This is a genomic window from Marinobacter guineae (assembly GCF_002744735.1).
GTDB lineage: Bacteria > Pseudomonadota > Gammaproteobacteria > Pseudomonadales > Oleiphilaceae > Marinobacter > Marinobacter guineae.
On sequence record NZ_KZ319341.1, the window covers coordinates 461372 to 576714 of the forward strand.

The following is a 115343-nucleotide window of genomic DNA, read 5'->3' on the forward strand; positions in this document are numbered from 1 at the left end:
CCTGTCCCCCAGTGGACTTCGGGCAATGGCAATGGTTTGGTGCCAGTCGGGGGGCATTACAAAAGAAGCAGAAGAATCAGGCATCAGACCAGAATATCAATTCCGGCCAGGCTGCCGCCGTTACTGGCTTCCTGACCGGCGGCCGCAACGGAAGCAAATGTCGACAGGGCCCGGGCGGCGGGCAAGGAGACTTCATCAGCCCGGAAACGTTCGAGACGGGCATCTTCGGAAGCACGCCTGGCTTCGACTCTGCGCTCGATACTTTCGGTGGGGTTTCGCTCACTGGTCAAACCCTGGCGGCCATCGGCAAGATCACGACGAGCTGATTCGCCCGTTTTCTCAGGCGATGAAGCGGGAGCGCGTGCGACATCACTGCGCTCGCGGACCTGGCTGTTATTGCCGGTCTGCGAAGCGAAATTGTTGCCCGGATTGATACCGCCAATCATGTTCAGGTACCGATGGCTGGATGACAGGAAAACTTTAGATGGAAGTATGGAAGATTATTGCCCGGAAGAAAAGACAGCTGTTCAGTCTTCACTCAGGCCTGGGTGATCGAACAGGCTACCGACCGGGCAACTTTTTCCAGGCCACTTCGTCGCGGATATACACCGGTTGGGCCTGCTCCGCCGGAACCGCCTTACCCTGCCGGAACGCGATAGCGGCCAACCGGGCAACCCAGGAGGCGCGAAGCACCAAAGCCTCGTCGACTGTTTCTACCTGCCCGGTTATTGCGGAGGGCATTCCGGAGCGATACTGCCAGCCCTGCCCAACGCCATACCAGTAATCGGGCCCCGACGGGAGAGTAACGTTTGCAGGAGGACACACATGCTCTTCACCCAGCAAAACCGGAAGACCGGCACGACACTCGAAACAGCCCCAGTAGACCTCCCCCATGCGGGCATCAAAGGCCACGGCGATACCGCTGTTCTCGGGAACAGCCAGGGTTTCGATCGCGCCAAGAGCAACCGCTTCAAGAGAAGAAACCGGTACCACCGGAATATCCAGCCCCCAGGCTAGCCCCTGTACCACCCCGGTTGCGATACGCAGGCCGGTAAAGGAACCTGGGCCACAGGCAAACGCCAGGGCATCCAGATCGGCAGGCACAAGGTCCTGCGCCAGGAGCAGCTCCCGTACCATCGGCATCAGCAGCCGGGTGTGGCCTCGCGGGGCAAGCTCAAAACGTTCAGAGATCTCGCCATCAACAAGAAGGGCTGCGGAGCAGCCCTCTGATGACGTATCCAGTGCCAGCAGTTTCACGCGTGTGAAAACCTCAGGTCAGGATGCCGTGGATTTACTTGAGTTCGGACAGAATCTGGTCGCGAATGCTGTCCAGGCTGCCAACACCTTCAACGCGCACGTACCTGGGCGCCGCGGCCGGATCTTTTGATGCCCAGTCCTGGTAGTAACCGATCAGCGGTGCAGTCTGGTCGTGGTAGATTTTCAGACGCTTGCGCACCGTTTCTTCCTTGTCATCTTCACGCTGAACCAGTGGCTCACCGGTTTCGTTGTCCTTGCCTTCCACCTTGGGCGGATCATATTTTACATGGTAAATCCGGCCACTACCTTCGTGAACCCGGCGGCCGGACAGGCGGCTGACGATCTCTTCGTCGTCGACAGCAATCTCGACAACATAATCAATGGCAATCCCCTGATCTTTCAAGGCCTCAGCCTGGGGAATGGTGCGGGGGAAACCGTCCAGCAGGAAGCCGTTCTTGCAATCCGGCTGCTGGATACGCTCTTCAATCAGAGCAATGATGATATCGTCGGACACCAGGCCGCCGGTCGCCATGACTTCCTTCACCTGCTTACCCAGCTCGGACTCTGCTTTGACCGCCGCCCGCAGCATGTCACCGGTGGAGATCTGGGGAATATCAAACCGTTCGGTTATGAACTGGGCCTGAGTCCCCTTACCTGCGCCCGGCGCGCCTAACATGATGATTCGCATAACGCTGTGCTCCCGTTTTAGTCATTATCGTTTGAAAAGCTGTGGCAAAAACCCCCGCCTTTGCGACAGCCTCTCCTATCCGGAACAGGTGTTAGCCGGAATCAGCGAGGGCGCATTATACGAAGTCAGCCACCTCAGAGAAAGTCGACCTCCGTATCATGCACCGGAAGTGCGCATTTCCCCCGCAAACAACGCCAGGATGTCAGGATGACAGGGAGCTGGCCAAGGCGTCCAGATCCGGAGCCACCCGGTCAATTTCTGCTTTGAGTTCATCCAGCATATTTGGCTGCAGGCCCAGTCCTTCCACCAGCGCTGGCACATCGTCGGGATTGAACTCATCACCGATGCCGCGTTCTTTGAGCAAGGCATTCGACAGCTGCACCATCAACACATAATTTTCATGCTCACCATGATAGCCGGGCTGCTGATGAACGCCGGCTGCCTTGACCACTGGATCAGGCAACTGCCACAGGCGATGGAGGATTCCGCCAATGGCACCATGGCCCACAGCAAGAATTTCCTGCCCATCCCCCTGGCCGAATACCTGCTGCTCAAGGGAATGCATGCTGGCTTCAGGGTTGGCTTCACGGAGCTGATTAAGCTCATCAAATTCGGAGGGGAACAGGTGCCCCACCAGCAACAGGCCAAAGTTATGTAGCAGCCCGCACAGATAACCAAGGCCTTTCTCGGCACCGCATTTTGGTGCAATGGTCTGGCACAGAAACGCACAATACAGCGAGTGGCACCAGAAATTATCCATACCCAGCATCCCCTGGCGGGGCACCTCAAATGCCCTGACAGACGCGATACCGAGGGCAATATGGGCGACGCGATCAAAGCCGAGCACTCGGGTTACCGCTTCCTGCACCGAATTGATCTGGCCGGGATAATTGAACAGGGCAGATCGGGCATAACGCATGATCTGGGCCGTCAGACTCGGGTCAAACTCAATGAGCTCGGCCAGCTCGCGGGCGGTGGCATCGGTATTTGCGGTCAGCCGGAGAATGCGCAGGGCAAGGGCTGGCATTGGTGGCAGGCGGTAGAGTTTCTGGAGTTTGTCGGCCACTTCCTCCAGGGTCAGCGCCTCACGGTTGCCATTTCCCGGCCCACGGATGACCAGATGCCCTTCCCTGGCACCCTCCAGCGCCAACCTGAGGGACCGGCCATCCATTTCTACCAGAGAGTGATCGGTACCGCTGGAGAAAAGCACCCTCTCCGCCTTGAGGACATCTTCATCCACCACCACCGGAAGCTCATAAGCCTGGCCTACAGGTGGAGTAAATCCCGGATCACAATCCGCGAAAAGGCGCATGGTCTGACGAGCGGTCAGAGGTTGCAACCGGCGACTGGTCAATTGATGAACCGCATCCAGGTCCAGAGAGCTATCGAACTTGTGGACGGCCATCATCACTCCGTTGATATCAATCAACAATGTTCCCCGGATAAAATCCGCCTGGGGCAACCCTGAGGCGATTACCGCTGAATCCAGGCTGGTAACCTGATCAATCGGCAACTCCTGAAAACCAATGCCCTTGCGGGCCAGAAAACGCTCCAATCGTGCAGCCAGTGCCACAGCTTACTCCTGTTATCCAACGTCAGCGGTCGGGCTACCCGACCTCCATCCAGCACTATTAGCCGGTGTTGCGCATGCCCGCAGAGATACCCGCCATGGTCACTTTCAGGGCCCGCTCTACCAGCTCAGGCACTTCGCCTTTGCCCTCACTTTCCCGATCACGTCTGAGCAACTCGGCCTGCAAATAATGCAGCGGATCCGTGTAGGGATTACGCACCCGCATGGAGTGGGCGAACACCGGTTCGTCCTCCAGCAAGTCGTTCTGCTCCTTGAGCTCAAGAAGCCGCTGAATGCAACCCATAAGTCGCGCTCTCAAGCTTTCGCCGAGAGCTTTGAGTTTCTCGTCATCCAGCAAGGTCTGCTCATAATAGCTGGCAATGCGCAAATCTGCTTTTGCCAGCACCATTTCCAGCATATCCACATAGGTGCGGAAGAACGGCCAGCCCTGCATCATCTCTCTGAGGACGGGGAGCCGATTATCCCGAGCTGCCTCTTCCAGAGCCACATCACTGCCAAGCCAGCTGGGCAACATCAGCCGCATCTGGGTCCAGGCGAAAATCCAGGGAATAGCCCGGAGACTCTCCACGCCACCGGTCGCTTTTCTGCGTGCCGGCCGGCTGCCAAGCGCCAGTTTACCCAGGGCCTGCTCCGGCGTGACCTGGCGAAAATAGGGTACAAAATCCGGATTCTCCCGGACCACGTCCCGGTATGCCTTTAGGGAGCGCTCAGTGAGCCAGTCCATGGTTTCACGCCAACTGTCCTCCGGCTTCGGTGGCGGGGCCAGGGTCGCCTCGATAACCGCTGTGGTGTAAAGGGTCAGGCTCTGCACCGCCAGCCTGGGCAAACCGAACTTGAAGCGGATCATTTCACCCTGCTCGGTAATCCGGAAACTGCCGTTTACCGAGCCCGGCGGCTGGGACAAAATCGCCCGATTGGCCGGACCACCGCCACGACCGACGGTGCCGCCACGACCATGGAACAGAGTCAGGTGCACACCGTACTGGTTCGCAACGTGGGTGAGCTTCTCCTGGGCCTGATACTGCGCCCAGGCGGCCATGAGCTGGCCGGCATCCTTGGAGGAATCGGAGTAACCAATCATGACTTCCTGGCGACCCTGGCAATATTCCCGGTACCACTCCACCTCATACAGAGCAGCCATACTTTCCGGCGCGCCACGCAGGTCGTCCAGGGTTTCAAACAGGGGCACCACCCGCATCGGGTATTTCATTCCGGATTCCCGCAGTAGCAGAATCACGCTCAGTACGTCGGATGGCTTGCTGGCCATGGAGATTACGTAGGAACCCAAAGCCTGGGGGGTCTGCTGAGCCACGACCTCACAGGTAGCAAGCACCTCCGCAACCGACTCCGAGAGTTCCCAGTTCCGGGGCACCATTGGCCGGCGGCCCTGAAGCTCTTGCACCAGAAATGCCTGACGCTCCTGCTCGGACCAGGACAGGTAATCCCCCAAACCAAGATAATCCACCATCTCGGCCACCGCTTCGGCATGACGACTAGCCTCCTGGCGAATATCCAGCCGGATCAGAGGAAGGCCGAAGGTGTGGGCCCGGCGAATTGTGTCGAGCAGCGGGCCATTGGCAATTGTTTCCAGGCCGCAATCAACCAGAGACCGGTAACAGAGCTCCAGAGGCCCGGTAAAGCCCTCGTTTTCGAATAAAATTCCGGTGTTATCCGCCGGTTCGCCGTTAATGCTCGCTTCGGCCCACTCTCGAGTTTTAATCAGCCGGTCACGGAGTTCGGCGAGGACATGCCGATAGGGTTCCCGGGAACCACCAGCAACTGCCATCAGCTCATCGCTTGCCTGCCACATGGACAGCTCGGCTCTCAATGCCTGAATATCCCTCAGGTATAGATCCGCAGCCATCCAGCGCCCCAGCAGGAAAACCTTGCGGGTAACTTTATGGGTCACGTTCGGATTACCGTCGCGGTCGCCCCCCATCCAGGACGCAATCCGGATTGGAGACGCCTGCAAGGGCAGCCCATTACCAGTAGCCCCCTCCAAGGAGGTGTCGAGGCTTCTCAGAAACTGCGGTAACGCCTGCCAGAGGCTGTTTTCAATCACCGCAAATCCCCATTTGGCTTCATCCACTGCTGTTGGCCGCTCATGGCGAATCTCGTCGGTATGCCAGGCTTCTGTAACCAGCTGGGACAGGCGGTTCGCAATTTCCTCGCTCTCCGCGGGCATCAGGTCGTCATGGTCCAGCCTGGCCAGGCAATCCGACATTTCATCGTATTTCATGATCAGTGTGCGGCGGGCCACTTCGGTGGGATGAGCGGTCAGAACAAATTCGATCCGCAGATCGGCAACCCGCTTGTGGAGCTCCTCCGGACTGATGCCCCCGGTTTTCAGGCGATCAAAAACCTCACTCAGAGATTCAACCATGAGATCAGACTGATGGCCTCGTTTACGCCGTATGCCATGGTATTGCTCAGCCAGGTTGGCGAGGTTCAGAAACTGGTTGAAAGCCCGGGTAACCGGCAGGAGCTCGTCATCGCGCAGCTTGCCCAGCAAGCTCACCAGCCTCTGGCCCGAGCCACTTTCGTGAAGGCGGTCCGCCTTTGCCGCGGCCCGGATTTCCTCGATCAACTCATAACAATCCTGCCCGGGGTATCGTCGTATGCTCTGGCCCAGCAGCTCGCCCAACATTCGCACGTTTTCTCGGAGATCGGGGTGTAACTCAGTCACATTGACGTCCTTTTGAATTGACGGAGGCAAAGTAAACTTACGATACTAAGGAACAGTCGAGAAAGTCTATTGGCGATTCAAGCCTCTAGCTATAAGGAGTCATCATGAAGGTTACTGACCTGCCCAAACACTGGGAAAAGCAAAAGGAGCCCGTGGAACGCACGCACGATTACAATTTGCGCCTTCCATTGGAGGATGCTGCACGGGTGGCTGCACTGGCCGAGCTATACCCGGACCGCAGTGAGAGCGATATCCTGAACGATATGATTGGTGCGGCTCTGGACGATCTGGTTCGCCAGAGTCCGCTGAAGGACAGACTGGAAGGAAAGGACAAGACAGGCAAATAGGCAACGACGGGCAATTAACTGCCCGTCAGGCTACTGATTCCAGCTGGCGAGCCTTGAGACGCTGAATGTGCTTCTGGCTCAGACTGACAAACCTCGGAGTCAGGCCCTGATCCTCGTAGATCTCAAAACCATCCTCGTCATAAGCCACCACTTTGGTGCCCTGAACATAAGGGAAGCTGGTTTCCATCTCATCCAGTGCTGCGGAAATCAGATCCCGCATCAGATCCTGGGATGACTTCATTGGATAGAGCGCTGCGAGCTTTTCGAGGCGCTTGTGATGCTGGTCAGACAACGCTGTGAAATAAGCGTCTCGGGTAAGCCGACCACGAGCATGCTTGTCCCAGTAGTTGACCAGATCTTTGATTTTCATGGTGCCTTCACTCCTGCATCTTATTGATACCGCACGGCGCACGAAAACTGTGCGTCCGTTTCCGGAAGTGTAGACGAAGCCATCGCTCCGGGGGCCAGAAAATTGGTAACGGATTGTACCTACCGGCAGGCTTTGTCAGTCAGCCATTTCCGCCCCGCTCCACGCCTTTGACCGCCTGCCAGACGGCATCCAGCGCCTCCAGCGATTCTTCGTCCATGTTGCGTCCCTCACGCTCAAGCACCCGTTCAATCGCCCGGAAGCGGGCATCAAATTTGTGGTTGGTTCGTTTGAGGGCCTGCTCAGGATTGACTTTCATGAACCGTGCCAGGTTTACACAGACAAACAGGAGATCGCCCAGCTCATCTTCCACGGCATCGGGATCTCCCTTACCTGATTGCGCCGCTCCCCAGGCTTCCTTGAGCTCGTCGATCTCTTCATGGAGCTTGTCGAACACGGGGCCGATATCCGGCCAGTCAAAGCCGTGGCGGGCGGCACGTTTCTGGAGCTTTTCAGCCCGGGCCATAGCCGGCAGGGTTCGGGCAATGCCATCAAGCCGACTGGATGGCTCATTGGTCTCCGGTGCGGGTGCCAGTGCCCTCTCTTCCGCCTTGATGCGCTCCCAGCTTTCCTTGATCCAGCCTTCATCCGGCCGGTTATCCGGGTCGATACAGCTTTCCAGTGTCCCCTCGGGAAAGACGTGTGGGTGCCGACGTACCAGTTTCCGGACCAGATGATCGACCACACCGTCAAAATCAAAATGCCCGTCTTCCCGTCCGATCTGGGCGTAGAAGATCACCTGGAACAGAAGGTCGCCCAATTCATCCTTCAAATGCGGGTAATCCTCGCGTTCGATGGCATCGGCGACTTCGTAGGCCTCTTCAAGGGTGTGGGGCACAATGGTCTTGTAGGTCTGTCGGGTGTCCCACGGGCAGCCGGTCTCCGGATCCCGGAGCCGGGCCATCAGGGTTTTCAGGTCGTCCATGGTGTAGCTCATCCGCGCTTACGCCTTACATCAATGATATTGGGCAGGTTACGGATCTGCGCCAGCAAACGGGCCAACTGCTCCAGACTGGAAATTTCCACAGTCAATAACATAGTGGCCGTGTTTTCATCCTTGTTACTCAGGGTATTCAGTGCCAGAACATCACTCTTGGACGAGGACAGAACCTGGGTAATGTCCCTCAGTAATCCGGACCGGTCGTAGGCTTCAATCTCGACGTCCACCGGGTAGACAGCCGCCGGCCGCCCACCCCAGCTCACCTCGATTATCCGGTTCGGTTCAAACTCCCGCAGATTCAGGAACGTCAGGCAATCCTGACGGTGCACCGTCACCCCGCGCCCTACCGTGATATAGCCACCGATGGCATCTCCGGGCAAGGGCTTGCAGCATTTCGCTACCTGGGTTTTTAGCTTGCCTACGCCAACAATCTGGATATCGGATTCGGTGTCGTAAGGCTTGCGCCGCTGGGAGCTGAGCTTGAGGTCCAGTTGCTCGGATTTCGGCTCCAGCATCTGCTGGGCAACGTTGGCGACATGGGTCGGGCGCAGATCGCCGGCACCAACGGCGGCAAACATGTCCTCGGCGCTGTGGTAATTCACCTTCGCTGCCAACTCGCCCAGATCCACGTCGTAAAGCGACAGGCGTCTGAATTCGTCTTCAAGGATAGCCCGGCCGTCAATGATATTGCGGCCGCGATCCTGTTGCTTGAACCAGTGCGTCACCTTGGCCCGGGCCCGGGAGGTCTGGATGTAGCCGAGGCTCGGGTTCAGCCAGTCCCGGCTGGGGGACGGATTGTTGGAGGTCAGGACAAACACCTGGTCCCCGGTTCTCAGTGGATAGGTCAGCGGCACGATACGGCTGTTCACCCGCGCTCCGCGGCAGGCATGGCCGATCTCGGTATGGACCCGATAGGCGAAATCCACCGGGGTCGCACCCTGGGGCAGATCCACCACATGGCCCTCGGGCGTGAATACGTATACCCGGTCCGATGTCACATCGGATTTCAGATGGTCCGCCAGCCCGGACAGGTCGCCAAGCTCTTCCTGCCACTCAAGAACCTGGCGCAGCCAGTTAATCTTGGCATCGTACCCAGTGGACTTGTTGCCTTTGTCCGTGCCCTTGTACAGCCAGTGGGCACACACGCCCAGCTCCGCTTCCTCGTGCATCTTGTGAGTACGGATCTGGACTTCCATGACCTTGCCTTCCGGCCCGATCACCGCCGTATGCAGCGACTGGTACCCGTTTTCCTTGGGGTTGGCAATATAGTCGTCGAACTCGTTCGGGATATGGCGCCACAGGGTATGGACGATCCCGAGTGCGGCATAGCAGTCCCGAACTTCCGGCACCAGAATTCGAACCGCACGGACGTCATACACCTGGGAAAAGTCGATACCCTTGCGCCGCATCTTCCGCCAGATGCTGTAGATGTGCTTGGCCCGGCCGGAGAGCTCGCCCTCGATGCCGAATGCTTTCAGCTCTGTCTGCAGGGTCTCAAGCACCCGCTTGATGTAGCCTTCCCGGTCCAGGCGCTTTTCATCAAGCAGCTTGGCAATCTTTTTGTAGGCAGACCCGTGCAGGTAGCGGAAGGACAGATCCTCCAGCTCCCATTTGATGTGGCCTATGCCAAGGCGATGGGCAAGCGGGGCATAAATATCGAACACTTCCCGGGCGACACGCATGCGCTTCTCTTCGGTGCCATTCTTGACGGCCCGGATGGCACAGGTTCGCTCTGCGAGCTTGATCAGGGCAACACGCACGTCGTCAATCATGGTAACGAGCATCTTGCGAACGTTGTCCAGCTGGCCTTCACTCTGCCCCAGCACATTGCCCTTAAGCGGGTGATGAATGGAGGAAATCGCCGCCATTTGCTGAACGCCGTTGATCAGGCCTGCGACCTCATCGCCAAATTCCTTGCGGATATCTTCAAGAGGAACCCGTTCCTCACGAACTGCCCGATACAGAATCGCGGCCACGAGGCTGGCCTGGTCCAGATGCAGCTCCGCCAGCACCTGGGCCATTTCGATACCAATACGAAAACTGCTGGAACCGGGCGCCCACAGGCGGTCTTCCCGGAACGCCTGCAGATCAATTTCAGCCGCCTTTTCGCAGGCTCGCCGGAACTGGTCAACGTTTTCCAGATGTGTTTGCGAGGCAATCTGGTGTACCCAGCCCTCAATATCCACCTGGCCGTCGCCAGTCATTGCGTAGTCTTCGCGAACTTTTACCATATCAGTCTTGTTGTTCCTGATGGTTTACACAGCCATCCCTGACTGCCCACGACATCTTCAGCCGGAATCCCGCTCGAAAAGCGCGATGGATTCCACATGGGTGGTGTGGGGAAACATGTCCATCACACCCGCGCGTACCAAGCGATAGCCGTTACGCACCATAACGCCGGCGTCCCGCGCCAGCGTCGCCGGATTGCAGGACACATAAACAATTTTCCTGGCGCCGAACGCCGTGAGGTACTTGCAGATTTCCTCAGCGCCCGAGCGGGGCGGATCGATGAGGATCTTGTCAAAACCTTCCTTTGCCCAGCCCTGGCCGGTAAAGTCCCCGTGCAGGTCGGTACCGTGAAAAGCGACATTGTCCAGACCATTAAGTTCCGCGTTTTCCTGGCCGCGAACCACCATGGCCTCATCCCCTTCCACGCCTACAACCTGCGCGCCCTTCCTGGCCAGTGGCAGGGTAAAATTGCCAAGGCCGCAAAACAGGTCCAGTACCCGCTCCTCTGGCTCAACATCCAGCCACTCGACCGCCCTGTGTACCATCGCCCGGTTAATGCCTGCATTGACCTGGGTAAAATCCATGGGATGAAACCGCATGGTCAGGTCGAATTCTTCCAGCCGGTAACTCAGGCGCTCGTCATCCCGGCCAGCGGATTCTGGCCAGATCCGGTGCACGGTATCCGGCCCCTTGGGCTGCAGGTAAATATGCAAATCGTGGGCCTGACCAAAGGCAATGAGCTTCTCCCGGTCACCCGCCGATAGCTCATCCATGTTCCGGAACACCATCACCGCCACATCATCACCACAAGCCACTTCCACCTGGGCAATCCGGCTGTATGCCTCCAGATCATGAAGCATGTTGCGCAGGGGCAGCACCCGCTCCCCGATGCGCGGATCCAGCACAACGCAACGATCTATGTCGGTCAGGAAGCTGTTGCGCTTCTCCCGGAAACCCACCAGAACGGACTCCCGGGCCTTCACGTAACGGACCCCAAGGCGCGCCTTGCGGCGATAGCCCAGGCTGCTTTCCGAGCGCAGGGGTTCGACCCATTCTTCAGGCTCAATGCCCCCAAAGTGAGCAAAATGCTCACGCAGGGTGTTTTCCTTGAACTGTATCTGGGCGTCACCACTCATGTGCTGAAGGCTGCAGCCCCCGCACAGGTCGGCGAACTCGCACGGCGGTGTCTGCCGGTCCGGCGCAGCTTCCAGCACCTGCTCGGTTCGTAACTCATCGAATTTGCTACGACTGGATACTACTTTGGCCATGACCGTTTCCCCGGGCAGGGCGCCATCCACAAACTGGGTCTTGCCGTCCTGACGGGCGATTCCCCGGCCATCGTGGCTCAGGGTTTCAATTTCACAGCGCACAGGCTCTTTGGGAAGAACCTTCCTGCGTCGTCTGCTCATACTCAAGTCTCTTGGTGAAAACGGATTCAGGCGCCGGGAAACACACCGGTGGACAAATAGCGGTCGCCGCGGTCACAGATAATGGCCACGATGATGGCATTTTCAACCTGCTGCGACAGTTTCAGAGCGGCGGCAATGGAACCGCCCGAGGATACCCCACAAAAGATACCTTCTTCTGAGGCAAGGGCCCTCATGGTGGTCTCGGCCTCTTCCTGCCCGATATCCAGTACCTGGTCCACTCGGGCAGCATCGTAGATTTTCGGCAGGTAGGCCTCCGGCCAGCGCCGGATTCCGGGGATGGATGCGCCCTCTTTCGGCTGCAGACCAATAATGCGAATATCCGGGTTACGTTCCTTGAGGTACCGGGAAACGCCCATGATGGTGCCAGTGGTACCCATGGAACTGACAAAGTGGGTGACACGCCCCTCAGTTTGCTCCCAGATTTCCGGGCCTGTCGTCCGGTAGTGCGCCAGCGGGTTATCCTGGTTGCTGAACTGGTCCAGTACCTTGCCCTTGCCTTCTGCTTCCATCTTCAGGGCCAGGTCGCGTGCGGTTTCCATGCCCTCTTCTTTAGAGACCGTGACGATCTCCGCACCGTAGGCGCGCATGGAGGCCCGTCGCTCTTCACTCATATTGGCAGGCATGATCAGCACCATGCGGTAGCCCTTTATTGCTGCAGCCATGGCGAGTGCTATACCGGTATTGCCACTGGTTGCCTCGATCAGGGTATCCCCGGGTTTGATTTCACCGCGGCGTTCCGCCTCCTGGATCATACTGATGGCCGGGCGATCCTTCACCGAGCCGGCAGGATTGTTGCCTTCCAGTTTGGCCAGGATAATGTTGCTGGTCTCACCGGGGAGACGCTGGAGGCGAACCAGAGGGGTGTGCCCGACATAATCTGCAATGGTGGAAAAGTTCATATGATAACCCTATGGTACACTTTTGGTTTCGCATGATACGCGTTATCGGCCCGGTCTCCCAATACAGCTTCTCGCTATATCCATGACCGGTGGCTATATCCCCCAGGGGAATTTCCGGTGCTGCCGGGACTGATACCTCAGTTATCCACTTCCAGATCATCTATGCTTAACAGGGAAGTTTTCCGTACCTGAGTACGGACAAAAGCAATAATTCAGGAACATGGTATGCGACGTTGGGGCATTCGCAAGAAAGTTTTGGTGGTAACCCTGGTTCCCACGCTTCTGACTACCTTGATGCTGGGGCTCTTTTTCACCTACAGCTGGGTCACCAATATTGAAAGCCTGCTCAGGGACCGTGGCGAATCACTGTCACGCCAGTTGGCGGCGGGTTCGGAATACGGTCTGTTCACCGCCAACCGGAGCCTTCTCAGCAGCCTCTCCAATGCCCTTCTTGAAGAGCAGGACGTTCGCTCAATCACCTTTTTTAGCAGCGACGGCTCACGCCTGCTGCACACCGGGCCGGGCAGTTCTGACACCGTGAAAACCGACGAGCTGACAGCGGAGCGAGCGACACGAATCTTCCGGGAGGACAGCACCCGTTTCATTACCCCGGTTTTCCTTCAGGACCTGATGATTGAGAGCATGATGGACCCGGATGCCCGCCAGTCCATGTCCGGCCTGCGGGAACCGCTTGGCTGGGTTGTTGTGGAGATGTCCCACATCCGAACCGAGAAGGAGACCTACAAGGCGCTGCTGATTTCCCTGCTGCTGGTACTCGGTGGCGTTATCCTCAGTATGGCCATTGCCCTGAGGCTTAGCCGCGCATTCACCAACCCGGTATTCGAACTGAATGCAGCCGTTGCCAAGCTCAAGGAAGGAAAGCTGGATACCCGTGTTTACACCGGGGCAGGCCCTGAATTCGAGCAGCTTGAATCGGGGCTCAATGCCATGGCTGAGGAACTGAGCAAGGCCCAGGCCGAGATGCAGCAGAACATTGACCAGGCCACCGAAGACCTGCGGGAAACCCTGGAAACCATCGAAATCCAGAACATTGAGCTCGACTTTGCCCGGAAAGAGGCTCTGGAGGCGAGCCGGATCAAATCGGAATTCCTGGCCAATATGTCCCACGAAATCCGCACGCCGCTCAATGGAATTATCGGTTTCACCGAACTGCTGCTGAAAAGCCCGCTGCCGAGGCAGCAGAGGGACCACCTGAGCACGATCCGGAAGTCCTCGGAAATCCTGCTGACGATCATCAACGATATACTGGACTTCTCCAAGATCGAGGCCGGAAAACTCATTCTCGACCGGGTACCGTTCCAGTTACGGGATATCGTCGAGGAGGTCATGGTGATGCTGGCACCGGCCGCCCATGCTAAAAACCTGGATCTGGTACCCCTTGTCTATACCGATGTACCGGACAACATCATGGGCGACCCGTTGCGGGTCAAACAGGTCATCACCAACCTGGTCAATAACGCCATCAAGTTTACCCAGACGGGTGAAGTGGTTCTCCGAGCAAGCCTGGAAGAAGAAGAGAAAGACACCAATCGGGTCACCCTCCGCCTGAGCATTTCCGATTCCGGCGTGGGCCTTTCCCGGGCCCAGCAGCAATCCCTGTTCAATGCCTTCAGTCAGGCGGACGCATCCACTGCCCGCCAATATGGCGGTACCGGCCTCGGCCTGGCCATATCCAAGCGGCTGGTCGAGGAAATGGGCGGCAAGATCGGGCTCGATAGTGAGCTGGGCAAGGGCTCGACCTTCTGGTTTACCCTGACATCGGAGCTGGCAACCAGCGGTGAAGCCATCGCACCGAGGGATGCGCTGCGTGGTGAGCGGGTTATCTACCTTGAGCAACAAAAAACCACGGGCCTGGCGGTAGAACACCTGCTGCGCGACTGGGGCATGGTGGTTGACCGGGTGACGTCACCCGGAGCCCTGCAGGAGCAGATCGAGGAAGCCCAGAAAAGCCAGTCGGGGTATGCCGTGGCCATTGTTGGCATTACCCGCCACCTGCTCAATTCCAGCCAGTACTGCGGGCTGGTGCGCACCCTGGAAATCGAACGGGATTGCCGGACACTGCTGTTGACTCCAACGCTTGAAACCCACGAAACCCCACTCTCGGCTCTGGCCAGCGGTCACCTGACCAAACCGGTGTGCCGCGACGCCCTTTACGACGAGCTCTTGCTTCTGGTGCATGGCATCGACTCCGCGGGACGCACCACTGTGGAATATGAAACTGCCGGACATCTGCTGTCCACTGGCGACGTGCCCAGAGTTCTCGCCGTGGATGACAACGACGCCAACCTGAAACTGGTCCTTACCCTGCTCGAAGACTGCCAACTGGAAGCCGAAGGGGCATCCAGTGGATTTGAAGCCCTCAGCAAGGCCAGGCAGAAACCCTTCGACCTGATATTCATGGACCTTCAGATGCCGGGCATGGATGGCGTTGAAACGGCTGCCCGGTTAAGGGAGATGGATACCGGCGATCACCGGACTACGATCATTGCTCTTACCGCACATGCATTGGCCGAGGAGCAGGAGAGGCTGACCAGGCAGGGATTCGACGGCTACATGCCGAAACCCATCAGCAGCAGCCAACTCACCGAAATCATTCACGAGTACACCGGCTATGTCTGCCCGAGTATGGCCGGCACCGGGCGAACCCGGATACCGGAAGTCCGGGACACCCGCCGCGCCCTGCGTCCGTCAACACGCCAGATGCAACAGGACTGCATGAGTGTTGATGAGAGCATTCAGTTGGCGGCCGGCAAAGCGGACCTGGCCGAGGAACTGTTCAGCATGCTGCTGGAGCAGGTCCACGTCGATCTGGAACGGGTATCAGAATTCTGGGTAAACCAGTGCATGGATGAGCTGCTGGAGTGCGTTCACAAACTCCATGGTGCTACCCGCTACTGCGGTGTTCCGGAACTTCGAACCGCGGCCAACCGGCTGGAAACAGCCATCAAGTGCTCCGCACCGGATATGGAACAACAGAAAGACCAGCTCCTTTCCGCCATGGAGCGCCTGCAGATCTGGAGCGAACAGACCGACTGGCAGCAGCTGTTTCGCGAACGGCACCAGGCCGCCGAAACCTCCTGAGCCTGCCTGATCAGGCCCGGGGCCGAGCCTGATCAAGAATGGCTTTCATATCTCGGACTGCCTCCTTCAAGCCGGTGAAGACGGCGCGGGCAATAATGGCATGGCCAATATTCAGTTCGTTGATGCCCTGAATCGCGGCCACTCGTTCGGTGTTATGATAGTGCAGGCCATGGCCGGCGTTCACAATCAGCCCCCTCTTGCGCGCATAGGCGACAGCATCGGCAATAGTCTTGAAAGCCACCTCCTCCGCCTCGCCAGTGCCGGATTCTGCATATTCGCCGGTATGCAGCTCCACCACCGGGGCACCGCAGCGAACCGCAGCATCAATTTGCACCGGGTCCGGATCAATAAACAGTGACACCTCGGCGCCGATCCGGGCGAGGCGTTCACAGGCCTTTGCCACCCTGGATTCCTGGCCATCGACATCCAGACCACCTTCGGTGGTCAGCTCTTCCCGTTTTTCCGGCACCAGACAAACACACTCCGGCCGCACCTGCTCTGCAAACGCCAGCATGGCATCGGTAACGGCCATTTCGAGGTTCATCTTGGTTTGCAGTACTTCTTTCAGGAGCAGCACGTCCCGGTCCTGGATATGACGCCGATCTTCCCTCGGATGGATGGTGATGCCATCTGCACCCGCTTCCTCTGCCATCAGCGCCGCCTGTACCGGGTCCGGATACCGGGTTCCCCGCGCCTGCCGGAGGGTGGCAACGTGATCAATATTGACGCCAAGCAGAACTCTAGGATTCATGTGATTCTCCCCGAAGGTGAGTGAAAAGGCTGCGACTGTTCAGGGGCCGCCCCTGCAGAAGGTAATCGGTGAGCACCCGCATAACCCGCTTGGACACCCTGCGACAGGTATCCGATTGAAAATCCTCCCGGGCCAGGGCTAACAACACCTCCCCCGGTAGACTTTGCAGGCGTACTCCGGGCGAGACCCCGGACACAATGCCCTGCTCCGGATCATAACAATACTGCTGGCTGGCCTCGACGGGTTGCCGCGTGTCAGTGGTGACATCCCAGGCAAAGCCGTAGCCCAGGGCATATGCGAACGCCAGTTCGAAGTGCCGGAGCACCGGCTCGACATCTGTTGTGCCTGACAGCTGGCCGATGGCATCGATGTAGGCCGCAAACAGAGTCGGGTGTGGATCAGAAGCCGGAAGAACCCGCTGCAGCAGTTCATTGAGGTAAAGACCACTGTACAGGGAGATAGTCCGGGTCAACGCCGGGCCACTGCGCACATCCACCTGGGTAAGTGTTTTCAGGTCACCCCGACCCACCCAGTCCATAACCAACGGCTGGAAAGGCTGAAGTTGGGCTTTCAGGGGACTCTTGGCGCTATTGGCGCCCTTGGCGATCACGGTCATGCGGCCGTGATTCAGGGTGAACACATCAACCATGAGGCTGGTTTCCCGCCATGGGCGGCGGTGAAGGACATAGGCGGGCTCTTGCAACTCAGGCCCTCTCATACCCGCCTCAGAGGTCGTTCATGCCCAGGCTTTTGAGTGCCCGGTCGCTGTCGGCCCAGCCACGCTTTACCTTCACCCAGAGCCGCAGCATGATTTTGCTATCGAACATACGCTCCATATCTGCACGCGCCTCCTGTCCGATACGGCGCATCCGTTCGCCCTTGTCCCCGATCATGATCTTTTTCTGACCTTCTCGTTCTACCAGGATGAGCGCAGAAATGTGCAGGGTCTTGCCCTCGCGCTTAAACTCTTCGATTTCAACCGCTACCGAGTACGGCAGCTCTGCACCCAATTGCCGGGTGATTTTTTCCCGGACAATTTCGGAGGCAAGAAAGCGTTCGCTGCGATCGGTGATCTGGTCATCCGGGTAGAAATGGATACTCTCCGGCAGGAAACGGCCCACCGCCTCTTCAAGAGGCTTCAGGTTGGTTTCCTTGAGGGCTGAAAGCGGAATAATCTCTGCGAACTCACGCTTTTTCGAGACCATATCCAGGTGTGGCAGCAGGCTTTCCCGCTTCTCGATCTTGTCGACCTTATTGACCGCCAGGATAACCGGGCATTTCAGCTTGCTGAGTTTCTCCAGTACCATTTCATCGGCAGTGGTCCAGGCCAGCTGATCCACTACAAAAACCACGACATCCACGTCAATCAATGCCGACGTGGCCGCCTTGTTCATATAGCGGTTCAGGGCCCGGGGTTCTTCTTCGTGCATGCCTGGCGTATCTACATAAATCGCCTGGACTGGGCCGACGGTCTTGATCCCAAGCACCTGATGCCGGGTCGTCTGGGGCTTGCGGGAGGTAATACTCAGCTTCTGCCCGAGAATATGATTCAGCAAGGTGGATTTACCCACATTCGGGCGACCGACGATGGCCACAAAACCGCAGCGACTGTCCGGATTCTCCGGACGGGTGATATCGTTCATTACTGGTTCTCCACGCCCAGTTCTTTCAGGGCGTTACGGGCTGCCTGCTGCTCGGCCACGCGGCGGCTGCTGCCGGTCCCGGTGGTTTTTCGATCCAGCGAAGGCAGCGCACAGGATACGTGGAAGGTCTGGTTGTGAGCTTCACCGTCCACGGTAATCACATCGTACCTCGGCAGCGGAAACTGCCGGGACTGAAGGTACTCCTGAAGACGGGTTTTCGGGTCTTTCTGGGTGTCCTGAAGGTCCAGTTTCTCCAGACGGTGTTCGAACCAGCGCAATACCTGCTCACGGCAGGTGTGAAAGTCGCTGTCCAGATAAATGGCACCGATGATGGATTCCACCGCATCGGCCAGAATCGACTCCCGACGGAACCCGCCGCTTTTCAGCTCACCAGACCCCAGGCGCAGGTAATTGCCAAGCTGGAACTCCCGGCCAATTTCCGCCAGCGTGACACCCTTGACCATGCGAGCACGAAGCCGGCTTAGCTGCCCTTCCCGGGCTTTTTCAAAATGGAGGTACAGGTATTCTGCAATGACCATGTTCACAATGGAATCACCAAGGAACTCAAGGCGCTCGTTATTCTGGTTCCCGTAACTCCGGTGGGTAAGCGCCAGCAAAAGCCGCTCCGGCGATTGGAACTGATAGCCTATGCGGCGCTGTAACTGATCCAGATCCGGTTGTGAACTCACTTGCCCTTCATCTCATATTCATGCTTGAAGTGAACGACCGTATCCACGTTACTGAACAGGTTATTACGCACTTCGTAATCAACGTTTATAACGACAAATTCGCCGTCTTTCTCAACGGAAATGTTTTTGGCATCAAAGCCCCGGACATTGTTTACACTGAGGCGCTTGTTAATCAGCGTGCGCACCTGCGCCGGCCCCATCTGCGAGAGACCCTCGGTGCCATCAAGGCTTTCCAGCGCCTCCTGGATGGTAACGTCATCCAGGTAAGCGGGACCGAGCTTGATCACCAGAGTCAGCAAGCCACCAAAAAACAGCACCATAACCATCATCGTCAGTGCCGAGGCACCCCTTTGACGGCTCATGCCGGAAAGTTTGTTTTTCTTCATTATGCCTGCACTCCAGATAGTCCGAGTTACTCGATTCCGCCGACACGATCAAAGGATGGCAGACTGGTCAGGGATTTCCAGTGCATCCAGATTGCAAAGGCCTTGCCGACTACCAGCTCGTCAGGGACCATGCCCCAGTAGCGGCTGTCGTTGCTGTTATCGCGATTATCGCCCATGACAAAATAGTGGCCCTCGGGCACCTGCCATTCGCCTTCACCACTTCCACCGGGGCGGCCCAGAGTCAGGTAGATGTCGTGTTCAACCTGGCCAAGATCTTCCCGGCGCAACTCCATGGGCGGCAGCCTCGCGATAAATCGGGTCTCCACAAGCTCGCCGTTGATGAATAGCTGCTTGTCCTGATACCGGATGCGGTCGCCTGGCTCGCCAATGACCCGCTTGATGTAGTTGGTCTCGCCATCTTTCGGGTACTTGAACACCATCACATCGCCCCGCTGAGGATCATCAACAGTCAGGACCTTGGTGCCCGCGACGGGCAACCGAAGCCCGTAAGCGTACTTGTTGACCAGAATAAAATCCCCGACCTCAAGCGTTGGCAACATGGAGCCGGACGGAATCTGGAACGGCTCCACCAGAAAGGATCGCAGTACCAGCACAATCGCCAGCACCGGGAAAAAAGAACGGCTGAGATCAACGAGGTATGGCTCTTTGGGTTCGTCTTCTTCACCGGCTGAGCCACCTGCAGCGTTGTCACCGGCACGGGAACCAGCGAGGCGACGCTCTCGAAGAAACAGCTTGTCAGCCAGCCAGATCAGACCCGTTGCAAAGGTCAGTACCACCAGAACCAGGGGAAAATCGATATCCATCCAGGGGGCCTTTTAGTTATCCACTTTCAGTACGGCAAGAAACGCTTCCTGAGGCACCTCGACATTACCCAGTTGCTTCATACGCTTTTTACCTTCTTTCTGCTTCTGCAGCAGTTTCTTCTTCCGGCTGACGTCGCCACCATAACACTTGGCGGTTACATTCTTGCGCAGCGCCTTCACAGTAACCCGCGATACCACCTGGTTTCCGATGGCGGCCTGAATGGCAATATCAAACATCTGCCGCGGAATCAGTTCCTTCATCTTCTCGATCAGCTGACGCCCCTTGCGATGCGCCTGTTCCTTATGGACGATCAGCGCCAGCGCATCCACCCGCTCACCATTGATCAGCACATCCAGCCGTACCAGGTTGGCGGTCTGGAAACGGGTGAAATGGTAATCCAGCGAGGCAAAGCCACGGCTGGCGGACTTGATGCGGTCGAAGAAATCCATCACCACTTCCGCCATGGGCAGCTCATAGGTAACCTGAACCTGGGTCGACATGAAATGCATGTTCTTCTGAACGCCCCGCTTCTCCTCACACAGGGCAATCACGTTACCGAGATGCTCCTGGGGCACCAGAATGTTCGCTTCCACCATCGGCTCTCGCATTTCCTCAATAGAGCCAATATCCGGAAGGCTTGACGGGTTGTCCACCGACAAGGTCTCACCTTGCTTGGTAACCACCTCATAGATCACCGTAGGCGCGGTGGTAATCAGGTCGATGTCGTATTCCCGCTCCAGCCGCTCCTGGATGATTTCCATGTGCAACATACCGAGAAAACCGCAACGGAAACCAAAACCAAGGGCGTCCGAGCTTTCGGGCTCGAAGAACAGGGAGGCATCGTTCAGGGTCAGTTTTTCCAGCGCATCCCGAAAATCGTTGTAATCGTCAGCACTCACCGGAAACAGACCAGCGTATACCTGCGGTTTGACCTTCTTGAAGCCAGGCAGCATGGGTGTTTCAGCAGCAAACTTCTGGTGCACGATGGTATCGCCGACCGGCGCACCATGAATATCCTTGATACCGGCCACGACAAAGCCGACGTCGCCGGCTTCCAGCACGTCCGTATCGGTTGGCTTGGGATTGAAAATCCCGACCTTGTCCGCGTTCCAGGCTTTGCCGGTGGACTTGATGACGATCCTGTCGCCCTTTTTCAGGGTGCCTTCGGTCACTCTGACAAGGGATACGACGCCCAGGTAATTATCGAACCAAGAATCAATGATCAGCGCTTGCAGAGGCGCGCTGCGATCGCCTTTGGGTGGTGGAATCTTTTTGATCAGGTCTTCCAGCACATCTTCCACGCCCATGCCGCTTTTGGCGCTGCAGCGCACGGCATCAGACGCCTCGATACCAATGATGTCCTCAATTTCCGCCGCCACCCGCTCCGGCTCGGCCTGGGGCAGGTCCATCTTGTTCAGGACTGGCACCACTTCCAGCCCCTGCTCAATGGCGGTATAGCAGTTGGCCACTGACTGCGCTTCCACACCCTGCCCGGCGTCCACCACCAGCAACGCCCCTTCGCAGGCGTAAAGCGAACGCGACACTTCGTAGGAGAAATCCACATGGCCCGGTGTATCGATAAAGTTCAGCTTGTATATCTGGCCATCCCGGGCTTTGTAATTGAGCGTGACACTCTGGGCCTTGATGGTAATCCCTCGCTCACGCTCAAGATCCATGGAGTCCAGGACCTGTTCTGCCATTTCACGATTGGTCAGGCCACCACAGAGCTGGATGAAACGGTCTGCAAGTGTGGATTTACCATGGTCGATGTGGGCGATAATGGAAAAGTTACGGATTCGGCTCAGTTCAGTCACAGACAATAAATACTCAGTTAAGACGAAGGTTTGAGCCCGGAGAGGCCACGACCCGGACCCGGGAACGGCGTGATTTTACCGGTTACCGGCCGCCATTGCCATGATCAGGAAATCAGCGGCCTTTCGTACTGCCGGATCAGGAAGCCAATCAAGGCATCCTCGTCCAGCGGGTAACTGAACAGGTTGCCCTGACACTGGGCACAACCGTGGGATTTCAGGAAGCTCAGTTGCTGCGGCGTTTCCACGCCCTCGGCCACCACCGTGAGGTGGAGCTTGCGAGCCAGGGCAATAACAGCCGAGGCAACATCGGTGGCGCTTACGTTGTAGGGTATGTCGCGAATAAATCGGTGGTCGATCTTGATGACATCCAGCGGCAGTTGTTGCAACGCGACCAGCGAACAGGAGCCGGTGCCGAAATCATCGAGAATCAGGCACACGCCCAGATCGTGGAGCGAAACCAGCAACTCGCGCAGCATTCTCGGGTCTTCGTTGAGCAGCTCGGCTGGCATTTCCAGCTCCAGGCGCTCAGGCGACACGCCTGTCTCGGTAATTACCTGCCGGATCATGTCCAGGAAGCCGGAGTCCGTCAACTGGCGCACCGACAGGTTTACCGCCATCTTCAAGGATTCGAAACCGGCCCGCTCAAGGGCCTGAACCTGGATACAGGCCTGGCGAAGCGCAATCTCGCCGAGGCGCACGATGAGACCGGTCTCTTCCGCCAGCCCGATAAACTGCTGGGCCGATACCAGCCCTTTCTCGGGATGGTGCCAGCGCAGGAATGCCTCCACGCCGATCACCCGCTCGCTGGCCAGATCAATCTTGGGCTGGTAATGCAGAACAAAGCGGTCGCCATCCAGAGCCGTTGCCAACTCCTCCTGCTGCAACAGCCTGCGGGCCGCCTTGATATTCATGGCGGGAGTGAAGAACTGGAAGGTATTCCGGCCCAGCTCCTTGGCCCGGTACATGGCCAGGTCCGCATACTTCATCAGGGTTCCGGCGTCTTCGCTGTCGTGAGGGATCATGGTAATGCCGATACTGACGGTGATGCCGACCTCATGATCGTTAAGGCGCATGCGCTGGCACAGTCTGCGCAGAATGGTCTCTGCCACCTTGCCGGCGGCGTCCGGACCGCTGATCCGGGACAGCAGGACAACAAATTCGTCGCCTCCAAGCCGGGCAACCGAATCCTCTTCGCGAACGCAGCCCACCAGCCACTGCGCCACCTGGCACAGTAGCTCATCGCCGGAATCATGCCCGAGGGTATCGTTGATGCGCTTGAATCCGTCCAGATCCAGGAACATCAGGGCGGCCGGCTCCCCGCTGCGACGACTGCGGCTCACCACATGATTGAGACGATCCCGGAACAGCTGCCGATTTGCCAGTCCGGTCAGGGGGTCGTAGAAGGCCAGGCGGTGCAGCTCGGACTGGGCAGCTTTCAGCTGGGTCAGATCCCGGAGACTGAGGACAACGCCGTTAACGCCTGGCACCGACAGCATCGCCGTAAAAGTGCCTTCCATATCCCGCCAGCGGCCCTCGGCATCACGAATCCGGACCCGGATAACAGGCATTTGTTTACCCGGCGCGGTCACAGAGTCATCAAAGCCCTTTTTTAACTGGGGCCAGTCATCTCCATGAACCAGCTCTTCAAAGCTCAGGGCCTGCACCTGGTCCGGTTCAAAACCCAGAATGTCCAGGCTCGACGGACTGGCATAGAGAGCCTGCCCTGCGCGGTCCATCACCAACGTGACGTTGGCAGCCCCTTCGGTAATGGCCCGGTAGCGTCCAGCACTTATCTGGGCCATCAGTCGTGAGCGGATAAGAGCCAGTACAAACAGGAACAAGAGCACGCTGATAACCAGGCCCGAACCAAGCACGATGGGCGGTCGGGGATCCGATGCCAGAAAGTCGAACGCCGGTGTGGAACGGGTCTGAAGTAACCAGTCACGCCCGCCATGGCTGATCGTCTGGCTCATTTCGAAACTGAACTCGTTATCAAGCGATCCCAGGTTCGAGCCATACATCAGATTCTGGCGCTCGGCGACGCCGGCATCATAGATCCGGACGTCGAGAAAGGGCGATATCAGGCCAACGATCCCGTCAATCAGGTTGTTCATGCGGAACGCACTGAACACGTAACCCGCCAGCATCATGCGGCGCTCGGCCCGGATCTCGGGAACCTCGCCGCCCTGAAACACGGGGTAATACATCAGAAAGCTTGCCTGGTCCTCTCCGAGTTCTTCCTGAACCAGCACGACTTTGGCGGTTACGGTGGGAATGGCATCATCACGGGCCCGCTCCATGGCCCGGCGATGGACCGGGTCACTAAAAGCATCGTAGCCCAAGGCGCGACGATTACGCTCGGTTCCCGGTTCCAGGTAGACCATGGGGTAATAATAGGGACCGGTTCCGAGCGGCTTTACCAGGTAATTGGGAACACCGTTGGCCCGAACCGATGATATGTGCTCGGCCATCTGCCGCACGCCAATTCGACGGACATAGCCAATTCCCTGTATACCCGGGTAATAACGGTTGATATCAACCTTGTCGACGTATTCTCGCCACTGGTCCCGGGACACATCGCCAGCCACGGCGAAAAGCCCGGCGCTTCCGGCCAGTACCTGCTCATAATTCAGGAGGCGTTCTTCGATGGCCGATTTCAACTGCAGCGACTGGGTACGGAATCTGGCTTCGGTGCGGTCTTCAACAAGCCTGATCGAGACCTGCCAAAGCAGAATAGTAACAGCAACCGCCACCGCAAAAATCAGCCACCCTACCCAGGCATTGCGAAACTCAAGCAGTTTGCGGAGGGGGAGTTCCTGTCTGTTCATCATGGGTCCTGGTCCGTTCCATGGCCACTCGTTTTTATTTATGACGGCGAGTATAACAAAAGCCCCCGGGCATGTCGTTTCCAACACACCCGGAGGCTTTGAGGGCCTGATTGGTGTTCAGGGACTCAGGGTCAGGGCTTCATCACCAGGTACAGAGCCCGCCCCTGCCGCACCACTCTCACCGACACCGCCTTGTCGTCGGGCAGCGCCCGGACCACCTCACGAAAATCTTCAACGGATGCAACCTTCTTGCGGTTGATTTCCGTGATCACGTCTCTCGGTCGGATGCCAGCTTCATAGGCTGGGCCACGGGCAACGTCTGCTACAACGACCCCGCGATCGACACCGAGGGAATCGGCCATATCCGCGGGCAGAGGCTCCACCATCATACCCAGAGGCGCAGAGGTAGGACCGCCACTTTCACCCGAAGGAACTGCTGCCTGCTGGCTTCCTTCCTCGGGCAGCCGGCCAATTTCGACGCCCATTTCAATGACTTCTCCACCACGGAGCACCCTGAGACCGGCCGTTTCCCCGACTGGGGTGCGACCCACCATGGGCGGCAGGTCCGACGAAAGCTCAACAGGTTCACCGTCGTAACTGAGCACGATGTCACCCGCCTGGAGGCCTGCCTGTTGGGCTGGAGAATCTGCCATGACTTCGGCAATCAATGCGCCTCGAGGACGTTCAAGGCCGAAGGACTCCGCCAGATCACGATTCACTTCCTGGATCAATACACCCAGCCAGCCACGGGAAACGACGCCCTTGTCGCGCAACTGACGGAAAACGTTCATGGCATCATCAATGGGGATGGCAAAAGAGACGCCCATAAAGCCGCCGGAGCGAGTGTAGATCTGGGAATTGATACCGACCACTTCACCGTCCAGGTTGAACAGGGGGCCACCGGAATTACCCGGATTAATGGCAACGTCGGTCTGAATGAAGGGAACATAATTTTCAGACGGCAGAGAACGGCCCAGGGCACTCACGATTCCGGCGGTAACGGTGTAATCGAAACCAAACGGGGAACCGATTGCAAACACCCATTCACCGACTTTCAACTCGCTTGAGCGGCCAACTTTCACCACGGGCAAATCTTCGCCATTCTCAAGTTTCAGGACCGCCATATCAGACCTTGGATCCGTTCCCACCAAGGTTGCTGGCAGTTCCCTACGGTCATTCAGGCGAACAATGATTTCATCGGCACCTTCAACCACATGGTTGTTGGTGAGTACGTAGCCATCCTCAGACACAATAAAACCGGAGCCCATGGACCGGCGAGGCTGGGAATTCCCCGGGGAGCCACCAAAAGGAGACTGGGGGCCGCGGAAAAAATCCTGGAAAAATTCGGGCATTTGTTCGAGCTGGCGCTCGTCAAACGGCATACCACGCGTGTTTCCTGCCTTGGGCGCACTTGTGGTGCTTATGTTGACCACAGCACCTGCGTTATCTTCAACGAGTTCAGTAAAGTCGGGCAACCCCTGGGCTAACCCGGCCTGACTCCAGCCCGTCAGCACCATGACGGACAGCACCATTAGCAGAATGGCCAGGGCGCCACCGGACTGAATATTCCGGGACTGCTGGGCAACTTCTGTTGTTCTCGACATGATGTACCCCTTGTATTGCAAAGACCTTGCGGTAGTTTTGGGATCAGGAAACCGATTTTCAACTTAAAAAACGGTAGGGTTCATAGACAGTTTCCGGATGAAATCCGGTTAACCCGGACCAATCGGGGCTCGTAATCCGTTATGCCCGGACGCTGCAGTTTACGGACAACCAGAAAGCCCAGGGCCAGGCCACCCGCAGCGGAGAACATGGCAGCAATATCCTGCCCGCCCGATAAATGATGGCCAAGAATACTCGCCACCACCATCAGAATCAGCGGGATCGCATAAACTACCAGCGAGGCGCCAAGCAGCGCCTGTTCATCAATTCCGATGGTGACCTCATCCCCGACCCGGGCGTTGATTGTGTTCGTCACCAGAATCTGGTTCGCCCGCCCACCAGTTGCGGCTGCCAGCACCTTCTGCCCGCACCCATTGCGGGCAGCACAGCTCTGACACGCACTGGCGCGGATGGTCTGCACCCAAACCCGTTCGCCTTTCAGCGCAACAACTTTGCCCGTTTCCGTGATCACAGTTCACCTGCACTGAGCGCCAACGCATTCTCGACCCGGACTGATTCAGCAACCTGGCGAGCAGCTTGTGGCGGTAATTCACCAACAACAGTGACCAGAAATGCGTTGCCGTCATAACTGACCTTGTGCATATAGACTGTCGTGGCACCGATTCGGGAGGCGCCTGTGGGCATGTTTATCGCGCCAGCGGGCTCGACAAAGACCGAAAACGCCGCCAGGCCGTCAGAGAAAGCAACCGCCTGTCCCTTGCCGGAACGAGGAGCTGCAGCCGGCACGAAACCCTCCGGCCTCCAGCCAAGCTGCCAACCATCCATGCGCTGAACCGCCGATGCCTGGGGCGTCGAGTCCTCAAGCGTCCTCGACATTTCCCGGCCCCGGGTGCGAATTTCAAACTCACTGTCGGGGATGTTTTCGCCGATTTGCAAACTGGTGAACTGGAAATGCTCCAGAACCTCGCCCTCGGCGTTGCGCACATGACTCTTGACCAGAAGCCCCGTGGACTTTTCGAGCCACAACCGGTGACTGTAGCGGTAGGGATCCCTGGCACTAAGGGCCACGGTCACCACATCGTAACCCGCGACTCGATCCTCACCCTTCATTTCTGCACGATACCAGCGACTCACTGGTACCAGCTGGCTGGTAAACGCCTCTGCGAAAGGACCGGATGGAATGACCTGATTGAGTTTGATGCGGCCCCTTTCAGGAAGCACGCAGACCACGTTCATTCCCTTGCGGACGATTTCGCCGCTGCCGCCGTCCTGCAGAACCAACCGCTCCTCGACAACACCATCATGGTAACGGTGCGCAATCTGCATTGAATGCACGCTGTCACCCCGGGCGTACACGAAAACGCCGCGATAGGAGGTCATGTTCAGAGCCGGGCCGAGGCGTTTGAGCCAGGCCGCTGCCTCCTCTTCATCGGCGGCCACCGGCATTGGGACGGCAAGCACGAACACCAGAACCATCAACAATGACAGTGAAAGATTCCGGGAAACAGCATTCAGGGCTTTGGGTATGATCACACTCACTCCAGGGGTCAGTAACCGCTGCCATTAGCGCTGACCAGGCGGGCATAGCCAACGGCTCCCCGACCGGCGCCGACACTGTTGTGCTGCGCATGCTCCAGCAAATAACGACTCATATACTCCCACTGCTCGTCATCCAGACCCTGCAGTGCAATCTCCCTGACCGGCTGATCCTGTGTCGACACATCTGTCGCAGCCGCCGTCGCAGGCTGAACAGGTCCAGGGCCGACATCCGAAGAATCCCAACCTGCGCCAGCGCCGAACCCAACGAGCAGCGCCATGGCAACCATGGCTGCGGCAGGCCAGTGCCAGCGGCGAACATTCGTGTTCGATCCCAGGACCTGAGACCGCGCCAAAGCGGACGTTCGGCCATCGAGCAATTCACGCACAGCAACACTCACATCCACTCCATGGGCCGGTGAGTGGCCGTCATGCAGAAGATCCCGCACGTCTTGCCATCGCTGCCACTGGGCCCGAACCTCATCCTGGCTATCGTGCGACAACAGGCGACGCACCGACAGTTCGTCAGCTTCGTCGTCCATCATGGCGGACAGTGTTTCTCTGAGACGATCATCCATGGGATGCAACCTCAATTACGTAACCGAGTGGTTGAGCAGAGGTCCGAGATGACGATCAACCGCATCCCGGGCCCTGAAAATTCGTGAACGGACGGTACCGATGGGGCACTCCAGAATGCCGGCAATATCTTCATAGCTGAGACCATCGTATTCCCGTAACAAAAATGCCGAACGCAGTTCTTCCGGCAGCTGGGCAATAGCCTTGGTCAACTCCTTCTGGAGCTGCTCCCTCTGCAGGAGCCGCTCAGGTGAAGCGTTATCCCGGAGCCTGGAGCCTTCATCAAAATTCTCCGCCTCGGCGGAATCGGCACTGCCCTGGGGACGCCGCCCCCGGGATTCCAGATAGTTCTTGGCGGTATTCACGGCAATCCGGTAAAGCCAGGTATAAAAGGCACTGTCACCCCGGAAGCGTTCGATCGCCCGGAATGCCTTGACGAAGGTCTCCTGGGTCAGATCCATGACTTCCTGACTATCGTAAACGTAACGGCTGATGATAGACGCGACTCTGGACTGATACTTGACGACCAGCAGGTCGAACGCGGCACGATCGCCGTTCTTGACCTTGCGCACCAACTGCAGGTCCGTCTGGCTGTCGGAATGCTCACCCTGTTGTTTGTCTGTATCAGGAGTCATGGACTGTTTGCCGGGGTTCCCTGATTTGACGGCCAGCTGTCCGGCCTGTACCAAGTTTCGTTGCGTCATTGATGCTATCCGGCGTCCGTTCATGAAACGGGCTGCGCCACCTGCCAGGCAGCTCACCCTGTCAGGCCAAATAGACAGCAAGCGTAAAGTTTAGTTCAATACACGTCCACATTATGGCCTGCGATAACGACCCGATGCCACAGTCCTACGAATACGATGTTCTCATTATCGGCAGCGGTGCTGCCGGTCTGACCGTTGCCCTCAATCTGCCAGAGCATCTGAAAGTGTGCGTGGTCAGCAAGGCCGAGATCAGCAGCGGCGCCACACTCTGGGCCCAGGGAGGTATTGCTGCGGTACTGGATGATCAGGATTCAACCGAAAACCACATCACCGACACTCTGAACGCCGGGGCCGGTCTGTGCCATGAGGACGCTGTCCGTTTCACCGTGGAGCACGCCAAAGAAAGCATCGACTGGCTGATTGATTCCGGAGTGGATTTTACCCGGGACCAGGATGCCCACTATCACCTGACCCGGGAAGGCGGTCACAGCCATCGGCGCATCATCCACGCTGCCGATGCCACCGGTCATGCCGTCTCTACAACCCTCACATCCCAGGCCCAGGCCAGGCCCAACATCGAACTCTTGTCTGGCCGGGTGGCGGTGGACCTGATAACCAACCGGAAGCTGTCCCTGCCAGGGAACCGCTGTGTCGGCGCTTATATCCTGAACCTTGAGGACAGCCATGTGGAGTTGTTCCGGGCCCGGTTCACCGTTATTGCCACCGGGGGCGCTTCCAAGGCCTACCGCTACACCACCAATCCGGACGGGGCATCCGGTGATGGTATCGCCATGGCCTGGCGGGCCGGCTGCCGGGTAGCGAACATGGAATTCAACCAGTTCCACCCGACCTGCCTGTATCATCCCCATGCAAAGTCCTTCCTGATTACCGAAGCAGTACGGGGTGAAGGTGGCTTGCTGAAACTGCCCGATGGCACCCGGTTCATGGACCGCTTCGATGAGCGCGGAGAACTGGCGCCCCGGGACATCGTTGCCCGGGCCATTGACCATGAGATGAAACGCCTGGGTGCCGATCACCTGTACCTGGATATCAGCCACAAACCCGAAGACTTTATAAAGCACCACTTCCCGACCATTTACGAGAAGTGCCTGGGATTTGGCATTGATATCACCAAAGAACCCATTCCCGTGGTTCCGGCCGCCCATTACACCTGCGGCGGCATTGTCAGCGACGAACGCGCCAGAACGGATATCAACCAACTTTATGTAGTGGGCGAAGCCGCTTTCACGGGGCTCCACGGCGCCAACCGTATGGCCAGCAACTCCCTGCTGGAATGTCTGGTCTATGGCCGGGCCGCGGCGGCAGACATTACTCGACGTGAAGCCGACATCCCGCCCCCCCCGGAAGCCCCGGACTGGGATGAAAGCCAGGTGCGTGACTCCGATGAAGACGTTGTTATTTCCCACAACTGGGACGAACTGCGCCACTTCATGTGGGACTATGTCGGCATTGTGCGCACCACCAAGCGGCTACAGCGGGCAAAACACCGTGTCGACTTGCTGTCAGCGGAGATTGGCGAGTTCTACAGCAACTACCGGGTATCCAATGACCTGCTTGAGTTGCGAAACCTGGTGACCGTATCTGATCTGATCATCTGTTCGGCACTCCAGCGCCGGGAAAGCCGGGGGCTGCACTACACACTGGATTATCCGGGACTGCTCCATGAGGTCCGTGATACCGTACTGGTCCCGACGACTTACCGTACCCTTTCGCCGTAAACCAAAGCAGACTTTTGCAACCTATTCGATGGTAAAGACTATGTCAGAGACTCCTGCATCTTCCGCAAAAACAGAATACAACCGCCTTTGGTGGCACAGTCGTCGAGGCATGCTGGAATTGGACAACCTCCTGATTCCTTTCGTAGAGCAGGCGTATCGCGACCTTGGCGCCGATGACCAGGCCCGATATAAAAAACTGCTCAGCTGCGAAGATAACGACATGTTCGAATGGTTCATGCAGCGCAGCCGTCCGCAAGACCCGGACCTGCAACGGATGGTCGACCTGATCCTCAATCGTGTCCAGCCGGATTGAGCTGACGCTCTCACCGTCCCGGCTGGTCGGGGTGATGGCAATTGGACCCTGGCTGGCACTGCTGGCCTTTCTGATTGTTGCGGCTCTGGCTGGCAAAGCCTGGTTGCTGGCCACCATTCCGGTCGTTTTGACGGGTGCGCTGTTGCAATACCGGTGCAATGGCCTCCTCAAAGGCCGTCGTTCCGTCAAAGCACTGTTCGTAGAGCAAGACCAGCTATACGCGAGAACCGGAGACAATCGGCAGATCCCGGTAGTCCCGTCGGCGGCCAGCCGGATCTGGTCCGGGCTGGGGCTCTTGAAACTTCGCCCTGCTGACACCAGATACTGGTCATACACGACTATCGTTCTGACACCGTCATCGGGCCGGCCCGGCAACGTTGCGGAAGAGGAATTCCGTCGCCTGAGAATTTGGCTCAGACTGGGCCGCTCCAGGCCACCATCCACATGATGTACCGATCTGGAGCACTCCATGAATGACCCAGACACACCTTTACCAGCGGTTGCAGACTTCCCTTTGCCAGGTGATGGCTGGACGGTCCTGAGCGACCGGATTATCGTGCGGATCAGCGGCCCGGGAACCGACAAGTTTCTCCAGGGCCAGTTCAGTCAGAACCTCAATGAAGTGACCGCCGGGCACTCTCCCCGGGCTGCCGCCTCAACACCGAAAGGCCGCGCTTACTGTCTGACCCGCATGGTCAGGGACGGAGAAGATATCCTGATGGACTTTTCCTCCGATCTGGCTGACGACACCCTCACTCACCTGCGCAAGTACCTGATGCTGTTCCGGGGCACTTCCATGGACGTGATTCCGGCAGCCAGCCTTGTCGGCATTCTCGGAAACCGGGTGGCCGAGACAGTGGCGGGAAATGCCATGAACAATCTGAAGGAACCCGGGGACTCTGCCGAGCTGAATACCGGTTTTCTGGTGAGAACAGAGCCGACCGCCGAGGGCACAGCCCGTTTTGAATTCTGGCAAACCACGGGGAATGAGATCGGCCTCGACACCACTGGCCAGCTGCCCCAGGCAGACTGGTACGCCTCAGAGATCACTGCCGGCGTCGCATCCCTCACTGCCACCACACGGGAGTCCTTCGTACCCCAGATGCTGAACTGGCAACATCTGGGCGGGGTTCACTTCAAGAAGGGCTGTTACACGGGTCAGGAGGTTATTGCCCGGATGCACTTCCTCGGCCAACTGAAAAAGAGCCTGTTCCGGTTCCGGATTAAACAGGCTGGGGAGCTCCCGGTTCCTGGCAGCGCATTGGTTGCAGGCGAACGTTCGGTGGGTGAAGTGGTCAACGCCGTAAAATACCAGGACGGCAGCGGTGAGTTGCTGGCCGTAGTTCGCCATGATGCGGCCGAAAAAAACCTTCATCCGGAGGGGCAGCCCAACGCCGCCCTTGTTCCGATGCCCCTACCCTACGCCGTACCCGAGAGGGAAAAAAGCGCACAATCAGATACATAAGTTGACAGGCAAATCCCTCAGAATTTGCTATTTTGCTATGCAGTAGCTCACATATCTGATTTTCAAGGGTAACGGCCAGCATCAGTGGTCGGTATCCGGAACCTACACGCGGACCGTAACTGACCATGTCGAATATTGTCGAAACCATTAAAGCCGACCTTAATGCCGCCATCGAAAATGACAAGCTTGTGCTGCCGACCCTTCCGGAAGTGGCCCTGCAGGTACGGGACATTGCTCAATCCGAAGATTCGGCAATCGCTGACCTGGTGAAGGTGATCAGCAATGATACCGCCCTTTCCGCACGCATTATCCGGGTGTGCAACAGCCCGCTGTTCCGTGGCAGCCGGGCCATTGAGAACCTGAATATGGCGGTGAGCCGCCTCGGCATGGCCTACACCAGTAATCTGGCGATGGGCCTGGCCATGGAGCAGATGTTCCAGGCTACCTCTGACATGATCGACAAGCGGATGCGCGCCACCTGGCAGACCAGCACCGAAGTTGCCGGTGTCTGTCACGTACTGGCTCAGCACTACACCAAGCTCAAGCCGGACCAGGCAACTCTTGCGGGCCTGGTTCATCTGATCGGGGTGCTGCCGATCCTTCGGTACGTGGAAGATCAGGACATCCAGATCAGCAGCATCATGCTGGACAACGTAATTGAAGAGCTGCATCCGAAAATCGGGGCGACGATTCTCAAGAAGTGGGACTTCCCGAAGGATCTTCAGAATGTTCCACTGGAATACGCCAGCTTCAATCGTGAGGTTCCGACAGCGGACTATGCGGACCTGGTAATGGTTGCCAATCTGCAGCTGGTTGCGGGCTCCGAGCACCCCTGGACGGAGATGGACTGGACGAAGATTTCTGCCTTTGATCGTCTCGGGTTGGATCCGAATATCGACATGAGCGAGGAAGAGGATCTGAATGCGCAGATGGAAGCTGCCATGGCGTTGCTTCAGTAAGTCCCAACCTTGGGGGCGGCTCCATTGAGTGTGCCGCCCTCCCAAAAACCGCTGTAAATACGTCCCTGTACGCTTGGCTCCGCCATCCATGGCTCCGCACATTTTTGGGAGGGCGGCACACTCAATGGAGCTCAGGCTTTCCGGTAGCGCTCCAACAGATCCACTTTCAAAGGCAATTCCCAGTTGATCGCAGGCTTCCCCTGTTGCTGTAGCCAGTCATTTGCCTTTGAGAAGTGCTTGCAGCCAAAGAACCCCCGGTAGGCACTTAAGGGTGACGGGTGGGGGCCTTCGAGTACCAGGTGCCGGCTGCGGTCGATGTGCCGGCCTTTCTTTTTGGCGTAACTTCCCCATAGCAGGAACACCACCCCTTCCCGTTCACGATTGATCGTTTCGATGACCCTGTCGGTAAAGGTTTCCCAGCCTTTGCCCTGATGGGCACCGGCCTGGCCCTGAACGACAGTCAGGACGCTGTTGAGCAGCAGCACGCCCTGCTCTGCCCAGGGCTGCAGGCAGCCATGGTCTGGCGGGGCGATGCCCAGATCGTCCTGGATTTCCTTGAAGATATTGACCAGTGACGGCGGGGTTGCCACGTTGGGGCGCACGGAGAAACACAAGCCGTGGGCCTGGCCGGGGCCGTGGTAGGGGTCTTGCCCCAGAATCACCACCCGCACCTGTTCCAGCGGTGTGCTGTTCAGGGCATTGAAGCAGTGGTGACTGGCCGGGAACAGGACTTTTCCGGCCTGCTCCTCGGCTGCCAGAAGTTCCGCCAGGTTCTGCATGTAGGGCTGGCGAAACTCTTCCGAGAGGTGTTCTTGCCAACCCCGGTCGGGCCTGAGCTGGCTGGCCAGTTCCTCAACCGGGGTCATGGATTACGCCTCGTCCTTCCGGTAATCTGCCTTGTTCTCCGGGCGCATGGCCGGGAACAGGATGACGTCGCGGATGGAGGCGGAATTGGTCAGCAGCATGGCCAGGCGGTCGATGCCGATGCCCTCACCGGCGGTGGGCGGCAGGCCGTACTCCAGTGCCATGATGTAATCTTCATCGTAGAACATGGCCTCGTCGTCGCCGGCGTCCTTTTCGGCCACCTGGTCCTGGAAGCGTTCAGCCTGGTCTTCCGCATCGTTAAGCTCGGAGAAGCCGTTGGCAATCTCCCGGCCGCCCACGAAGAATTCGAAACGCTCGGTGACGAACGGGTCGTTGTCCTTGCAGCGGGCCAGTGGGGACACTTCTTTCGGGTAATCGGTAATAAACGTCGGCTGCATCAGGCGGTGTTCGGCGGTCGCTTCGAAAATTTCGATCTGGACCTTGCCAAGCCCCCAACCATTTTTGATGTAAATGCCGAGATCTTTTGCCACCTGGCGGGCACCAGACTCATTCGACAACTGTTCAGCTTTGATGTCGGGATTGTGGCGCAGGATGGCATCCACCACGGTCAGGCGCTCGAACGTCTTGCCAAAGTCGTATTCGATGGTTTCTTCTTCACCGTCCGCCAGGATGCGGGTATTCACCACGGTGGTGGTCCCCAGCACCTTCTGGGTGATGGTGCGCAGCATATCTTCGGTCAGGTCCATCAGGTCGTTATGGTCGGCGTAGGCCTGATAGAACTCCACCATGGTAAATTCCGGATTGTGACGGGTGGAGAGGCCTTCATTGCGGAAATTGCGGTTGATCTCGAACACCCGCTCAAAGCCTCCCACCACCAGGCGCTTGAGAAAAAGTTCCGGCGCAATCCGCAGGTACATATCGATGCCAAGGGCGTTATGGTGGGTCACGAACGGGCGCGCCGTGGCGCCACCGGGGATCACCTGCAGCATCGGGGTTTCCACTTCCATGAAGTCCCGGTCGGTAAAGTACTGGCGCATGACGCTGATGATTTTTGAGCGTGCATAGAACACCCGGCGGCTGTCCTCGTTGACCATGAGATCCACGTAACGGTGACGGTAGCGGGCTTCTGTGTCTGTCAGGCCTTTGTGCTTTTCTGGCAGCGGCCGGAGGGACTTGGTGAGCATCACGTACTCGTCCATAGTCACGTACAGGTCGCCCTTACCGGACTTGCACAGCACGCCACGCACTCCCACGATATCCCCGAGATCCCAGTGTTTGGTGTCTTTCTGGACATCCTTGGAGGCGTATATCTGGATACGGCCGGTCATGTCCTGAACCACTTTGAACGCCTTGCGATCGAGCATCATGCGGCCAGCAATGGCCACCTGAATACCCATTTCGGCCAGCTCTTCCTTGCTCTTGTCGCCATATTTCGCCTGAAGCTCGGCAGCGGTTGCATCACGACGAAAGTCGTTGGGGAAGGCATTGCCCTGCTCGCGCATCTCTGAGAGTTTGGCGCGGCGCTCGGCAATCAGCTTGTTGTCCTCATGCTGTGCGGCATTCTGAGTTTGATCAGTCATTTTCGCTCACTAGAAATCAGGGGTTGTCCGGGTTAGCGTGGCAAAGGCGCTGATTACAGCGCCATCTTCAGGCTGGCTTCGATGAACTTGTCGATGTCACCGTCCAGCACCGCCTGGGTGTTGCTGGTTTCCACCTTGGTGCGCAGGTCCTTGATGCGGCTGTCATCCAGCACATAAGAGCGGATCTGACTGCCCCAGCCGATATCGGCCTTGGCATCCTCAGCCTTCTGCTTCTCGGCGTTACGCTCCTGCATCTCACGCTCAAACAGCTTCGCCTTCAGCTGCTTCATGGCCTGATCCTTGTTCTGGTGCTGGCTTCGGCCAGCCTGACAGGCCACAACAATGCCGGTGGGATTGTGGGTCAGACGCACCGCAGACTCGGTCCGGTTAACATGCTGACCACCAGCACCCGAAGCACGGTAGACGTCCACCCGCAGATCCGCCGGGTTGATTTCAATGACGAAGCTGTCGTCCACTTCTGGAGACACAAACACCGATGAAAAAGAAGTGTGACGGCGGTTGCCGGAATCGAATGGCGACTTGCGAACCAACCGGTGAACGCCGGTTTCCGTGCGCAGCCAGCCATAGGCGTAGTCACCCTGAACGTGAATGGTGGCACTCTTGATGCCCGCCACTTCACCTTCCATCAGCTCGACGATCTCGGCCTTGAAACCACGGCGCTCCGCCCAGCGCAGGTACATGCGCAGAAGCATGTTGGCCCAGTCCTGGGCTTCCGTACCGCCGGAACCGGCCTGGATATCCAGATACGCGTTGTTGGCGTCCATTTCGCCAGAGAACATGCGGCGGAACTCGAGCTTCTCGAGCTCTTTGTCCAGGCTGTCCAGATCGGACTCGATCTCGGCCACAGTGCCTTCGTCATCCTCTTCTGCGGCTATATCCAGCAGGCCTTCGGCGTCCTCGAGGCCCGAAGTGAGGTTGTCGATAGTTTTGACGATCAGCTCAAGATCGGCTCGTTCCTTGCCCAGTGCCTGGGCCCGGTCGGGGTCATCCCAGACCGTGGGCTGCTCCAGTTCCCGCTCTACTTCGACCAGTCGCTCATTCCGCTGATCGTAGTCAAAGATACCCCCTGAGCGCTTCAGTGCGCTCACGAAGCTCTTTAATCTTCGTAACAATGGGATTAATTTCCATGAAACCCTTACTCGCTCTTGAAAATGGAGAGTAAAACAGAGGCCGGATTCTACCGGAAATCTGTCTGTAAATCAGCCTGCGGGGAATTGCTTACAGTGGTTCCAGGTAATCCACCAACAGTTGCAGGTTGGTGCGCCCCCGGAAGGTATTGGCATCCGGTTTGTAAACTACCCGTGCCCCGGTACGGGTATAGTCGGGCACTTCGGGACCGGTGTTGAAGGCAATGCCGTCGACAATGCCGCCGCCGTCAACAGGCTGCAACACTAGCTTAAGATGGTTCTCACCGACGATACGCTGACTCACTACCCGGAACTCGCCATCGAACAGCGGCTCCGGAAAATGCTGCCCCCAAGGGCCGGCGCGCTTGAGCAGCGCGGCCGTGTCGAGGGAAAGCTCATCCGGGCCCAAGGGTCCATCAGTGGTAATAGCCGCTTCGAGATCTTCCGCGCAGAGCGTGTCGCGAACAGCCTGGTCGAAAGCCGCGGAAAAGGCGTCCAGATCCGCTTTTGCCAGGGTCATGCCAGCGGCCATGGCGTGACCACCAAACTTTTTCATCATGCCGGGATGACGGGAGTCGACAGCCGCGAGAACATCTCGGATATGCAAGCCGGGGATAGAGCGGGCGGAGCCCTTGATGTCTTCGCCGTTATCGTCCGGGGCAAAGGCAATGGTGGGTCGGTGGGTCTGTTCCCGGATGCGGGCGGCAAGGATGCCGATGACCCCCTGATGCCAGTCAAGATCAAACAGCGCCAGGCCCCAGGGCAAACCTTCCAGATCCAGCGACATGGACGCCAACAGATCCTGCGCCTGGGCTTTCATGTCTTTCTCTATGGTTCTGCGCTCCCGGTTGAAGGTATCCAGCTCCCGGGCGAGCCGGCGGGCCTCATCAGGGCTATCTGCCAGCAGGCAGGCGATGCCGATGCTCATGTCATCCAGACGGCCCGCCGCGTTCAGGCGGGGGCCGACCACGAATCCGAGGTCTGTTGAGCTTATAGCCGTGTGGTCCCTACCAGCCACTTCCAACAGAGCCAGTATGCCGGGGCGAGCCTCGCCCTGGCGTATCCGGCGCAGGCCCTGCTCTACGAAAATGCGGTTGTTGTGGTCCAGGGGTACCACATCAGCAACCGTCCCCAGCGCCACCAGATCAAGCAGGCTTCCCAGGTTAGGCTCCGGCTGCGGCAAGCGTCCGGTTTCCCGGAGGTGTTTGCGTAGCGCCGTAAGTACATAAAACATCACGCCAACCCCGGCGGCATTCTTGCTCAGAAAGGGGCAGCCAGGCTGATTCGGATTCACGATGGCGTCGGCATCCGGGAGCTCTTCCCCGGCCAGGTGATGATCGGTGACCACCACCTTCACACCCAACTCCCGGGCAACACGGACACCTTCAATGGCTGATATACCGTTATCCACCGTGACCATCAGGTCTGGCAACTCACCTTCGTCACGTAGGCGCTCAATGATCCCGGGGGTCAGACCATAGCCGTCAGCAAATCGGCTGGGCACCCGGAAGTCAATACTCTGCAAACCGAGCATGGACAGACCGAGCATAGCCACGGCGGTGCTGGTGGCGCCGTCTGCGTCGAAGTCACCCAGAACCAGCACTCGCTCCTGCTGGCCAATGGCCTCGGCCAGAAGCTCAACGGCACGGTCAATGCCCTGCAAGGACATGGGCGAGGCCAGATGCTTGAGGGTGTAGCTCAACTGCTCGTCGGAGGTGACGCCGCGGGCCGCATACAGCCGGCGAAGCAAGGGGGGCAGCTTTTGCCCCCAGCCGGCAAGCGATTCCGGCTGGGGGCGACGCAGGATCTTTTTGGATGCCATGCCAGGTCAGGTCTTCTTCCAGTTCTTGGCGATGAATTCCTGAACGCCAGCGATGTTGTTATCCAACACCGTGTAACGTTCTTCCCGCTCAAACAGGTCCGCCATGTGGGCCGGCAGTGGCGGCTGCACACTCAGGCCGGACTCGGCGACGGCATCCGGGAACTTGGCAGGATGGGCGGTTCCCAGAGTAATCATCGGCACCGCCGGATCACGGCGACAGTTGCGGGCAGCACGGACGCCGATCGCCGTGTGGGGATCCAGCAGATACTCGTTCTGATCGTAGGTCTCGCGGATAGTGTCGCAGGTGGTTTTATCATCCACCGCATCGCTGTCAAACAGCTTGCGGGCGTGCTTCCAGCGGTAATCCTCGATGCTGACCGGGCCTTTGGCGGCATTTTCCAGCAGCGTTTTCACCGCCAGCCCATCCCGGCCATGAAGGTCAAACAGCAGGCGCTCGAAGTTACTGGACACCATGATATCCATACTCGGAGACAGGGTGTGCTCGAGCTGGTGCTGCTCGTATTTGTTACCACTCATGAAGCGATGCAGGATATCGTTCCGGTTTGTGGCAATAACCAGCTGGGAAATCGGCAGCCCCATCTTCTTTGCCAGGTAGCCGGCAAAGATATCGCCGAAGTTGCCAGTGGGTACCGAGAAGGCCATGCTTCGATCCGGCCCGCCCAGCGCCAGTGAGGCATGGAAGTAGTAAACGATCTGGGCCATGATCCGTGCCCAGTTAATGGAATTCACTGCCGCCAGCTGGGTCTTCCCGCCCAGGAAGGACTGATTGCCAAAGCTCTCCTTCACCATCCGCTGGCAGTCATCAAAATTGCCGCGCACGGCAATGTTGTGAATGTTATCACCTTCAACAGTGGTCATCTGGCGGCGTTGGACTTCTGACACCCGCTGGTACGGGTGCAGGATGAAGATATCCACATGCTTACAGCGACGGCAACCTTCAATGGCCGCAGAGCCGGTATCACCGGAGGTGGCCCCCATGATGACCACGTGCTGCTGGCGCTTCTCCAGCACATAATCCAGCAATCGACCCAGCAACTGCAGGGCGAAATCCTTGAACGCCAGAGTCGGGCCATGGAACAGCTCCATCACCCACTCATTGGTGTCCAGCTGTACCAGCGGTGCAACGGCCTTGTGGGCGAACACGGCGTAGGTTTCATCCAGCATCTTGCGAAAGTCGTCCGCAGGAATCGCATCGTCTACAAACGGGTGCATGACGTTAAAGGCAAGTTCGCTGTAGGAAAGCCCGCGCCAGCTCCGGATTTCCTCGAGACTGAAATGCGGCAGCGATTCCGGAACATAAAGGCCACCATCGGTGGCCAGCCCAGTCAGCAAAACGTCTTCAAAGCCCAGTGCGGGCGCTTCACCCCGCGTACTGATGTATCTCACATGTGTACCTGTCAGTTAAAGTTTTCAGCGCGGATGCGGACAACCTGGCCATCGGTGTCGGACAGGGCTTCCAGCTCTTCGATCGCACGGTTAATCTGCCGCTCCTGAACCGTGTGGGTCAGGATAATCACCGGAATTCGGCCGTCTTTCAGCTCGGATTCCTTCTGCATGATCGACTCGATATTGATGCCGTGCTCACTCAGGATGGAGGCAATCTTTGCCAGCACACCCGGGCGGTCCAGAGCAGTAATACGAAGGTAATAGGCTGACTGGATATCCTCCATGGAAAGGACGTCCAGATCCTCCATCGCCTCCGGTGCGAAACCGAGGTAAGGCACACGCTGTTTGCTTTCGCTGGCCACGCCGCGGGCAACATCCACAATATCGGCGATTACGGCGGAGGCAGTCGCTTCATCGCCGGCGCCCGGGCCATAGTACATGGTCTGACCAACGGCATCGCCATCAACCAGTACCGCGTTCAGGACGCCATCAACCTGGGCAATCAGGTGGCTCTGGGGAACCAGGGTGGGATGAACCCGCAATTCGATGCCATCGTCCCGGCGCCGGGCGATACCCAGATGCTTGATGCGATAGCCCAACAATTCGGCGTGGGCGATATCGTAGGGAGTGATCTTCGAAATCCCCTCGGTGTAGGCTTTTTCAAACTGCAGCGGCACGCCGAAGCCGGCCGATGCCAGGATGGTCAGCTTATGGGCTGCATCAATACCTTCAACGTCAAAGGTCGGATCGGCCTCGGCGTAGCCCAGATCCTGAGCTTCCTTGAGCACTTCGGTAAACTCCCGACCTGCACGCATTTCGGTGAGGATGTAATTGCCTGTGCCATTGATAATGCCGGCAATCCAGTCGATACGGTTTGCCGCCATGCCTTCACGCACAGCCTTGATCACCGGAATACCACCAGCTACTCCGGCCTCGTAGGCAACCACAACGCCGGCCTTCTCGGCGGCCTCGAAGATTTCGTTGCCGTGCACGGCGATCAGGGCCTTGTTGGCCGTCACAACATGCTTGCCATTGCGGATGGCCGCCAGCACGAGTTCACGGGCTGCGTCGTAACCGCCAATGAGTTCCACCACGATATCCACGCCCGGATCGTTAACTACGTCGTAAATGTCGGTGCTGAAGGGTACGTCTCCGAGGTCCATGTCCTCGCGAGCACGGCGACTGGCGATCCGGGTAATCCGTATGTTACAGCCGGCCCGGCCGGCAATGAGCCTGGCATTCCGGGTCAAGACATTAAAGGTACCGCCGCCGACGGTTCCCAGTCCGCAGATTCCGACACTGACGTCTTTCAAACTCTCACCTCTGATCCCGAAGGGGTGCTGATGGATTGCAATAAGGGGGCATAGTATACCGATTCAGGCCTCACTGAATAAGCCCTGAATCGGAACCAACTCAAATACCGAAACTTTCGGGAAGCCCTGACGACCAAAACTGCAATCAGAGCAGCCCAAGGCCCTCGGCCAGACGCTTCGCCGGGACATAACCTCGAACCATATTGCCATCTTCCAGCACAATGGCTGGCGTGCCCGTTACGCCAATCCGGCCGCCAAGCCGGTACTGCTCCTGAACCGGATTTTCGCAACTTGCCTCATCAACCTTGCGGCCCGCCTTGGCAGCGTCCATGGCAGCCTGCTGATTCTCGGCACACCAGACCGACTCGTACTTTCTGAATGAAGCCGTATTGGGGCCTGAGCGGGGAAACGCGTAGTAATTAACAGTAATACCGTACTCATTGAGTTGCGGCACCTCATCGTGCAGCTTCCGGCAATATGGGCAGTCAATATCAGTGAAGACATCTACCACCGCCTTTTCGTTTTTGGCTGGAAAGCTAATCACGCCATCGTCCCCAAAGCCGGCCATGATCGCCTTGCGAGACTCGGCGCGGGCGGCTTCAGTGACATTAGCGATACCCTGATCAGTGATTTTCAGCAGATCGCCGGTCATCAGATACTGGCCATCTTCTGTTGTGTAAATAGTGTCACCGTTGTTGCTCTGAACCTCGTAGAGGCCTTGCGCTTCGGATTGCCGCACCGACACCACCTCGAGGCCCGGCACGGCCTGGGTCAGGCGCTCGGCAATCCGATCTTCCACTTCGCCGGCACTGACGCTGGCCACTCCCAACAAGCCGCCCAAGACACTGAACACCACGACAAGACTTTTAATATTCATTCTGGCAAACAACCCTTTTCCGGTAATCGGTTAAACAACCCGGGCAGTATTGGCACAGGCCGGGAATCAATTCAATGCGACATCCCCTTGCAGGGAAAGTTCACCTTGCATTCTGTCTGCACTCAGCCTCGAGGATGATGGGCCTGGTGCAATGAATGCAGCCGCTGGCGGGCCACATGGGTGTAGATCTGGGTCGTGGACAAGTCCGAGTGACCGAGCAGCATCTGGACAACACGCAAGTCCGCACCATGATTGAGGAGATGGGTGGCAAACGCATGCCTGAGCGTATGGGGGGACAGGTGTTTTCGGATACCCACTCGCAGGGCGTAGTGTTTGATGCGATGCCAGAAAGTCTGACGCGTCATGGCCGCTGCCCGGTTACCGGGGAACAGCGCGTCACAGGACCGACCCTTCAGGAGTTCCGGACGCCCTTCTTTCATATACTGGACCAACCAGTCCACAGCTTCTTCGCCCAGGGGCACCAGCCGTTCCTTGTCACCCTTGCCGGTAATCCGGACCACACCCTGGCGCAGATTTACCTGATCAACCCTCAGCTCCGTCAGCTCGGACACCCGCAGGCCGCACCCGTAGAGAATCTCCATCATGGCCTTGTCGCGGAGCTCAATGGCAATACCGGGGTCGGGTTCTGAAAGGAGCGCATCCACCTCCTCTTCTGTCAGGGAATCCGGCAGGCGTCGTGGCAACCGCGGGCTATCAATACGTAGGGTCGGATCCTCAGCGATCAGACTTTCCCGCAACAAAAATCGGTAAAACCGGCGGAGCCCCGAAAGGCGCCTTGCGGCCGTGGAGCTCTTTAGCCCTTCTGCAAGCCCTCGGGACATCCAGGCCAGAAGGTCGGTTCGGCGAACCTCCTTCAATAACGGTCGACCCGGCTGATCCTGTAGCCATTCTGACAACCGGGACAGATCACTCCGGTATGCCTGCCTCGTCTTTTCGCCAAGGCCATCCTCAAGCCAGATGGCATCGACAAACCGACCGATCACTGATTCGTCTTCTGATCTCACGCCCAAGCCCTCGAACTGCGACTAAGCCACAGCAAGCATACCGGATCGTCAGACACAAAAAAGGCAGCCATGGGCTGCCTTTTTTCTTGCCTGGTGCTCAGCAATACGCTGATCAGCCCAGCTTTTCCTTGATACGAGCTGCCTTGCCAGACAGGTCGCGCAGATAATAAAGCTTGGCCTGGCGTACGTCCCCGCGGCGCTTCACACTGAGGCTGTCAATCAGCTTGGAGAAGGTCTGGAAGGTACGCTCTACACCAACACCGTAAGAGATCTTACGGACGGTGAAGGAGGAGTTCATGCCACGGTTACGCTTACCGATGACAACACCCTCGAACGCCTGCAGACGCTCACGGTTACCCTCAGTTACGCGGACCTGAACGACCACGGTGTCACCCGGCGCAAACGCAGGGATTTCCTTGGTCATCTGTTCTGCTTCAAGTTGACTGATGATGTTGTTCTTGCCACTCATCGTAATGCTCCTGATACCTAATCTGTTAATGCCCTGATCATTCAGAGGCACCCGGTTCGTTCAAAATCTCTACCAGCAGCTGACGCTCTTCGTCCGTAAACACCCGCTTTTCAAGCAGGTCGGGGCGTCGCTGCCGGGTTCGCCTCAGCGACTGCTTGAGTCGCCAACGCCGGATCTGATCATGATGACCGCCCAATAAAACATCCGGCACCGCCAGACCTTCGTAGACCTCGGGCCGGGTGTAGTGCGGACAATCCAGCAAACCGTCAGCAAAAGAATCCTGCTCTGCCGACTGCGCATGACCCAGCGCTCCGGGGATGAGGCGTGTAACCGCATCGATAACAGCCATCGCTGCCAGCTCGCCACCAGAAAGAACAAAGTCGCCCAGCGACACCTCCCGATCGACTTCCGTCGCTATCAGGCGCTCATCAACACCTTCGTACCGGCCTGCCACGAGAATCAGCCGCTTTTCGGCCGCAAGAGACTCGACAACAGTCTGATCCAAGGTCTCGCCCTGGGGCGACAGGTAAACCACGCAAGCCTTGCCAGGCGCCGCCTCCCGTGCCACGTGAATGGCATCCCGGAGGGGCTGAATTTTCATCAGCATACCCGGGCCGCCACCATAGGGCCGGTCATCCACTGTGCGGTGCCGATCGTGGGTGTAGTCACGGGGATTCCAGCTCTGGAAAGTCAGAAGACCATCCCGGACTGCCCTACCCGTAATCCCATAATCCGTTACCGCACTGAACATATCCGGGAACAGACTGACTGCGCCAATCCACACCCGTCAGAACTCCGGATCCCAGTCCACAACCATGCGCTTGGCAGCCAGATCAACTTTCTGGACCACCTGGTCCGGAAGGTAAGGGATCAGACGCTCACGCTGATCGATGGAGCCCGTCGTCGCTTGCACCACCAGAACATCGTTGGAACCGGTTTCAATCAGATGATGCACTTTACCAAGGCATTCATCCTCGACCGTGACAACCTCAAGGCCTTCCAGCTGAAACCAGTAGAACTCGCCCTCGGGGAGCTCGGGCAACTCTGCCCTGGAAACCCTGACCTCAGCACCACAATAAGTGCGCGCCAACTCACGATCATCAATTCCCTTCAGCCTGACGACAATGGCCTGCCCTTGGCGGCGACCTTCCTCAAGCTTGACTGGAATACATCTACCGTCCAGATCCAGAGTCCAGTCCGGATAGTTCAGTATTCCTTCCTTGGGATCCGTGTAGGAGAAGACTTTCAGCCACCCCTTGACCCCAAATACCGAGGTAATCCGGCCGATCACAGTTTCCTGCGAATTCTGTGTCATGCCATAAACCCCGGTGTCAATACTGAGTTACTCAGCAGCCTTCAGCAGCTGGGCAACGCGATCGCTGGCCTGAGCACCCTGGCCAAGCCAGTGGTTGATACGGTCACGATCTACGCGCAAACGCTCTTCCTGGCCGCGGGCGACCGGGTTGAAAAAGCCAACACGCTCAATAAAACGACCGTCGCGTGATTTGCGGCTGTCGGTGACTGTCAGATGGTAGAACGGGCGCTTCTTGGAGCCGCCGCGAGCCAAACGGATTATTACCATTTAACCAATATCCTGTTCTGTTGTACGAACTTTGTACGATTCCCGCCTGCTGAACAACAGCTGACGCGAAGAGCCATACTCGAAAGGGGCGCTATTCTATGCTAAATGAACGCCAAAGAAAACAGGAAAACCGGTTGTTTCCCAGTTTTCCATGTAAGGCTTTTTACATACGGCCAAATGGAGGCGCGCCACCACCTCCGCCGCCCGGTGGCATCATGCCACCCATGCCGCGCATCATATTCGCCATGCCACCCTTTTTGCCAAACTTTTTCATCATTTTCTGCATTTGCTTGTGCTGCTTGAGCAAACGATTCACATCCTGGATCTGTGTGCCAGACCCGGTGGCAATGCGGCGCTTGCGGGAGTTGTTGATGACATCCGGGTAGCGACGCTCCTTCGGGGTCATCGAGCAAATGATGGCCTCCATCTGCCCCATGGACTTGTCGTTTACCTGCTGCTGGGCCATCTGGGCCATCTGCCCCATACCCGGAAGCTTGTCGAGCAAACCACCAATGCCTCCCATATTCTTCATTTGCTGCAACTGGTCACGGAAGTCTTCCAGATCAAAGCTCTTGCCCTTCTTGATCTTCTTGGTGAGCTTCTGGGCCTTTTTCTGGTCCAGCTTGCGCTCCGCGTCCTCTATAAGGGAGAGCACATCGCCCATACCCAGAATCCGGGAGGCGATCCGGTCAGGGTAGAACGGCTCCAGGGCATCGGACTTCTCACCCACACCCAGGAATTTAATCGGTTTGCCGGTGATGTGGCGGACGGACAAGGCTGCACCACCCCTGGCGTCGCCATCGGTTTTGGTCAGCACCACGCCTGTCAGCGGTAAGGCGTCGTTGAAGGCTTTGGCTGTGTTGGCCGCATCCTGACCTGTCATGGCGTCAACCACAAACAGGGTTTCTACCGGATTGACGGCTTTATGAAGCCTGCCAATCTCACCCATCATCTGCTCATCAACGTGAAGACGACCCGCGGTATCGAGAATCACCACATCAATATGCTTTTTCCGCGCGGCAGCAATTGCGCCTTCGGCAATTTCCACGGGGTCCTGGTCAGCAGTGCTCGGGAAAAACTCGACGCCGACCTCGCCTGCCAGGGTTTCCAGCTGGCGAATCGCTGCCGGACGGTATATGTCAGCACTGACAACCATCACGGACTTCTTCTGGCGTTCCTTGAGAAAGCGGGAGAGTTTGGCAACAGTGGTGGTCTTACCAGCACCCTGCAAGCCGGCCATCATAATCACGGCCGGCGGCTGAACGTTCAGGTTCAGGGATTCGTTACCCTCACCCATCACTCGCTCAAGTTCCTGCTGAACAACCTTTACGAATACCTGGCCAGGCGTAAGGCTGCGCTGCACCTCCTGCCCGATAGCGCGCGTGCGGACACCCTCAACAAAATCCTTCACTACCGGGAGGGCAACGTCGGCCTCCAGCAGTGCCATCCGCACCTCTCTGAGGGTGTCCTTTATATTCTCGTCGGTGAGGCGCGCCTGGCCGGAAATCTTGCGCAGACTGCCGGAAAGTCGGTCTTGGAGGTTATCAAACATGTTGCTCTTCCGTACCCCGGATAAATTGAGTGCATGAACCACAGAGCCAGCGTCGGCTCCTTGATTCCAGTTGCATAATCGCGACATTATAACCAGACTATCGCCCTGAAACGACCAGCCCGGTCAAATCGGCTGAAACCAATGCCGATCTCCAGTCAGAACAGTGGTAAATAAGGAAGTCATGGGAACGCTGATTCTCGCGGTCACCTCTCTTTTTCTTTACAGCGTTGGTACTGCGCTGCAAGCCCTGCATTTCAGGGGCCGGGTTCAAAGCAATCTTGCCATTACCACCCTGATTGGCGTACTCGCCCTGACCAGTCATGGCCTTCTGATAGCCCAGACCGTTCACCATGATGGGGGCTTCGACTTCAGCTTTTTCAAAAGCTCAGTGCTGATATCCTGGCTGATCGTCTTCCTGCTGCTTGGGCTGAATCTGAAAAAGCCGGTTCAAAGCCTGTTCCTGGGCGTGTACCCGCTGGCCATACTCACGATTATCGTGGCACTGGTCACCCATGGACCTTCCAGGCTGGTGTCAGACCAGAGCTACGGCATGCTGTCCCATATCGCATTATCAGTGACAGCCTACAGCCTCTTTACCCTGGCGGCTATCCAAGCCGTGCTCCTGTATTTCCAGAATCGCCAACTGAAGCACAATTACAACAGCCTTCTGGTCCGCAACCTGCCACCGCTGCAAACCATGGAGTCGCTGCTGTTCGAGATGGTCTGGGCAGGGGTGGTCATGCTCATTCTGGCGATTGTGACCGGCGCGCTCTTCATCGAAGATCTTTTTGCCCAGAATCTCGCCCACAAAACCCTCTTCTCGATACTTTCCCTGCTCGTCTTCGTGGCACTCCTGATTGGTCGCTACACCAAAGGCTGGCGCGGCATCACCGCAAGCCGGTGGACACTGGCGGGCTGTGCCCTGCTGATGCTGGCGTTCTATGGCAGCAAATTTGTCCTGGAACTCATCTTCCAGAGAGGCGGCTGACTCCCTGAAACGCCCGTCACTCTCTTGACACGGGGCTCTCCCACACCCTATTTTCGCTACTTGCCAGCAATATAAGGACACCCCTTTTGAACGAAACATCGCTTACCGCGCTGTTTATTCTCCTTGTCGGACTGATCGTGCTCTCCGGATTCTTCTCCAGTTCAGAAACGGGGATGATGTCCCTCAACAGGTATCGTCTCAAACATATGGCCAAGACCGGCCATAAAGGCGCCAAACGTGCCCAGGGTTTACTGCAACGCACGGACCAGCTGATCGGCGTTATTCTGATTGGCAACAACTTCGTCAATATCTTCGCATCGTCGATTGCCACAGTTATTGCGATACGTGTCTGGGGCGACGCCGGCATAGCGATAGCAACGGTCCTGTTGACCATCGTGATCCTGATTTTTGCAGAGGTGACTCCCAAGACCCTGGCAGCGCTGTTCCCGGAGAAAATCGCATTCCCTGCCAGCTACATACTCGGGCCGTTATTGAAAATCCTCTACCCCATTGTTTGGGCAGTTAACCTGTTTACCGGTGGCATATTGAAGCTGCTTGGTGTTTCTGCGGCAGATGCTGCCAATGACCACCTCAGTCGGGAGGAACTCAGAACCCTCGTCAATGAAGCTGGTGCGCTGATTCCCGCCAAGCACAAAGACATGCTGGTCAGCATACTCGATCTGGAAAAAGTGACGGTGAACGACATCATGGTGCCTCGCAATGAGGTGGTTGGCATCGATCTGGAGGACGACACCGACACGATCCTGCGCCAGTTACGCAGCAGTCAGCACACCCGACTGCCAGTCTACAAAGGTGACATCAACAACATTCAGGGCATCCTGCACCTCCGGAGCGCATCCAAGCTGCTTCAACAGGAGGAAATCAACAAGGCCATGATCATGCAGCTTTGCCAGGAACCCTACTTCGTCCCGGAAAGCACCCCGCTGAATACCCAACTAATCAATTTCCAGAAAGGCCGGCGAAGGTTTGGTGTGGTGGTCGACGAGTATGGAGACGTTCTCGGCCTTGCGACACTGGAGGACATACTGGAAGAAATTGTCGGCGACTTCACAACGGATTACGCAGCAACCAGCCCCGACATCATTCCCCAGGACGATGGCACGTTTATCATTGACGGCGCCTCAGCCGTGCGCACCATCAACAAGACCCTGGGATGGAAACTCCCCACGGACGGGCCAAAAACCCTCAACGGCCTGATTACCGAAACCCTGGAGAACATTCCGGACACCAACGTCTGCCTGAAAGTGGATGGGCACCGGGTGGAGGTATTGCAGATCAAGGACAATGTTGTGAAAGCGGCTATTGTGCACCCGAAAAAGCGCAAAAAGCGTTCACTTTCGCTGACCTGAACAAACCCGACCTTTTCGCTTCCCTGTCGCTATAGACCTTTAAGTTATAGCGGTACCTATTCTTGAAAGATCAAAATGTAATCACCGGCTTGACCGTTATCAATCCCCCACCAACACTGAGAGTGCGTGCGACACAAAAACAACCAAAAGGAATTCGTCCATGAGCCTGACACACAGTTTTGGCCTGCTTACCCACCCGGACCAGGAATGGGAAGCGATACGCAAAGAATCCGAATCTGTCACCAAACTCTATGTCGGCCACATTTTGTTACTGGCCTTGATCCCCGCCGTTGCAGGTTTTTATGGAACAACCCAGGTTGGCTGGCAAATTGGTGACGGCCAGATAACCCGACTCTCCACAGCCAGTGCGCTTCAGCTATCAGCACTGTTCTATGTCGCCATGCTCGCGGGCATATTTGTGCTGGGCAAGTTCATCGATTTTTTTGCCGCCACCTACGATGCGGTTGAGCGGATACCGAGAGGCGTCGCCCTGGCGGCCTACACTGCGACGCCAATCTTCCTGATTGGCGTCATCGCAGCATATCCCAACATCTGGGTTAACATGCTGGCCGGGCTCGTAGCTGCCGCCTATGCAGTCTATCTGCTCTACGAAGGACTCCCCATCCTGATGAAAATCCCCGAAGAGCGAGGCTTCATGTTTGCCTCTGCCGTGCTCACAGTCGGACTGGTGATGTTTGTTGCCTTGCTGGCCATCAGCGTTGTCATCTGGAGCATGGGCGTAGGCCCTGTCTATGTGAACTGACCGCGATATCTCTGGCAAGTCAGTAACATGCATAAGGGTGCCCTGAGGGGCACCCTGTGTTTTTTGAATTCGGTCCCAGGTTAGCGTTTAGTCATGTTAACTTTAGTGAAAATGCGGTAAGTTTAGCCAATAACGAGAATACAAGGATCTTTAGCTCGGTCATGTATCCGGTTGAGGCGTAATCAGGAGTCTGCCATGAACAAGCAGTCCGGCATACATTACCTCCGTGAGCATCGGGAAGCAGGAAGTAGCAAGCCGGTTCCCGCGGAGGTCACCCGCATCCGGGACACTGTTGTCGCCGGGCTGGGCGATTTGCTGCAGGGTGCTTTCGACGCCGTCGACGATTCACTGTTCGAACTGGCCAATAACGCACGCAGCAATAACGAGCAGAATCGGTATTTCGAGGCGATGCGTGAAATCCGCATCAAGCGGAAGGGTGTGGAGCGGCATTTCCAGAACACAGTCGCCCAGTACTTCTCGAATCCGCCACATACTGGCCTTCTCCAGGAAGAAAACCTGAGCAAACAGGCCAGTGCCGACACGCTGTCTCTGGTCGGCAATGACGACCTGGAAGAGCAGGTTGCGCTCAACGCCATGATTACCAAAGCAAAAGCCCATTTTCAGGGTCCACTACTCCAACTCCAGACCCGCTTCACTCAGGTTTATCCCGAGGCCACCGACGAGTCACCGGTTAACCCGATGGCGCCAGAACATCTATGCAGCGCCTTTACCGAGGCGATACAGGCCCTGGAAATCCAGATCCGGGAACGCCTGATTCTGCTCAAGCAATTTGACCGCTACGTTGTCTCCAACCTTGGAATGTTGCTGGACGAAGCCAACCGCATTCTGATTCAGGCCGGCGTCATCCCGAATTTCCGTTATCACGGCAAAGCGGGACAGCAGCATGGTGCTTCAAAGGCACAAGACACCGGCAAGGAGACATCCGGGGCCTCAGGCTCCGCAACTCAAACGATGGCCGGAGAATCCGGTAACAGCAGCGCTGTTTTCGACCAGATCAGGCAGATGTTGGCACATCAAAGGGCCAATGCCGGGATACCGCCCCGATCATCTGACCCAAACGTTCGCGTAGTCGGCGATTCCGAGCTGGCCAGTCTGCTGAATTCGCTGCCTCTCGCAGGCGCCAGACACGACCAGGGCGACCTGAGTTACGGGGAGCCTGTCAGTATCGATCTCAGACAGTTGATGCAGCAACTGCTTGCCAAGGCAGATGCAGGGGATGGCCGAAAACCGGCACTGAACGAGATCGACGAAGACCTCATCAATCTGGTGTCCATGTTGTTCGAGTTTATTCTTGATGATTACAACCTTTCTGCCCCGGTCCAGGTATTAATCAGCCGCCTTCAGATTCCGATACTCAAAGTAGTCATTCGGGACAAGAGCTTCTTTAGCCAGGCCACACACCCGGCCCGACGCCTGCTGAACTCCCTCGCCCGGGCAGGCATCGGCTGGAGCAGTAGTGACGAGAAAACCAAGGACAAACTGTACGGCCAGATTCACAACATTGTTCAGAGGATTCTCAACGAATTTGATGGGGACATAGCGTTGTTCGAGACATTGAACCAGGAGTTTGAGCAATTCCTGGAACGGGAGAACCGTAAAGCCTCACTGGTTGAGCAGCGGACCCGGGAATCGGAACGGGGCCGTATCAAGTCCCAGACGGCACAGCAAACCGTCGATAATTTGCTGAAAGAAAAAGTGTCACGCTACAAGCTGCCAGAATCGATCCACGACATTCTGATGAACGGTTGGAGTCGGGTGATGTTTCTCGCCTACCTCAGGGACGACGTTGAGCATCGCTGGAATGCGACGGTGAAGGTGGTTGATGACCTGATCTGGTGCCTGCATCCCCATCAGGAGGATGACGAGAGGGACCAGTGGGTTCGGGTTGTGCCGGGCCTTTTGAAAGCTCTGAAATCAGGTCTGGAGGAAGTTTCCTACAATTCGTCCAGGCTGGACGAAATGATGGGCCATCTGAAACATGAACTGGCCGAAGCATTCAGAACCAATGCAGCCATAGAAGCACGGCAGGACTCGCCCCAAGAGATTGAAGAAGAGGAAATCGCTACCGTTCACCAGACCGCAGTCGAACGGCAGCAGGAGCTGGAAGAGGCTGCAATTTCCGAATACGTGGCTCAGATTGACAGCATTGAAATCGGTAACTGGGTAGAGTTTCGCCTGGTCAATGGTGCCAACTTCCGCTGCAAGCTTTCCGCCATTATCGAGGAAGCCGACTGCTTTGTCTTCGTGAACCGGATGGGGCTGAAGGTAATCGAAAAAACACGGATCCAGCTGGCCCACGAAATGCGCCGTGGTCGCCTGACTCTGCTGGAACAGGGCGCTCTGATTGACCGGGCTCTGGACGCTGTTGTCGGCACCTTACGGAGCAAAACGGCCTGACATTAATGGTCGAAAATGGCAGTGCCAGTGCCCTTCCGGCACAATACCGGATCGGCCTTGCACTATCCCTGGCGCTACTGTTTCATACCCTTTTGCTCGCTGGCATTCCTTCGCCGGTCAGAGAGCAAGAGGAGGCCCATCGCGAAAGCCTGAAATTAGAACTGATTCCCCCGGGCATTGACGAGACTTCCCGCCCCAGCCCGGAATCCTCCGCAACCAGTCGGCCGATACCTCCCATTCCACGTTTCACGACTGAGCCTGTCGAACCGATAATCACCCGGCAGAAGCCTGCCCCCCCGGATGCCCCCCCACAGGTCGGCCCCGAGCCGCCTGTACCAAAGCCCGAAACAGCGGAGAATAGCCGTAAATCAACAGCCAGTAACAGCGTCCGCGCCGGGAAAGTTGCTCAGCAGGAAGTGGATGCCGCCGACGCAGCCGTAACCCGCATTACCAAATCCCCAACGGAGCAGGACCCATACGTGGTAATTTTGGCTACACATCTGGCGCGCCAGCTCGAACAAGTCAGGGTTCCGGCAGTGAGAAAATTGTCCCGAACTGTGGCTATGGAGGTGGAGCTACAACTGCTTGGTAACGGCGCCCTGACCAGGGCACGAGTACTGAAATCGACGGGAATCAAGGGTATCGATGAGGCCGCCTACCGGGCCGCTCTGGCAGCAAGTCCCTACCCCAGACCGCCCGAAGGTGGAAACAGCCAGAATCGTTTCGAAGTTGAACTGGTGTTCACTCCGAAACGGCTCTGACTCAAGACTGCTTTCAGGCTTCTGCCTGCTTCGCAGCCTCTTTGACCATCTTGGCCAGCTCACCACTCTCGGACATTTCCAGAATGATGTCACAACCCCCAACGAGCTCGCCGCTGATGTACAGCTGCGGATAGGTCGGCCAGCTGGAATACACCTTGAGACCCTCGCGGAGCTCTTGGTTGTCCAAAATATTCACGAACGCAAAACGCTCGCCACAGGCCATCAGAGCCTGCACGGTTTTAGCGGAAAAGCCACACTGGGGCGCCTGGGGGCTGCCCTTCATGTACAGGATGATCGGGTTTTCGTCGAGCTGGCTTTTGATGGTTTCATTGATATCCATGAACATTCACCTCTGTTGGAACAGTCTTGCCACACGGCAATTTGATTAACGGTATTGTACACGGGTGCCTGACCGCTCACCAAACACAGTGATTTGACCTCAGACAACGCCACCGGTTCCGGCCCGGTTGCAGCGTTGTCATACCTGCCCCGAAGGGCTAGACTTGATGCCCCGTTTTTTCAGCCAACGTTCAGGCAATCCCGCACGCTGCGGGGTTCGTTGAGATAAGGGCCATTTCATGGCAGCAAGACATTTTCTGACATTGAATGACATGACAACCAGTGAGCTGGAAAGCCTCGTTGATCATGCCACTGCTTTGCGCAACGAATGGCGGCAGGGCAAGGTTCGCAACTCTCTTGAAAATCGTGTGCTTGCGATGATTTTCGAAAAGTCATCAACGCGGACCCGAGTTTCCTTTGAAGCAGGCATGACCCAGCTCGGCGGCTCCGCGATGTTCCTGTCTTCAAGGGACACCCAGCTTGGCCGGGGCGAACCCATTGAGGACTCCGCCATCGTAATCTCCAGCATGGTAGATGCGGTGATGATCCGCACCTTCGCCCACGAGACGGTCGAGCGCTTTGCTGCCGCTTCCCGGGTGCCGGTGATTAACGCCCTGACGGATGAGTTCCACCCGTGCCAGCTTCTGGCCGATATGCAGACGTACCGGGAACACCGCGGCAGCATCCGCGGTGCCACCGTGGCCTGGATCGGCGATGGTAACAACATGTGCCACTCCTACATCAACGCGGCGGCCCAGTTTGATTTCCACCTGAATGTTGCCTGCCCAAAGGGCTACGAGCCCGCCGAATCCCTGATCAAGGCACACAGCGATCGCATAACCCTGTTTCGCGAACCGGCAGAAGCCGCGCGCAATGCCCACCTCTTGGTAACCGATGTTTGGGCGTCCATGGGTCAGGAAGACGAACAGAAAGCCCGTCAGAAAGCGTTCAGTGGCTACCAGATCAACCCGGAGCTGCTGGCCATGGCGGATAAGGACGCCTTGTTCATGCACTGCCTGCCGGCGCACCGGGGCGAAGAGATTTCCGCAGACATGATGGAACATCCCGCTTCGGTGGTGTGGGACGAGGCAGAAAACCGCCTGCACGCACAGAAAGCCCTGCTTGAGTTTCTCATTCTGAACCACCTGGACTGACCCCATGAGTACGACCGCGCAATCTCCTGCAGACTGGCTGCTTGAGGTCAACAACCTGTCTTGTGGCTACGGCGGGGATTCCGTGGTCAAGGATGTCAACTTCGCGCTGAGCCACGGCGACATCGGCTGTCTGTTGGGCCCCAGCGGCTGCGGCAAAAGCACCATCCTTCGGGCTCTGGCCGGCTTTCTGCCGTTGACGGGTGGTGAGATCTGCCTCCAGTCTCAGGCCATCAGCCTGCCCGGTCGCACCCTGCCGCCCGAGAAGCGTCGGATCGGCATGGTGTTTCAGGACTATGCCCTGTTTCCGCACCTGACGATCGCCGATAACGTTGGCTTTGGCCTGCGCAATCTGGGCAAGGCGGAGAAGCGGCAGAAGGTAATGGAGCTGCTCAATGTCGTTCACCTCCAGGACCTGGCCGATAACTACCCCCACGAACTGTCCGGCGGTCAGCAGCAACGAGTTGCCCTGGCCCGCGCGCTGGCACCCGAACCAACCCTGATCCTGCTGGACGAGCCGTTTTCCAATCTGGATGCGGACTTGCGCCGGCGCCTGAGCCTGGATGTTCGGGAAATTCTCAAAACACTGGGGATAAGCGCCATCCTGGTGACCCACGATCAACAGGAAGCCTTCGCCATGTGCGATCAGGTTGCGGTGTTGCGGGACGGCATGATCCAGCAGTGGGACGTGCCTTACAATCTCTATCATGAGCCGGCAAACCGCTTCGTGGCGAGCTTCGTCGGCCAGGGCGGATTCATCCCCGGCAAGGCCCTGGGGCCAGATACCATTGAATCGGAACTGGGCATTATTCACGGCAACCGGGCCTACAAGTGGTCCTCGGGCACCCTTGTAGACGTACTGATCCGGCCGGATGACATTGTCCACGATCCAGACTCGGATCTTCGACCGAAAGTTATCGAGAAAACCTTCGCAGGAACCTCAACGCTTTACCGCTTCCGCTGTTCGGAAGACACTGAATTCGAGGCCCTTTTCCGAAGCCATCTGGACTTCCATCTGGGCGAGCACGTGCCGGTGCGCGTCGAGGCGGATCACCTGATCGCTTTTGAGCGCACCGCCTGAACCACACTCAGTTGTTACAGACCCGCTCAACGGCATCGATCCAGCCAGCATAAAGGGATTCACGCAGGGCTGGCCGCATGCCGGGATGGAACTGACGCTCACACTCCCAAAGCCCGGATATCTGCTCGAGACTCTCGAACACACCCGTCTGCAGTCCGGCGAGGTAGGCGGCCCCGAGTGCTGTTGTTTCCGTTACCCTTGGCCGATAAACGGTGACATTCAGAATATCTGCCAGGAACTGCATCACCCAGTCATTCACCACCATGCCGCCATCCACTCGCAGGGAATCAAGCCGGGCGCCATCATTCTGGATAGCGCGAACCAGGTCCTTGGTCTGATAACACACCGACTGCAGGCCCGCCGTGACTATCTCGCCAATCCCCGTATCCCGGGTCAGCCCCATGATCGCCCCACGGGCATGGGGATCCCAGTGGGGCGCGCCCAGACCGGTAAACGCCGGTACCAGATAAACCGGATTCTCGACACCAACGGCCTCGGCGTGGGCCACGGATTCATTGGCATGTGCAATCAGCTTCAGCCCATCCCTCAGCCATTGCATGGCGGCACCGGCGACAAAAATACTGCCCTCCACCGCGTAGCAGGGCTTCCCGTTGAGGCGGTAGGCCATTGTTGTCAGCAAACGGTTCTCGGAACGAATGGCCTGATCCCCGGTATTGAGCATCAGAAAGCACCCGGTGCCATAGGTGCTCTTGGCCATCCCCGGCTTGAAGCAGGCCTGTCCCACCAGAGCGGCGTGTTGATCGCCGGCAATGCCCGCAATCATGACCGGACTTCCCAGCCAATGTGATTCCGCAGTACCGTAATTCGCGGCACTATCCAGCACGATGGGTAACAGGGCGCGGGGCACACGGAACAGAGCCAGAAGCTCGTCGTCCCAGTCCTGCCCGTAAATGTTGAAAAGCGCTGTGCGCGAGGCATTGGTGGCATCGGTGCAATGTGACTTGCCGCCAGTCAGATTCCAGAGCAGCCAGCTGTCCACTGTTCCGAACGCCAGCTCACCGGATTCTGCCCGCTCACGGGCACCCTCCACATTGTCCAGTATCCAGGCGATCTTGGTCGCCGAGAAATAAGGGTCTATCAGCAACCCCGTCCGCTCGACGACGCTATCTTCATGCCCGTCCGACTTGAGCTTGGTACACCAGGACGCAGTCCGACGATCCTGCCAGACAATGGCATGATATACGGGCTTGCCGGTGGCCCGCTCCCAGATCACCGTGGTTTCGCGCTGATTGGTGATGCCAATGCCTGCCAGGTCACCGGCCTCAATGCCGGCCTTCTCCAGGGCACCCCGGCACACCGCCAGCGTGCTGTCCCAGATTTCGAGGGCATCATGCTCAACCCAGCCGTCCTTTGGGAAATACTGATGGAATTCCTGCTGATCAGTAGCAACGCTGTTGCCCGTCTGGTCGAAAACGATCGCGCGGGAGCTGGTTGTGCCCTGGTCAATGGCGAGCAGATAGCGGGTCATGGACGGCCTCCTGTTGTTTTTTTCGATTCTAACAGCAGAGGCACCGGGAAAGAGTGACCAATCCGGTATTTGGCGGCAGACATAAAAAAAGGGCCGGAAAACCGGCCCTCAAATGACGAATGAAACAAGGAAAGTTCGTAAGAACTACAACCTCAAAAGTCATCCCTTACGCTTTCGATTATCGACGCCAAAGCAGAAAACTTCAGTAGCGCTTGTGTAGCAGCTTTGTTACATCAGGTGAGTCAGCAAGTCCTGGTTCACACAATTGAATCCAGTGGTTTCTTTCTGGGCCAGACCAGACTGAACTTCGCTCCGCCGAGGTTGTCGCTTCTGCTGACGAAGGCCTGGCCGCCATGCCAATACAGAATCCGCCGGACGATGGACAAACCGAGACCATAGCCGCCGGAGGTACGGGTACGGCTATCGTCCAGCCGGGCGAAGGCCGTGAATACTTTCTCCCACTCCCCCTCCGGAATCCCGGGGCCATCATCCTCTACGTCAATCCGGCAATTATCCTCGTCAAAATGACAGTTTACGGCGACCCTGCCAGCAGCATAGCGTCCAGCATTACCAACCAGATTCTGGATCGCCCGGTGCAGGTAACGGGGCTCAACATCCGACAATGCCCAGCGTTCGGACGTCTCATCAATATTGCCTTGAATACTCAGCTCCGGTCGCACCAGCTGCTGCTCCGAAACCACCTGGCGGACAATGTCGGTTACCGAGGTTTCATGAAGAGAGAAAACCGGGCCACCCTGTTCCAGCCTGGCGTAGGTGAGAATCTCGTCGATCAGTTCGTCCAGCTCCTGAATATCGCCGTCGATACCGTCCAGCTGCTTCTGCAGAGAGGCCTGATCCTGACAATCCTCGATCATCTGGACGCCAAACCGGATTCGGGCCACTGGGGTACGTAATTCGTGCGATACCGCATGAATCATTTCCCGCTGCACATGCACCAGCCGCTGGATATGTTCCGCCATGCCGTTAAAGGAAGAGGCCAGCCGGGAAACCAGGGTCCCTTCGCCCGCCTGAACCCTTGCTCCCATTTCACCGCGAGCTATTCGAACAGCCACCGACTCCACGGTTCTGAGATTGTTGTCCACTTCCCGAAGCGCCAGGAACAGGGCGACCGCAAGCACGCCACCCAGCACCATCACCAGCAGGAGAACAACGGGCCAGGACCAGGCATTGAAGGGAGCAGGTATATCAATCCGGAACAGCTCACCATTCGAGAGTTGAATAATGACTCTGCCGCAGCCATCAGAGCCCTCTGTGTAGAATGCCAGGCCACGCTCGGCAACCTGATCCAGAACATCTGAACCCGGCAGCAGGGTTGAGTCATCCAAAGGACGAACCTCAACGTTGAGAGCCTGGGCCATTTGAGCAGCAACATCAGGACGATTCTCAGGCGACGCTGAATCAAGATGCCAACGGAAGAAAAGCCCGGTGGTTTCAGCCACATCGCGGTACGGGTTGGTCAGGCGCAGTTGCAAAATCTGCCCGGAGAGCCCCATGATGAGAACCCGATACCCGGCACCACTCTCAATTCCGACCACCTGACCGTAACCCAGTCTCTCGAGCGCAACCGGAGAAATCTCAAACTCCGAAGCGGCGCCGACACGGAGATCAACTGTCGATCTCAGCCAATGATATTGCTGCGCCGGAGCAGGCGCTGCTGCCAGCCACCGCAGCACAGGCTCAGGAAAGCGCTCATGCCAGAACTGGGAACGAACAGAATTGATACCGGCAAACAGGAGAGCACACAAAAGGACAACCAGCGCAGTGAGGCCGGCAAGGCGGGCATAGAGCTTGAGGAAGAGCTTCAGGGGCATGATACCAACCCTGGCATGGAACACCGATGTGCAGGCCGTTTGCACACCGGGTCCAGAGACTGAATCGTCAGGCTTCCTTTACGAACAGGTAGCCTTTACTGCGAACGGTCTTGATGCGCCGTGGATGGATAGGATCATCACCGATTTTGGGGCGAATCCGAGACACCCTCACATCAATCGACCGATCCTGGCCGTCGTACTCGATACCGCGCAGGGCGGTAAAGATTTCTTCCCGACTCAGGACCCGGCCCGCATTACTGGCGAGCAGCCAAAGCAGGTCGAATTCGGCGCTGGTCAGGTCGATACTCTCTTCACTCAACCAGGCTTCCCGCATGGAGCGATCGACAACCAGGTCATTGAACTGAAGACGAACCGGCTCTTCGCCGCTCGATTCATCAGCTGAGCTCTGCGCCGTCTCGGTTACCCGTCTCAGCATGGCGCGGATACGGGCGAGCAAAACCCTGGGTTTGACCGGTTTGCCGATGTAATCGTCTGCGCCCATTTCCAGACCAAGAACCTGATCCAGATCATCCGTACGAGCTGTCAGCATGATGATAGGGCCGGAATAGAAGGGACGGACCCGGCGACAGATGGACAGGCCATCTTCCCCCGGTAACATCAGGTCCAGCACCACCAGGTCGGGCTGTTCGTTGCGGATCCGCTCTACCGCAGGGCCACCATGAGTTTCCAGGGAGACCGTCAACCCGTTGCTTTCAAGATACTCACGGGTTAACTCAGCCAACCGCTCGTCGTCCTCGACAATCAGAATTCGCCAACTTTCGTTTGTCTGTTCCACGCCATCCATCTCTGGTTTTGTTATTCCGGTTTCAGGTCATTCTGTGTACCTGACAATACAGGCAACCTGCTGTAACAGCAATTATACATGCTATTCAGAAATATACATGGAACCGCTGCTTCGTTACAGCCCGTGACACAGCTCCCGGCGAAGTCAGTTTGCCCTGCGATGTCATAGACACGTCACCTCGTGGTCACTGATGTGTCACACCGGCTTCATAGGCTTGTCGGGAAATGGAAACAAAAGAGACCATGCCATGACCACACAAACCGCGAAAGCCCGCCGCAGTGCCCGTCGGCTGAAAACCGACATGACCCGGTGCCCCGATCTGGTAGAAGCGGCGCAGCGACTGCGCTATCGGGTATTCTCGGAAGAGTATGGAAGTGACCTGGGCGCGGAAACGCCGGGAATCGATAAAGACGCGTTCGACACTGTGTGCGACCACCTCATTGTGACAGATCTGGATTCCGGCGAACTGGTGGCAACTACCCGGATCCTGCACCAGGCAAACACCCGGGCCGCTGGCGGCTTTTACTCGGCGGGCGAGTTCGACCTGAGCGCCCTGGAAAAACTGCCGGGGACGATCGCCGAACTGGGACGCACCTGTGTCCATCCGGACTACCGTAACGGCGCTACCATCAGCCTGCTCTGGTCCGCCGTCGCCGAATATCTGGTTGAACGGGATGTGGACTACATGATCGGCTGCGCCAGCATCGGTATGTCCGACGGCGGCCTGAAAGCCTGGCGCATTGCCCGCCATCTCCAGAAGGAATACCTGGCCGATCCGGAGTTTCTGGTCAAACCGCTCCGGGAGCTACCGCACCTGACCCACACCCGGGACAATGACCGCCCGGTTGACGTACCTGCCCTTATTCGCGCTTACATGCGCCTGGGTGCGAGAGTCTGCGGTGAACCTTGCTGGGATCCGGAATTTCGTTGTGCTGACCTTCTGGTTGTGCTGGAAGTCAGCAAACTGGCCGGCCGCTACAGCCGGCACTTCATGCGCACTGCATCCTGAATCCGGAATTCCGGGGAGGTTAAGGGATGGGCTGGATTCGACTGGGCGGCCGCCTCACCAGTTTTGTTGCTTTTCTGGCAGCGACCACGATGCTGGCTGCGGGATTGCGACTCACTGAAATGGTCACCGGGAAAACCATCGACCGGACGCCCTGGGCAGGATTCTGCTTCCGGTGGGCTTGTCGCTGCCTGGGATTGGACATACACCAGCACGGCTCACCCTCAGACAGCACCGTTCTGTTTGTCAGCAATCACATAAGCTGGTCGGATATTCCAATTCTGGGCAGCCTGGCACAGGTCCGGTTCCTGTCCAAAGCGGAGGTTGGTCAGTGGCCGTTGATCGGCTGGCTCGCCAGACAGGCGGGCACGCTCTTCATCAAGCGTGGCGGTGGTCAGGCCAGGCGGGTCCGCAACCAGATCATGGAAAACCTGGGAGCGGGAGAGTCCGTTCTGGTTTTCCCGGAAGGCACAACCAGTGCCGGGCTGACCGTACTGCCTTTCCACGGGCTACTGCTGAAAGCCGGCCCGGACAGCAATACACCCGTTCAGCCAGTCACCATCAGTTACCGTCGCGCGGGGCGGCCGGACCATCTGGCCCCGTTCATTGGTGACGATGAATTTCACACACACCTGCTGAGAATGCTCCGTCAGCCGTCGGCGAGGGTCGACATTATTTTCCATAGCCCCATAAGTCCGGCGGTTGAAACCGGAGCCGGCGATCTTACCCGCCAGCTCCGTGAGCTGATACTGGACGGACTCGCCCGCATCCACAGGGGCGAACTGGACCAGGGCGAAGACTGCCCAATCAGAACAACGGGCGACCCTGAGCCACCTCGTCTTCCGTCGCTTCACGGCGGCCGACAATCTCCAGATCAAAGTACAGGGTAAAGCCCGCCAGCGGGTGGTTGGCATCAACCCTGACCAGGTTGCCATCGATACCGACTACCTGCACGATTTGCGCTTCATCCCCGGTGTTGGTCTGAAACTTCATGCCAACCTGCAGGTTTTCAATCCCTTCAAACAACGAACGCGGCACCTTGCGCACCAGCTCCGGCTTATGTTCGCCATAGGCCATCGCCGGAGGCACCGTCACCTCAAGGCAGTCGCCCACGTTGCGGTCCTTCACGGCTTGCTGGATACCCTCAATAATCTCGGGGCTGCCGTAGACAAAATGAAGAGGCTCACTGCCCTCGGAAGTATCAACCAGCTCGCCGATCTTGTTCTTCAGCACATAGTGGATAGTAAAAACGTCGGGTCTTGCTTGTGAAGCTGTCATCAGGTTTTCGAGTTTCCTGTATCCGGTGGTGATTCGAGCTGTTGCAGACCATGAATAACCAGTCGCTGATCCAGCTTTTCCCGCAATCCCGAAGGGCCAGACAGCCCCATGCGCTCTAGCAGGGCTTCATAACGGCCTTCGTCGTCCCGGGCCCGGAGGGCCTGCCACAGGGTCGCCAGTTTACCACGGCGAGTAGCCGTTGCGGCCTTTAGCCCCTTAAGGGCTTTCCCTAACGTCAGTTCTTCATCAGTGAAATCCCGGCCAAACGGAAATGGCGGGAACAGGCCAGCATCGCCGGTCACCGACATCGCGCTACGGATCGCTGCGGGGGTGTTGTTGCACCAGGAGTCCGGCAATTTGAAGGCGGGATCCACCTTGCCCACCTTCTGGGCCTTTTTCAGAAGCTCCTGCTGGAACCGGGAGTCGGCAATGCGGATCAGCCTCAGGAATACTTGCTCATCGGACTGCCCTCGAAGATCCGCAATACCGTATTCGGTTATCACAATATCCCGGAGGTGGCGCGGAATGGTGCAGTGGCCATAGTTGAATACAATGTTCGACAACACCTTGCCGTGGGACTGCCTGGTGCTGCGCAGCGTAAGTATGGAACGGGCCCCCGGCAGTTCGTGAGCCATGGCTACGAAGTTGTATTGGCCGCCTACACCACTGACAACCCGACCATCTTCCAGGCCATCCGACACGCCGGCACCATTCAGGGTGTACATCATCGCCGAATTAATAAAACGGCCATGAACCCGCTGTGCCACCTTCAGCTTCTGATCGCCAAACCGGTGATCATAGAGGTGATTGATGAAATTCACGCTGGTCATGCAGATTCTGGCACGCTGCTCGTCCGACAATTCCCTGAGGGACTGGTAGAACCTTTCCGGGCCCACATAGAAGCCACCATGCATGGCGATGCCACCGGTGAGCCGGTCTCCCAACACCAGCGTTTCAATGGCTTCCCGCGCTTCGGAATTGTCCAGATCGCCCTCAACGGACTGATCGCCGGCACGCAGCCGGCCGCCCTTGAATTCCACGGCGCCCCTGAAAATTCCGTAACGAATCAGCCAGCGCACGTCCCGGGCCCGCAACGGACTGTCGATCAACTTCTCCCGGCGCAACACATCCAGAGTGGCCAGCGACACCTGCTCTGCAATTTCCCCATTATTGATCAGGGACTGCAGACCTGCATGATCATAGACTTCGCGACGCAGAATGCCTTGCTCCATCAGATAGAGAAAGCCATCGACCATCATCTCGCTACAGCCATACAGCCCCTGCTCAAACGGACCGGTACCGCCGGCTTCGCTGACCAGAGGGAAATGCTCATCAACCCGAAGGTGGTCAAACACAGCGCGCCAGGCATCGTTGTGCTTATGTCTGAGAATGGCACTGTGGACCAGGGCAGCACCCAGTGAACCGATGCCGACCTGAAGGGTGCCACCGTCTTTCAGCAAGGCGCTGGCATAAAAACCGATCAGATGATCTTCCGGGCTCACCGACATCTGGGGCGCCGAAAACAGCGGGTGATCGCTGGAGGGCTGATCAAGCACAATATCAAAACGATCTGCCCCGATGGCGGCATCGTGCCCGAACCATGGCAGATTCCGGTTCATCTCTGCGACCAGTGCCACGGGCGTACCCGCGTCTTCACGCTCCCGAAGCAGTGGGATCAGGTCCAGCGTCAGGTCCGGATTACAGCTCAGACTGACCTGCCCGGGTTGGCCGTGAGCTTCGCCCGGCGCCACCATCTGTGCGACCACATTGACACCCACAGCCATCAGGTCACGGACAGCATGGGTGTAATTGGTGCAAACGTAATGGCGCTGCTGGGAACGATTGTTGAGGTAACTCCCGGCCTTGAAGAAAAACTCGGAGACCTGGACGTTTTCTGGCAGACGATTTGACGATACGTCCCGGGCATAGGCCAGTTCCGGAATGGCGCCGTACAGGCGCTCCACGAATGGCCCCAGGAAGCGCTGCTCCAGTGATGAACCGCCTTTCGGGGCCAGAAGCGAAAGCGCAGTGACAATGTGCAAGCGGATTTCGGGGTCATCTTTGGCCCGCTGGTAAAGCGCGTTAACAAACCGGACGGGCTTCCCCAGCCCCAGAGGCAACCCCAGCGTGATGTTCTTGCCAACCCGGCGAATCACCTCATCAACACAGGCGTTCACATCGTTAGATACCTGCCCTCTTTCCCCTGCCATTACCAAGCTCCTTATTGGCTAAACCGGATGTCACCAGAGGGATAATCACACGAGCTTCCGGCACTGACAATGCGCCAGATCATGATTCCGGGGTTTGCAGCAGGCAGTGGCGGTGACAGATGGGCGCGGAAACCCCGATAACGACGGATTCAAGGCAGGAGAAAGAAAGCGCTCAGAAGTTCCATTTCAGGTTCAGGCAGGCGCCCTCGTTCAGCAACGCAATGCCGTGGTCGGCCTGGGCCGGATCAGACGCATAGCGCTTCCCGGAACTCTCTGAACGGGTCAGTGTGAGGCTCAGCAGGCGTGAGCCAATTTCGGTAAAGGCCTCGGAGCTGTCATTCTCGAAATCGCCGGACATCCGCTCCTGCAGCTCATAAATTTCTTCGGTCGTCGGGGCATTTTCGACTTCTTCAAACACACGCCCGGAAGCTTCGGCGCGAACGACGAAAGCGACGAGATTTAGAGCGAGTAATGCAACAAAGATGCGAATAATCATGACGCTGACTGAGACCTTTTTTCCGGGACGGGAGTCTACGGATACCTATGGCTAAAGTCTAAAGGTTCAGCGCCAGAAAGATGTGAATCTGCACACAAATACGCCGTCTTTTTGTCACCAGATCAGCTCGTTTCTGTCAAAAAATAATCCCCGATATTTCAGACTGTAACTGCAGCCCCGCCCGACCCGTTGGATGAACAGGGCTGCATCCCTTATGCCAGAAGAATCTCAGGGACAGGGGTAGGTAAATTCCTGGTGAATCGCCTCAATGGCTTCCTGCAACTCAGGGCTCAGGGTGACTCTTGCGGAACCAATGTTCTCACGCAGCTGCGCCATGGACGTGGCACCGATGATGTTACTGGTGACAAAACTGCGGCTGTTAACATAGGCGAGCGCCATCTGAACTGGCGACAACCCGTGCTCCTTCGCAAGCTCGACATAGGCCCGGGTGGCCTCCATGCCACGGCTACCGGTGTACCGGCTGAATCGCTCATACAGGGTCATGCGCGCTTTTTCCGGCCACTTGCCGCCCAGGTACTTGCCAGACAACATGCCAAAGGCCAGCGGCGAATAGGCCAGCAAACCCGCCTGTTCCCGATGGGCAATTTCCGCCATACCTACCTCGAACGAGCGGTTCAGGAGATTGTAGGGGTTCTGGATACTGGCCACCCGTGGCCACTCTCTCTCCTGGGCCAGGCGCAGATATTCCATGGTGCCCCAGGGCGTTTCATTGGATAGGCCGATATGCCGAACTTTCCCCGCCTTCACCAACCCGTCCAGCGCCTCAAGGGTTTCTTCGATTGGCGTGAAATTCTCATCGGGGTTGTGTTCATAACCGAGCTTACCGAAAAAGTTCGTGCTGCGGTCAGGCCAGTGCACCTGGTACAGATCGATGTAATCGGTCTGCAGACGCTTCAGGCTGGCGTCGCAGGCTTCGACAATATGGTCGCGGGTCAGGCGCGGACCATTACGGAGGTAGGCCAGCCCATTACCAGGCCCGGCCACCTTGGACGCAATCACCAGATCATCCCGCTGGCCCCTCCTGGCCAGCCAGTTGCCCAGATAGGTTTCGGTGAGCCCCTGGGTCTCGGCCCTGGGAGGCACCGGGTACATCTCCGCGGCATCAATGAAGTTAATGCCTTCGGCCACGGCGTAATCCAGTTGCTCGAAGGCCTCCTGCTCGGTGTTCTGCTCGCCCCAGGTCATGGTGCCCAGGCAGATCAGGGTAACGTCGATATCCGTCTTTCCAAGCTTTCGTGTTTGCATATCGTCTCCGAGTTGGTGCGGTTAACGGGTAAAGGGAATGTCACGGGAGTGTCGCATAACTGTCATGCCAGGTTTCCATAGTAGAGGCATGTCCGAGGAAACACAGGAAACACCGTGACCGTGACCGAGTCCATGCAGGCCAGCCGGCGCCACCAACACATTACCATTGTTTCGGAGACTTTTCCGCCGGAAATCAATGGCGTGGCAAATACACTCAGGCATCTGTGCCAGGGGCTGATGCAGCGCGGGCACCGGGTAACCGTTATACGGCCACGACAGCAACATGAGAGCAAAGGCCATTTCGCCAGCGCTGGCGAGGCCCTGTTTACTCGCGAACATGTGGTGACCGGACTCCCCCTGCCCGGCTACGCGGATCTGCGCTTCGGGCTCGTGCGCAGCAACCGCCTGAAAAAGCTCTGGACGGCCGACCGCCCCGACGCCGTTTACGTAGCAACCCAGGGCCCGCTGGGTGTGGCCGCCACATCTGCGGCACGGCAACTGGGCGTCCCGGTAAGCTCAGGATTCCATACCAACTTCCACAGTTACAGCCACTATTACGGTGTTGGCATGCTCGAACGGCTGCTGTGTCTATATGGACGGTGGTTCCACAACCGCACTGCCATTACCCTGGTACCAACCCGGCGAATGCAGCAGAAAACCGTTGCCATGGGCATTCCGGCAACAGGACTTTGGAGCCGGGGTGTCGACTGTCACCGCTTCACCCCCCACAAACGGGATAACGTCCTGCGGGAATCCTGGGGGCTGCAAGCCAACGACCGTGCCATCCTTTATGTCGGCCGGCTGGCACCGGAGAAAAACCTTCGCATGGCGGTTGCCTGCTTCGAGCGCATCCGGGGGCTTCATCCCCAGGCAAAATTTGTGCTGGTGGGAGATGGCCCCCTTCGGCGGCAACTGGCCGAGCGCCACCCGGATTACATTTTTTGTGGCCCCCAGCGGGGCAACGACCTTGCCCGACACTTCGCCTCCGGCGACCTGTTCCTGTTCCCGAGCAAAACCGACACCTTCGGCAACGTGGTCCTCGAAGCCATGGCCAGTGGCCTTGGCGTGGTTGCTTTCGATGATGCTGCGGCGGCCGAGCATATCCGGCACGAAGAAAATGGCATGAAGGTGCCTCTGGATCAGGACGAAGCCTATGTTGACAGTGCGCTCCGGCTGGCCGACCAGCCGACACTGCTGAACCGGGTCCGGGCCCAGGCCCGGCTCGATGCCCTGGAACTGAGCTGGAACTCGCAAATCGAACAGTTTGAACAACTGGTTTTCAATCAAACCGCACAGGCCGGATACCATGGCATCAACAAGCAAAGCGTCTCGCTTCTTTGAACTGGCAGACCAGCGGGAATACGCATTCTGCCAGTCCATCAACCGCGCCGTCCGTTTCCGGGCAGCCCTGGGCTACTTCCGGCTGGTCAGCCGCCTTGGAGACGGCTGGTTCTGGTACGCCCTGATTCTGTCCATTCCCTTCATCTACCCTATATCGGGACCCGGCCTGGCACTGCTTATGGCATTGACCGGGCTTACCTGCACCCTCGCCTACAAGCTGCTTAAGCGATGGCTGATCCGGGAACGCCCGTTTATCTCGTTTCCTGCAATCAATTGCGGCACGCCGCCGCTGGACCGTTACAGCTTCCCCTCCGGCCACACCCTCCACGCAGTCTGCTTTCAGGTGATGCTGGCCCTGGCAGAACCGGCCCTGGCATTGCTTGTTCTGCCGTTCACCCTCAGCGTTGCCGCTTCGCGAGTGATTCTCGGGCTTCACTACCCTAGCGACGTCCTCGCAGGTGCCCTGGTCGGTGGGCTGATGGGCTACGCAGCCATGGTCCTCCTGTACGCAGACTTAAGAATGCTCTTTGGCAGCCCCTTCTAATCGAACAGACGCAGCTGGGTAACCGGTGCGTCATCATTGCGAAAGCGCACTCCCAGCCCCAGTAAGCGCACCGGTCGCTCCCGGTTGGTCACCAGTTCAGTAAGCAGAGGCAGGTAATCTTCCAGCGCAGGCTCCCTGACATGCTCCCGGACCCTCTCCAGGGTATGGGTCGAGAAATCGCTGTACCGGATCTTGATAAAAAGCTTGTGGATGGGCTTCTGGCGAGCCTTGCGGGACAGCCTCAGGTTCAGGTCAGCCACCAGGGATGCCATGACCGTTTCGCAGGCTGCCATGTCCGGCAGGTCCTGGGAAAACGTCTTTTCAACGCTCACCGATTTTGCGATCCGCGACACCACCACCGCTCGCTCATCCCGACCATGGGCCATTTCATGCAACCGGTACCCCTGCTTACCGAAGCGCTCAATCAATACATCCGCTCCGAGGGCCTGCATGTCACCACAGGTCTGAACACCCAGGGCATGCAATTTTGCTGCGGTCACCTGGCCAACCCCGAACAGTTTTTCAACCGGGAGTTGCCGGACAAACCCTTCTATATCTTCGGGCCGAATGACAAACAATCCGTCGGGCTTTTCCCAGTCACTGGCGATCTTGGCAAGAAACTTGTTAGGCGCGACACCGGCGGAGATGGTAATACCCACCTCCGAGCGCACCCGCTCGCGGAGGTGACGGGCCATCAGCGTGGCACTGCCCTTGTACTCGGAAATATCTGACACATCGAGAAAAGCCTCATCCAGGGACAGGGGTTCCACCAGATCTGTCAGTTCTCTCAGTATGGCCATCACTTGCTGCGATACCGCCCGATACCTCCCCATATCCGGCGGCACCGTCACCAGCCCCGGGCAAAGCCGCCGTGCCTCACTGCCGGGCATGGCCGAGCGCACCCCGAAAGCACGGGCCTTGTAGTTGCAGGTGGTCACCACCCCCCGGCCTCCGTCGCCACCCACCGCCAGCGGAACATCCCGCAGGCTGGGATCGTCCCGCATTTCCACCGCCGCGTAGAAGCAGTCACAATCCACATGGATGATCTTGCGTTGTGGCATAATCAGGCGGCTCGCGTCGAGATTCTGTACATTTATACAGCCTTGTATCTTAAGCTAACATGCAGAGAATGTCAGGAACCCTGATAATCGGCGTACAAACCATTGCGAGGCCCCCTATGAGCAACCCGATTCCCGAAACAGAACGCACCGAAATTGAAGCCGCGGCATTCCGTCGGCTGGTCAAGCACCTGCGCGACAATACCGAGGTCCAGAACATCGACCTGATGAACCTGGCCGGTTTCTGCCGCAACTGCCTGTCCAAATGGTATCGGGCCGAGGCTGACGAGCGAGGCTTCGAGATTTCAGACCCGCAAGCCCGGGAAGAAATTTACGGGATGCCCTACGAGGACTGGAAAGCCCTATACCAGACCGGCCCGAAGCAGGACCACAAGTAATGAATGTCAACGATGCTGTGAGAATCCACCTGGCATCCCTGGAAGCTGGCCATGCCAGTTTCGAGGATTCTCTTGCGCTGATCGAGCGGCACTTTGAGTATCAGCCCTGCGGCTTCCGGAATGGCCACGTGGTCAACGCCGCCGGCGAGAACGCCGGATCCTGCCGGATCTTTGGCCTTGGCCAGTACTGCAACCTCAGTGAGCCCGATACACTGAAACTGTTTGCCCAGCACTACCAGCAGGTGCTGGATGACCCGGCCGGCGAAAGCCACGGCAATATCCGCCAGTTCATCAGCACCGGCTGGTCCGGTATCCGATTTGACGGTGTCCCGCTCCGGCAGCGCGCCAATCCATCAGAGAACACCACCAGGGAAGAGACTCATTCATGAGCGATACCGCCACCTCCGGGGTAAAACAGGGTTTTCAGCTAAAAAGCGCCAGCGTGTCCATGACTGCCCTGGAGCTCTATTATTTTGACGACGGTGAGTTCGAGGAAGTCCTGCGGGACAAGATCAGCCAGGCGCCGGGATTTTTCAAGGACACGCCACTGATCATCAGCCTGGAAAAGTACCAGGGGCTGGACAGTGAACTCGACTTCTTCAAGATTATTGGCACCTGCCGGCGCAATCACATCCACGTGATCGGCGTCCGGGGCGGCAATGAAGACCAGCGCCGGCTGGCCCGCGGCGCGGCCCTGGCACTCCTGCCCGGCAGTGGCCAGCGGGACCGGACCCACGAAACCGATCAACCCGCCGCTCCGGAAGCAGAGACAGCGGTTGCCCAGCCTCCTTCGGCCGGCGCCGGTGATCCGCCTCCCGCACGTATCATCAGCCAGCCCGTCCGCTCTGGCCAGCAAATCCACGCGCCGGACGGCGACCTGGTGATTCTGGCGCCGGTCCAGGCCGGCGCCGAAGTACTTGCGGCAGGCAACATTCACGTTTACGGCCCGCTACGGGGCCGGGCATTGGCAGGCATCCACGGGGCGGAGTCCGCGCGGATATTTTGCCAATCCCTGGAGGCAGAGCTTGTGTCCATTGCGGGACACTATAAAATCTCTGAAGATCTTCAGGAGAATGGCTGGAAAAGCGCTGTGCAGATCCAGCTCAGGGACGACCTGCTGGTGGTGACACCACTGGACAAGGCCTGATATTGGAGCTGAATACAATAATTTGACCGGATAATTCGGCAGACACGACGAATCCACCGCGAAACAGGAACAGAACCTTGGCTAGAATCATTGTCGTTACCTCAGGAAAAGGCGGCGTTGGTAAAACCACCACCAGCGCCTCGATCAGCACCGGCCTTGCCAAACGAGGCCACAAAACCGTCGTTATTGATTTCGATGTGGGCCTGCGCAACCTTGACCTGATCATGAACTGCGAGCGCCGCGTCGTGTACGATTTTGTTAACGTCATTCAGGGCGAGGCGTCGCTCAACCAGGCGCTGATTCGGGACAAACGGGTCAACACGTTGTATATCCTCCCCGCGTCCCAGACCCGGGAGAAAGAAGCCCTCACCAAGGAAGGCGTTGAAAAAGTCATTAACGAGCTGTCCGAGACGTTTGACTACATCGTCTGTGACTCTCCGGCTGGCATCGAACACGGCGCCATGATGGCCCTGTACTATGCCGACGAGGCGGTGGTGGTCACCAACCCGGAAGTGTCCTCGGTCCGGGACTCGGATCGCATTCTGGGTATTCTGCAAAGCAAATCCCGGCGGGCCGAAATGAGCCAGGATCCGGTGAAAGAACACCTGCTGCTCACCCGCTACAACCCTGCTCGTGTGGAAAGGGGCGAGATGCTGTCGGTGGCCGACGTCGAGGAAATTCTCGCCATTCCGCTGCTGGGCGTGATCCCGGAAAGTCAGATTGTGCTGAACGCCTCCAACCAGGGCGTGCCGGTTATTCTGGAAGAGGACAGCGATGCCGGCCAGGCCTATGAAGACGCAGTAGCACGCCTGCTGGGCGAGGAACGGGAACACCGTTTCATGACCTCCCAGAAAAAGGGTTTCTTCTCACGGATGTTCAAGGGAGGCTAAGGGATGAGTTTCCTGGATTACTTCAAAGGCAAAAAGAGTAATAACACGGCCAACGTCGCCAAAGAACGGCTGCAGATCATCGTCGCCCATGAACGAGGCCAGCGTGACCAGCCGGATTACCTACCACAGCTGCAACAGGAACTTCTCGCGGTGATTCGCAAGTACGTTCAGATCAGCGACGACATGGTTCAGGTGGAAGTTGACCGCAACGAAAGCTGTTCCATCCTGGAGCTGAACGTCACGCTACCCGAGCGATAACCCCGAGCACCTGCCCTGACCGGGGCAGGTGGCTTCCTACCACCGGGCAAAATGATCCTCCACCACCCCCCGTAGGCCCTTTACGGTAATGCTGGTGCCTGCCTCATCGGTCACCGTTCCGTTAAACGTGCCTACGTACTGGCGAAAATTGGAAGCCAGCACCAGGGCATTCAGCTTCTCCTTGCGCACACCGGCCGGAACGAAGTGCAGATCAACGCGACCATCTTCAGTGGTCACGTGCCAGTCGTTGCCTGGCTGATATCGATCGAATCGGAATTGAGCGGCGCCGAGCCTGTGGCACTTGCCATCCAGCCAGAGCGCGTTTTCAGTCATACCGGTCTCGTTCACGCCTGCGGCCAGGTTCAGCCCCAGGGACCGGCCATCCTGTAACAAGCCGGCCAGACAGGCCCAGTTCCACGCCGTCTCCCGGCGCATGAAGCCGCAACTCCAGTCGATGGATCCCCGGGTCGCCTCATCGCAACGCCAGATGCGGTGATCCCAACGCACCTCCCCCTCAACCGGCAATCCTGCCGATTTTCGGGTAAAAACCCAGCCGTTATAACCGGCCGGGCAAACCAGGCGGAGAGGGTCCCGGTCCTCCTTCAGGGTCAGGTCGATCCGGATACCACCGGGAGCCGATACCGAAATATTGCGGCCACCTGCAAAAGGGAGAATCCGCATGATAACGTCGCCCTTGCCGAAAGACGCTGTACCATGCTCGGGAAAGGGTTCAATTCGGGTTTCCCGGGCCAGGGGCTGCAGAAACGTCTGCTCCATCATCTGGCCGGTCTCGAAATCGTAAAGATAGAAGAAGCCGTTTCCGAGCAGTTTCAGATCGACCACCGCCAGGCCAAATACCCACCCGGGGCCCATGGCACTGACAAACTGGAACTGGTTGAACCGCCAGCGCCGGGCCAGGCGGGAACGCCGGCGATCCATCACCGTACGCAGGTCGTAATCCAGATAGTTAATCTCCTCAACCGGTTCATCCAGAACACCCGGAGCAACCTGTCCTTTCGCATTGATCAGCTTTGTTGTTGTCATAGTCATCGTCAGATCAGGCCAATTTGAAGGACGTGACCAACAGGTAGTTACCTGGTTCACAATCCCCTGTTTCCGTGGCCGTGCCGGTCAGAACCTCATGCTAGACTCGGCCCACCATCATCAAGGAAGTGTACCTTATGAGAAAGACCAGAGCCCATGGCATTGCGGGCTGGGCCTCTGTCATCAGCGGGCTTGTCTGTGCGTTCCTGGTATCGGCCCTTGCGGCCGCCACGGCCCGGGCGGAACTGCCGCCCGAAAGCGACGAGGGATGGACGCTGCGCAAGGAAACAGACCACATCCGTATCTATACCATCGAGCAGCCAGGCTCCAGCTTCAAGGCTTTCAAGGCCGTCGGTGTACTCGATGCCCCCATCGAAAACCTGATGGCGGTGATGGCGAGCCCCGGCTCCTGTGTCGAGTGGGTCCACAACTGCATCGAATCCTATGCCTTTGGTAACGGTGGCTTCCATGATCGGTACGCCTACTCCGTGAACGATATGCCCTGGCCCGTGACCGACAGGGACTATGTACTGCGCATCCGGACCCGGGGTGACCGGTCTTCCGGAGAAGTTGTCATGGACCTGAACGCCACCCCGAATCAGCGGGCGGAGAGCAGCAGCCGGGTTCGGGTTGACCGTTCCGACACCCTGTACCGGTTCACCCCGGAGGGCGACAAGACCCGGATGTTGTGGGTTCAGCATACCGACCCCAACGGTTCATTGCCCGGCTGGCTGGTCAATTCGCTGGTGGTGGATATCCCCCTGCAATCCATGGAAGAACTGGAGCGGGTGGCTAACCTGGAAAAGTATCAGGGATATCAGCTGATTTACGGCGAAGGCGGCGAACTGGCTGGGCTCAGCCGGTCAAACCCCTGAGCCGTCAGATCCCAGAAAGGATGACGCAAAAGGTATCACGCGCTAAGCTTTGGAAAAGGACTTCATAAGGCAGGCCCCATTTAATGACCGTTCTCGCTTACGAGATCATGACACCGAGTATCAAAGCCGTTCCGCAATCCTGGACAATGGACCGGCTTGCTCGTTTTCTCACCGACAACGAAATAACCGGCAGCCCCGTAACCGATGACCACGGCGAGATTGTCGGTATCGCCACCCTGAAGGACATCACCGAGTTTCGCTGGAACGCCACACGGTCCGATGCTGACCGGCACTTGACGCCCGAGGAACGTCAGGCAGCCCGCCAGCTGCGCATGGTTATCTTTGAAGAGATGGGCAAGGTGCCGGTTGAAGTGCGGGATATCATGACGCCCATCGTATTATCAGTTGACGAGACGACGCCGGTGCGCGACATTGCGAATATCATGATGCGCGAGCACCTGCACCGGATATTTGTCACCAGGGATTCAAAAATTACAGGCATCGTAACCACTTACGATATGCTGAAAGTGATCTCGGATGAGGAACTCACGCAACGCTGCGCCCGTAACGACTGAGCCACCAGAGAGGTAGCGCCACCTATGCCCAGAGCACCGCAAGCTCGCCGAAAGATGTACGTCCTCGACACCAATGTCCTGATTCACGACCCGAACGCCCTCCTGAACTTTGAAGAACACGATGTCATCATCCCGATGACGGTCCTCGAAGAACTCGACAGCCTCAAATCCGGCAAACAGGCCGTGGCCGCAGACTGTCGCCAGGCCATCCGTAACATCGACAAACTGCTGGGCGATGCCAGTCCGAAGGAAATCGAGAAAGGCGTTCCCATCGTAAGGGGCAGAAAGGCCGCACCCCTGGGCAGCCTGTCGATCCTGATGAGCACGAAAGAGACGGGCGATCACTCCCTCCCGGAGCACCTCAACGACAACAAGATCATCAACACCCTGGCCGCACTGCAGAACCGGCATAAATCCCGGGATATCATCCTGGTGTCCAAAGACATCAACATGCGCCTGAAAGCGCGCGGCTTCGGGGTGGAAGCCCAGGACTATCACAACGACCAGCTGCTTGATGACATCGACCTGCTGCCCAAAGGATACCGGGAATTTCCCAATTCGTTCTGGGACACCATCGAGAAAGTCGAAACCGTTCAGCGCGAAGGCAGCACCGAACACATCCTCAAGCGGGAGGGGGAACTGGCCAGGCTCAACATCAACGAATTTGTGGTGGACGAGCTCGGCTTTGTCGGCCAGGTGTTGGACCTGACCGACACCCAGATCATCATCAAGGACCTGCACCAGCACGACCTGATGAACGAGGAGGTCTGGGGCCTGGTCCCCCGGGATATCTATCAGGCCATGGCCCTGAACCTGCTGCTGGACCCGGACATCCATCTGGTCAACCTCACCGGCTCCGCCGGCTCCGGTAAAACCATCCTGGCGCTGGCCGCCTGTATCGAGATGACGGTCGCCAGCAAACTGTACAAGCGCATTATCGCCACCCGCTCCACCCAGGGGCTGGACGAGGACATCGGTTTCCTGCCTGGTACCGAGGCCGAGAAGATGGAACCCTGGCTCGGTGCCATTGTGGACAACCTGGAAGCGCTGCACGAAGACGACGAGAACATGACCGCCAGTGTGGACTACATCCTCAGCAAGGTGCCCCTGCACTTCAAGTCCATGAACTACATCCGCGGCCGCAGCTTCCAGCATAGCCTGATCATCATTGATGAGTCGCAGAACCTGACGCCGCACCAGATCAAGACCATCATTACCCGGGCTGGGAACGGCTCCAAGGTGATCTGCCTGGGCAACCTGGCACAGATCGACACCCCCTACCTGAGCGCCCTGAGTTCAGGCCTCACTTACATGACGGAACGCTTCAAGGGCTTCCGCCACGGCGGCCACATTCACCTGCAGGGCGTTCCACGCTCGGTACTGGCGGAATTTGCCGAGGCTAATCTCTGACCTGCTGGCTGAAAATTAGAGGTTGGCAAAAAAGAGGGGCAAAACCGCAGTTCTGCCCCTCTTGTTCAGCCCACCGGGATCACACTCGATAACGACTCACCTGTTCCGACATGTCGGAAGCCAGGTTCCTCAGGCGCTGGGTGGCATCACCCGCACGCCGGGTTCCCTGGGCGGTCTGCTCAGTAATGGCGACAATCTCATGCACGTTCCGGTTGATGGTTTCAGACACACTGGTCTGCTCTTCCGCAGCACTGGCAATCTGGGTGTTCATATCCGTGATGGTAGCCACGGCCTGGCCAATACGCTGCAGGGCTTCGTTCACCCGACGGGTTTCTTCTACGGTCGCCTCGCTGCGCTCGCTGATTGAGCCAATTAGTTTCACAGCATTGCCCGCGCCAGTCTGGAGGCGCTCGATCATATCCTGGATTTCCTGGGTGCTCTGCTGTGTGCGACGGGCAAGCGTGCGCACCTCATCCGCTACAACCGCAAAGCCACGACCGGCATCACCGGCCCGGGCCGCTTCGATGGCCGCGTTCAGTGCCAACAGGTTGGTCTGGTCGGCGATCTCACGGATCACCTCCAGCACACTGTCAATCCGGCGGGAATCAGCACCCAGCCTCTCAATGACCTGAACACCCTCTTCTACCTGCTCGGAAAGCCCGCCAATAACGCCAATGGCCTGATGCACCAAGCCCTGGGCATCACAGACCTGGCCGTTGGCATGGTCAGCAGCTTCGGATGCCTCACTGGCATTGCCGGCGACTTCCTGGGCGGCGGCGGTCATCTCATTCATGGCCGTTGCCACCTGGTCGCTCTCGGATTTCTGCCGTTCAACTCCCTGCTCCGCCTCATCCATGACCTGACTCAGATCAGCAGTCGCTTCGTTCAGGGTACGAGTAGAAGACAATACCCGTTCCACGAGACCGTGCACCTGGTCTGCAAAGCTGTTAAATGCGGTGGCCAGCTGGCTAAGTTCGTCCTTGCCGTGGACCTCAAGGCGCCGTGTGAGATCACCATCACCACTGGCAATGCCATTCATAGCGGCAACAGCCGACTTCAACGGCCGAATGATGCTCCGCACTACGATCAGGGCCAGAAACACAATGATTGCCAGCGCAATCATAGATGTGGTCACGGAACCGACGAGTGCATCGCCGAGCGACTCGCCCACCTTGTCACCCATGGCGGCTACCTGGTTCTCCAGACCGTCCACCCAGAAGCCGGTACCAATTATGATATCCCATTGTGGCAGCATCTCGGCGTAGCCCAGTTTCGGGGCGACCTCACCCGTGTCAGCATTCTTCCAGCTGTAAGAGACATAGCCACCGCCGTTTCGTGCTGCTTTCACCAGCTCACGGATAAAGTAAATGCCATTAGGGTCCTTGAAATCCCATGTATTTTTACCTTCCACAGACTGGTTTACGCCGTGCATTACATTCTTGCCGTCAGTCTCAGAGGCAAAAAAATATCCGACACTACCGGAATCATCGAAACGCAGCTGTCGCAGAATTTCCCACGCTCGCTCCCTTACTTCGGGATCATTCGCAGAACCAGGTTGCTGGTAAAGGTGCTCAATCGACGAGCGCGCCAGCGCCATGTAGTTTTTCAGCTCCTGTCGTTTGCTTTTTTCCATATCGGACGAAAAACCAGTCACGGCCTCCTCGCCAATATCGCGAGCCTGGTTCAGATTGAACGTTGTCAGAAAAGCAGTAAGCGCGATCACTGGAACGAGCGCCAGTAGCAGCACCCGTGTCTGGATGGTCAGGTTCTTCATGTGGGGTAGATCTTCTGGCTGTTGCGGGAAATGGTCGGAAGCTCCGACTGTTCAGGAAAGGCCAGGATACTACCTAATAGGTAGGTAAATTTGCATCTAGGATACTGTGAACTTTGTATACGGTCTGTAACAGCACCCCGCTGAATCAGTCCTTGAACTGCGCCTTATCCAGGCCATGTTTACGCATCTTGTCGTACAGCGTTTTGCGGGCGATACCGAGCTGTACCATGGTGTCCTTGATGCTGCCGTGGCAGGTATTCAGGGCACTGATAATAGCCGAACGCTCGAACCCATCCATCATCTCGGCGAGGGTCTGCCGGCCTGCCACATTGTCGGTGGCCAATGGTTCGTTTTCATTCAACGCCGCCAGCCCCAGCAAAACATAGCGTTCGGCGAGATTCCTGAGCTCACGGACATTACCGGGCCATGTGTGCTGCATCAGGCGCGCTGCCTGGCCTGCATTCAGGGGAATACTCTCCCGGTCATACCGGGCGGCAGCGATCAGTACAAAGTGGTGAAACAGGGTCGGGATATCGTCCTTGCGCTCCCGCAAGGGCGGTATGTCCACCTTCACAACGTTCAGCCGGTAATAGAGATCAGGACGAAAGTCGCCCTCCTCACTGAGCTTTTTCAGGTCCGCCTTGGTGGCCGCGATGATGCGAACATCCACCTCCTGCACCTGATTGCTACCCAGACGTTCCACCCGCTGCTCCTCCAGCACCCGCAACAGCTTTACCTGCAGCGGCATGGGCATGCTCTCGACCTCATCCAGAAACAGGGTGCCCTTGTGAGCGTGCTCGATTTTTCCGATGCGGCGTTTGTCCGCGCCGGTGAAGGCGCCGGCCTCGTGGCCGAACAGCTCGCTCTCGATCAGGTTCTCCGGAACCGCACCGCAATTGATGGCGACAAAGTTGTGGGCGCTTCGGGCACTGTTTTCGTGAATATATCTGGCCAGCGCGTCCTTACCGGAGCCGGTTTCGCCATGCAGCAGGATATTGGCGGATATGTCCAGGATCGGATCAATGGTCGCCATCACTTTCTGCATTGACGGTGAATCCCCCAGAATCCGGGGGCCGGGCCTCGCCAGATGGCGCAACTGAGCTTTCAGGCGCCGGTTCTCGAGCGCCAGGTGGCGCTTTTCCAGGGCATGCCGCAGCAGTTCGATCAACTCGTCGTGATCAAAAGGCTTTTCTATGAAATCGTAGGCGCCCTGCTGCATGGCGGTTACGGCGGTGCTGATATCGCCCTGGCCGGTCAGGATGATCACCGGGATGGCCTCATCCACTGCCCGGATCCGTTCCAGCATGTCCAGGCCGTTCATCTCCGGCATGTTGTAATCACACAGGACAACGCCCTCATAGTCGGCACTGATGTGTCCGAGAGCGGAAGGCGCGCCTTCAAAACAGCTGACCGGCAGGTCCTCCAGAGTCAGTGTCTGGGCAATGGCCTGGCGGATATGGGGATCATCATCCACAAAGATTACCGAAGGTTCTGTCATTCCGTGGCCTCCCGCTTCCTGAGGGTTAACACAAATTCGGCACCCGGGCCGTCGATCCGGTTCCGGCCTGTGAGGCTGCCGCCGAGGGCATCGACAATCTGTCGTGAGATTGAAAGCCCGAGGCCCAGCCCCTGTTTCACCGATTTGGTGGTGAAAAACGGCTCAAAGATCTGTTCGGTATTGCCCTGTAGGCCCGGCCCGTTATCGCGCACCAGGCATTTCCAGCAGTCATCGGTTTCCTCAATATCAATCCGGACCTGCGGATGCTGCGATTCCTCCACCGCCTGTACCGCATTGGCCATCAGGTTTACCATCACCTGCTCAATGCGGATCAGGTCACCATGGCACATCACGGGGTGTTCCGGCCGGTTCCACTGAATGTCGATATCAGCACTGGATGTCTGGGCAGCGATGATCTTGAGGGACGCATCCACGGGCTGCCGCAAATCCACCACCGCAGGGGGCCCCTCGGATTTGCGGGCAAACACCTTGAACTGCCTCGTCAGCTCAGCCATCTTGTCACACAGCGCGATAATCTCGGACAGGTTGGCGTCGACCATGTCTTGCGCACCTTTCTCAAGGAAACGGCGGCTGTTTCTTGCATAGGTCTGGATAGCAGTCAGCGGCTGGTTCATTTCATGGTTCAGGCCCGCCGACATTTGCCCCAGAACAGCCAGCTTGGCTGCCTGAATCAGCTCCTGCTGGGTTTCCCGGAGTTCGCTCTGGGTGCGCTCACGCTCGCGAATCTCTTCCAGTAGCTTGCGATTAGAGCTCTCCAGATCGGCGGTGCGTTCGGCCACCCTCCGTTCCAGCTGCTCTCCCCTCAACGCCAGCTCGGCCTCCCGGCGATAGCGCTCCCGGAGATAGAGCCAGGTCAGCAAACCTCCGAAAAACAATGCGGCACCACCGACCAGAAAGGCCAGCCGGGTCCAGATAACGGAGCGGGTGCTCACCATTACCTGCAGCGTCCAATCCAGCCTCGGCAGATCGGTACGGACACTCAGATAATTCCCGCCAGCGTCACTCCCAACCAGATGGATTTTTTCAGACCGGTCAGACACGCCCCAGGGACGCCCCAGCCGCCCCATGTTGATGGGCGTCAGGTCCCTGTCCGGATAGCGTTGGTAGGATTCGGCCTCCGGTGTGGTGCCGGAATAGGGTTCGAAGTCCCGATAAAGCCAGCGTGGCTTACTGGCAAGAAAGCTGATACCGGCCCGGTCCAGCACCACCATTTCCGCTTCACTTAACGACGCAGGGCGGTGCCACTGGGACTCCAGCTCATGCACAAGGACTTTGACTGCAATGACGCCCAGAACCACGCCCTGGCTATTCAGAACCGGGTGGGAAAAATACAGGCCACGCACATTCGACATCAGCCCAAGGGCAAAATAGATGGCCGAATCCCGGGTTGCCAGAGCCTCTGAAAAGTATGGGCGAAAAGCGTAGTTGCTACCTACGAAGCTGTCTTCCTGCAGATAGTTGTTGGCAGCAATGGTCATGCCGGTCACATCCATCAGATAGACATCAGAGCTGCCTACGATCGTGGCCATTCGCTGCATCTCTTCGTTGGCCTGCAAAATAACTCCCGGATCGTCCGGGTTTATCAGGGCCTTCTCGAGCAGGGGATGCTCAGCCATGAGTTCAGGGATAGGCAGGTACCGGTTCAGCTCGTTGGCGACAAGCTGGCGGTAACGGAATGACTCCTCGAGGCTTTCCTGTTCCACCTGCCGATAGCCCACCCAACCTCCCAGTGTCCCGGACACCAGGAGGGTCAGGCAAAAAATGACAAAAGCGCCAATCCGGTAGGACATGAAGCCGGGTCCCTGAAAAAACCGCAAGCGTAACGCCCGGAACCGGGCAGGACAACCTCTCATGACCGAGGTTGTCCTGCTCACGATCAGGCAGCTGCCGCCGCCACACGCAGCCTGCGTTGACGCTGGACCAGAAACGAGACCACTGCCAGGGTTACGCCCGCCAGATCCGTCCAGAGCCCCCCTTCGATCATCAGCAACGCCGAGACAATCAGCATGATACGAACCGGCCAGCCGGCGTTGACCTTACCGAACCAGCCCAGCACACCGCCAGACAGCAGATAAACACCAAAGGTCGCAGTGACCAGGGCGCGGGCGATAACGAACCAGTCCCCATCCATCAACAGCGCACTGTTATAGAAGAACATGAAGGGTACGATGAACGCCGCAATACCAATCCGGAACGAGGCCACCGAGGTTTCCATGGCATTGGCCCCGGAAATACCAGCTGCCGCGTAAGACGCCAGGGCAACGGGCGGCGTAATAGCGGATACTACCGCGAAGTAGAACACGAAGAAGTGCGCCGTAAGTGGCTCAATCCCCAACTTCACCAGGCCTGGCGCCACCACCGACGCGGCTACAGCGTAAGCCGCCGTCGTAGGCATGCCCATACCTAACAGGATGGATATGAACATGGCGAAAACCAGCGCCAGCAGCTGGCTGGTCTGGGCCACATCCAGCAACAGCACCGAGAATCGCGCCCCGACACCAGTCAGTGAGATCACGCCGACAATAACACCGGCCGCCGCACACACCACGATAATCTGGATCGCCATCATTGATGCAATATCCAGCGCCCTCAGAATTGAGCGGAAACCCATCTTGTTGGGTGTTAACCAGCTCACTACCGCAGCAGACACTGTAGCCAGCGTACCTGCACGAATTACCGAATACCCCTGGAACAGGGCGTAAATCAGTATGATGATGGGAATGAACAGGTAAACCTGCTTGATCAGCTTGCGAAGCTTCGGCAGCTCATCCTCGCGCATGCCGCGCATGCCCAGTTTCGCGGCCTCGAAATCCACCATGAAATAGACTGATGCGAAGTACAGTACCGAGGGAATGATCGCCGCAATGGCAATCTCGGTATAGGGAATACCGGTAATCTCCGCCATGATGAAGGCGCCCGCACCCATGATCGGTGGCATGATCTGCCCACCGGTAGATGCCGCAGCCTCGACCGCGCCGGCGGATTTCTTGGAGTAGCCCACTTTCTTCATCAGCGGGATAGTCAGCGAGCCGGTGGAAACCACATTACCGGCACTGGTGCCATTGATCATACCCATCAGACCCGAGGCAAAGATGGCTACCTTGGCGGGGCCGCCCCGGGAGCGACCGGCTGCTGCGAAGGCGAAGTTTACGAAGTAATCACCGACCTTCGACGCCTGAAGGAAGGCGGCAAAAACAATAAACAGAATGATGTAGGTTGAGGACACCGCTGTGGTGGGCCCCAGAATACCAGCATCGGTATACACCTGGCTGAAGAACCGCTGCACAGACAAGCCCGGAAAACCCAGGAAGCCAGGCAGATAGGGACCGACAAAAACATAAACCAGGAAAACCAGACCAATCACCACCAGCGCCAGGCCCGCGACCCGGCGGGTCAACTCCATGATCAGGGCGGTGCCGGCAACGGCGGCAAAGGAAATACCCACGGGCGCAAACGAGGTGCCCGTGCTCATACGCATGTTGGTGTTGTATGCCACCAGAAAATAAGCCGCAACGGCGATCGAAGACACAATCAGCACCAGATCGGGCACGCTGAACCGCGAGCGTTCACGCTGATGGAACCAGCTCAGAACAATACCCAAAGCGGTAGCCGCCAGCAGAGGCCAACCAAAATGCCATGTTTCCAGCTCGGGCGGAATCCGCATGGCGCCGCCGGCTACCAACTGGTTAAAGACAAACGTCTGATAAAGCGCATAGAGAGCCGGCAACAGCGCGACGCCGCCAAACCAAGTGGTCCACTTATGTCGTGCACCACCCTCTTCAGGGGACACAAACCGGGCACCTGCGTACAGTATGAAGCCCAGCACCAGCGCGCCCGCCACATGAACAATGCGGTAACTCCAGGTTTCCATCGGGGCAATGTTCAGGGAGTAAAGATGGAATGATGAGTAGCCGATCGTCAGCAAGGTAACGAATTTCAGCAGCCAGCCATCAAACATTCGGCGATTGGCCTCAACCGGCTCCTCGTCGACATCGTGGGCAAGAATATGATCGTCATCCGACAGCGTCGGGGTCGGATCCTTGGGAGAGTGTTCGGTGGTCATGATAAGCCCTGCCTACAGGAAAACTGGGCCGGCATTAAGCCGGCCTCCGACTGGGGCCCAGCGGGCCCCAGACACACAAGGATTGTTACTTGATCTGGCTTTCAGGAATCTCGTAACCGTTTTCGTTGAACCAACGAGCTGCACCCGGATGCCAAGGCAGAACAGTGTTCTTGGTGTAGTTTTTCGGAACAGACGTTGTGGCTGCCTTGTGGATCGACACCATCTTGTCGTTGTTCTCCATGGTCAGCTTGGTGATTTCATACACCATGCTTTCCGGAACGTCGCAGTTGGCGATGGAAAAGTTCCACATGGATACCACACGGGAGTCGTTTTCCAGGGACTGGTAAGTGCTCGCCGGGATGATGAACTCGGAGACCGGGAAGTTATCAGTGATCTTCTTGGCTTCCGCATCGGTCATGCCGATGATGTTTACATCCGTCTGAACTTCCAGCTGACTAACAGCCGGGATAGGAATACCCGCAGCAAAAGCCACCACATCAATCAGTCCATCCTGCAACTGGGTGCCCAGGTCAGACCAGCTACCGTTACGACGCTCGAAATCCACGCCCAGGGTTTCCATCATGCGCGGGAAATAGGTGTCAGACGTGGAACCTGCGGGGCCAAAGCCGATGGTAGCACCGTCGGGAATGTCAGAAATTGAGGTAATGCCAGAATCAGACAGTGCTGTAACCGAGAACGGAGTCTCATACATCGGGAAGATGGCACACACGTTGTCCATATTCACACCCGGCGCTATTGGGCTGTTGCCTTCCATGGATTCCCGGGCCGGGCCCATGGTAGTCAGACCAAACTGCAGGTTGCCGGTGTGCACCAGAGCCATGTTCTGCATCGGGCCACCGGTGATCTCGGCGCCGCCGGATACTCCCAGGTTCTCGGCTACAAAGTTGGCCCAGCCAGAACCATAGGCGAAGTAGGTCCCGCCCTGACTTGCTGTACCCACGGTAAAGTTGTCCGGCCAGCCCTCACGATCCTGAGCGGCAACCGGATTGGCTGCAACCAGAGTAGAAGCGAACGCTGCCGCCATAACCATTTGGGTTTTCATAAAGGGTGCTCCCCGTTTCATTATGTTTGTTAGGTGTTTCACGAAGCGCTACAGGCTTCGATGACGTGAATAGAGGCAAGGAGCAGACCAAATTCGAAAACTGCTTGAAAAACAGAGTTCTTTTGAGTGAACCTGGACTACAGCGCTTGAAAATGGGTGAGATATCACCCAAACAAATCTGGCAATGGGTGACAATCGCCCCAAACTGTCAAATGTTGTGCGACGTCTTCCATTGCCGGAATTAACTGTTCAAACTCTGAGCAGGTCAATCTCACCACTCATATTGCGCCCAGCCCACTCTGGAACAGCCGCCCACATCAAGGCCGAAGCCATGTCGATTTCCGCAAAAACCACTGCATTGATTGTGCTGATGGGTATTTTGCTTTCATTATCGGCCTTTTTTATCCAACGCAGCGTTGTCTATCCCGCCTTTCATGAAATCGAGGTGGATTACGCCAGGAACAACATTGACCGGGTGGTCCGGCGACTGGATACCCAGCGACAAACCATTGATTTCACGGTGTACGACTGGTCGGCATGGAATGATACCTACTCGTTCATACAAAGCGGCGATCCGGAGTACATCGAGTCCAATCTGTATCCGGACACCTTCCTCAACTTCGGGTTCGATGTTGCGCTATTTCTTAACCTTGACGGGGAGGTGGTCTGGGGCAGTGTGTACGACTTCCCATCGGACGGCAGCATCGTCGACCTGACTGCAACCTACCTTGATGACATAGTGGCGGCTACGGCCAAATTCACTGGCCGAATTGATCCGGAAGAAGACATTGATGACCAGACAACGAGCGGTGTTGTCCAGGTGGACGGCATCCCGGTTCTATTCGCCATGCGGCCAATTGTGCAGAGCGACGGCTCTGGTCCCCACAAGGGTTATGTGGTGTTTGGCCAGTTTCTGGATGACGAGCTGATAACCACCCTTTCAGATCAGATTGTCCAGGGTTTCAGCATTGAGCCAGTCTCGGAAAACACCGCCCCCGCTGCCCCCGACAACTACTCGCTGAAAATCATTGACCAGAGCACACTGTCCGCCTCGAAGATCTACAGTATCGACGGCATACCAACCCTGAGGGCAACAGCCATTCTGCCCCGCAACATCACCGAACTTGGCAGAGACATTACCTATTACGGTATCGCCCTGCTAATTCTGTTGTGCATTGCCCTCGCAGCGGCACTACTGGCACTGTTCCGCTGGATTGTCGTAAAGCCGATCATGAGCCTTAAGGCCGATATATCGAGTATATCCAGTGCCATGGATTATTCCCTCCGGGCCAGTATCAGGAACAACGACGAAATCGGGGCCCTGTCACGGGAATTCAACTCCATGCTGCAGATGATTGAATATAACAACACGGAATTGCTGCGGCTGAATGCCGAGTTGACCTCGAAGCATCAAACGGTGCTTGCAGTCCAGAGTGACCTTCAGGCAGCCAACGCTGAACTGAAGCGTCTGTCAGAGCACGACCCTCTCACCGGCCTCTCAAACCGCCTGGCCCTCGAGAAGAAATTGGAGCAGGCCTGGGGAATACTCTGCCGAACCGGCGACCCTCTCACCGTCATGCTCGTCGATATCGACTTATTCAAACTGTACAACGACCGCTATGGGCATCAGGCGGGCGACCAATCCCTGAAGCAGGTTGCGGACATCCTGGCGAGCGCCATGCAGCGGAAATCGGACATGGCCGCACGATACGGTGGTGAGGAATTCCTTTTGGTGCTCCCGGGCACAAACGCCGAAGACGCCCTGGGTATCGCCGCGTCTATAAGGGAGCAAGTCATTGCCGCAAATATTGAGCACGACTGCAGCCCTATCGAGCCCTTCCTGACTATCAGCATCGGAATTTCATCGGTGGTGCCCCATGGTGACCTTACGACGGGGGATCTTGTCAGGGCGGCAGACAGGGCCCTTTACGCAGTCAAGGGGAGTGGCAGAAACAATTTCAGGTACGAGCCGGTTGGGACAACTGGCCATTAACAGTGTCCATCGGCTCACCACCGCCCCTGCAGCGTCGCCACGATCCTGCGAGCCCCAGGGCGATCTCGGTGCTCACAGAGGTAAATACCTTGCCAGGTACCCAGAGCGAGATGGCCATGGTTTACCGGCAGGGTCAGGGACGGGCCGATCAGGATGCTCTTGATATGTGCGGGCATATCGTCCGGGCCTTCCATCACGTGTTCATAATGCGGCGCATTCTCCGGCACCATCACGTTGAAGTGGCGCTCCAGATCGCCCCGCACATCCGGATCGGCATTCTCATTAACCGCGAGAGACGCAGAGGTATGCTGAATGAACAGATGCAGCAACCCGACTTCACAATTGGTAAGTTGTGGCGCCTGGGCGAGGATTTCGTTGGTGACCAGGTGAAAACCTCTTGGTAGCGGCGCCAGTTCAATAAAGGTCTGATCCCAGATCATAGCTCACCTCATGATTATCTCTGCCGGTCATCCCAGGGATGAACTGGAACAACATCGTCACCCACGTCTCCCTCGTAGCTACTGCGAAAATAATCCATGGCCTTTTCCGCCTCATTGAGTTCATCGAACCGGGCAATGTGGTAAATGGCCTCGCCCTCGTTGACCAGAGGCAGGTTATTCACGCAAATCACAATGCCGGAACACGGGGAAAGTATGGCCGCTTCCGCCTCACCGAACGGGTCCGCCACCATCGCCAACTTCTGGCCCTTGCGAACCTTTTGCCCGAGACTTGCCACCGGGCGCATGATGCCGTCTGTATCAGTTCGCACCCATTGTGAGTTGGCTGCGGTTTCCGAGCGTTTTCTGGGTGCTATCGGGCCCTTCTTGGCGGGAATCATTTCCAGTTCCCGCATCACCCGGATCACACCCTTCACGCCACTTGAAATCACCACATCGTCGAACCGCAGGGCTTCGCCCCCCTCGAAGGTAACTACCGGAATATCCTGGGAATCAGCATAGGCACGGAGGCTACCCTCCCGCAAACCGGCGTTGATGATGATCGGTGCACCAAAGGCCTCCGCCATGCGGATGGTCTCCGGGTTTTTCAGCTCCGCCCGGATCTGCGGCAGGTTGAACCGATGGATGGCACCGGTATGGAGGTCAATGATGTGGGTAACATTTTCCATAATCTGCGTTCGCAGCAAGTACGCAATACGTCCGCCCAGGGAACCGCGCTCACTACCGGGAAAGCACCGATTCAGGTCGCGCCTGTCCGGCAGATAACGGGTACGCTGCACAAATCCGAGGATATTGACGATGGGCACCGCCACCAGGGTGCCCCGAAGATGCCGCAGGGCCGAATTGGTCAGCACACGGCGGACGATTTCCACGCCGTTGATTTCATCTCCGTGAATGGCACCACACACCATCAGAACGGGGCCGTCCCGGCGACCATGAATTACTTCAACAGGAACATTCAGAGGCGTGTGGGTGTATAGCTTGGCGACCGGAATCTCTACTGTTACCCGGGTGCCGGCCTTGATCTGGGTACCGGCAATTTCAAAAGGCGCACGGGCCATGCTCTAGCCTCTCCCCTTGGTTCTGGTTTTCCAGGGCTGCTGGTTCTTTTCTATCCAGGTGAGAATCATTCCGGCCACGTTCTTACCAGTCGCGTTTTCAATTCCCTCGAGACCCGGCGAAGAGTTTACTTCCATCACCAGTGGCCCGCGGCTGGAACGCAAGAGGTCAACGCCCGCCACATTCAGGCCCATGGCCTTGGCTGCGGTAATCGCAGTACGGCGCTCTTCCGGCGTAATCCGAATCAGCGAGGCAGTGCCGCCACGGTGAAGGTTCGATCGGAACTCGCCCTCGGCGCCCTGCCGCTTCATGGCCGCAATCACCTTGTCGCCAATCACGAAGCAGCGAATATCTGCACCGCCAGCTTCCTTGATAAATTCCTGCACGAGAATGTCGGCTTTCAGGCCCATAAAGGCCTCAATCACACTCTCCGCTGCCTTTCGGGTTTCCGCCAGCACGACGCCAATGCCCTGGGTACCCTGCAGCAACTTGATCACCACCGGCGCACCGCCAACCATCTCCAGCAGTTCGGGAACATTGTCCGGCTTGTTGGCGAAGCCAGTGACTGGCATGCCGACGCCTTTTCGTGCCAGCAGTTGCAGCGAGCGCAATTTATCCCGGGAACGGGTGATGGCAACGGATTCATTGACCGGAAACACGCCCATCATCTCGAATTGGCGCAATACCGCTGTCCCGTAGAAGGTTACCGATGCCCCAATCCGGGGGACCACCACATCAAAATTCTCGAGTACTTCTTCGTGGTAATGGATCTGCGGCTTGGCTGAGGTGATATTCATCGAGCAGTGAAGGCAGTCAATAACCTTCACTTCGTGGCCACGGTTGATACCTTCCTCAACCAGACGACGGGTCGAGTAGAGGTGACGGTTTCGCGACAATACTGCAATTTTCATTTTTCAGTCCTTTGGGGCCGGTTCACCGGCAAGATAGGAAGCTTCGGGATAGATCACTGAGCGCCCGGCCATGGCAGTCCGGCCAAGCAGCATCCGGAATCGCATGGAATCGCGGTTCGTCAATGTCATTTCAATGGGCCAGCTCTGGCCACCGACAACCAGTGTGGTTTCGATCACCAGGCGCATTTCCTTGTGCCCTCCCGAATCGGATACGTTTCGCTCATCCAGGACTTTGGCATCGCACTCCACAACCTGGTGCAGATCGTTCTGTATTGGATGCACCCAGAACCGCACTCGCCGCTCGCCGTTTTCAGTGTATGGCTCAGTTCGAAATGTATGAAGGCAGGAAGTTCGGGCACCGGTATCAATCTTCGCCTTGATACGGCCAATATCCAGATCCGGCAACGCCACCCATTCACGCCAGCCGAGACTGATCTTGTTCTCGGCAGGTATAGGAGCAACGGTTTTGATGACTTCAGCTGTCTTTGTCGACATCCAGGAGATCCTTTTCAGTGATTTGTTCCGGCCCCAACAGCTGAACACGGAAGGGCTCCGAATGGCTACCTGCATAAACGCTGGTATGGGGGAACGGAATTTCAATGCCTTCACGATCCAGGGCTTTCTTGACCGCGACCATCATGCCACTTCGACCCTCAAGCACCTTGTCCCTGGGAACCCAGAAGGAAAACTGCAGATCCACGGAAGACGGACCAAACGATGTCACCAGGGTAAATGGCTTGGGCTCTTCCAGGCAGCATGGATCTTTCTCTGCCAGCGCCAGGAGCAATGCCTCTACTCGCTCTACGTCTTCAGCGTAGGCAATTCCCACCGTCAGGTCGAGCCGACGGATCGGGAACCGGGAACGATTAACCACCCGGGTCTTGATCAGGGTTTCGTTGGGAATACGTACATACAGGTTGTCCGGGGTGCGCAACTTCACGCTGAGCATATCGATACCAATCACTTCACCCAGGGTGGCATCCACTTCAATAAAGTCACCAATTTCAAAGGGCTTCTCAACCAGGAGAAACAGACCGCTGATCATGTTGGAGGCAGAGGTCTGTGACGCAAAACCGATAGCCACGGTGAGTATACCAGCGGCGCCCAGCACCACATCCAGAGAAAAACCGGCTTCCCGAAGCGCCGCGATACTGAACACGACGACAATGACGTAAAACACCAGCCGCCGCACCATCACGGTATGATGGCGGGAGGACCGCTGCGCCATGAATCCGGAAACACTCCGGGCCGCCATCGACCCGAGAAACAGCCCGAGCACCAGCAAAAAGGCGGAACTCAGCCACTGCCCCCAGGCAATGTCGGTAAACACCTTCATAACGCCTGATTCAATTGCCTCTAGCAAAGTATCAACTCCGTCAGTTCCGTATTAACCAAACATCCGGTCAAAAGCCCGCACCAGTCGACCACGGGCCAATTTTTCCCGGGCATCTGCCACGGGCCGACAGGTTCCAGCGGCCGCCAACACTGACTCGTCGACATGCAGGCTGGCGGAATTCATGTCAGTCTCCACCTCCACCGTTACTCCGGGCGTCCAAAGCTGCCCGCGCTCGTTCTGATACAGCGAAAGCAACGGAGCGGGCAAGCTGAAGCGTTCCAGCAATAAAGGCTCGGAACGCCCGTTAATCAGGGTAACCGGCGTCACCCCCCGCCAGGGCCGCTTGGGTACAGCCTCAAGCACCAGCCGCGCGAAGCTGGCTGAGGAATAGCATAGCTCCCCTTCCATGGTATTCCGGCCGACCCAGGTCAGCGAGGGAAGCGCAAGCGGGACTTCCGTTAGCACGGTTTGCTGCTCACCCACACAGATCTTCATCCATAGGGGCGTTCCCACGTAAATCGTGCAGCGCCCGCCCGCGGGAATCGTCAGAGGCTGGTAAGGACGGATCACGATGGGAAGGTTGGCGACTGCCGGTATAAACGTTACGGTCGACGCCTCGTTCTCCCGGACGAACCGTTGCAGGGGAACCGTAGCTGCCGGCAGGGTGTGGCCAATGGTTTCCGTCCAACTGGCCGGATCGGTATCCAGATCAAGTGTTTCCGAGCGGATCTGCCATTCCAGATCCAGCAAAGTAACCCATAAACGAATGTGGCCCAACTGATGATACTGGGTCTGCCCGGAAGCCAGAGCGTACGGCTGGGCCCAGACGCCGTCCCGACGGCCTTCTGTGTTCATCTCTATTCCCGGCACAACACTCCCTGAAACGCTGCGGCCTGAGGTGTAGACAAAGGTTCAGGCAAAATTGTAGACAAAGGCGCATTAACTATAATCCAATCAGCCACCCCGGGCGAATATCCAAATCAGTGATTTTATTGAAACACCGGGATGTAATTACCCCTACGCCAACTCATCGAACGACTATGGATGACGGATGACGCAACTGGTCTGGTTCCGAAACGATCTCCGGGTTGCCGACAACCCGGCCCTCACGGCTGCCTGCGACGGCTCCGAACAAGTGCGAGCCTGCTTTATTGTCACCCCGGGCCAGTGGCAGGAGCACGACTGCTCACCGGCACGCGTGCAATTTGTGATCGCCCATGCCAATGCCCTCTCTGAGGAACTGGCCAGCCTGGGTATACCGCTTTCTTTCATCCAGGCCGAATGCTTCGAAGACAGTATCCGTAAACTGGAAAGCCACTGCGCTGAACACGGCATTAAAACGGTGCGTTTCAACGAAGAGTACGGCGTAAACGAGCGTAAGCGGGACAAGGACATCAAGCACCGCTTTGATCACCTGGGCATCCGAGTGTGCAAATACCGTGACCAGACCGTTGCACCGGTAGGCGAGATCCTTACCCAGCAAAATGAGCCTTATTCGGTATTCACCCCCTTCTCACGACGCTGGCGCAGCTGGATCGACGAAACCCACCCCGGTGTTTTCCCGTCTCCCAAAGCCCGGGGCAATCCGGTGGCCCCGGAAAAAATCGGCACCGTCCCGGAAGCGTTCCAGAACGCACCGAAACCATTGGTGCCAACCGGCGAGGGCGCCGCCCACGACCAACTCGAACGTTTTCTGCAGGAACGCGGTGGTGACTACAAAGCCGAACGTGATTTCCCCGCCATTGACGGCACCAGCCAGCTCTCCCCTTACCTGGCCAACGGCATACTGTCCGGCCGCCAATGCCTGCTGGCCGCAAAACAGGCCCAGGGAATGGCCCGCAACCAGGAAGGCCTGGCCACCTGGATCAACGAAATCGCCTGGCGGGATTTCTACATCAACATCCTGTACCACTACCCCCGGGTCAGTATGCATCGAGCCTTCAAGCCGGAAACCGAAGCCCTGGCGTGGAACGAAGCCGGCGACAAATTCGACGCCTGGAAAACCGGCAACACCGGCGTCCCCATCGTCGACGCCGCCATGCGCCAGCTCAACGAAACCGGCTGGATGCACAACCGCCTGCGCATGATCACCGCCATGTACCTCACCAAAAACCTGTTCATCGACTGGCGCCTGGGCGAGGCCTACTTCATGTCTAGACTGGTGGATGGCTTCTTGGCATCCAACAACGGCGGCTGGCAATGGAGCGCCTCAACCGGCACCGACGCCGCACCCTACTTCCGCGTGTTCAACCCGGTCACCCAAAGCGAACGCTTCGACCCCAATGGCGAATTCATCCGCCAATGGGTCCCGGAACTGGCCAAGCTGGACAATAAACGGATTCACGATCCCGGCGCAAAAGCTGGTGTTATTCCGAAGGAGTATCCGAGGCAGATCGTTGATCTGAAAGAAAGCAGGAAAGAGGCTATCGCAAAATTTCAGGCGCTGAAGAACTGAGATACACAACGAGGCGGGCTAAATCAAAGCTCTGACGCAGTGCCGGGGACGGCCTTCCCAAAACGGTGCGGAGCCATGGATGGCGGAGCCCAAGCGTCACAGGGGTGAGGCCGAGCGTTTATGAAGCGAAGCTTCATGCGACAGCCGAACGACTGCAATCTGCGATTGCAGGCTGGACCGCGGAGGGGTGCCGCAAGGAGCGTGTTTTGGGAAGGCCGTCCCCGGCGCTGCAGCCCGAAAGCTCGCAAGCCCGCCGGCACAGAAGTCAGACAGAACAAACCGGACAGGAAGGATCGCGAGCCAGCTTCATCTCCCGCCACTGCATCTCCCAGGCATCCAGAATCAACAACCGCCCAACCAAAGGTGTCCCCACGCCAGAAATCACCTTGATAACCTCCATCGCCTGGGCCGCCCCGATCATCCCCACCAACGGCGCAATCACCCCCGCCTCTGAACAGGTCAGATCCTCATTGCCCTGCTCCGGGTACAGACAGTGGTAACAGGGGCTTTCTTCCAAGCGGCTGTCGTACACCGAAACCTGTCCCTCGCCACGAATCGCAGCACCGGACACCAGGGGCACTTTTGCCGATACGCAGGCCCGGTTCAGGGCGAACCGGGTGTTGAAGTTATCCGTGCAATCGACCACCAGGGTCGCCTCTTCAACTTTCCGCGCCAGGGCTTCACCCTCAAGTCGCTGGTTCAGGGCAGCCACGGACACCAGCGGATTGATCCGCCGAATCCGGTCGGCGAGGCTTTCCGCCTTCGATTCACCCAGTTGCCCTGTTTCAAAACCAATCTGACGCTGGAGGTTGGCAAGTTCGATGTTATCGTCATCCACCAATGTGAGATGCCCAACACCGGCTGCGCCAAGGTAGAGCGCCACCGGGCAGCCCAGGCCGCCTGCGCCGATCACCAGAACCCGGGCGGATTTCAGCTTTTCCTGGCCGGCAATATCGAACCGCGACATCAGGATTTGCCGGCTGTAGCGCAATAATTCCTCGTCACTGAGCATCCGCATCTCCCCTGTTGAAATCCCGACCGTTCACCGCAGTTGAGCGGCACCATTGTCCGAGAGTCATCCGGTCACGACGGCCATAGTCCTGCAGGTTCTGCACCTTGGCAAACCCCCGTTCCCGGAACAGCCCAGCCACCGCCTCAGCCTGGTCAAAACCATGCTCCACCAACAACCAGCCACCTTCAATCAGCCAGTCCGGCGACTGTGTCACAATCAACCGGAGATCCTCCAGACCATCGCTGCCAGAGACCAGGGCCGAGGCCGGCTCGAAGCGCACATCGCCTTCGCCCAGATGGCGGTCGTTGTCCGGTATATAGGGCGGATTGGAAACAATCAGGTCAAAACGGGCGGGTTCCAGCCGCGAGAACCAGGAACTTTTAACCACTGAAACCGGTAAGCCCAGCACTCGGGCATTTTCCCGTGCCAGCTCGACCGCCTCCTCCACGTCATCGCATGCCGTTATCCGCCAGCCGGAATGTTCACTGGCCAAAGCCAGGGCAATGGCGCCGGTACCGGTACCAAGATCCAGAACTCTGGCCTGTTCCGGCAACGGCAAACCAAGGGCGGCCTCCACCAGGCACTCGGTATCCGGCCGGGGGATCAGGGTGGAAGCACTCACTTTCAGCGGCAGCGACCAGAACTCCTGATGCCCGAGCAGGTAAGCCACTGGCTTGCCGGTAACGCGCTCAGCCACCAGCGCCTCGAACGCCCCGACCTGCGATTCGGTGACTTCGCGTTCCGGCCAGGCCCGGAAGCTGGTCCGGCCAAGCCCTGTGACGTGACTTAGCAGCAGCTCGGCATCCAGCCTTGGCGAATCACTGTCAATGCGACCAGCAGCCTGTTTCAAAAGTGTTTCACAGGTCAGTGAGGGTTTACTTGTCATCGGCGAGGGAGGCGAGCAGTTCCGCCTGGTGCTCCTGCTGCAACGGCACAACCACCGCATCCAGATCACCGGCAATCACTTCGTCGAGCTTGTAGAGTGTCAGATTAATCCGGTGGTCTGTCACCCGGCCCTGAGGGAAGTTGTAGGTGCGGATGCGCTCGGAACGATCGCCGCTGCCAACAAGGCTTTTGCGGGTTTCCGCCATAGTCTTCTGCTGACGTTCAGTTTCCGCATTCTGCAACCGGGACGCCAGAAGGCTCATGGCCTTGGCCCGGTTCTTGTGCTGCGAACGCTCTTCCTGACACTCCACCACCATACCGGTAGGCAGGTGAGTTAGCCGGATAGCTGAGTCGGTCTTGTTCACGTGCTGACCACCTGCGCCTGATGAGCGGAAAGTGTCCACTCGCAGATCCGCCTTGTTGATCTCAATGGCCTCAGCTTCATCGACCTCCGGCATGACGGCCACCGTACAGGCCGAGGTATGAATACGGCCCTGGGATTCGGTTTCCGGCACCCGCTGCACCCGGTGCGCGCCAGATTCAAACTTGAGGGCGCCATAGACGCCATCGCCGGCGACCCGGGCAATCAGTTCCTTGTACCCGCCGTGTTCGCCCTCACTCTCGTTCAACACTTCAACCTGCCAGCGGCGACGCTCGGCGTATCGCAGATACATTTTGAACAGATCGCCGGCAAAAATGGCCGCTTCGTCTCCGCCGGTGCCAGCGCGGATCTCCAGGAACACGTTCTTGCCGTCGTTGGGGTCTTTCGGCAACATCAGGCGCTGGAGCTCTTCATCCAGCTCCTCGTTTTTCTGCTGCGCGAGTTTCAGCTCTTCCTCGGCCATCTCCCGCATGTCGGCATCGCCATCTTTTGCCAGCTCTCTGGCAGCCTCGATATCATCGAGCGACTCCCGCCAGGCCTGGAAGCAATGAACAACAGGCTCAATCTCGGCGAACTCCCGGGAAAGGTCCCGGAATTTATCCTGCTGCGAGATGGTGGAAGAATCACTGAGCAACGCGCTGACTTCCTCGAAGCGCTCTGTGAGCTGTTCGAGGCGGGATTGGATCGATGGCTTCATAGTTTTTCCGGGGTAGTCGTCGCGTCCGCGTCCAGTGCATCCAGCTGGTGCAACTCACGCAGCCACTCTGTCACCTCGGTCCGACCTTCTGTCGTGGCCTTGCGAACCTGAACAGAAGGTTCGTGCAGGAGTTTGTTGGTAAGACCCCGTGCCATGCTGCGCAGTACGGTCTCAGGGTCTGTTCCGTTACGCAGGGCACGCAGGGCTTTTTCGGTCTCGGCATCGCGCAGTATTTCAGCGCGCTGGCGGAACTGCTTCAGAGTAGAGACCGCATCGAGCGCTCTCAGCTGGTTCAGAAAATCCTGAACCCCTGCAGCCACCAGATTCTCCGCTTCCCGGGCAGCGCCCTCACGGGAACGGATGTTTTCCTCGATGACCTGGCGCAAGTCATCGACGGTATACAAATAGACATCTGCCAGTGAGGCCACCTCCGGTTCGATATCCCGGGGCACCGCAATATCCACCATGAAGTAAGGGCGGTGCTTGCGCTTTTTCAGGGCACGCTCAACAGCGCCCTTGCCAAGGATCGGCAGTGGGCTCGCGGTGGAGGAAATAATAATGTCAACATCAGCCAGATGTTCCGGAATCTCGGAGAGGACGATGCCCTTGCCACCACGGGATTCGGCCAGCGCCTGCGCCCGCTCCAGGGTACGGTTGGCCACCAGGAAATCCTTGACCCCGGCATCCGCGAGGTGCCGGGCCACCAGCTCAATGGTTTTGCCGGCGCCAATCAGCAACGCCTTGTTGTGGGACATGTCAGCAAAAATATGGTGAGCCATGCTCACGGCTGCATAGGCGACGGAAACCGGATTCTCACCAATGGCGGTCTGGGTGCGCACGCGCTTCGCAACAGAAAAGGTGTGCTCAAACAATCGGGAAAGGAAGGGGCCACTGGCACCATTCTCCCGCGCCAGAGAGTAGGCATCCTTGAGCTGCCCGAGAATCTGCGGCTCGCCCAGCACCATGGAATCAAGGCCGGCTGCCACTCGCATCATGTGCCGGACCGCTTCGCCGTCCCGATGCACATACAGCACTTCTTCGAGCTCGCCGGCGTCCAGATCATGAAACCCGGCCAGCCAGCGAAGCACCATGGGGGCACAGTCGTCATCACCCGCCAGGTAAAGTTCGGTGCGATTGCAGGTAGAAAGGATGGCCGCCTCGCTGGCACCGGAGGTCGCCCGGAGCTCCGCAAACGCCTCCGCCATGCGCTCGGGCGTAAACGCCACCCGCTCCCGCAATTCAACGGGGGCCGTGCGATGATTGATTCCCAGCGTTACCAGTGCCATTTCGTGGTTGTACAACCTTTTGCCGATGAGCGGTGCGGATACGCGCAATTACCGGCCATTTTAACGGCCAGAGGCCTGACCTGCCACCCAAAACCGCAACAGCTTCGGCAAGTGCGGACAGGTTGGGCAAGATCAGGCGCTTATGCCATTATAGGGACTCGGCCGAGGCCGGCACCCGATCTACCTCAAAAAATGGGTAGAGAGTGGTTATTTCTGATGCGTTTTCGACTGATCATGGGAAGTTGCATGCACAAATCCGTACCGTTCCTGGTTACCTGCCTGCTTGGCCTGACACTGACAGGCTGTGCCAGCTTCACCGGCACCGAGGAAATGCCCGCCCCGAAAGAAACAGCAGTTGCCGACAAAAAAACCGATGCACCGCCGCCGCTGGAATACGCGGATTTCGAGCCGGAAACGCTCTACCTGCTTCTGTCCGCCGAAATTGCAGCCCAGCGCGGCCGTTATGACATTACCCTGGTGAACTACCTCAAGGCCGCCAAACAGTCCCGGGACTCAGGCGTAATTCAACGCGCCATGCGAATTGCCCAGTCCCTGAACGGCGACAACGCCCAGAAGCAGCTGGCCGACCTGTGGCTGGAGGTTGACCCGGACAACCTGCAGGCGCACCGGGTTTCCGCGATTCAGGCAGTGAAGAGCAATGACCTCCAGACCGCTATGTTCCACATGGAGCAGATCATGGAGCAAGGGGGCGATGCCGATTTCGACAGCCTCGCGGCGATGGCCTCCAATCTGCCCCCGGAACAACAGCACGAACTACTCTCGTTATATGAAGAAATGTCCCTACGCCACCCCAACACCCCTGAGCTTGATTACAGCATCGCGTTATTGCTCAAGATCACGGGGCAACCGGAACAGGCACTGGACCGGCTGAAGCCGCTGCAGGAAGAGAACCCCAACTTCCAGCCGGCGATCATCCTCAGAGCTGATCTGCTTTACCAGACCGGCGAGAAAGGCAGCGCCCTGGACTACCTCCTGGCAAATACCCGGCGATTTCCCGGCAACCGGCAGATGGGCACGCTTTACGGCCGGATGCTGATTAATGAAGGCGAACTGCAGGCTGCCCAAGACGAATTCAGTCGCCTGGTGCAGCAACACCCGGACATCCCGGGCCTCCGACTTTCCCACGCCCTGGTCGCCATGGAAAACGGGCAGACAACCCTGGCGAAGGAAGAACTGACACGGCTCGCAGAACAGGGCCACCACGCCAGCGAAGCCAACTTCTATCTGGGCCGCATTGAAGACCAGTCTGGCAATACCGAACAGGCCATTGGCTTCTATCAGAGCGTTGAACAGGGCAACTACTACTTCCCTGCGCTCGCCCGCGCCAGCTCACTGCTTGCCGAAAATGGTCAGCTGGACGACGCCGTTGACAGAATCCGGAGACTCAGGGATGCCAACCCCAGACAGGCAGAAAATTTCTGGTTACTGGAGGTAAATCTGCTCCTCGACGAAGGACAGCAACAAGAGGCCCTGAGCACAGCAACGGAAGCTCTGGAGGAACACCCGGACAGCCTTCAGATCCGCTACGCCCGGGCCATGCTTTACGACACACTTGATCGGCCGGCTGATGCGGAGGCCGACCTGAAACAGATCGTCGAGCGAGACCCTGAAAACGCCGTTGCCCTGAACGCCCTCGGCTACATTCTGACCACCCGTACCGATCGACTGAGGGAGGCCCGCGGTTACATCGAGCAGGCACTGGCACTGGATCCGGAGAATCCGGCCATTCTCGACAGCATGGGCTGGGTCCTGTTCCTTGAGGGACAGATCGAGCCTGCGCTCGAGTACCTGTCCCGCGCCTGGGCCGCCTACCCGGATCCGGAAGTCGCCGCCCATTACGGTGAGGCCCTGTGGATGAGCGGGGCCGAGGACCAGGCCAGAATCATCTGGCAGAAAGGCCTAGATCAGGACCCCGGTCACGAAGTACTCAATGAAACCATCGACCGGCTGACAAATGCTGGTGAGCAGTAATGAAACTTGCCCGAATCCTGGCGGCACTCCTCATGCTCGCTACCCTCGGCGCCTGTACCACCATTCAGATCGAACCTCTGCCGGAGGGCATGACAGACCAGCCACCGGCGAACTGGGCCGCCCGATCAGCCAGTCTCGGGCAATTGGATCACTGGAAGCTCACCGGTAAGCTGGCGGTCCGCCAGCCATCGGACAGCGGCACTGCCATCATCAATCACTGGATTCAGGACGGCGAGTCCTACGACCTGGCCCTTTCTTCCTCCTTTTTGGGCATGGGCAGCACCAGACTCAAAGGCGTTCCCGGCTTCATTGAGCTGACACTCCCCAATGGCGAGACCTACCGCTCTGGCGAACCGGAGTCCCTGGTGCAAGCAGCCACGGGCTGGCGGCTGCCCCTGGAGAACCTGACCTGGTGGATCCGCGGCCTACCCTCACCCGGCAGTGATTACCGCCTGCTGTTTGATGAACAAGGCAGCCTCGCGATTATCCGTCAAGACGGCTGGGAGATCCGCTACGACCGCTGGCAGGACTTTCTTGCCAGCTACCCGGAACTGCCCGCCCGAATCACTGCCCTGAAAGAAGACAAACGGGTGAGGCTGGTAGTCTCCGACTGGCAGGAGGAGACACCGTGAGCCTCGGCATCACCCTGCCCTCGCCCGCCAAACTGAACCTGTTTCTGCACATTGTCGGGCGCCGGCCAGACGGCTACCACGAGCTACAGACCCTCTTCCAGTTTCTCGATTACGGCGACGAACTCACCTTCACCCTTACCCCTGAACAGCCCGGCGTAAGGCTTGTGGAGTCCGTCCCGGACGTGCCCGATGACGACAACCTGATCACTCGGGCCGCCAAAGCGCTCATGGAACACAACGGCGAAGAACTACCCGGCGTAACCATCGCCATTACCAAACGACTGCCGATGGGCGGCGGCCTCGGGGGCGGCAGTTCCAACGCGGCCACCACACTTCTCGGGCTCAACTATCTGTGGAACCTGGACCTCAGCATCGATCAACTGGCAAACATTGGCCTGGACCTGGGCGCCGACGTACCGGTGTTTGTTCGTGGCCACGCCGCATTTGGTGAGGGCGTTGGTGAAAAGCTGACCAACGCGAATCCACCGGAAGACTGGTTCGTGGTTATCAAGCCTGCGTGTAACATAAACACTGGCAAGATTTTTTCCGAGCAAGGGTTGACAAGGAACACCCCGAGAATCAAAATAGCGCCCGCTTTTGAGGGAGACGCCTCGAGGTACCGAAACGACTGTGAGGGTGTAGTTCGCGAACTGTATCCTGAGGTTAATCAGAGCCTGGAATGGCTTTCAAAATTCGGACCTGCAAGATTAACCGGAACCGGGGCTTGCATATTTGGACGTTTCCCGACAGAATCCGCAGCCCGGATTATCTGGGAAAGCAAACCCTCCGGCGTCACGGGGTTCGTAGCTAAAGGGGTGAACGTTTCACCTCTTCACACAAAGCTAACAGAGCTGAAATGATGCCAAAAAAGCACGATACTGGGGTGTCGCCAAGTGGTAAGGCAACGGGTTTTGATCCCGTCATGCGCAGGTTCGAATCCTGCCACCCCAGCCACCTTTCTCCCGCTTCTCCTGAATCAACCGCCGATACTGAGAAGGATGCCGTCGTGTCCAAACTGATGATTTTTGCTGGCAACGCGAACCCTGAGCTTGCCAAGGCCATCGCCCAGAAACTCCATATTCCAATGGGTCAGGCTACTGTAGGCCGTTTCAGCGACGGCGAAACCACCGTCGAGATCAATGAGAACGTCCGCGGTCATGATGTGTTCATCATCCAGCCGACCTGCTACCCCACAAACGATAACCTGATGGAACTGATCGTGATGGCCGACGCACTTCGCCGTGCTTCCGCAACACGTGTCACCGCCGTTATCCCATATTACGGATACGCCCGTCAGGATCGCCGTGTACGCTCCACCCGGGTCGCCATCAGCGCCAAGGTCGTTGCTGACATGATCTCAAGCATCGGCGTGGACCGCGTGTTGACGCTGGACCTGCACGCTGACCAGATCCAGGGCTTCTTCGACATTCCTGTGGACAATATCTACGCCACACCGGTCATGCTCGAAGACATCGAGAAGCAGCGCTTCGAAAACTTTGTTGTGGTGTCTCCGGACGTTGGCGGTGTGGTTCGCGCCCGCGCCGTTGCCAAGAAACTGGACGATGCCGATCTGGCCATCATCGACAAACGTCGCCCGAAAGCCAATGTCTCTCAGGTTATGCATATTATCGGAGACGTTAAGGATAAAACCTGCATTCTGGTGGACGACATCATTGATACCGCCGGCACCCTTTGCAAGGCGGCAAAGGCGCTAAAAGAGCATGGTGCTGCCAAAGTCGTCGCCTACATCACCCACCCTGTTCTTTCTGGCCCTGCCATTGATAACATTAATGAGTCCGAGCTGGACGAACTTGTGGTGTGCGATACCATCCCGCTGGGTGACAAAGCGAAGAACTGTGATAGAATCCGCGTCCTCAGCATGGCTGGTCTGCTCGCGGAGTCCATCCGCCGCGTCAGCAACGAAGAGTCCATCAGCGCCATGTTCGAGAACGCCTGAGCCGGCACAGCGCCATAACGCTCTGGCAAAACAGGCAGTTACCGAGTCGGGAGCCTCATCAGGCTCCCGACTCTTTTAGTCAGCCGGAATAATCCGGCTTTTCAGAAACATCACCTGATCCAACGCCTGGTCGCGGGCAGTTCAGGTGACGATTGAGGTTACTACCATGTCTCAGGAATTTGTTATCGAAGCATTTCCTCGCGACGATCAGGGGAGAGGTGCGAGCCGCCGCCTGCGTCGTGAGGAACGAAAAATCCCGGCCATCGTCTATGGCGGTGATAAAGAAGCCGTCTCAATCTCTATCTGGCACAACGAGCTGAAAAAAGCTCTGGAAAATGAGGCCTTCTTCTCTCACGTTCTGACCATCGACCTGAACGGCAAGAAAGAAAGCGTCATCCTGAAAGATCTGCAGCGTCACCCGTACAAGCCGCTGCTGACTCACGCTGACTTCCTGCGCGTCGACAAGGATCACGAGATCCACGTTAACGTTCCGCTGCACTTCCTTAATGAAGAAAGCGCACCGGCCATCAAGCTTCAGGGCGGCGTAGCGAACCACCAGATCACCGAAGTAGAAGTGATCTGTCTGCCGCAGAACCTGCCCGAGTTCATCGAAGTGGACATGGCTACCGTGGAAATGGATCAGGTAGTTCACCTGAGCGACCTGAAACTGCCGAAAGACGTCAAGATCGCTGCTCTGCTTCAGGGCGAAGATCACGACCTGCCTGTTGTAGCTGTACACAAGCCGCGCGGCGCCAAGGTTGATGACGCCGAAGAAGGCGAAGAAGGCGAAGAAGGCGAAGACAAGGAGTAATTACTCCTGTACCGATGAGGGCAATGGCGAATGGCACAGGATATCCTCATGGTGGTGGGGCTGGGTAACCCAGGCCCCGACTATGCGAATACCCGCCATAACGCCGGCGCCCTGTTCGTCGAAGCTCTGGCCCGTTCTGCGGGCCAGACGCTCCGCCCCGAAAAGAAGTACCACGGGCTTTACGCCCGCATTCAGTGGCAGGGCCTCGACCTGCACCTCCTGAACCCCACCACCTTTATGAATCGCAGTGGCCTGGCCATCAAGGCGCTGGCGGACTTTTTCAAGATTGAACCCCAACAGATTCTGGTTGCCCACGACGAGCTTGATCTGCCACCAGGTACCGCAAAACTCAAGAAAGGCGGCGGCCACGGCGGACACAACGGCCTGCGGGACACCATCGCCCACCTGGGCACCAACGAGTTCCAGAGGCTGCGCATCGGCATCGGCCATCCCGGCGACAGCCGCAAGGTAACCGGCTATGTTCTCGGCCGCCTGAGCAAACAGGAAACCGAAGAACTGAACGCCGTGCTTGATGAAATCATACGGGTGCTACCCGATGCAGCCAGCGGCAAACTCTCCGCCGCCATGAATCGCTTGCACAGTTTCAAACCGGTATAATCCAGCCAAATTTTCCAGTACCAGCAGAGGCATTCCATGGGATTTAACTGCGGCATCGTCGGCCTTCCCAACGTCGGCAAATCCACCCTGTTCAACGCGCTCACCAAGTCCGGCATCGGTGCGGAAAACTTCCCTTTCTGCACCATCGAGCCAAACGCCGGTGTTGTCGCCATGCCAGACCCACGCCTGAACAAACTGGCCGAGATCGTAAAGCCCGAGCGCGTCGTGCCCACCACCATGGAATTCGTCGACATCGCCGGCCTCGTAGCGGGCGCCTCAAAAGGTGAAGGCCTGGGTAACCAGTTCCTGGCCAACATCCGCCAGACCGACGCCATCGCACACGTGGTACGCTGCTTTGAAGACGGCAACGTTATTCATGTGGCCAACAAGGTCGATCCCGCCTCCGACATTGAAGTAATCAACACCGAACTGGCGCTGGCCGATCTGGAAACGGTGGAAAAGGCCATTAAACGCGTACAGCGCGTAGCCAAGAGCGGTGACAAGGAAGCCAAAGCCCAGCTTGAGATGTTCGAGAAGCTTATGCCGGTGCTGAACGAAGGCCAACCGGTACGCAGCATGAACCTCGACAAGGACCAGATGGCCCTCATCCGTGAACTATGCCTGCTCACCGTCAAGCCCACCATGTACATCGCCAACGTCAACGAAGACGGCTTCGAGAACAACCCGCACCTGGATACCGTGCGCAAGATCGCCGAATCCGAGAACGCCGTCGTGGTGCCGATCTGCAACAAGCTGGAAGCAGAGATCTCCGAACTGGAAGACGACGAAAAAGCCATGTTCCTGGATGAGATGGGCATGGAAGAGCCGGGCCTCGACCGCGTGATTCGCGCCGGCTACAGCCTCCTCGGCCTGCAGACCTACTTTACCGCCGGGGTAAAGGAAGTACGCGCCTGGACCGTTAAAATCGGTGCGACAGCGCCCCAGGCAGCTGCTGTAATCCACACTGATTTCGAGCGCGGCTTTATCAGGGCAGAAGTGGTGAGCTACGACGATTTCGTGAAGTACAACGGCGAAGCCGGTGCCAAGGATGCCGGTAAATGGCGCCTGGAAGGCAAGGAGTACATCGTTAAAGACGGCGACGTAATCCACTTCCGCTTCAACGTGTAACTTTTAAGAAAAAATGGGCTTCAAGCCTTGACACACGGGGCCCAAATACTGAAAATACGCGCCTCGTTTGGGGCGATGCCCAAAGCGAAATGGCAAGGTAGCTCAGTTGGTTAGAGCACAGCACTCATAATGCTGGGGTCGGCGGTTCGACTCCGCCCCTTGCTACCAAGATTCAGAGGGTTACGACGCAAGTCGTGACCCTTTTTTTTTGGTTGACTACAAATTGTCTACATCGAGGACGGGGAGTGCGAGTCAACGTCGACAATCTCCGTATTAATAGCATCTTCTATTTTGCAGCGCTGGACCGCCAGCATCAGAGCGCGCTTAACTTCGGTGCCCCGCCATTTTTTCGAAATGTATAAGGAAACAGGAATGACGCCGACTTCCCAGGAGGAAAGTACTTCCTGCTCGCGTTCCAGAAAATGCTTCGCCATACCTGATGGCATTACAGCAACATCGATTCGCTGAAGCTTGAGCATATCCACTAACTGCGACCAATCTGATACTTCTTCGACTCTAACCGCAGACTCTGGAATAAACTGTTTGCCTACAAAACCCAAAACGATCCCATATCGTAGCCCGGGCGTTTCAGCAAAAGCCCCATCAAGCTGCAACGATCGCAAGCTTACGATCGAAAATCCAGCGTTGTACAAGGGGCCAGCGAAATCGGCTTTCTCGTCCCTTTGTGATGTTCTAGCTATTGGTAGCATGATATCGAGCCTGCCCAGATCAAGCTCAACCAGGCCACGCTTCAAAGAGACAGAGCTAGCTTCGATCTCTAACCCGGAGTGGTCGAATACGCAGTTATAAGGTTTAGATAAATCGCCAGTGAGCTGCCCTTCCTCAACGCCGATCCATCCGACAGTGTCATCAATGACACCAACAGACAGACGTTCTGAAGAGTGTGCGTAAGTCAAAGACCAAATAAGCAGCGCACAAGTTAAAATGACGAATCTCACCCTAAAGACCTCACAATACCGGCATTAACAAATTTTTCAGACTGATTATCCCGGCTTCCAAACAAGAACTGAAAGCATGCCACGCACGCACAAAGTGCAAGATATATCACATCTGCAATCACTAGGAAGAATTACTCAATCGATTACAAAGGATATTACGAATGCCTCTACAGTGTGTTTATGCGAACAACTGGCGAAAGCCGCACTGCCGATTCTAAGTGATCAGGCGAAAGATGTGCGTATTTCATGGTCATGGTGATGTTGCCATGTCCGAGAATACGCTGAAGCGTGAGTATGTCCCCGCCATTCATAATGTAGTGACTGGCAAAGGTGTGCCGGAGGATGTGCGTCAGCTGTTGTGGCGTCGAGAATCCACACCGTTTATAAGCCGCCCGGAATGCCGACCGGCAGGGACCGAATAAACGCCCTGGTAGTAGTTCAGGTAGGCATCGAGGTTGGCGCGGATCTTCAAGGCCCTGGGGTTGTCGATGAATCGGACGACGTCGCCACCAACCGGCGGTTGGTCGATCCGGGAAGACACGAAGCGCCAGCCGGCGGCACCGTTGGTGTGGTTGCCACCAACCGCCAACCACTGACGGCCTGACTTGCTGACCGCAACGGTTCCCGGTCTGACCATTCGAGCGGGGCCCAGGCGGTCAGAGGACGCGACAAACTCAGAGCCATTGAAAAAGTAGAAGGTGCAGGAAAGTGTGCGGTCTTTGTCGTGAGCGACACGGACGATGGTCTGGGCTTTTTGACCGACTCGGTTCAGGGGCTTCATGGTCATACCTCCTCTTCTTCCATCTGTTCCAGGAGACGGGGAATGTTGACCATGCGGTGACGACCGATCTTGTGGGTCGGGATGTAGGCGCGTTTGATCCAGCCCTCTACTACGCCCTGGTCTACTCGGACCCAGTCGGCGAACTCGCGCCAGTCCATCAGAACGGGCCAGTTCAGCTGTTTAATGCGTTCGGCTAGTTGTTCGTCTATCATAGTCATTGGTCAAAAACGTCCAAAAACGGCTAATTCCAGATTCACTTAAGCCATATCAGCTTAGCTTTTCTGTCTTAGCCATATTGGCTTAAGTCATTTTTATACCTTTTTCTCATGATCAAAGAACGGGTTATAACAATCATCAAACATTCAGGGATGAAGAACCCGGAGCTGGAAGCGCAAACGGGAATAGGTCGCTATACTTGGCAGAACATAAGGAACAAGCCGGAAAGAGAGTTAAAAACGGAAGAGATAGAGGCAGTAGTGAAACTCTATCCTCACTACGCTTTATGGATTGCTTCAGGAGAAATAGCGCCTGAAATCGGCCAGACCAGCCCTGAATATGACGAAGTCAACTCAAAGTTAGACAGTCGCGCCGAGGGATAGCAGTAACGAATAGAGTCATGGAAAGATGGTTCCGTAAACGCGGCGATAGCAAACTGGATGATTGAGGCAGAAAGATGGCACATAGACAAAACAGACCGAAGCCTTCTACCGCAAGAAATAGAACCCCGCAAAGGAATACTGCGCGAATGAAAGGCCAAGTGCTTGCAGCGCTGAAGAATTCGAATTGGGATTACCGGACTGTCGCAGGAATTGCCAAAGAATTAAAAATCCCAAAATACGTCGTTGTTGAGGTAATAAGGGAAAACAGAGATAAAGTATTGATTTCGGCGATGAAAAGCCCAAAAGGGGAAGAGCTTTATGCGCTGAAAAACAAAAAAAGCAAGCTTCAAGACTATTGGTCTAGCTTTAGAAGCATGACAGCACAAAAATATGGATGAATCATGACACCTGGAGAGGTCTTAGCTTTCGGAGTTATTGGTGGTGCGCTTCCTGAATTTTATGCTATTTACAGAATAAGACACTATAAAAAGGAAAGCCGACCACTTTGGCTATCATCAGGGTTTTATTGGATAACCACAATATTTATGGTGGCATTGGGGGGAGGGACCGCTTTCCTTTATCACCATATTGGCGTAAAAATAAATCCAATGATGGCGATACACTTGGGTCTGGCTACGCCAGTTCTAATACAGACCGCCATCAAAGAAAAGCCGAAGATAGATTAATTTAAACTCCATCTATTAAAGGGGCGCTAGGCAATATTTATCATATCTAACGTGGACTGAATCAACTGTTCATGATCTTCACCACATTCATTTAAAAAAGATCGTTCAGAGTCGCCATCTCCAATCTGAATTATCTTTCCTTTCCCTGAAAAGTATATCTCATTCACCAATTCAATATTATTTGTAGTTTTATCATCACCTTTTGAATGCGATAACGATTCTGAAACCGAAAAAATCATTTGCGTATCGCTAGGGGCATGATCATTAAGAAATAAAAAAATTGTCTTTCTATTTTCTTCTTCAATATCTTCCTTCATAACTGCGTCAAGAATAAATGGGAACCGATGAATACCCTGCGTCTTTGATATCAACTTATTTAAAGCAAAATGATATGCAATTACTGTTTTGTGAAGCTCGACACCTTGCCGTGGGAAGGAGTTTATCTTATAAAGTTGCTTGTATCTCGACTCTTCAAAATTTGCAAGATTCAAGTCTGAAAGACAATCCTTGAAATAACTCCAAAATAGCTGCTCCTTTGCGCTCCTAACACTATCAATATCCTTATCAACACCAAAACCTTCTATTTCTCGAATGATCTCCTTTAGTTCCACAGCCTTGTCAGATAATGAGTTATTTATATTTCCTATAAGCTTCACATTTGACTTATGATCTAACCAAGTGTCAAAACTAACATTTGAACTGGAAGACTGATAATTCATAACCACTGAGTACTTGTCTTCTAGAATGTCACTAATTTTGTCTATCTTATTATTTACAGAATTTATTTTTGACTGCAAATCAACAATTTCGGCTTTCACCGAGACAATCTCACTCTCCGTATCATTTATATCCTGCTGATGGACATATACGTCCTCAAGAGAGTTTGGCAATAATTGAGAGCAAACCGGACAAGAATCTATTTCAGGTCGTTGATGTAAAATGTTACGCCTAACCCTATTAAGAACAACCTTCCTATTGGTAGCCAAACTTTTCTTATTACAAAGATGAACATGATGAGTTTCCTCTTTTACAAGACTTTCTCTAAGCTGAGAGTACTCACTGAGGTACTTAGATGCCTCACCTCTAAATTCCTCATCAAGCAACTGAGAAAGCTGTAACTTTTCATCATTATTCTTCATTTTTTCTAGAAATTCTATTTCTCGAACAAGCTCTGATTTAGTACGCAGAAGCTTATGCAACTCAATCCTGTCGATATCAGAAGTTATTCCCAAATAGTAGTCAAGATAATCAAACTTGAAGTTCTTATAGTAATTCAGACCACTAAACGATTCCCTTAAATAAACCCACCCAACAGATTGAGAAACATAATAAGGGAGAAGCATAACTTCCAAAGGAGCTGGCTTCAAATCTTCTTTACTTTCGAGAGCTAACTTGAACCCAAATATTGAAGACAATTTCTCTTTAAGCTTTATATGCTCGTTGGAATTATCTGAACCAATACCGTCAAACCGAAAGGTACTTTTCCCAGGCTCAAGTATAAAATAAGACTGCCCGTCACGTATTAAAGTAATATCACTCACCGCATTGTCATTTTTCTTCTCAAGATCAAGTCGAAATACAAGATCCTCGTCTAAAATTTCCTGCAGCTTATCATTGCTGTCATTTATACCAAAGCAATAAATTATTGATTGGATTAATGTACTTTTTCCAGACGTATTCTTCCCTTTGATGATATTGATTCCATCAGAAAAATCCGTATAGAAACACTTTTTATTTTTTTCAGAAAATACAAACAGACTTTTAAATTTGACCAACATTATCTTGCATTCCTAGTTTCTACATAAGCAGCAACTATTGCAAAAGACACCAACGTTTCATTTAGCTGCGTTTGATGCATTCTTGCAAATCTTTCACTAAGCTTTGTTATACATTCCACGTCTGAAAATGACACTTCGTCAATATCTCTATTATCATCCACGAAACGGAAGATCTTCTGAAATTCAACCTGCTTCAGATCTTTAAAATAATCAAAACAATCGTTGAGATATTCCGCATACCTACTACTCTTACTAACCGGTATCCGAAGGGCTTTAGATAAATCCTGAGCATTCTCACGCCACAACCTAAATGCTTTTGCTTTACTGCAAATTATATCTATAGCTTTAAATATCTCTTTACTATATACCCTCTTACTTACATCAAGAAGTTTGCTTTTATTTCCTTGATTGTAAACAGTTTCAACTTCCCTGAATAGCTTTAACAAGAGATCTACTGCAGCCGCAGAATCAGTCACTTTATCTTTAAAAAGATCTGAAAGCATACCGGCTAGCTGATGTCGTTGGGATCTATCAGTATTTCCAACATCTATATATTTAAAATAAAGATTATCTAGCTGCTGATCGTCGAATGAAAAGTCACCCAACCTCTTTAATATATTGCTCTGTATATTGCCATGCAAATTGCTATAGCAAACAAAAACGTTGCTTTCTCTTATTATTTCACTGAACTTTTCACCCTTGCCTTTTTTACCACAACCTAATCTTATGCTCTTATTTGTCAAAAATATCAATTCATGTGAATAGCCGCTAACCTTAGAAATTTGGTCAGCTTCTAAAGCACTCCCAACTTTCGTCATTTTCGCTATAATTTCAGCTAAATTTTTCCCAACAGCCCATTCAGACGAAGACTTTTTAGCTTGGTAAGCTTTTATTTTATCAATTTCATTTGAGTCGTTAAGTTCGGCAAATATTACATCATCATGGTGCTCTATGCAGATGAAGAATTCGCTACCAACCAATATGTCGTAGTTCTCTAACACAAGAAATATGGCGCTGTTTCTTTGGAACGAAAATCCAGTTAAAGCTTCAACCCCCGCGTTAGTGTCATTTCTATTGTGAGACATAATCACCTATAATTTTTCTGAATTCGACACAGTCAAGTCAAAAATAGCAAAAATTCTCAAATCAACTCTTGGCTAGAAAAACTGGACCAGTTCGTGTTTAAAAATCAAAAGGTTCCGCGCGTTTTCCTGAAGATCCAATGGAGAATGAGCATAGCCAAGCCTACCGAAGCTTTCCACTTATTCACTTAACTTCTAGTACTAGCTGGTAATCCCATACCTCAAAAAAAGCAGTCTCGAACTCGCCTGCGATGATGAAGTAGTTTAAGCAGTTACCAGCCTAGCGCTCGCGAAGCCAGGATTAATGAGACTAGGATAAAATTTTCTTTACAAGCTTCAAGGACAAAGGTTTGGATAACGCTGTAGTCTGTGGAGGTTTTTTCGCCCTCTAGATAGAGTTCAACCTGATGGATTCATTAATCAACATGAGAGAGTCCGTTGGTCTCGCCGGGGAGGCTGCCAGGAAATTGGTACCTCCTACACGCTTAGGTTAGCCAGGCAACAGCCTGATCTCGGTTGCCCCCTTGCCTACCGCCATGTACCTTAGTGCCCGTTAACGACTGGACAGAATACGCAAGTAGCTGTTTTTGAACGCCTATGCACTTTAATGAACGCCTCACACAGGTCTCATAAAACGGTGTTCTTCAATACCCATAGAGTAAGCACGACGCGCCTTATTCCATACGAGTATTTCTCACCAGCACAGGTTATCATTTATGATAACTATCCAAGGAAATGGGAGATGGAATGGCCTGGGAAATTGAGCTTTACGGAAAGGTAGACGAAGACTTGGCAGCAATGCCACCCAAGATCCAGGCCCGAATGATTCGCCTGATGGAACTGATGGAGAAGCACGGCGCCAATCTTGGGGAGCCACACACAAAGCCACTGGGTGATGAGCTGTTCGAGATCCGGGCCAAGGCGAAAGAAGGGATCGGCAGAGGTATCTTCTGCTACATGCAGGGCAAACGAATCGTGGTGCTGCACGTATTTGTAAAAAAAGATCAGAAGACACCGAAGAAAGACCTGGAGCTCGCGAAAGAGCGGTTAAAGGAGGTCAGGAAATGAAAAGCTTTAACGACTTTAAGAAGAAGGCACTGGAAAACCCCGAGGTCCGGAAGGAGTACGACGCCCTCCAGGACGAGTTCAACCTGATTGATCAGTTGGTCACCATGAGGACTTCGGCCGGTCTTACCCAGGAGGAAGTTGCCAATAAGCTGGGCACCAATAAAAGCAACATCTCCAGGCTTGAGCATGGCAAAGGCAATCCGAGCTGGAGCACGCTTAACAAATATGCTGCTGCCTGTGGATTTAGGGTGAAGCTGGAGGCCGTAGAAGACAACCGTGCATCGGCTTGATGTCGGTTGCCCCCTTGCCTCCCGATATAGACACTCTTCGCGGCTTCAACTCTTACACAACCTTTGACAATTCCAGAACGATTATTCAGATAAGATGGGAACTTCCCGCAGAATGCGTTTCAAGGCTGTATCGCATCATGAACTCCCGTCACACATTCAGTGTTTTTCTGGCAGCGGTCTTCGTGCCTGCTGCGCTTGCATTTGCTGCCGCAAGCCTGAAAGCTGCCGCTCTGTCGATATTGGTTTTTTGGGCCTGCCTCGGGATCTTTTTCTATCCATCGATAAACGATTACCTTAAAGACCGGAACAGACGAGGGCGAGACTGATATCGGCTATCCTTTAACTGTTCCAACCAGAAAGCCCTCCTCGAAAACGTCGGGCTTTTTCCGTTTTTGGGGACGACCCCACCCTTTGCGGGAACTGAACGCGGGACGACCCGCTTGTGTACTTCCCTGCTATGCGAACAACGAAAGACAGAATCCGGCAAGCCGTTTCCTTTGAACTCATCGGTATATTCCTGTCCGTCCCCCTCGCTGCGCTTGCCTTCAGTTTTGACCTGGGCAAAACCGGCATCCTGGGTGTCGTGGGCGCAACCCTGGCAACCCTCTGGAATTATGTGTTCAACCTGCTCTTCGATCACGGCCTTAAAAAGCTGAACGGCTCCACCCACAAATCCCTGACAATCCGCTTCCTCCATGCCATTAGTTTTGAGCTGGGGTTGATGATGGCCTTTCTGCCAATCATCGCCTGGTGGATGGACATCAGTTTGCTGGAAGCCCTGATCGTGGATCTTGCGTTTATCGCCTTCTACCTGGTGTATGCGTTCGTTTTCACCTGGTGCTACGACACGGTGTTTCCGGACACCGATGCCACGAATCAGCACAATCCACCACAGCCAAACTCTGTGGCATACTCACTGACCGAAACTCACAAAGAACAAATCACCAGCAAGGACCGTTGACATGAAACCGGAAACCCTCGCCCTGCACGCAGGCTTCAAAAGCGACCCTACTACCCGGGCCGCCACCACGCCGATCTACCAGACCACGTCCTATACCTTTGACGACACCCAGCACGGTGCCGATCTTTTTGATCTGAAGGTCCAGGGCAACATCTACACCCGCATCATGAATCCAACCAACGCGGTTCTGGAAGAGCGGATGGCCGAACTGGAAGGGGGCGTTGGCGCCCTGGCTGTGGCCTCTGGCATGGCCGCCATCACCTATGCCCTGCAGACTATCTGCAAGGTGGGCAACAACATCGTCAGCACCAGCCAGCTGTATGGCGGCACCTATAACCTGTTTGCCCATTCTCTGCCAAACCAGGGCATTGACTGCCGGATGGTGCGTCATGATGATTTCGATGCCGTGGAAAAGGCCATTGATGACAACACCCGCGCCCTGTTCTGCGAGTCCATCGGCAACCCGGCGGGCAACGTGGTGGATATCCAGCGTTGGGCCGAGATTGCCCACAAGCATGGCATTCCGCTGATGGTGGACAACACCGTCGCGACGCCGTTCCTGTGTCGCCCCTTTGAGCATGGCGCCGATATTGTCATTCACTCCCTCACCAAGTACATCGGCGGCCATGGCACCACGGTGGCTGGCGTTGTGGTGGATTCCGGCAAATTCGACTGGAAAGCCAGCGCTGCCAAATTCCCGATGCTGAATGAGCCGGATCCCTCCTACCACGGTGTGGTCTATACCGACGCCCTCGGCCCTGCTGCCTTTATCGGTCGCTGCCGTGTGGTGCCACTGCGTAACACCGGTGCCGCCCTGGCCCCGTTCAACGCCTTCCTGATCATGCAGGGCCTGGAAACCCTCGCCCTGCGCATGGAGCGCCATTGCGAGAACGCGGAGAAAGTGGCCAACTTCCTGCAGAACCACCCGTCAGTGGAGTGGGTGAACTACGCGACTCTTGCCAACAGCCCGTACAAGGCCACCTGCGACAAGATCTGTGGCGGCAAGGCCTCCGGGATTCTGAGCTTTGGCATCAAGGGTGGCCGGGAAGCGGGCGCCAGATTCATCGATGCGCTGGACCTGATCCTGCGCCTGGTGAACATTGGTGACGCCAAATCCCTGGCCTGCCATCCGGCCACCACAACCCACAGGCAGCTGAACCCGGACGAACTGAAAAGTGCCGGCGTGAGCGAGGATCTGGTGCGGCTGTCGATCGGCATTGAACACGTCGACGACATCATCGCCGACATCACTCAGGCCCTGGACAAAGCCAAGGCTTGATGACGATCAACCGGGTACGACCAATGTCGTGCCCGGTATCCCCGTGATTGCCCCTACCCGTCTTGTAACTCCCCCGCCGGCCCATTACTCTTTAGTGTTCCCCAAGCCTTTATGAGAGTCCGGTTGCAATGAGCGACAGCGCAAAGCCCCGCATTACCAGTGGTTCAAAATTCCGCAATGAACATGGTTTTTCAGCCATCAAGGATGGCGTCAAGCGATCATCAAAGCAGGAAGCCACACCGGTAGAGCGCAAGCCCAAATGGCTGCGGGCACGCATGCCCGGAGGCGAACGCTATGAGGCTGTTCGCAAGAACGTGAGTGAACACCGCCTGAGCACCGTTTGCCAGGAATCCCATTGCCCCAACATCGGTGAGTGCTGGACCGCGGGAACCGCCACCATCATGGTGATGGGGTCTGTGTGTACCCGGGCCTGCAAATTCTGCGCAGTGGATACCGGCAACCCGAAAGGCTGGCTGGATGCGGAAGAGCCGGAGAATACCGCCAAATCGGTGGAGCTCATGGGCCTTCGCTACATCGTGCTCACCTCAGTGGACCGGGACGATCTGGACGACGGTGGTGCCGCGCACTACGCCGCCTGCGTCTCCGCCATCAAACGGCGCACTCCGGAAGTGGCGGTGGAAGCCCTGACTCCGGATTTTGATGCGGTGATGTCCGATGTCGAAAAGGTGGTGGACTCCGGGCTGGATGTCTTTGCCCAGAATGTTGAAACCGTGAAACGCCTGACCAGCCAGGTGCGGGACCCCCGCGCGGGATACGAGAAAACCCTGAGTGTGCTGGAACACGCCAAGAAGCACCGCCCGGACGTGCTCACCAAGACCAGCCTGATGCTTGGCCTCGGTGAAACCGAGGAAGAAATCCTGGCAACCATGGACGACCTGCGCGCCATTGGCGTGGATATCCTGACTCTGGGCCAGTACCTCCGCCCCACCCCGAATCACCTGCCGGTGGAACGCTACGTAACGCCGGAAGAGTTCAATCGCTTCCGCGAGATCGGTCTGGAGAAAGGCTTCATGGAAGTGCCATCCGGCCCCATGGTGCGCTCCAGTTACCGGGCAGACAAAGTCTTTGACAAAAACAATCTTGGCCTTGGCGTGCAAGAATTTCCCCAGGCCTCCGACGCCATGCAGATTCCGGTGAAGGCCGTCGACTGAGAGCGCCCATGCTGAAACTGCTGCGAAATGCCCGGCTGAAGTACAAATTCTGGTTGTTGAACATTGTCGTTTTTGCAGTGCTTTGCCTGCTGGTGCTCTATTCCATGGACACCATTGCGGGGCAAACCGGCAAAGCCTTCAATGACGTGTTTGCCGAAACGGCGCCGGGATTTGCGCTGGTGGTTGCCATTCTCATGGCACTCGAAATGGCCGGTTCCCAATTACTGATCTCCTTTATTGAACGCCATGTGAATCGCTTGAAAGACACCATGGTGGACGTCCAGTCCTCCGGCAATCTGAGCCAGCGGGCTAATGTAGACTCCACCGACGAAATCGGCGAAATGGCCAGTGCCTTCAACGCCATGCAGGACCGAACCGTAGGTGTGGTCCGCAGCATGAAGGAAGCCATCGAACGGCTGCACAGCGAAGTTCAGGAACTGACCTCGGCCGCCGAAGCCCGCCGGGATGATCTGGGCCGACAGCAGGCCGGCGCTGACCGGTCTGCGGAGGTCATTGAAACCATGCTGCAAAGCTTTACCGGCATTGCCGAACAGGCCGGGATCGCCAAAACCCTGTCCCACGAGGCCAGCGATGCCGCGCGGGACGGCAGCAAACGTGTTGGCCAGAGTGCCGACAGCATCCGCAAACTCGCCGATGTGGTGCGCAATTCTGCCAGCAGTGTCGAAGCCCTGGCCGAGAACAGCCACGAAATCAGCCATGCTATTACCGAGATCCGGGGCATTGCCGAGCAGACCAACCTGTTGGCCCTGAACGCAGCCATCGAGGCGGCCCGGGCCGGCGAACAGGGTCGAGGATT

At 56.7% G+C, this 115343-nt stretch carries 111 protein-coding genes, 2 tRNA genes and 1 pseudogene (2 of these 114 running past the window's edge); 46 read left to right on the top strand and 68 right to left on the bottom strand.

Annotated elements, in window-relative coordinates; genetic code table 11:
- From CLH62_RS16495 to ppc, 6 genes are all read right to left on the bottom strand, one after another.
- On the bottom strand, window positions 1–84 hold the beginning of the coding sequence (locus CLH62_RS16495) for a class I SAM-dependent methyltransferase (protein ID WP_099619275.1). Its footprint begins 750 nt before the window's first position; 84 of the gene's 834 nt are visible here — the first part of the coding sequence; the start codon lies at window positions 82–84; the stop codon falls past the left edge of the window.
- Window positions 84–446: a UDP pyrophosphate phosphatase gene (locus CLH62_RS16500; RefSeq protein WP_099619276.1), complete on the bottom strand. Its 363-nt coding sequence runs from the start codon at window positions 444–446 to the stop codon at window positions 84–86. The genes CLH62_RS16495 and CLH62_RS16500 overlap by 1 nt, the downstream gene beginning before the upstream one ends.
- Before the next feature lie 115 nt (window positions 447–561).
- Window positions 562–1257, bottom strand: coding sequence for a tRNA (adenosine(37)-N6)-threonylcarbamoyltransferase complex dimerization subunit type 1 TsaB (gene tsaB / locus CLH62_RS16505; RefSeq protein WP_099619277.1), 696 nt, complete (start codon window positions 1255–1257; stop codon window positions 562–564).
- Window positions 1258–1291: 34 nt separating this feature from the next.
- Window positions 1292–1945, bottom strand: coding sequence for an adenylate kinase (adk, locus tag CLH62_RS16510; RefSeq protein WP_099619278.1), 654 nt, complete (start codon window positions 1943–1945; stop codon window positions 1292–1294).
- A 202-nt stretch (window positions 1946–2147) separates the two neighbouring features.
- Window positions 2148–3518 (bottom strand): HDOD domain-containing protein, encoded by a 1371-nt coding sequence (locus tag CLH62_RS16515; protein ID WP_099619279.1) that lies wholly within the window; start codon window positions 3516–3518, stop codon window positions 2148–2150.
- A 58-nt stretch (window positions 3519–3576) separates the two neighbouring features.
- A complete protein-coding gene (gene ppc, locus CLH62_RS16520) occupies window positions 3577–6222 on the bottom strand; it encodes a phosphoenolpyruvate carboxylase (protein WP_099619280.1) in 2646 nt (881 codons plus the stop codon).
- A 104-nt stretch (window positions 6223–6326) separates the two neighbouring features.
- On the opposite strand from ppc, the gene CLH62_RS16525 reads away from it, so the two are divergent.
- A complete protein-coding gene (locus CLH62_RS16525) occupies window positions 6327–6569 on the top strand; it encodes a hypothetical protein (RefSeq protein WP_099619281.1) in 243 nt (80 codons plus the stop codon).
- 25 nt (window positions 6570–6594) lie between these two features.
- Here CLH62_RS16525 and CLH62_RS16530 read toward each other — a convergent pair whose 3' ends face one another.
- The 5 genes from CLH62_RS16530 to cysM all read right to left on the bottom strand — a co-directional run bounded on the left by CLH62_RS16530 (window position 6595) and on the right by cysM (window position 12494).
- Window positions 6595–6939 carry a pilin assembly protein gene (locus CLH62_RS16530; protein WP_099619282.1) on the bottom strand — a complete coding sequence of 115 codons (345 nt, stop codon included), beginning with the start codon at window positions 6937–6939 and terminating at the stop codon, window positions 6595–6597.
- A gap of 139 nt (window positions 6940–7078) precedes the next feature.
- Window positions 7079–7933 carry a nucleoside triphosphate pyrophosphohydrolase gene (mazG, locus tag CLH62_RS16535; RefSeq protein WP_099619283.1) on the bottom strand — a complete coding sequence of 285 codons (855 nt, stop codon included), beginning with the start codon at window positions 7931–7933 and terminating at the stop codon, window positions 7079–7081.
- Window positions 7930–10167 (bottom strand): GTP diphosphokinase, encoded by a 2238-nt coding sequence (gene relA / locus CLH62_RS16540; RefSeq protein WP_099619284.1) that lies wholly within the window; start codon window positions 10165–10167, stop codon window positions 7930–7932. The genes mazG and relA overlap by 4 nt, the downstream gene beginning before the upstream one ends.
- 57 nt (window positions 10168–10224) lie before the next feature.
- Entirely contained in the window at window positions 10225–11574 is a 1350-nt protein-coding gene (gene rlmD, locus CLH62_RS16545) for a 23S rRNA (uracil(1939)-C(5))-methyltransferase RlmD (protein WP_099619285.1), read from the bottom strand.
- Between the two features lie 26 nt (window positions 11575–11600).
- Window positions 11601–12494: a cysteine synthase CysM gene (gene cysM, locus CLH62_RS16550; protein WP_099619286.1), complete on the bottom strand. Its 894-nt coding sequence runs from the start codon at window positions 12492–12494 to the stop codon at window positions 11601–11603.
- Between the two features lie 225 nt (window positions 12495–12719).
- On the opposite strand from cysM, the gene CLH62_RS16555 reads away from it, so the two are divergent.
- Window positions 12720–15596, top strand: coding sequence for an ATP-binding protein (locus CLH62_RS16555; RefSeq protein WP_099619287.1), 2877 nt, complete (start codon window positions 12720–12722; stop codon window positions 15594–15596).
- A gap of 10 nt (window positions 15597–15606) precedes the next feature.
- Here the strand turns inward: CLH62_RS16555 and pdxJ are convergent, their stop codons facing one another.
- From pdxJ to rpoE, 13 genes are all read right to left on the bottom strand, one after another.
- Entirely contained in the window at window positions 15607–16347 is a 741-nt protein-coding gene (gene pdxJ / locus CLH62_RS16560) for a pyridoxine 5'-phosphate synthase (protein WP_099619288.1), read from the bottom strand.
- Complete coding sequence (recO, locus tag CLH62_RS16565; protein ID WP_099619289.1) at window positions 16337–17065, bottom strand: DNA repair protein RecO; 729 nt, start codon at window positions 17063–17065, stop codon at window positions 16337–16339. The genes pdxJ and recO overlap by 11 nt, the downstream gene beginning before the upstream one ends.
- A 7-nt stretch (window positions 17066–17072) precedes the next feature.
- The gene (gene era, locus CLH62_RS16570) at window positions 17073–17990 is read right to left on the bottom strand and encodes a GTPase Era (RefSeq protein WP_099619290.1); all 918 of its coding nucleotides are present in this window, start codon (window positions 17988–17990) and stop codon (window positions 17073–17075) included.
- Window positions 17990–18679, bottom strand: coding sequence for a ribonuclease III (rnc, locus tag CLH62_RS16575; protein WP_099619291.1), 690 nt, complete (start codon window positions 18677–18679; stop codon window positions 17990–17992). Before rnc ends, era begins: the two co-directional genes overlap by 1 nt.
- Window positions 18676–19065, bottom strand: a complete 390-nt coding sequence (locus CLH62_RS16580; RefSeq protein ID WP_099619292.1) for a DUF4845 domain-containing protein — start codon at window positions 19063–19065, stop codon at window positions 18676–18678. The genes rnc and CLH62_RS16580 overlap by 4 nt, the downstream gene beginning before the upstream one ends.
- A 26-nt stretch (window positions 19066–19091) precedes the next feature.
- The gene (gene lepB / locus CLH62_RS16585; RefSeq protein WP_099619293.1) at window positions 19092–19889 is read right to left on the bottom strand and encodes a signal peptidase I; all 798 of its coding nucleotides are present in this window, start codon (window positions 19887–19889) and stop codon (window positions 19092–19094) included.
- A gap of 12 nt (window positions 19890–19901) precedes the next feature.
- Window positions 19902–21704, bottom strand: a complete 1803-nt coding sequence (gene lepA / locus CLH62_RS16590) for a translation elongation factor 4 (RefSeq protein WP_099619506.1) — start codon at window positions 21702–21704, stop codon at window positions 19902–19904.
- 104 nt (window positions 21705–21808) lie between these two features.
- Window positions 21809–24535, bottom strand: coding sequence for a bifunctional diguanylate cyclase/phosphodiesterase (locus CLH62_RS16595; protein ID WP_099619294.1), 2727 nt, complete (start codon window positions 24533–24535; stop codon window positions 21809–21811).
- Between the two features lie 128 nt (window positions 24536–24663).
- A complete protein-coding gene (locus tag CLH62_RS16600; protein WP_099619295.1) occupies window positions 24664–26136 on the bottom strand; it encodes a DegQ family serine endoprotease in 1473 nt (490 codons plus the stop codon).
- A gap of 80 nt (window positions 26137–26216) precedes the next feature.
- Window positions 26217–26666, bottom strand: coding sequence for a SoxR reducing system RseC family protein (locus tag CLH62_RS16605; protein WP_099619296.1), 450 nt, complete (start codon window positions 26664–26666; stop codon window positions 26217–26219).
- Window positions 26663–27631: a MucB/RseB C-terminal domain-containing protein gene (locus CLH62_RS16610; RefSeq protein WP_170005825.1), complete on the bottom strand. Its 969-nt coding sequence runs from the start codon at window positions 27629–27631 to the stop codon at window positions 26663–26665. Before CLH62_RS16610 ends, CLH62_RS16605 begins: the two co-directional genes overlap by 4 nt.
- 71 nt (window positions 27632–27702) lie before the next feature.
- Window positions 27703–28269, bottom strand: a complete 567-nt coding sequence (locus tag CLH62_RS16615; protein ID WP_099619297.1) for a sigma-E factor negative regulatory protein — start codon at window positions 28267–28269, stop codon at window positions 27703–27705.
- Window positions 28270–28284: 15 nt separating this feature from the next.
- Entirely contained in the window at window positions 28285–28971 is a 687-nt protein-coding gene (gene rpoE, locus CLH62_RS16620) for an RNA polymerase sigma factor RpoE (RefSeq protein ID WP_099619298.1), read from the bottom strand.
- 134 nt (window positions 28972–29105) lie between these two features.
- Between rpoE and nadB the strand changes: the two genes are divergently transcribed.
- The 5 genes from nadB to CLH62_RS16645 all read left to right on the top strand — a co-directional run bounded on the left by nadB (window position 29106) and on the right by CLH62_RS16645 (window position 33447).
- On the top strand, window positions 29106–30710 hold the full coding sequence (gene nadB, locus CLH62_RS16625; RefSeq protein ID WP_211285813.1) for an L-aspartate oxidase: 1605 nt from the start codon (window positions 29106–29108) through the stop codon (window positions 30708–30710).
- 40 nt (window positions 30711–30750) lie between these two features.
- Complete coding sequence (locus CLH62_RS16630; RefSeq protein WP_099619300.1) at window positions 30751–31023, top strand: FAD assembly factor SdhE; 273 nt, start codon at window positions 30751–30753, stop codon at window positions 31021–31023.
- Entirely contained in the window at window positions 31007–31471 is a 465-nt protein-coding gene (locus tag CLH62_RS16635) for a hypothetical protein (protein WP_099619301.1), read from the top strand. Before CLH62_RS16630 ends, CLH62_RS16635 begins: the two co-directional genes overlap by 17 nt.
- A 21-nt stretch (window positions 31472–31492) precedes the next feature.
- Window positions 31493–32488: a CAF17-like 4Fe-4S cluster assembly/insertion protein YgfZ gene (ygfZ, locus tag CLH62_RS16640; protein ID WP_099619302.1), complete on the top strand. Its 996-nt coding sequence runs from the start codon at window positions 31493–31495 to the stop codon at window positions 32486–32488.
- Window positions 32489–32613: 125 nt separating this feature from the next.
- Window positions 32614–33447, top strand: a complete 834-nt coding sequence (locus CLH62_RS16645; RefSeq protein ID WP_099619303.1) for an HDOD domain-containing protein — start codon at window positions 32614–32616, stop codon at window positions 33445–33447.
- 131 nt (window positions 33448–33578) lie between these two features.
- Here the strand turns inward: CLH62_RS16645 and ung are convergent, their stop codons facing one another.
- The 13 genes from ung to ffh form a co-directional block, all read right to left on the bottom strand.
- Complete coding sequence (gene ung / locus CLH62_RS16650) at window positions 33579–34313, bottom strand: uracil-DNA glycosylase (RefSeq protein ID WP_099619304.1); 735 nt, start codon at window positions 34311–34313, stop codon at window positions 33579–33581.
- Between the two features lie 3 nt (window positions 34314–34316).
- Window positions 34317–35852, bottom strand: a complete 1536-nt coding sequence (gene lysS, locus CLH62_RS16655; RefSeq protein ID WP_099619305.1) for a lysine--tRNA ligase — start codon at window positions 35850–35852, stop codon at window positions 34317–34319.
- 53 nt (window positions 35853–35905) lie between these two features.
- A protein-coding gene (gene prfB / locus CLH62_RS16660; protein ID WP_099619306.1) for a peptide chain release factor 2 occupies window positions 35906–37001 on the bottom strand; the annotation gives its coding sequence in 2 pieces (ribosomal slippage) (window positions 35906–36928 and window positions 36930–37001; 1095 coding nt in all).
- 90 nt (window positions 37002–37091) lie between these two features.
- On the bottom strand, window positions 37092–38822 hold the full coding sequence (gene recJ / locus CLH62_RS16665; RefSeq protein ID WP_099619307.1) for a single-stranded-DNA-specific exonuclease RecJ: 1731 nt from the start codon (window positions 38820–38822) through the stop codon (window positions 37092–37094).
- A gap of 6 nt (window positions 38823–38828) precedes the next feature.
- Window positions 38829–40229 (bottom strand): threonine synthase, encoded by a 1401-nt coding sequence (gene thrC, locus CLH62_RS16670; protein ID WP_099619308.1) that lies wholly within the window; start codon window positions 40227–40229, stop codon window positions 38829–38831.
- A gap of 11 nt (window positions 40230–40240) precedes the next feature.
- Entirely contained in the window at window positions 40241–41542 is a 1302-nt protein-coding gene (locus CLH62_RS16675; RefSeq protein WP_099619309.1) for a homoserine dehydrogenase, read from the bottom strand.
- A 145-nt stretch (window positions 41543–41687) separates the two neighbouring features.
- Complete coding sequence (locus tag CLH62_RS16680) at window positions 41688–42419, bottom strand: DsbC family protein (protein WP_099619310.1); 732 nt, start codon at window positions 42417–42419, stop codon at window positions 41688–41690.
- Between the two features lie 122 nt (window positions 42420–42541).
- Window positions 42542–43444 (bottom strand): site-specific tyrosine recombinase XerD, encoded by a 903-nt coding sequence (xerD, locus tag CLH62_RS16685; RefSeq protein WP_099619508.1) that lies wholly within the window; start codon window positions 43442–43444, stop codon window positions 42542–42544.
- A gap of 112 nt (window positions 43445–43556) precedes the next feature.
- Complete coding sequence (gene rplS / locus CLH62_RS16690; RefSeq protein ID WP_099619311.1) at window positions 43557–43913, bottom strand: 50S ribosomal protein L19; 357 nt, start codon at window positions 43911–43913, stop codon at window positions 43557–43559.
- Between the two features lie 37 nt (window positions 43914–43950).
- On the bottom strand, window positions 43951–44697 hold the full coding sequence (trmD, locus tag CLH62_RS16695; RefSeq protein ID WP_099619312.1) for a tRNA (guanosine(37)-N1)-methyltransferase TrmD: 747 nt from the start codon (window positions 44695–44697) through the stop codon (window positions 43951–43953).
- 3 nt (window positions 44698–44700) lie between these two features.
- The gene (gene rimM / locus CLH62_RS16700) at window positions 44701–45228 is read right to left on the bottom strand and encodes a ribosome maturation factor RimM (protein WP_099619313.1); all 528 of its coding nucleotides are present in this window, start codon (window positions 45226–45228) and stop codon (window positions 44701–44703) included.
- 27 nt (window positions 45229–45255) lie between these two features.
- Window positions 45256–45495, bottom strand: a complete 240-nt coding sequence (gene rpsP / locus CLH62_RS16705) for a 30S ribosomal protein S16 (protein ID WP_099619314.1) — start codon at window positions 45493–45495, stop codon at window positions 45256–45258.
- Between the two features lie 163 nt (window positions 45496–45658).
- On the bottom strand, window positions 45659–47047 hold the full coding sequence (gene ffh, locus CLH62_RS16710) for a signal recognition particle protein (protein WP_099619315.1): 1389 nt from the start codon (window positions 47045–47047) through the stop codon (window positions 45659–45661).
- Between the two features lie 181 nt (window positions 47048–47228).
- Here ffh and CLH62_RS16715 point away from each other — a divergent pair, with 181 nt between their 5' ends.
- The 5 genes from CLH62_RS16715 to CLH62_RS16735 all read left to right on the top strand — a co-directional run bounded on the left by CLH62_RS16715 (window position 47229) and on the right by CLH62_RS16735 (window position 53347).
- Window positions 47229–48035 (top strand): cytochrome C assembly family protein, encoded by an 807-nt coding sequence (locus CLH62_RS16715; RefSeq protein WP_099619316.1) that lies wholly within the window; start codon window positions 47229–47231, stop codon window positions 48033–48035.
- Window positions 48036–48121: 86 nt separating this feature from the next.
- Window positions 48122–49405 (top strand): HlyC/CorC family transporter, encoded by a 1284-nt coding sequence (locus CLH62_RS16720; RefSeq protein WP_099619317.1) that lies wholly within the window; start codon window positions 48122–48124, stop codon window positions 49403–49405.
- A gap of 160 nt (window positions 49406–49565) precedes the next feature.
- Window positions 49566–50168, top strand: coding sequence for a Yip1 family protein (locus tag CLH62_RS16725; RefSeq protein ID WP_099619318.1), 603 nt, complete (start codon window positions 49566–49568; stop codon window positions 50166–50168).
- Window positions 50169–50363: 195 nt separating this feature from the next.
- Entirely contained in the window at window positions 50364–52586 is a 2223-nt protein-coding gene (locus CLH62_RS16730; RefSeq protein WP_099619319.1) for a DUF1631 domain-containing protein, read from the top strand.
- A gap of 5 nt (window positions 52587–52591) precedes the next feature.
- Complete coding sequence (locus tag CLH62_RS16735; RefSeq protein WP_099619320.1) at window positions 52592–53347, top strand: energy transducer TonB family protein; 756 nt, start codon at window positions 52592–52594, stop codon at window positions 53345–53347.
- A gap of 13 nt (window positions 53348–53360) precedes the next feature.
- Here the strand turns inward: CLH62_RS16735 and grxD are convergent, their stop codons facing one another.
- Entirely contained in the window at window positions 53361–53687 is a 327-nt protein-coding gene (gene grxD, locus CLH62_RS16740; protein WP_099619509.1) for a Grx4 family monothiol glutaredoxin, read from the bottom strand.
- A 238-nt stretch (window positions 53688–53925) separates the two neighbouring features.
- Between grxD and argF the strand changes: the two genes are divergently transcribed.
- Both argF and CLH62_RS16750 read left to right on the top strand, forming a co-directional pair.
- Entirely contained in the window at window positions 53926–54840 is a 915-nt protein-coding gene (gene argF / locus CLH62_RS16745; protein WP_099619321.1) for an ornithine carbamoyltransferase, read from the top strand.
- Between the two features lie 4 nt (window positions 54841–54844).
- Window positions 54845–55918 carry an ABC transporter ATP-binding protein gene (locus tag CLH62_RS16750; RefSeq protein WP_099619322.1) on the top strand — a complete coding sequence of 358 codons (1074 nt, stop codon included), beginning with the start codon at window positions 54845–54847 and terminating at the stop codon, window positions 55916–55918.
- 7 nt (window positions 55919–55925) lie between these two features.
- Here the strand turns inward: CLH62_RS16750 and glpK are convergent, their stop codons facing one another.
- From glpK to CLH62_RS16765, 3 genes are all read right to left on the bottom strand, one after another.
- Window positions 55926–57407: a glycerol kinase GlpK gene (glpK, locus tag CLH62_RS16755; RefSeq protein WP_099619323.1), complete on the bottom strand. Its 1482-nt coding sequence runs from the start codon at window positions 57405–57407 to the stop codon at window positions 55926–55928.
- Window positions 57408–57664: 257 nt separating this feature from the next.
- A complete protein-coding gene (locus CLH62_RS16760; RefSeq protein ID WP_099619510.1) occupies window positions 57665–59239 on the bottom strand; it encodes an ATP-binding protein in 1575 nt (524 codons plus the stop codon).
- A gap of 67 nt (window positions 59240–59306) precedes the next feature.
- On the bottom strand, window positions 59307–60044 hold the full coding sequence (locus tag CLH62_RS16765; protein WP_099619324.1) for a response regulator: 738 nt from the start codon (window positions 60042–60044) through the stop codon (window positions 59307–59309).
- A 247-nt stretch (window positions 60045–60291) separates the two neighbouring features.
- Between CLH62_RS16765 and CLH62_RS16770 the strand changes: the two genes are divergently transcribed.
- Together CLH62_RS16770 and CLH62_RS16775 are read left to right on the top strand one after the other, a co-directional pair.
- A complete protein-coding gene (locus tag CLH62_RS16770; RefSeq protein WP_099619325.1) occupies window positions 60292–61053 on the top strand; it encodes a GNAT family N-acetyltransferase in 762 nt (253 codons plus the stop codon).
- A 26-nt stretch (window positions 61054–61079) separates the two neighbouring features.
- Complete coding sequence (locus tag CLH62_RS16775) at window positions 61080–61940, top strand: lysophospholipid acyltransferase family protein (RefSeq protein WP_099619326.1); 861 nt, start codon at window positions 61080–61082, stop codon at window positions 61938–61940.
- Here the strand turns inward: CLH62_RS16775 and CLH62_RS16780 are convergent.
- The 4 genes from CLH62_RS16780 to CLH62_RS16795 form a co-directional block, all read right to left on the bottom strand.
- The gene (locus tag CLH62_RS16780) at window positions 61858–62328 is read right to left on the bottom strand and encodes an FKBP-type peptidyl-prolyl cis-trans isomerase (protein WP_099619327.1); all 471 of its coding nucleotides are present in this window, start codon (window positions 62326–62328) and stop codon (window positions 61858–61860) included. The two genes, CLH62_RS16775 and CLH62_RS16780, sit on opposite strands and share 83 nt — an antisense overlap.
- The gene (locus tag CLH62_RS16785; RefSeq protein ID WP_099619328.1) at window positions 62328–64538 is read right to left on the bottom strand and encodes an acetyl-CoA hydrolase/transferase C-terminal domain-containing protein; all 2211 of its coding nucleotides are present in this window, start codon (window positions 64536–64538) and stop codon (window positions 62328–62330) included. The genes CLH62_RS16780 and CLH62_RS16785 overlap by 1 nt, the downstream gene beginning before the upstream one ends.
- 172 nt (window positions 64539–64710) lie before the next feature.
- On the bottom strand, window positions 64711–65034 hold the full coding sequence (locus tag CLH62_RS16790; protein WP_099619329.1) for a hypothetical protein: 324 nt from the start codon (window positions 65032–65034) through the stop codon (window positions 64711–64713).
- A 228-nt stretch (window positions 65035–65262) separates the two neighbouring features.
- Window positions 65263–66300 (bottom strand): NADP(H)-dependent aldo-keto reductase, encoded by a 1038-nt coding sequence (locus CLH62_RS16795; protein WP_099619330.1) that lies wholly within the window; start codon window positions 66298–66300, stop codon window positions 65263–65265.
- A 132-nt stretch (window positions 66301–66432) separates the two neighbouring features.
- On the opposite strand from CLH62_RS16795, the gene CLH62_RS16800 reads away from it, so the two are divergent.
- Both CLH62_RS16800 and CLH62_RS16805 read left to right on the top strand, forming a co-directional pair.
- Complete coding sequence (locus CLH62_RS16800; protein WP_099619511.1) at window positions 66433–67641, top strand: glycosyltransferase family 4 protein; 1209 nt, start codon at window positions 66433–66435, stop codon at window positions 67639–67641.
- Window positions 67607–68185 carry a phosphatase PAP2 family protein gene (locus tag CLH62_RS16805; protein ID WP_099619331.1) on the top strand — a complete coding sequence of 193 codons (579 nt, stop codon included), beginning with the start codon at window positions 67607–67609 and terminating at the stop codon, window positions 68183–68185. Before CLH62_RS16800 ends, CLH62_RS16805 begins: the two co-directional genes overlap by 35 nt.
- Here the strand turns inward: CLH62_RS16805 and dinB are convergent.
- Window positions 68182–69246 carry a DNA polymerase IV gene (gene dinB, locus CLH62_RS16810; RefSeq protein WP_099619332.1) on the bottom strand — a complete coding sequence of 355 codons (1065 nt, stop codon included), beginning with the start codon at window positions 69244–69246 and terminating at the stop codon, window positions 68182–68184. The genes CLH62_RS16805 and dinB overlap by 4 nt on opposite strands.
- 116 nt (window positions 69247–69362) lie before the next feature.
- On the opposite strand from dinB, the gene CLH62_RS16815 reads away from it, so the two are divergent.
- The 5 genes from CLH62_RS16815 to minE all read left to right on the top strand — a co-directional run bounded on the left by CLH62_RS16815 (window position 69363) and on the right by minE (window position 71936).
- On the top strand, window positions 69363–69641 hold the full coding sequence (locus tag CLH62_RS16815; protein ID WP_099619333.1) for a DUF1244 domain-containing protein: 279 nt from the start codon (window positions 69363–69365) through the stop codon (window positions 69639–69641).
- A complete protein-coding gene (locus CLH62_RS16820) occupies window positions 69641–70030 on the top strand; it encodes a HopJ type III effector protein (RefSeq protein WP_099619334.1) in 390 nt (129 codons plus the stop codon). Before CLH62_RS16815 ends, CLH62_RS16820 begins: the two co-directional genes overlap by 1 nt.
- Window positions 70027–70788 (top strand): septum site-determining protein MinC, encoded by a 762-nt coding sequence (minC, locus tag CLH62_RS16825; RefSeq protein ID WP_099619335.1) that lies wholly within the window; start codon window positions 70027–70029, stop codon window positions 70786–70788. Before CLH62_RS16820 ends, minC begins: the two co-directional genes overlap by 4 nt.
- 77 nt (window positions 70789–70865) lie before the next feature.
- On the top strand, window positions 70866–71678 hold the full coding sequence (gene minD, locus CLH62_RS16830; protein WP_099619336.1) for a septum site-determining protein MinD: 813 nt from the start codon (window positions 70866–70868) through the stop codon (window positions 71676–71678).
- A 3-nt stretch (window positions 71679–71681) separates the two neighbouring features.
- The gene (gene minE / locus CLH62_RS16835) at window positions 71682–71936 is read left to right on the top strand and encodes a cell division topological specificity factor MinE (protein WP_099619337.1); all 255 of its coding nucleotides are present in this window, start codon (window positions 71682–71684) and stop codon (window positions 71934–71936) included.
- A gap of 36 nt (window positions 71937–71972) precedes the next feature.
- Here the strand turns inward: minE and CLH62_RS16840 are convergent, their stop codons facing one another.
- Complete coding sequence (locus CLH62_RS16840; protein WP_099619512.1) at window positions 71973–72980, bottom strand: DUF2804 domain-containing protein; 1008 nt, start codon at window positions 72978–72980, stop codon at window positions 71973–71975.
- A gap of 137 nt (window positions 72981–73117) precedes the next feature.
- On the opposite strand from CLH62_RS16840, the gene CLH62_RS16845 reads away from it, so the two are divergent.
- The 3 genes from CLH62_RS16845 (at window position 73118) to CLH62_RS16855 (ending at window position 75840) form a co-directional block, all read left to right on the top strand.
- Window positions 73118–73855: an START domain-containing protein gene (locus tag CLH62_RS16845; RefSeq protein WP_099619338.1), complete on the top strand. Its 738-nt coding sequence runs from the start codon at window positions 73118–73120 to the stop codon at window positions 73853–73855.
- A gap of 83 nt (window positions 73856–73938) precedes the next feature.
- Window positions 73939–74430, top strand: a complete 492-nt coding sequence (locus CLH62_RS16850; protein ID WP_099619339.1) for a CBS domain-containing protein — start codon at window positions 73939–73941, stop codon at window positions 74428–74430.
- A gap of 24 nt (window positions 74431–74454) precedes the next feature.
- Window positions 74455–75840, top strand: coding sequence for a PhoH family protein (locus CLH62_RS16855; protein WP_211285815.1), 1386 nt, complete (start codon window positions 74455–74457; stop codon window positions 75838–75840).
- A gap of 79 nt (window positions 75841–75919) precedes the next feature.
- Here CLH62_RS16855 and CLH62_RS16860 read toward each other — a convergent pair whose 3' ends face one another.
- From CLH62_RS16860 to CLH62_RS16880, 5 genes are all read right to left on the bottom strand, one after another.
- Window positions 75920–77614: a methyl-accepting chemotaxis protein gene (locus CLH62_RS16860; RefSeq protein WP_099619341.1), complete on the bottom strand. Its 1695-nt coding sequence runs from the start codon at window positions 77612–77614 to the stop codon at window positions 75920–75922.
- A 145-nt stretch (window positions 77615–77759) separates the two neighbouring features.
- Window positions 77760–79112, bottom strand: a complete 1353-nt coding sequence (locus CLH62_RS16865; RefSeq protein ID WP_099619342.1) for a sigma-54-dependent transcriptional regulator — start codon at window positions 79110–79112, stop codon at window positions 77760–77762.
- Window positions 79109–80923 (bottom strand): sensor histidine kinase, encoded by a 1815-nt coding sequence (locus CLH62_RS16870; protein ID WP_099619343.1) that lies wholly within the window; start codon window positions 80921–80923, stop codon window positions 79109–79111. Before CLH62_RS16870 ends, CLH62_RS16865 begins: the two co-directional genes overlap by 4 nt.
- Window positions 80924–81009: 86 nt before the next feature.
- Window positions 81010–83196: a TRAP transporter permease gene (locus CLH62_RS16875; RefSeq protein ID WP_099619344.1), complete on the bottom strand. Its 2187-nt coding sequence runs from the start codon at window positions 83194–83196 to the stop codon at window positions 81010–81012.
- 85 nt (window positions 83197–83281) lie between these two features.
- A complete protein-coding gene (locus CLH62_RS16880) occupies window positions 83282–84259 on the bottom strand; it encodes a TAXI family TRAP transporter solute-binding subunit (protein ID WP_099619345.1) in 978 nt (325 codons plus the stop codon).
- A gap of 331 nt (window positions 84260–84590) precedes the next feature.
- On the opposite strand from CLH62_RS16880, the gene CLH62_RS16885 reads away from it, so the two are divergent.
- On the top strand, window positions 84591–86252 hold the full coding sequence (locus CLH62_RS16885) for a sensor domain-containing diguanylate cyclase (protein WP_170005820.1): 1662 nt from the start codon (window positions 84591–84593) through the stop codon (window positions 86250–86252).
- A 14-nt stretch (window positions 86253–86266) separates the two neighbouring features.
- On the opposite strand, the gene CLH62_RS16890 is transcribed toward CLH62_RS16885, so the two are convergent.
- The 6 genes from CLH62_RS16890 to CLH62_RS16915 are packed head-to-tail and all read right to left on the bottom strand — an operon-like array spanning window position 86267 to window position 90877.
- Window positions 86267–86692 (bottom strand): secondary thiamine-phosphate synthase enzyme YjbQ, encoded by a 426-nt coding sequence (locus tag CLH62_RS16890; protein WP_099619347.1) that lies wholly within the window; start codon window positions 86690–86692, stop codon window positions 86267–86269.
- Between the two features lie 14 nt (window positions 86693–86706).
- On the bottom strand, window positions 86707–87771 hold the full coding sequence (locus CLH62_RS16895; protein WP_099619348.1) for a succinylglutamate desuccinylase/aspartoacylase family protein: 1065 nt from the start codon (window positions 87769–87771) through the stop codon (window positions 86707–86709).
- A 3-nt stretch (window positions 87772–87774) separates the two neighbouring features.
- Window positions 87775–88680, bottom strand: a complete 906-nt coding sequence (rimK, locus tag CLH62_RS16900) for a 30S ribosomal protein S6--L-glutamate ligase (RefSeq protein WP_099619349.1) — start codon at window positions 88678–88680, stop codon at window positions 87775–87777.
- Window positions 88681–88683: 3 nt separating this feature from the next.
- Window positions 88684–89175, bottom strand: coding sequence for an ATP-dependent zinc protease family protein (locus tag CLH62_RS16905; protein WP_099619350.1), 492 nt, complete (start codon window positions 89173–89175; stop codon window positions 88684–88686).
- Window positions 89156–90016, bottom strand: coding sequence for a mechanosensitive ion channel family protein (locus tag CLH62_RS16910; protein WP_099619513.1), 861 nt, complete (start codon window positions 90014–90016; stop codon window positions 89156–89158). Before CLH62_RS16910 ends, CLH62_RS16905 begins: the two co-directional genes overlap by 20 nt.
- A 51-nt stretch (window positions 90017–90067) precedes the next feature.
- Complete coding sequence (locus CLH62_RS16915) at window positions 90068–90877, bottom strand: hypothetical protein (RefSeq protein ID WP_099619514.1); 810 nt, start codon at window positions 90875–90877, stop codon at window positions 90068–90070.
- A 190-nt stretch (window positions 90878–91067) separates the two neighbouring features.
- On the opposite strand from CLH62_RS16915, the gene phrB reads away from it, so the two are divergent.
- Window positions 91068–92471 carry a deoxyribodipyrimidine photo-lyase gene (gene phrB, locus CLH62_RS16920; protein ID WP_099619351.1) on the top strand — a complete coding sequence of 468 codons (1404 nt, stop codon included), beginning with the start codon at window positions 91068–91070 and terminating at the stop codon, window positions 92469–92471.
- A gap of 265 nt (window positions 92472–92736) precedes the next feature.
- On the opposite strand, the gene CLH62_RS16925 is transcribed toward phrB, so the two are convergent.
- The 4 genes from CLH62_RS16925 to hemA are packed head-to-tail and all read right to left on the bottom strand — an operon-like array spanning window position 92737 to window position 96733.
- Window positions 92737–93483 carry a molybdopterin-synthase adenylyltransferase MoeB gene (locus tag CLH62_RS16925; protein WP_099619352.1) on the bottom strand — a complete coding sequence of 249 codons (747 nt, stop codon included), beginning with the start codon at window positions 93481–93483 and terminating at the stop codon, window positions 92737–92739.
- Window positions 93473–94369: a peptide chain release factor N(5)-glutamine methyltransferase gene (prmC, locus tag CLH62_RS16930; RefSeq protein WP_099619353.1), complete on the bottom strand. Its 897-nt coding sequence runs from the start codon at window positions 94367–94369 to the stop codon at window positions 93473–93475. Before prmC ends, CLH62_RS16925 begins: the two co-directional genes overlap by 11 nt.
- Window positions 94359–95447 carry a peptide chain release factor 1 gene (gene prfA / locus CLH62_RS16935; protein WP_099619354.1) on the bottom strand — a complete coding sequence of 363 codons (1089 nt, stop codon included), beginning with the start codon at window positions 95445–95447 and terminating at the stop codon, window positions 94359–94361. Before prfA ends, prmC begins: the two co-directional genes overlap by 11 nt.
- Window positions 95444–96733, bottom strand: a complete 1290-nt coding sequence (gene hemA, locus CLH62_RS16940; protein WP_099619355.1) for a glutamyl-tRNA reductase — start codon at window positions 96731–96733, stop codon at window positions 95444–95446. Before hemA ends, prfA begins: the two co-directional genes overlap by 4 nt.
- 246 nt (window positions 96734–96979) lie before the next feature.
- Here hemA and CLH62_RS16945 point away from each other — a divergent pair, with 246 nt between their 5' ends.
- The 9 genes from CLH62_RS16945 (at window position 96980) to CLH62_RS16985 (ending at window position 104039) form a co-directional block, all read left to right on the top strand.
- Entirely contained in the window at window positions 96980–98725 is a 1746-nt protein-coding gene (locus tag CLH62_RS16945) for a tetratricopeptide repeat protein (protein WP_099619356.1), read from the top strand.
- Complete coding sequence (lolB, locus tag CLH62_RS16950) at window positions 98725–99357, top strand: lipoprotein insertase outer membrane protein LolB (RefSeq protein ID WP_099619357.1); 633 nt, start codon at window positions 98725–98727, stop codon at window positions 99355–99357. The genes CLH62_RS16945 and lolB overlap by 1 nt, the downstream gene beginning before the upstream one ends.
- Entirely contained in the window at window positions 99354–100217 is an 864-nt protein-coding gene (gene ispE / locus CLH62_RS16955) for a 4-(cytidine 5'-diphospho)-2-C-methyl-D-erythritol kinase (protein WP_099619358.1), read from the top strand. Before lolB ends, ispE begins: the two co-directional genes overlap by 4 nt.
- Before the next feature lie 19 nt (window positions 100218–100236).
- Window positions 100237–100311 (top strand) — tRNA-Gln (locus tag CLH62_RS16960).
- Between the two features lie 52 nt (window positions 100312–100363).
- On the top strand, window positions 100364–101314 hold the full coding sequence (locus CLH62_RS16965; protein ID WP_099619515.1) for a ribose-phosphate diphosphokinase: 951 nt from the start codon (window positions 100364–100366) through the stop codon (window positions 101312–101314).
- A 166-nt stretch (window positions 101315–101480) separates the two neighbouring features.
- Window positions 101481–102125 (top strand): 50S ribosomal protein L25/general stress protein Ctc, encoded by a 645-nt coding sequence (locus CLH62_RS16970; RefSeq protein ID WP_099619359.1) that lies wholly within the window; start codon window positions 101481–101483, stop codon window positions 102123–102125.
- Window positions 102126–102155: 30 nt separating this feature from the next.
- Window positions 102156–102743, top strand: a complete 588-nt coding sequence (pth, locus tag CLH62_RS16975; protein ID WP_099619360.1) for an aminoacyl-tRNA hydrolase — start codon at window positions 102156–102158, stop codon at window positions 102741–102743.
- Between the two features lie 36 nt (window positions 102744–102779).
- Window positions 102780–103871 carry a redox-regulated ATPase YchF gene (gene ychF, locus CLH62_RS16980; RefSeq protein ID WP_099619361.1) on the top strand — a complete coding sequence of 364 codons (1092 nt, stop codon included), beginning with the start codon at window positions 102780–102782 and terminating at the stop codon, window positions 103869–103871.
- Window positions 103872–103962: 91 nt separating this feature from the next.
- Window positions 103963–104039, top strand: a tRNA-Met gene (locus tag CLH62_RS16985).
- 59 nt (window positions 104040–104098) lie between these two features.
- On the opposite strand, the gene CLH62_RS16990 is transcribed toward CLH62_RS16985, so the two are convergent.
- The 4 genes and pseudogenes from CLH62_RS16990 to CLH62_RS17000 form a co-directional block, all read right to left on the bottom strand.
- Window positions 104099–104830 (bottom strand): substrate-binding periplasmic protein, encoded by a 732-nt coding sequence (locus tag CLH62_RS16990; RefSeq protein ID WP_099619362.1) that lies wholly within the window; start codon window positions 104828–104830, stop codon window positions 104099–104101.
- A 167-nt stretch (window positions 104831–104997) separates the two neighbouring features.
- A pseudogene (locus CLH62_RS21465) lies at window positions 104998–105258 on the bottom strand (tyrosine-type recombinase/integrase); the annotation flags it as partial.
- Complete coding sequence (locus CLH62_RS21470; protein ID WP_170005811.1) at window positions 105180–105611, bottom strand: hypothetical protein; 432 nt, start codon at window positions 105609–105611, stop codon at window positions 105180–105182. The gene CLH62_RS21470 and the pseudogene CLH62_RS21465, both read right to left, overlap by 79 nt.
- A 2-nt stretch (window positions 105612–105613) precedes the next feature.
- On the bottom strand, window positions 105614–105829 hold the full coding sequence (locus CLH62_RS17000) for a hypothetical protein (protein WP_198412815.1): 216 nt from the start codon (window positions 105827–105829) through the stop codon (window positions 105614–105616).
- Window positions 105830–105937: 108 nt separating this feature from the next.
- On the opposite strand from CLH62_RS17000, the gene CLH62_RS17005 reads away from it, so the two are divergent.
- The 3 genes from CLH62_RS17005 to CLH62_RS17015 all read left to right on the top strand — a co-directional run bounded on the left by CLH62_RS17005 (window position 105938) and on the right by CLH62_RS17015 (window position 106896).
- The gene (locus CLH62_RS17005; protein WP_099619364.1) at window positions 105938–106210 is read left to right on the top strand and encodes a hypothetical protein; all 273 of its coding nucleotides are present in this window, start codon (window positions 105938–105940) and stop codon (window positions 106208–106210) included.
- A gap of 146 nt (window positions 106211–106356) precedes the next feature.
- On the top strand, window positions 106357–106608 hold the full coding sequence (locus tag CLH62_RS17010; protein ID WP_099619365.1) for a hypothetical protein: 252 nt from the start codon (window positions 106357–106359) through the stop codon (window positions 106606–106608).
- 3 nt (window positions 106609–106611) lie between these two features.
- The gene (locus tag CLH62_RS17015; protein WP_099619366.1) at window positions 106612–106896 is read left to right on the top strand and encodes a hypothetical protein; all 285 of its coding nucleotides are present in this window, start codon (window positions 106612–106614) and stop codon (window positions 106894–106896) included.
- A 26-nt stretch (window positions 106897–106922) separates the two neighbouring features.
- Here the strand turns inward: CLH62_RS17015 and CLH62_RS17020 are convergent, their stop codons facing one another.
- Window positions 106923–108674 carry an ATP-binding protein gene (locus CLH62_RS17020; RefSeq protein WP_099619367.1) on the bottom strand — a complete coding sequence of 584 codons (1752 nt, stop codon included), beginning with the start codon at window positions 108672–108674 and terminating at the stop codon, window positions 106923–106925.
- Window positions 108674–109759: a hypothetical protein gene (locus tag CLH62_RS17025; RefSeq protein ID WP_099619368.1), complete on the bottom strand. Its 1086-nt coding sequence runs from the start codon at window positions 109757–109759 to the stop codon at window positions 108674–108676. The genes CLH62_RS17020 and CLH62_RS17025 overlap by 1 nt, the downstream gene beginning before the upstream one ends.
- A 744-nt stretch (window positions 109760–110503) precedes the next feature.
- On the opposite strand from CLH62_RS17025, the gene CLH62_RS17030 reads away from it, so the two are divergent.
- From CLH62_RS17030 to CLH62_RS17060, 6 genes are all read left to right on the top strand, one after another.
- Window positions 110504–110824, top strand: coding sequence for a type II toxin-antitoxin system RelE/ParE family toxin (locus CLH62_RS17030; protein WP_099619369.1), 321 nt, complete (start codon window positions 110504–110506; stop codon window positions 110822–110824).
- Window positions 110821–111114 carry a helix-turn-helix domain-containing protein gene (locus CLH62_RS17035; RefSeq protein ID WP_099619370.1) on the top strand — a complete coding sequence of 98 codons (294 nt, stop codon included), beginning with the start codon at window positions 110821–110823 and terminating at the stop codon, window positions 111112–111114. The genes CLH62_RS17030 and CLH62_RS17035 overlap by 4 nt, the downstream gene beginning before the upstream one ends.
- A gap of 457 nt (window positions 111115–111571) precedes the next feature.
- Window positions 111572–112075, top strand: a complete 504-nt coding sequence (locus tag CLH62_RS17045; protein WP_099619372.1) for a PACE efflux transporter — start codon at window positions 111572–111574, stop codon at window positions 112073–112075.
- Window position 112076: 1 nt separating this feature from the next.
- On the top strand, window positions 112077–113354 hold the full coding sequence (locus CLH62_RS17050) for an O-acetylhomoserine aminocarboxypropyltransferase/cysteine synthase family protein (RefSeq protein ID WP_099619373.1): 1278 nt from the start codon (window positions 112077–112079) through the stop codon (window positions 113352–113354).
- 128 nt (window positions 113355–113482) lie between these two features.
- Window positions 113483–114526 carry a lipoyl synthase gene (gene lipA / locus CLH62_RS17055; RefSeq protein ID WP_099619374.1) on the top strand — a complete coding sequence of 348 codons (1044 nt, stop codon included), beginning with the start codon at window positions 113483–113485 and terminating at the stop codon, window positions 114524–114526.
- Window positions 114527–114534: 8 nt separating this feature from the next.
- Window positions 114535–115343, top strand: partial view of a methyl-accepting chemotaxis protein gene (locus CLH62_RS17060; protein WP_099619375.1) — the 5' portion only. Its footprint extends 412 nt past the window's final position; the window shows 809 of its 1221 coding nt (coding positions 1–809); it begins with the start codon at window positions 114535–114537; its stop codon lies off the right edge, out of view.

Excerpts from the sequence above, each read along its gene's own strand:
- CLH62_RS16500 (WP_099619276.1), bottom strand. The coding sequence starts at position 446 with ATGATTGGCGGTATCAATCCGGGCAACAATTTCGCTTCGCAGACCGGC.
- adk (WP_099619278.1), bottom strand. The coding sequence starts at position 1,945 with ATGCGAATCATCATGTTAGGCGCGCCGGGCGCAGGTAAGGGGACTCAG.
- CLH62_RS16525 (WP_099619281.1), top strand. The coding sequence starts at position 6,327 with ATGAAGGTTACTGACCTGCCCAAACACTGGGAAAAGCAAAAGGAGCCC.
- CLH62_RS16530 (WP_099619282.1), bottom strand. The coding sequence starts at position 6,939 with ATGAAAATCAAAGATCTGGTCAACTACTGGGACAAGCATGCTCGTGGT.
- mazG (WP_099619283.1), bottom strand. The coding sequence starts at position 7,933 with ATGAGCTACACCATGGACGACCTGAAAACCCTGATGGCCCGGCTCCGG.
- relA (WP_099619284.1), bottom strand. The coding sequence starts at position 10,167 with ATGGTAAAAGTTCGCGAAGACTACGCAATGACTGGCGACGGCCAGGTG.
- rlmD (WP_099619285.1), bottom strand. The coding sequence starts at position 11,574 with ATGAGCAGACGACGCAGGAAGGTTCTTCCCAAAGAGCCTGTGCGCTGT.
- cysM (WP_099619286.1), bottom strand. The coding sequence starts at position 12,494 with ATGAACTTTTCCACCATTGCAGATTATGTCGGGCACACCCCTCTGGTT.
- CLH62_RS16555 (WP_099619287.1), top strand. The coding sequence starts at position 12,720 with ATGCGACGTTGGGGCATTCGCAAGAAAGTTTTGGTGGTAACCCTGGTT.
- pdxJ (WP_099619288.1), bottom strand. The coding sequence starts at position 16,347 with ATGAATCCTAGAGTTCTGCTTGGCGTCAATATTGATCACGTTGCCACC.
- recO (WP_099619289.1), bottom strand. The coding sequence starts at position 17,065 with ATGAGAGGGCCTGAGTTGCAAGAGCCCGCCTATGTCCTTCACCGCCGC.
- era (WP_099619290.1), bottom strand. The coding sequence starts at position 17,990 with ATGAACGATATCACCCGTCCGGAGAATCCGGACAGTCGCTGCGGTTTT.
- CLH62_RS16580 (WP_099619292.1), bottom strand. The coding sequence starts at position 19,065 with ATGAAGAAAAACAAACTTTCCGGCATGAGCCGTCAAAGGGGTGCCTCG.
- lepB (WP_099619293.1), bottom strand. The coding sequence starts at position 19,889 with ATGGATATCGATTTTCCCCTGGTTCTGGTGGTACTGACCTTTGCAACG.
- CLH62_RS16595 (WP_099619294.1), bottom strand. The coding sequence starts at position 24,535 with ATGATGAACAGACAGGAACTCCCCCTCCGCAAACTGCTTGAGTTTCGC.
- CLH62_RS16600 (WP_099619295.1), bottom strand. The coding sequence starts at position 26,136 with ATGTCGAGAACAACAGAAGTTGCCCAGCAGTCCCGGAATATTCAGTCC.
- CLH62_RS16610 (WP_170005825.1), bottom strand. The coding sequence starts at position 27,631 with ATGGTTCTGGTGTTCGTGCTTGCCGTCCCAATGCCGGTGGCCGCCGAT.
- CLH62_RS16615 (WP_099619297.1), bottom strand. The coding sequence starts at position 28,269 with ATGGATGATCGTCTCAGAGAAACACTGTCCGCCATGATGGACGACGAA.
- rpoE (WP_099619298.1), bottom strand. The coding sequence starts at position 28,971 with ATGACGCAACGAAACTTGGTACAGGCCGGACAGCTGGCCGTCAAATCA.
- nadB (WP_211285813.1), top strand. The coding sequence starts at position 29,106 with ATGCCACAGTCCTACGAATACGATGTTCTCATTATCGGCAGCGGTGCT.
- CLH62_RS16630 (WP_099619300.1), top strand. The coding sequence starts at position 30,751 with ATGTCAGAGACTCCTGCATCTTCCGCAAAAACAGAATACAACCGCCTT.
- ygfZ (WP_099619302.1), top strand. The coding sequence starts at position 31,493 with ATGAATGACCCAGACACACCTTTACCAGCGGTTGCAGACTTCCCTTTG.
- CLH62_RS16645 (WP_099619303.1), top strand. The coding sequence starts at position 32,614 with ATGTCGAATATTGTCGAAACCATTAAAGCCGACCTTAATGCCGCCATC.
- ung (WP_099619304.1), bottom strand. The coding sequence starts at position 34,313 with ATGACCCCGGTTGAGGAACTGGCCAGCCAGCTCAGGCCCGACCGGGGT.
- lysS (WP_099619305.1), bottom strand. The coding sequence starts at position 35,852 with ATGACTGATCAAACTCAGAATGCCGCACAGCATGAGGACAACAAGCTG.
- recJ (WP_099619307.1), bottom strand. The coding sequence starts at position 38,822 with ATGGCATCCAAAAAGATCCTGCGTCGCCCCCAGCCGGAATCGCTTGCC.
- CLH62_RS16680 (WP_099619310.1), bottom strand. The coding sequence starts at position 42,419 with ATGAATATTAAAAGTCTTGTCGTGGTGTTCAGTGTCTTGGGCGGCTTG.
- rplS (WP_099619311.1), bottom strand. The coding sequence starts at position 43,913 with ATGAGTGGCAAGAACAACATCATCAGTCAACTTGAAGCAGAACAGATG.
- rimM (WP_099619313.1), bottom strand. The coding sequence starts at position 45,228 with ATGACACAGAATTCGCAGGAAACTGTGATCGGCCGGATTACCTCGGTA.
- rpsP (WP_099619314.1), bottom strand. The coding sequence starts at position 45,495 with ATGGTAATAATCCGTTTGGCTCGCGGCGGCTCCAAGAAGCGCCCGTTC.
- ffh (WP_099619315.1), bottom strand. The coding sequence starts at position 47,047 with ATGTTTGATAACCTCCAAGACCGACTTTCCGGCAGTCTGCGCAAGATT.
- CLH62_RS16715 (WP_099619316.1), top strand. The coding sequence starts at position 47,229 with ATGGGAACGCTGATTCTCGCGGTCACCTCTCTTTTTCTTTACAGCGTT.
- CLH62_RS16725 (WP_099619318.1), top strand. The coding sequence starts at position 49,566 with ATGAGCCTGACACACAGTTTTGGCCTGCTTACCCACCCGGACCAGGAA.
- CLH62_RS16730 (WP_099619319.1), top strand. The coding sequence starts at position 50,364 with ATGAACAAGCAGTCCGGCATACATTACCTCCGTGAGCATCGGGAAGCA.
- CLH62_RS16735 (WP_099619320.1), top strand. The coding sequence starts at position 52,592 with ATGGTCGAAAATGGCAGTGCCAGTGCCCTTCCGGCACAATACCGGATC.
- grxD (WP_099619509.1), bottom strand. The coding sequence starts at position 53,687 with ATGGATATCAATGAAACCATCAAAAGCCAGCTCGACGAAAACCCGATC.
- argF (WP_099619321.1), top strand. The coding sequence starts at position 53,926 with ATGGCAGCAAGACATTTTCTGACATTGAATGACATGACAACCAGTGAG.
- CLH62_RS16750 (WP_099619322.1), top strand. The coding sequence starts at position 54,845 with ATGAGTACGACCGCGCAATCTCCTGCAGACTGGCTGCTTGAGGTCAAC.
- glpK (WP_099619323.1), bottom strand. The coding sequence starts at position 57,407 with ATGACCCGCTATCTGCTCGCCATTGACCAGGGCACAACCAGCTCCCGC.
- CLH62_RS16760 (WP_099619510.1), bottom strand. The coding sequence starts at position 59,239 with ATGCCCCTGAAGCTCTTCCTCAAGCTCTATGCCCGCCTTGCCGGCCTC.
- CLH62_RS16765 (WP_099619324.1), bottom strand. The coding sequence starts at position 60,044 with ATGGATGGCGTGGAACAGACAAACGAAAGTTGGCGAATTCTGATTGTC.
- CLH62_RS16770 (WP_099619325.1), top strand. The coding sequence starts at position 60,292 with ATGACCACACAAACCGCGAAAGCCCGCCGCAGTGCCCGTCGGCTGAAA.
- CLH62_RS16775 (WP_099619326.1), top strand. The coding sequence starts at position 61,080 with ATGGGCTGGATTCGACTGGGCGGCCGCCTCACCAGTTTTGTTGCTTTT.
- CLH62_RS16780 (WP_099619327.1), bottom strand. The coding sequence starts at position 62,328 with ATGACAGCTTCACAAGCAAGACCCGACGTTTTTACTATCCACTATGTG.
- CLH62_RS16785 (WP_099619328.1), bottom strand. The coding sequence starts at position 64,538 with ATGGCAGGGGAAAGAGGGCAGGTATCTAACGATGTGAACGCCTGTGTT.
- CLH62_RS16790 (WP_099619329.1), bottom strand. The coding sequence starts at position 65,034 with ATGATTATTCGCATCTTTGTTGCATTACTCGCTCTAAATCTCGTCGCT.
- CLH62_RS16795 (WP_099619330.1), bottom strand. The coding sequence starts at position 66,300 with ATGCAAACACGAAAGCTTGGAAAGACGGATATCGACGTTACCCTGATC.
- CLH62_RS16800 (WP_099619511.1), top strand. The coding sequence starts at position 66,433 with ATGCAGGCCAGCCGGCGCCACCAACACATTACCATTGTTTCGGAGACT.
- CLH62_RS16805 (WP_099619331.1), top strand. The coding sequence starts at position 67,607 with ATGGCATCAACAAGCAAAGCGTCTCGCTTCTTTGAACTGGCAGACCAG.
- dinB (WP_099619332.1), bottom strand. The coding sequence starts at position 69,246 with ATGCCACAACGCAAGATCATCCATGTGGATTGTGACTGCTTCTACGCG.
- CLH62_RS16815 (WP_099619333.1), top strand. The coding sequence starts at position 69,363 with ATGAGCAACCCGATTCCCGAAACAGAACGCACCGAAATTGAAGCCGCG.
- CLH62_RS16820 (WP_099619334.1), top strand. The coding sequence starts at position 69,641 with ATGAATGTCAACGATGCTGTGAGAATCCACCTGGCATCCCTGGAAGCT.
- minC (WP_099619335.1), top strand. The coding sequence starts at position 70,027 with ATGAGCGATACCGCCACCTCCGGGGTAAAACAGGGTTTTCAGCTAAAA.
- minE (WP_099619337.1), top strand. The coding sequence starts at position 71,682 with ATGAGTTTCCTGGATTACTTCAAAGGCAAAAAGAGTAATAACACGGCC.
- CLH62_RS16840 (WP_099619512.1), bottom strand. The coding sequence starts at position 72,980 with ATGACAACAACAAAGCTGATCAATGCGAAAGGACAGGTTGCTCCGGGT.
- CLH62_RS16845 (WP_099619338.1), top strand. The coding sequence starts at position 73,118 with ATGAGAAAGACCAGAGCCCATGGCATTGCGGGCTGGGCCTCTGTCATC.
- CLH62_RS16850 (WP_099619339.1), top strand. The coding sequence starts at position 73,939 with ATGACCGTTCTCGCTTACGAGATCATGACACCGAGTATCAAAGCCGTT.
- CLH62_RS16855 (WP_211285815.1), top strand. The coding sequence starts at position 74,455 with ATGCCCAGAGCACCGCAAGCTCGCCGAAAGATGTACGTCCTCGACACC.
- CLH62_RS16860 (WP_099619341.1), bottom strand. The coding sequence starts at position 77,614 with ATGAAGAACCTGACCATCCAGACACGGGTGCTGCTACTGGCGCTCGTT.
- CLH62_RS16865 (WP_099619342.1), bottom strand. The coding sequence starts at position 79,112 with ATGACAGAACCTTCGGTAATCTTTGTGGATGATGATCCCCATATCCGC.
- CLH62_RS16870 (WP_099619343.1), bottom strand. The coding sequence starts at position 80,923 with ATGTCCTACCGGATTGGCGCTTTTGTCATTTTTTGCCTGACCCTCCTG.
- CLH62_RS16875 (WP_099619344.1), bottom strand. The coding sequence starts at position 83,196 with ATGACCACCGAACACTCTCCCAAGGATCCGACCCCGACGCTGTCGGAT.
- CLH62_RS16880 (WP_099619345.1), bottom strand. The coding sequence starts at position 84,259 with ATGAAAACCCAAATGGTTATGGCGGCAGCGTTCGCTTCTACTCTGGTT.
- CLH62_RS16885 (WP_170005820.1), top strand. The coding sequence starts at position 84,591 with ATGTCGATTTCCGCAAAAACCACTGCATTGATTGTGCTGATGGGTATT.
- CLH62_RS16890 (WP_099619347.1), bottom strand. The coding sequence starts at position 86,692 with ATGATCTGGGATCAGACCTTTATTGAACTGGCGCCGCTACCAAGAGGT.
- CLH62_RS16895 (WP_099619348.1), bottom strand. The coding sequence starts at position 87,771 with ATGGCCCGTGCGCCTTTTGAAATTGCCGGTACCCAGATCAAGGCCGGC.
- rimK (WP_099619349.1), bottom strand. The coding sequence starts at position 88,680 with ATGAAAATTGCAGTATTGTCGCGAAACCGTCACCTCTACTCGACCCGT.
- CLH62_RS16905 (WP_099619350.1), bottom strand. The coding sequence starts at position 89,175 with ATGTCGACAAAGACAGCTGAAGTCATCAAAACCGTTGCTCCTATACCT.
- CLH62_RS16910 (WP_099619513.1), bottom strand. The coding sequence starts at position 90,016 with ATGAAGGTGTTTACCGACATTGCCTGGGGGCAGTGGCTGAGTTCCGCC.
- phrB (WP_099619351.1), top strand. The coding sequence starts at position 91,068 with ATGACGCAACTGGTCTGGTTCCGAAACGATCTCCGGGTTGCCGACAAC.
- CLH62_RS16925 (WP_099619352.1), bottom strand. The coding sequence starts at position 93,483 with ATGCTCAGTGACGAGGAATTATTGCGCTACAGCCGGCAAATCCTGATG.
- prmC (WP_099619353.1), bottom strand. The coding sequence starts at position 94,369 with ATGACAAGTAAACCCTCACTGACCTGTGAAACACTTTTGAAACAGGCT.
- prfA (WP_099619354.1), bottom strand. The coding sequence starts at position 95,447 with ATGAAGCCATCGATCCAATCCCGCCTCGAACAGCTCACAGAGCGCTTC.
- hemA (WP_099619355.1), bottom strand. The coding sequence starts at position 96,733 with ATGGCACTGGTAACGCTGGGAATCAATCATCGCACGGCCCCCGTTGAA.
- CLH62_RS16945 (WP_099619356.1), top strand. The coding sequence starts at position 96,980 with ATGCACAAATCCGTACCGTTCCTGGTTACCTGCCTGCTTGGCCTGACA.
- lolB (WP_099619357.1), top strand. The coding sequence starts at position 98,725 with ATGAAACTTGCCCGAATCCTGGCGGCACTCCTCATGCTCGCTACCCTC.
- CLH62_RS16970 (WP_099619359.1), top strand. The coding sequence starts at position 101,481 with ATGTCTCAGGAATTTGTTATCGAAGCATTTCCTCGCGACGATCAGGGG.
- pth (WP_099619360.1), top strand. The coding sequence starts at position 102,156 with ATGGCACAGGATATCCTCATGGTGGTGGGGCTGGGTAACCCAGGCCCC.
- ychF (WP_099619361.1), top strand. The coding sequence starts at position 102,780 with ATGGGATTTAACTGCGGCATCGTCGGCCTTCCCAACGTCGGCAAATCC.
- CLH62_RS21470 (WP_170005811.1), bottom strand. The coding sequence starts at position 105,611 with ATGAAGCCCCTGAACCGAGTCGGTCAAAAAGCCCAGACCATCGTCCGT.
- CLH62_RS17000 (WP_198412815.1), bottom strand. The coding sequence starts at position 105,829 with ATGACTATGATAGACGAACAACTAGCCGAACGCATTAAACAGCTGAAC.
- CLH62_RS17005 (WP_099619364.1), top strand. The coding sequence starts at position 105,938 with ATGATCAAAGAACGGGTTATAACAATCATCAAACATTCAGGGATGAAG.
- CLH62_RS17010 (WP_099619365.1), top strand. The coding sequence starts at position 106,357 with ATGAAAGGCCAAGTGCTTGCAGCGCTGAAGAATTCGAATTGGGATTAC.
- CLH62_RS17015 (WP_099619366.1), top strand. The coding sequence starts at position 106,612 with ATGACACCTGGAGAGGTCTTAGCTTTCGGAGTTATTGGTGGTGCGCTT.
- CLH62_RS17020 (WP_099619367.1), bottom strand. The coding sequence starts at position 108,674 with ATGTTGGTCAAATTTAAAAGTCTGTTTGTATTTTCTGAAAAAAATAAA.
- CLH62_RS17025 (WP_099619368.1), bottom strand. The coding sequence starts at position 109,759 with ATGTCTCACAATAGAAATGACACTAACGCGGGGGTTGAAGCTTTAACT.
- CLH62_RS17030 (WP_099619369.1), top strand. The coding sequence starts at position 110,504 with ATGGCCTGGGAAATTGAGCTTTACGGAAAGGTAGACGAAGACTTGGCA.
- CLH62_RS17035 (WP_099619370.1), top strand. The coding sequence starts at position 110,821 with ATGAAAAGCTTTAACGACTTTAAGAAGAAGGCACTGGAAAACCCCGAG.
- CLH62_RS17045 (WP_099619372.1), top strand. The coding sequence starts at position 111,572 with ATGCGAACAACGAAAGACAGAATCCGGCAAGCCGTTTCCTTTGAACTC.
- CLH62_RS17050 (WP_099619373.1), top strand. The coding sequence starts at position 112,077 with ATGAAACCGGAAACCCTCGCCCTGCACGCAGGCTTCAAAAGCGACCCT.
- lipA (WP_099619374.1), top strand. The coding sequence starts at position 113,483 with ATGAGCGACAGCGCAAAGCCCCGCATTACCAGTGGTTCAAAATTCCGC.